Source organism: Streptomyces uncialis (assembly GCF_036250755.1).
Lineage (GTDB): Bacteria > Actinomycetota > Actinomycetes > Streptomycetales > Streptomycetaceae > Streptomyces > Streptomyces uncialis.
Map to the genome: position 1 here is coordinate 1,439,026 of NZ_CP109583.1, position 115,343 is coordinate 1,554,368.

Consider the following 115,343-nt stretch of genomic DNA (forward strand, 5'->3'; position numbering starts at 1 on the left):
CGGTAGGAACCGCCGGAACGGGTGCGCACCTCCTGGGTGCGCACCCGTTCCGGCGTCCGGACGGTCCTGCGAGGACACCGCCGCGTTCAGCGCGGTGCCGACAGCTCCCGTTTGAGGATCTTCCCGGTCGCGGTCATGGGGAGGGAGTCACGGAACTCGATGATCCGGGGGTACTTGTACGCGGCCATGTTCCCCTTGCACCACCGGACCAGTTCCTCCTCGGTGACGGTGGCTCCCGGTGCGCGGATGACATACGCCTTGACCTCCTCGCCGTGGCTGGGGTGCGGCACCCCGGCCACGGCCACCAGACTCACCTCCGGATGGGTGAGCAGGATCTCCTCCAGTTCACGGGGGTAGACATTGAAGCCGCCGCGGATGATGAGGTCCGTGGTGCGGTCGACGATGAAGACGAAGCCGTCGGTGTCGCGGCGGCCGATGTCACCGGTACGGAACCAGCCCCGCGGGTCGATCGCCTCCGCGGTCGCCTCCGGCCGGTCGAGATAGCCCTTCATCACATTGTGGCCGCGGACCCGGATCTCCCCCGGCTCGTCCGGCGCGGCCTGCGATCCGTCGTCCCGCACGATCCGTACCTCCACCCCCCACACCGGATGTCCGACCGAACCGGGCTTGCGCGGCCGGTCCCTGCGGTTGAACGTGGCGACCGGACTGGTCTCGGAGAGCCCGTACCCCTCCAGGACCGGTATCCCGAAACGTTCCTCGAACGCCCTCAGCACCTCGACCGGCAGGGCGGACCCGCCGGAGACGCTGATCCGCAGATTCCCGGCGATGGCTTCCAGATCGAAGCGGTCGGCCGCCTCATGGGTCAGCAGCGCCCAGTACATCGTGGGGACCCCCGCGAAGAAGGTGACCCGCTCGCGTTCCATCGCGGCCAGCGCCGCCCCCGGTTCGAAGCGGGGCAGCAGCACGACCGTCGCGCCGCTCGCGAAGCCCGCGTTGAGCTGCACGGTCTGGCCGAAGGAGTGGAAGAGCGGGAGCGCGACCAGGTGCACGTCGTCCGGGGTGGAGCCGAACAGCCGATTGGCCAGCAGGGCGTTCTGCACCATGTTGCTGTGGGTCAGCTCCGCGCCCTTGGGGCTGCCGGTCGTACCGCTGGTGTAGAGCACGACCGCCGTGTCCGTCTCCCGGGTGGGCACGGTGTCGAACCCGTCGGGGGTGCCCGCGGTGAGGTCCGCCAGGGTCGGCGGCTCCCCGGGGGCGGCGGTGCCCCGCGGATCGGCGGTGATCACGATGAGGTGTTCGCAGCCGGGCACCGCCTCGAACGCCGCCCGGCCCGCCTCGCCCATGGGCAGCTGCCCGGTGCCCTCGAAGCAGAAGTACGCCTTCGCCCCCGAGTCCCGCAGATGGTAGGTGATCTCACGGGCGTTGAGCAGCACGTTCAGCGGCACCACCGTCGCCCCGGTCTTCAGGATGCCGAAGTAGACGACGGGGAAGGACGGCAGATTGGGGCAGCTCAGGGCGACCCGGTCGCCGGAGCCGACGCCACGGGCGGCGAGCCCCGCGGCGACCCGGCCGGCTGCCGCGTCGACCTCCGCGTACGTCAGCCGGGTCCCGTCGAGGACGAGCGCGTCCCGGTCCGGGTGCTCCCGGGCGGTGTCCTCCAGCAGAACGGCCAGGTTGAGCATGGGTTCCTCCAGATCGGCGGGGTACGGGCGGGGATCAGCCGCGCAGCGCGGAGGCGAAGATCCCCGGCAGGGCCGACCAGCGGGGCGCGGCGGCGAAGCCGCTGAGCAGCCGTCCGGTGGTCGCGGCGGTCCGGTTGGTGACGAACCACGGCGGCTTCGGGGACAGTGACGGTTCGCCGTGCAGGAGCGAGCGGGGGGCGGGGCGGAACGGCCCGCGTACCACCGTGCGTTCCGGACCGTCGAGCAGCAGGGCGTTGTGGACCACGCCGATCCCGCTCTGCACATCGTCGACCGTGTGCCCGGGGAAGGCGCCCCAGCTCGCGGTGGCGGTCAGATAGCCGACGCCGGTCCAGGCGTTCACGGCGACCGTCCCGTAGCGCAGCCGGGCGATCGCCTCGTCCAGCGCGGGGCCGAGGGCGGCGAGGGTACGGGGGTGGGCGATGAGATTGACGCCGAGGGTTCCGGCGAACCGCTCGTTCGCGGTGGTGACCGCGTCGTCCAGGAAGGTGGCCGGGTCGCCGGGCAGTTCGAGGACGCCCAGCACCGGGGCGAAGTACTCGGTGGTCAGCGCCGGTCCCGGGTCCCGGGCGTCGAGGTCCTCGATCAGGACGCGGTCACCGATCCGGCGTGCTCCGGCGTACTCGGTGAGTGCCTGGGCGACCCGGTCGTCGCTGCCCGGGTAGTAGGCCGGGCGGGCCGGGGCGTTGGCGAGGGCGGCCCGCAGATGGGCCAGGAAGCGGTCCTTCTGCGCCCACCCGGAACTGAGGACGACGACCTGGCTCGCGACGCAGTTGTAGCCGCCGTTGTGGAGCCGTTGGGTGGCGACGTGTTCCGCCTGGAAGCGGAGATCGGCGTCGGACCAGTTCCCCGGGAGCACGAGGGTGGGTGAGACGCCGCCCAGTTCGCTGGTGACGGGCTTGTCGAGCAGCGGGGTGCCGGCGCGTTTGCGGTCGGCGCCCGCGGTGCCCGTGCCGAAGACGATCGCGTCATGGGTGACGGCGCTGCCGGTCATATGGACATGGCCGACGTCCGGGTGGTGGACGAGATGGGTGCCGATGTCGGCCCCGCCGGTCAGGATCCGGACCGCGCCGGCGTCGATCAGCGGGGCCAGTACCGCGCGGAAGACGGTGAGCAGTCCGTCGGTGACCGGGTTGAGCTTGAGGACGACGACCCGGTTGTGGGCGTAGAGCTCGTACAGCACGTCCAGGACCGGGATGGAGGTGATGTTCCCGGCGCCGAGGACGACACCGACGCCGCCGGTCTCCTTCGGCCTGCGCAGGGCGAGTCCGGCCCGGTCGCGGATCTCGTCGGTGGTGACGCCCGGGGGCATCCAGACATCGGCGCTGAACCCGCTGAGCAGCAGCCGGTCGTAGACACTGTGCGGCAGGACCCGTACGGCGACCCGTCCGCCGGGGGCCGGCCGGGTGGTGAACGCGTCGACGGGGCTCCGTCCGGCCTCCAGTGCCCGGATGCTCGCGGCCAGCGCCCCGGTGCCGGTCAGTACGGGGTACGGGCCGGTGATCCACTCCTCGCCGGTCAGCGGGCTGTCGTGGGGGAGCCGTTTGTACGCGGCGGCGGCGCGTACCCAGGCCGCCGCGTGCTCACCGGCCGCGGTGTGGACGCGTTCCAGCAGTTCGCGGCGGCGGGCGAGTCCGAGGGCGGCCCAGGCGGACTCGCCCCGTACGAGGTCGGCGACGGCGCGGTCGGCCTCGGCCAGCCGGTCGGCGGCGGGTGCGGAGGTGGTCATCGCGCGGCTCCCTTGATGAGGTCGGCGGCCTTCTCGGCGGCCATGACGGTGGGCGCGTTGGTGTTGGCCCTGGGGACCGAGGGGAAGACGGAGGCGTCGACGACCCGCAGCCCCTCCACTCCGTGCACCCGCAGCCGGGGGTCGACGACGGGGCCGATGGCGCAGGTCGATGTCGGGTGGTAGAGCGTCATGCCCGAACGCTGGGCCCACGCGAGCAGATCGGCGTCCGAGTCGGAGTCCGGGACGTCGTAGGGGCCGGTGATGACCTCGGCGGCCGGGGCCTGGGCCGCGATGTCCAGGGCGATCCGGATTCCGGCGACGAGGGCGGCGCGGTCCTCGTCGGTGGTCAGGTAGTTGTGGATGATCCGGGGCGCGGCGTCCGGGCGGTCGGAGCGCAGGGTCACCCGGCCGCGGCTGGTCGGTGCGAGGACGCAGGGCCCGAAGGCGAAGCCGTGCTCGGTGACGGCGCCGAGTCCTTCCTGGTGGAAGAGGACGGGGGCCATATGGAATTGCAGGTCCGGGGCGGTGAGGCCGTCGCGGCTGTGGAAGAAGCCGCCCGCCTCGCCGACGTTCGAGGTGAGCGGGCCGCGTCCCTCGCCCTGGAGGAGGGCGGCGTTGTCCGGGCTCGCCGCCGTCATCAGGGACTCCGTGTCGGTGCGGAAGTTCAGCATCGTCATGTAGTGGTCCTGGAGTCCTTCGCCCACCGGCAGATCGGCCACCACCTCGATACCGAGGGCGGTGAGCGCGGCGGCGGGTCCGATCCCGGACAGCATCAGCAGTTTCGGGGACCCGTACGCCCCGGCCGACAGGATCACCTCGCGTCCGGCGGTGATCACCTCGGTCCCGCTGTCCCGGGTCACCTCCACCCCGGTGGCCCGGCCGTTCTCGATCACCACCCGGTCCGCGCGGGCCCCGGTCACCACCGTGAGGTTCGGCCGTTCCAGGGCCGGGTGGAGGAAGGCGACGGAGGTGCTGCACCGCAGGCCGTCGCGCTGGGTGAGCTGATAGGGGCCGACGCCGAGCTGGCTGCCGCCGTTGAAGTCGTCGTTGCGGGGGTGTCCCGCCTTGACCGCCGCCTCGACGAACGAGGTGACCAGGGGATGGTTCGACCGGCTGTCGGAGACGGTCAGCGGACCGCCCGTGCCGTGGAAGGCGTCCGCGCCGCGCGTGTTGTCCTCGGAGCGGCGGAAGTAGGGCAGGACATCGTCGTAGGACCAGCCCTCGGCACCGGCCGCCGCCCAGCCGTCGTAGTCCGCGCGGTTGCCCCTGATGTAGATCATCGCGTTGATCGAGCTGCATCCGCCGAGCACCTTGCCGCGCGGCAGATAGGCGCGGCGCCCGCCGATGCCCGGTTCGGGCTCGGAGTCGAGGTCCCAGTCGAGGTCGCTCTTGAACAGCCTGCTGAAGGCCGCGGGCACATGGATGTCCTGGGCCGTGTCCGGACCGCCCGCCTCGATCAGCGCCACCCGTGTCCCGGGGTCCTCGGACAGCCGGGCGGCCAGGACACAGCCCGCTGATCCTGCCCCGACGACGACGTAGTCGTAGGTGTTCATCCGATCTCCTTCGGCCGGCTCTGATCCGTCCCCTGACCTCCGGGCGACTGTGCGGGCGCCACATGGAGGGATCGAGGGGAACGTCGATGACCGGAATGTTTGCCGTGATACCGGTGCACCGCCATAGGCGGTGGGCGGGAGTAACCGGCCGGTCTTTGTGCCCGCGCACAATCGCCGAGGGTCTACCCTCGTCCCATGACGACAGCGCTGGGCGCCGACGCGCACATCACGGAGCTGGTCGGCCGGCTGCTCGCGTCGGTGGACCCGCTGACGGACGAGCTGACCGCGGAGATCCTCAGCGGTGAGCATCAGTACGTGGAGAGCACCCTGCTCAGCCATGAGCAGTTGCGGGACGCCGTGCACGACAATCTGCGGACGCTGCTCACCGCGCTCCAGGGGCGGCCGACCTCGCTGGACGCGCCCCGCGCGGCGGGCCGGCTGAAGGCCGAGCGGGGCATTCCGCTGGCCGCCCTGCTGCACGCCTTCCGGCTGGCCGGGCGGTTCATCTGGGACCGGCTGCTGGTGATGGCCGTGGCCGAGGACAGCACCACCGAGTTGCTGCACATGGCGTCCGGTATCTGGGTGGTGATCGACGAGTGCTCCGGCGCGGCGGCCGAGGCGTACCGGGCGTCCGTGGAGGAGCAGTCGCGCCGGGACGCGGCTGCCCGCAGCGTCATGCTCACCACCCTCCTCGACGGCAGCGCCGGGAACGGCGCGGGAGCCTGGGAGACCGTACGGGTGCTGGGGCTGGACCGGCAGGGCCCCTTCCTGGTGGTGTGCGCGGAGGTCAACGACGGCACCGAACCGCTGCCCGCCGTGGACGCCCGGCTGCGGTCCGCCGGGATCGGCTCGGAGTGGATCCAGCAGATCGGCAGCCGGGTCGGGCTGCTCGCCCTGCCGAACGAGCACGCGGCGACGACGGCCGCCGAGCAGCTGGCCCGGTCGGCCGTGTCCCGGGTCGGGGTCAGCCGCCCCTTCGCGTCCCCGGCGCAGGCGCCCAGCGCCTGGCGGGAGGCCCAGATGGCGGCCCAGTGCCTGCCGCCCGGCACCGATGGCGCCCATGTCTACGGCAGCTCACCGATCGCCCTGCTGGCGGCGGCCTCACCGGACATCGCGGCGGAGGTGACCCGTACGGTGTTCGGGCGGCTGCGTGATCTGCCGGAGCCGGAGCAGACCCTGCTGCTGGACACCCTGGAGACCTGGTTCACGGCCGGCGGTTCGACCACACGCGCCGCCGAGCGGCTGCACTGCCACCGCAACACCGTGCTCTACCGGCTGAACCAGATCGCCGCCCTGACCGGCCGCCGCACCACGGACGCGGACTCCTCCGCCGAGCTGTACATCGCGCTGCGGGCGGTACGGCTGGCGGGCGGCACCGGGCCCCGGGCGGCGGGGAGGGCCTGACGGGGACGTGACGACCGGATGCTCGCGGGAGGCGGGTGCGCGGTCCGGTGGGGGGCCGGTCGGCGCGGGTCGGCGCGGGTGCGGGAAGCGGGTCCGGTCGGCGCGGGTGCGGGACCCGGTGCGGGCGGTTTCCGGGGGTCGGGGACGGGCGGTTCCCGGGGGTCGGGGACGGGCGGTTCCCGGGGGTCGGGGACGGGCGGTTCCCGGGGGTCGGGGACGGCCGGTTCCCGTCGGGCCCTCCCCGGTTCCCGGGGGTCCTTGACCGGGCAACCAACTGCCGCGCGCGGCGGCCCGCCTCACCGGTCGGGCCCTGCCGTTCGACGTGAGCCCTCTCCGCTACCGGCCGCGAAAGCGTCGGCACAGCAGGAGCGGCCCCGCGCCGGGTGGGCCGGAGCCGGACGGGTACCGGCCATGGGCGGATGACCGAAGACTTGGGTTTGGGCGGGGGCTGCGCGGGCCACCGGATTCGCGGGCCGGGCGGCGGCGGGTGGGCGGGGCACTCCTGTGGCCGATGAGACGGGTGGCAGGCCGGGGAAATGTGCCCGGTTCACATGCGGACGGCGGCGACTGCCGCGAGCGGTCGAGAACTTGCCTGGGCCGGCGCCGGTCGCATTGTCCGGCGGGCGCGTTGCTCAGCTCCCGTCCGGACTGTCACCGTCGGTGGGCACCTTCGCCACACGCGGTGAGGGCCGTACCTCCTCCGAGGACAAGGAGTACTCCGTGGAAATGGAAGAGGCACGTGAGCTGGACATCGAGGCGGTGGACGGGGAGGAACTCCCCGAGTTCGCGCTGATGGTCGACGTCCCGGACTGATCACCGGGTGAACGGCGGCCGGGCCGTGCTCGTCGGCCCGGCCTGCCGGTCGGGGCGGATCACGCGGATCGACCACTGGGACGGCTTGTCAGGAGGGTGTGTGCGGATCGAGCCGGACGCCGGGTCGGCCAGGAGCGACGAGGACCGGCTGGACGAGCTGGTGGCAGGCTGTCTCACCGCCGCCGGTTGCGCCGCCGGCACCTGGACACCTACCGATCTGCGCTATCCCGGGCTGCACGCCACGGCACACCGGACGCAGCGGGCGCGGCGGACGGCCACACCGGCCCTGGAGCAGTCACGCACCGGGGCGCCTGCCGCCGCGGGAGCGGGAGGCGGGGCCGCCTCCGGCGCTCTGGAGCAGACCGAGGAGCGGGTGCGGGCGATGGTGCTCCGCGCCCGGCGCAGCCAGGCCCGTGCCCGGTCCGTGGAGAAACGCACCGGATGGGCCGTGGATCTGGCGCCGTCCGGCGAGGACCATCTGGCACAGAGCGTCCGGCGCGCGCTGCGGCAGGCTCCCGCCCCGGCCGACGGGTCCCGGGGCGGGCGTACGGCTGAGGTGACCGACTGGAGCGCGGAACAGCACGAGGTCTTCGAGGAGGGGTGCCGCATCCTCCAGGCCGCCTGGCCGCAGATGCTCGCGGAACTTCGGGTGACGTTGCGTCAGGTGGCGTTGCTGGGCGGCTGGGGGATCGACGGGTTCACCGATTTCACCGTGCACGGCGCTGTCTTCGTCAACAGTCGTCGACTGGGCGACCAGGGCACCGAAGGGCTCGCGGGCCGGTTCCGGCTCGTGGAGGCGCTGGTGCACGAGGGCACCCACAACCGTTGCGACGCGGCCGCCGCCTCCGCCGCGTTCCTCCGGGCCTCCGGCGCGCAGGAGTTGGCGAGCACACCGCTGCGCGCCGATCCACGCCCACTGGCCGGACTGTTCCAGCAGGTCGCGGTGCTGGCACGCAGTGTGCTGCTGTACCGGCGGCTGCCCGACGGACCCGCCGTACGTGACCGGCACGCCGTCCTGCTGGAGCAGGGCGGCCGGGGCGCGGCCACGCTGCGCGGCCGGGCCGGCGCCCTGACCGACGCCGGACGCGAGCTGTTGGACCAGGCCGAAGCGGTCTTCGCGACGGGAGCGCCATGAGCGCGGTCGAACCCCTCCCCCGGTCCGCGGGGTCCGGCGGGTCCGCCCGTACCGCCGAGCCGGGGCCGTCCCCGGTCTGGCCGGTGCAGGTGGTGTCGCCGTTCCCCGACGCGCCGCGGTTCGTGCTCGGCCGGACCGCCGCGCGCAGCAGCGCCTTCACGCCGAACGACGCGGCAGGCGGGCGTACGGTCCTGATCGGGGCGGCCACCGGCACCGATCGCGCGGATGTGGCGCGGCGGGCCCGGGGCGAGTTGATGGAGCGTATGCACAACGTCCTGTCCGGGCACCGGGCGCGTGAGGGGGCCGTCGTCGCGTCGTACGCGTCGCTGCGGCGCCGGGGTACGGCCGCGCTGGATCCCTGTTCCTGGGCGGAGTTGCGCTCGCTCACGCATCTGCGGGAGGCGGCGATGCCGTGGGTCACGGGCACCTCGCTGACCGGCGGCGGTCAGGTGCTCGTCCCCGCGTGTGCGGTGTACCTGGCGCATCGCCCGCCCGCCGGATGTCCGGCGCCGCTGCGGCCCGGTTCCACCGGGCTCGCCGCGCATGACACCGCCGCGCGGGCCCGGGAGCACGCCGTGCTGGAGATACTCGAACGGGACCTGCTCTGGCACGCCTGGTACGCCGACGCGCCCCGGCGGTCGCCGCGAGGCCCCGCGCCGCTCGACGAGGAGCTTCGGCGGGTGCTCGTCGTGCTGGGGCTGCGGGAGCGGTGCCTGGTACTGCCCGGTCCCGGGGGTATCTCGTGCGTGGTGGCCTGTGTGCACATAGGTGACGGCACCCAGCAGAGTTTCGGGGCGCGTGCCACCTCCGGGGCGCTCGGCCCGGCCGCGGTGTCCGCCGTACGTGAGGCGCTGATGGTCCGCTGGAGCATGGGAACCGCGAGCGCCCGTACCGTGTGGGCCCGGATGCGGGAGCAAGCGCCGGACCGGCAGCCGAGCGGACCGCTGGAGCACGCCCTGCACACCTTCCACCGCCAGGACAGTCTCACCGCACTGCTGCGCGGCGCCACCTGGGAGCCCTGGACGACGACGGCGCGTGGTCCCGTCGGGGAACCCCGGTCGACAGCACGCGCTTCCGCCGCCGACCCCTGGGCTACGGCGCACGATTCGTCCGAGGACCCCTGGATGACGGAGCCGGACTCCGCCGAAGACCCCCGGGTGACGACACGTGGTCTCGCCGGGGACCTCCGGGTGACGGCACGTGGTTCCTCCGGGAACCCTGGGGCTGCGGGGCACGATCCTGTCCGGGACCCCGGGGTGACAGCACCCGGCCCCGCCGAGGCCGCCCCGCGTCTGCTCGCCGAGCGGACCGGCGAGGACGTCGTCGAGGTCGACACCTCCGTCTCCGCGGCCGACGGCGGCCGGGCGGTGGTGGTGCGGGTGATCGCCCCCGGCGCCCGCCGGATGCCCGTCGACGAACCGGACCGGGCGGCCCTCGCCCTCCCCGCCGGGAACGCCCGGCGGCATCCTCCGCACCCCCTCGGCTGACCGCGGTCCGCACGCTCGTTCCCGTCCGACCTCCCTGGAGACTGGAGATCCCCATGTCCGCGCCCGTGTCCCTTCAGGCCCCCGGCCCGGCGGAACCCGCCGGGGCCGCCTCGTACGCGCGGCGATTCGCCGACCGCTACGACACCTGGTTCGGCAGGAAGGGCCTGACGAACGACACCGTCGGCCTCCTGGCGCGGCTCGCCGGGTCCGGTACCGCGCTGGAACTGGGCGTGGGCACCGGCCGGATCGCGCTGCCGCTGGCGCGGCGCGGTGTCCGCGTGGAGGGCGTCGACGCCTCACCGGAGATGGCGGCCCGGCTGGCGGCGCGGCCCGGCGGCGAGCACATCCCGGTGACCATCGGTGACTTCACCCGGCTGCCGTCGGACGGACGCACGGTCGACGTGGCCTTCCTCGCCGGGGGGACGTTCTTCGAACTCCCCACCCAGGAGGACCAGTCGCGGTGCTTCCGCCATGCGGCGGCGCTGATCGGCGACGACGGCGCGTTCGTGCTGGACGCGATCGTCCCCGAGGTGCTGATCGGCGCGGAATGGTCGCGCGGCCATGTGGTGCCCGAGACGGGCGAGGACCTGGTCGTGCTCTACCGCCGGTTCGACAGTGCCGCGCAGCGCTACCACTCGCACTACGCGATCACACCCGCCGACGGAAGCGGCAATGTGCACATCCATGTCGCCTTCCGCTACGCGGGCGCCGGTGAACTGGACCTGATGGCGAGGGCGGCCGGGCTGGAACTGCGCGAGCGGTACGGGAGTTGGGGCGGGGCGCCCTTCCGGGACGGCTGCCCGTACCACGTGTCGGTCTACCGGCCCGCGCGCTGACCGGGCGCCCCCGACCGTGCCTGACTGGACCGTGCCCGCCTGGGCCGCCCCCGTGCTGACCGCCGCCGGCGTGGTACTGCTCGCCGCTTTCGTCTTCTGGGGAGCACGGATCTCCCCGAACCGCCCGTTCTCCTGGGCCATGTACTCCGGCTCGTCCAAGGGCTTCCTGTGGTCGGACGACGGCAGCGTCACCGTCCTGCCGGTGCACCGGCTGCGGATCGCGCCGGGCGGCCACTTCCTCACCGTCCCGGAACTGCGCGCCCTCCTCGCCGACGGTGACTTCGAACTGCCGTTGAGAGGACTGATCATCGGCTCCGACGGCGGCTGGGAGGTGCGGTACGAACCTGCGGAGCACCGGCTGCGGCTGACCCGTCTGCCCGCCGGAGCCGAACTGCGCCTGCTGGCCGACGCCTTGCGCCCGGCCCCGTGAGCATCCCCGTACTCACCGCCGCGCTGCTGCTCGCCCTCGCCGTGGTCTGGCACGCCGCCGTCGTCCTGGCCGACGCCCGCGCCGTCACCCGGCACCATCCCGACGGCCGGGTCTACCGTCCCGGCCGCGGTTGGACCTCCGCCGCCGGGCTCGCCGCCCGCCGCCGCCTCTCGTACCTCATCGTCGTGGCGGGCGCGGTCCTGGCCGGTCTCTGCCTCGTCGCGGGGCTCGCCCCGGGGCGCGGCACGGCCATGGTCCTGGGCGGGTGGGCCGCCGTCGTCCTGGCGCTGCTGCTCGCCGACCGCCGCCATGGCCTCAACCGGTACACCGCCGTGTGCCTGGCGCTGCTCGCGGGCTGTCTCGTGCTGGCGGGCGGCGCCTGGGCCCTCGGCGGCCGGACATGGACGGCGGCGGCCGGTCCGCCCGCTTCGTTCTTCGCCGCGCAGTTGTACCTGGTCGCCGGGGTACGCAAGCTGCGCTCACGGCACTTCATGGACGGCGGCGTCCTCATCGACAACCTCGCCTACAACGCCGCCCAGGCCGCCGCGGGCAGCCATGACTTCGTACCCTTCCCGCGAACGGCCGCGCTGAGCACCCTGCTGGTCCACCCCGCGCCGCGCTCCGTCTGCCGTGCCGTCGCCGTCTGCGCGGCCGTCGGCGAAGTCCTCCTGGGACTCGCCGTCCTCGGCCTGCTCCCCCGGCCCGCCACCCTCACCCTGGCCCTCGTCCTGCACTCGGGATTCCTGCTGCTGAGCCCCCTGCGCATCGTGCCGTTCTCGGCGGCGTCGATGGGCCTGTGCGTCCTCGCCACGTCCCAGCCGCTGCTCCCGGGGCCCTTGGGCTGACGGCCACGGGTCGGGCGGAAGTGCCAGGGACAGCTGTCGCCGTCGAAGCGGCGGGAAAGGGTGCGATGCGGCTCCCACGGCCCACCGGCCCACGAGGCCGTTCGCCGGACGCGGGACAGGACGCGGCGTCCCTTGTCAGCGGGGCCCGGAGCACACCCGGTGGGCGGAAGGGCGGCGGCCGTGCCGCCGGGGCAGCGGTCGGGGTATTCTGCGGGCAGCGTCGCGTGCCGGTGGCAGACCGTGTCAGGCATGGAGGCGTCCGACCGAAGGAGGCCGGCGTTGAACACGTCGCACCCTTCGTTCTCGCGTGTCTGAGCGCGAGACGACCAGGCTCGTGGCCTGGAGCAAAGAACTCCGTCAGGTGCACCACCGGCTGCGGCGAGCGCTGGAAGTGACCCGCGCGTCCCTCACTGACGGCACCACCGGTGAGGCCGCCACCCGTGAACTGCTGTTGTACTGCCGTGGTTTCTGCGCGGCTCTCGACAGCCATCACAAGGGCGAGGACCGCACCCTGTTCCCGGCCATCGCGGCCGCGCATCCGGAGCTGCGCCCGGTACTGCGTTCGCTGGAGCAGGACCATTCGATGATCGCCCACCTGCTGGGCGGCCTCCAGGCGGCAGTCGAACGGGCCGCGCCTCCCGAGGAACTCGATCTGCACCTCGAAGGCATCTCCGCGCTCATGGAGAACCACTTCCGTTACGAGGAACGGCAGTTGCTCACCGTGCTCGAAACCCTTGAGCTGACAGCCGCGCCCGGGGATGTGCTGGGCCCGCTGTGATCCCGGACCGGACCGGTGGGGGCGATGGCCGTGACGGTCACCGCCCCCACCAGTCGGTCGTCGCCGTCGCGCTCCGCCGGAGGCCGATCACTCGCTCCCCGGCCGCTTTCCCGGACGGGAGAGGGCGACGGCCCATGGTACGTTCCCGCTCCCCATGGCCCGGTCGTCCGGGCCGTCCGACCCGACGCCCCGTCAGCACAGGTTCCCCCGTCCGGCGACGGCTGAGCATGTGCGGCACGTGCGGCCCACGCGGCACGCTCACAGCGTTTCCGCGGCGGTCCCCAGTCCGAGGACGACCAGGATGCCGCCGGTCGCCCTCTCCAGCGCCGTGTTCACCCGGGGCCGGCGCAGCCAGCTCAGCAGACGGGCCGCGAAGACCGCCACCAGGATCAGCCAGCCGGCCGCGATCACGGCGTCGATGACGCCGAAGATCAGGGTCACGGAGAGCACGGAGGCGCCCTCGGGGAGGAACTGCGGTGCCACGGCGACGAAGAAGAGGCCGACCTTGGGGTTGAGGAGGCAGCTGAGGAGCCCCTGCCGGAACGCCAGGAAGGTGGTGGGTGCGAGTCCCTCGGGCGGAGCGGCGGTGGTGTCCGCGCCGTTCGACGCGCTCCGGCGGTGTGCCCACAGGGCCTGCGCGCCCAGCAGGACGAGATAGGCCGCGCCCGCCATCCGTACGACGGCGAACGCGGCGTCCCAGCGGTGGAGCGCGGCGGCCAGCCCCACGGCGGCGGCGACCGCCCAGACGAGGGAACCGACCGCAGCGCCCAGCGCGGTGGCGATCCCCGGGAGTCTGCCGCCACGCACGCAGTTGCGCAGCACCAGCAGGGTGTCCGGTCCGGGCACCACCGTCACCAGCAGGGCGAAGAGAGCGAAGCTCGCGAAGGCTGTGAGCACGGAGGCTTCCTGTTCCGACGTCGGCTGCCGAGCGTGCTGTCGAACGCCCGGCGTCGAGGCTATCGGCCTGGTGAGGCCCCGCGCCGCGGAGATCCGCGAAGCCCCCGGGAACCTCCTCGACTCCCGCCCCGGCGGTCACCCGCCATCCGTGACGCGGGTACGGGATCGGCACATGCCCTGTCGCCTCCCGTTCGCCCGGGGCCGGGCCCGGAGCGCGAACCGGACTTCGGGCCCAGCGGCGGACGCGGCGGTGCCGGCCACTACGGGCCCTGCGGACCAACCGGGCGACCTATCAGCGCTGTTGGCCGCCACAGGTGCCCTCGACCGTGCGTCCGGTACGGAAGAAGGTGATCGCCTTGTCGGCGCAGGGCGATGAGGGCAGGGTCGCGTGCCCGTCGTCCAGGATGGTGAGCAGGGCGCCTCCGGTGGCGTCCCTGGCCCGTTCGGCCCATACGTGGGGAGTGACGTCCTCGTAGAGGTGGCCGGAGAGCTGGAGCGCGCTCTTGCCGTACGCGGGCTTGGCGGCGGGCATCTTGTACGGCCACTTCGCGCACCAGGGGCTGAAGTGCTTCCCTCCCGTCAAGGGATCGGCCTCCCGACGGGCCTCGCGGGCCGCCCACAGTTCACCGAAACCGCGGCTCGCGGGGGCGGTGTTGCAGAGGATCGCGTTGTACTGGAGTGAGTTGAAGCGGCTGCGCGGATTGCTCAGCCCGAGAGGACGTACCGGCGCCGGTGCGGCGGTTTCCGCCCGGGGCGCCGGTGGCGTCGGAGGCGTGCCGCCGTCGCGCACCGCGACCAGGCTCTTCGCCGCGTCGGCCCACTCCTCCTGGGGGCGGTAGAGCTGCTCGATCACCCAGTTCCCGTCCAGGCGTACCCCGCCACCGGTGCGCGGCTTCCGCTCCAGCTCACTGCGCAGATCGCCCAGCCGGCCGCGGACGGTGGACTCGTCGGCGCCCAGGTGGTGCTCGGCGTCGCGCTGTGCCAGCCAGGCGAGGAAGGGCGCGGTGCCGCGGTTACCGACCGCCTCCGTCTCGCCGTCCATCGTGGGCCAGTGGACCGTCGGGGGCATCACCGAGTCCAGCCACACGCGTTTCGTGTGGCGGTCGAACAGGGAACGGTAGGCCATTCCGATGGTGGTGCCGAAGGAGGCGCCGTAGAAGTTGATCTTCTCCGCGCCAAGTGCGGCCCGGAGCCGGTCGATGTCCCGGGCGGCGTTCTCCGGGGTGATCTGTCGTACGAACTCGGGATCGACGGCCGCACAGCGGTTGTTGAACTCGGCCTGCTGGTCGAAATCGGCCTTCTTGAACTTCTTCTCCGGCGCCGTCGGTGCCGGTTCCGTCCTCGGATTCTCGCCGCAGTCGACGTGGTCGCTGTATCCGGTGCCCCGGACGTCCAACGCGACGAGATCGTGGTCGGTGTTCAGCGTGGCGAGTCCGCGTCGTGCCATCGCAGCCGAGTCGGTGATGTTGAACAGCCCCGGCCCGCCGAGGTGGGACACGATGGGCGCCTCGCGCGACTTCCCCTCCGTGGCCTTGACACGGCTCACCGCGATCTTGATCTTCCGGCCCTCCGGCTTTGCGTAGTCCACCGGTACGGTCAGCTCGGCGCACTCGGTGCGGGTGTCGTTCTCGATCGGCCAGTCCACCGCCGCGGTCGAGCACAGCTGCCACTGGAGTCCAGCCCTGGCGGGATTCCCAGGGTCCTGCGCGGCGGCGAGGCCGGTGCTCGCCTGCGCCCCGGCGAGCACCATCGCCGAGATGGCGAGGGCGCGACGGCGCGCGACCCTGACGGGGCCGGGCTGTTCACTGCGGTGATCGGTCATCGGTGACAAGAGAGGAAGCCTCCGTGTGAGGGGATGACGGAAAGATCCACGGCGTCCGCGGACACGACCACCTTGGACAGCACACGCATCCACCACGCACGGATACGGCCGCAGCCGCCCATCCGTTCTGTATCACCAACGCAACGGCGCACTCGCGCCGTTGAGCGACCGGTCGCCTACAGTTCCGTGCTCGTACCGGACCTGCGTGAGTGCCGCGGTGGGGCACCCGAGGGCGCCGCGATGTGGTGCAGCTACTTCTTCCCCGACGACCAGGTCCACCTCAACGACATCCACGACCGGAGCACCCGCGCCGCACGCCAGTTCTGACGGCTGTTGCAGCGCGAACGGGCGGCGGGGTGACGTTCGGCGTTCCGGTCAGGGGGCGGGAACCGGACCGCCGGGTCGGAACCGCTCCACCCCGACGATGTGGCGCACCTTGACCGGACGCACGATCACCGCGACCCGCTGTTCCCCCGGCATGATCCACTCGTACCGTTCGCCCAGGTACTTCCGGGCCAGCCGGTCCATCCGGTCGTGCGCCTCCTCGCCCTCGATGAACCGGGCCACCACGCCACTGATCTGCACCCGGTCGAAGGGGTCCGCGGCGTCCGCGTGCGAGAGGTAGACACGGGGGTCGCGGCGCAGGTTCTCCTCCTTCACCCGGCCCACCGAGGTGTTGAACGTCAGCTCCCCCTCACCCTCCAGATCCACCCACATCGGGCTGACCTGCGGCGCGCCATCGGCGAACACGGTCCCGACGTACCAGATATGAGGGGCGCGCAGCCGGTCCCGGACAGCTTGGTCGAAGGTCGCAGTCATCCGGGGAGGCTACCAACCCTGATCCCGGCCTCCGCACCCTCACGGCCGATCGGTTCAGCCGTGGTAGGGAGCCGCGACGTCGAGGACCCAGGTGACGCCGAAGCGGTCGGTGAGCATGCCGTACAGCGGCGCCCACTGCGCGGGCTCCAGCGGGCGCACGACGGTCGAGCCCTCGGCCAGCTTGCCCCAGAGGGCGCCGATCTCCTCCGCGTCGTCACCGCGCACGGAGACGAAGAACGGGTTCTCGCCCTGGCTCCAGGGCAGCTGCGAGGGCACGTCGTAGGCCATGACATGGAAGCCGTTGTCGCCGGTCACCTCGCCCCACATCACCTGGTCCGCCTCGCTCCCGTCCCGCACCGCGCCCGCGTCCTGGTAGGTGACCACGACGACATGTCCGCCGAAGACGGACCCGTAGAAGTCCAGCGCCTCACGCGCGGCGCCCCGGAAGTTCAGATGAGTGGTGGTCCTGAAAGACATGATCTGCTCCTTGCTCCATGTGACGAGTACGCCGCCCGCCGTTCAAGATCCGGCGCGCGGACGGCCGTGACGAGGGGCGATGCCTCCCGTTCGGCTCGTATGCCACGATGGCAGGATTAGAGGACAGGTTGTGTCCTGTACTACTGGGGAACGGGGCACGGGTGTCATGCACAAAACCTCCTCGCGGCTGCTCGCACTGCTCTCGCTGCTGCAAACGCACCGTGACTGGTCAGGCGAGGATCTCGCCGAGCGTCTCGACGTCACCTCACGCACCGTGCGCCGCGACATGGACCGGCTGCGCGAACTCGGCTACCCGATCACCACCGTCAAAGGACCGGCCGGCGGCTACCGCCTGGAGGCCGGCACCGACCTGCCGCCCCTGCTGTTCGACGACGGCCAGGCCGTCGCCCTGACCGTCGCGCTCCAGACCGCGGCCGTCGGCACCGCCGTCGCCGAGGATGCCGCCCGCGCCCTGGCCACCCTCCGCCAGGTCATGCCACCCCGTCTGCGCCACCGCATCGACCAGCTACGCGTCACCGCCGTCCAGCCGCCCGCGGCGACCGGCGACACCCCCCAGGCCACGGCTCAGCTCCTGATGGACCTGAGCCGCGTCATCCACGCCCGCGAGGAACTGCGCTTCGACTACGCCCCGGGTGCGAACGCCTCGGCCGACGCCCCCCGCCGGGTGGAACCCCACCACCTGGTCGCATGGCGACACCACTGGTACCTCGTGGCCTGGGACCTCCCTCGCGAGGACTGGCGCACCTTCCGCGTCGACCGCATCCGGCCCCGCACACCCACCGGCCCCCGCTTCACCCCTCGGCAACTCCCCGGCGGCGACGTCTCCGCCTTCGTCACCGGCCGATTCCGCGGCAACGACGGCACCACCACCGACTGGCCCTGCCAAGGCGAAGTCATCCTCCGCCTCCCGGCCGCCGACGTCGTACCCTTCGCCCAGGACGGGATCGTCGAGGAGCTCGACGCCCACCACTGCCGGCTCGTCCTCGGCTCCTGGTCATGGACCGGACTCGCCACCGCCATCGGACGCTTCGACACCGGGATCGAGGTCATCGGCCCACCCCAACTGGCCACCGCGTTCCGGGAACTCGCCGCCCGCTACGCCCGTGCCGCGCGCATCCCGCAAGCCGACGCGGCCGGTGACGGCCTGGCGGGCGAGGCATAGCGCGCGACCGGCGGCGTGCCGGATCCCCTCCGACCGGTCGGCCGTCCTCCGGTGCTCGCCACAGCCACCGAACCACCCCCAACCGGTAGCTGACGCGGCCCGGCATGTCCCGGTTCCTCCGGATGCGGCCGGGCCCGGGACATGCATATCTTGTTCTGGAACTATGCGGTCTCCTCGGATGCGGTCGAGCAGCCCAGGTGTGGTTCGAGCGGCCCGGCAGACCATCCGCACCATCCCGCGCCCCGTCCTCGCGGGACCTTGTCCGGGCCGCACCCAGGGCGGCCCTTCAGCCGTGGAACCGCAGGGAAACGCGGGACCGTTTCGCGGCGTCCCCAGGCACTCCGAGCGTGACCAGGGCGGCGTGGACAGCGTGGAGGGCGTGCGGGCCGGGACCGTCCGCCCCTCGGGCCGTGTTCGGGACCGTCCGCCCCATGAGCCATGCGCGCCTGCCCCGTCCAAGAACCCGTACCCACTCCGACCGGCGTACCCACGATCACTCTGGAGCGCAATGCCGGACATCGCGTATGTGAAGATCCACCCGGCGATCGGTGTCGCCCGGGTCGGGAACAGCACCAAGTTCTTCTACGGGCCCGAGAGCCCGGACGAGCCGCCCAGGCCGCCCGGCTTCTCCAAGGACGGCTCCGCCATGATCAAGAGGCAGGCGGCGCGGTTCCGTGTCTACGGCTACGACAAGGACGGCAACGTCCTCGGAGAGATCGAACACGGGCAGGACAACGCCACCGTCACCTGGACCGTGCGCCTGGCGAACAAGAAGGCGTCCTGGTACAAGTTCGCGCTGGCGCTGGACATAGAGGACGCCAAGGCGATCCCCGACGGAGACGCGCGGATCGCCCGGCGCAACGCGAGCACGGCGGAGCGGAGCAAGCTGAAGATCACTCCGCCCGCGCGGTCGATCTCCGGACCCGACCAGTCGGGCAAGGCGTTCGACACGGGGCGGATCAACGGGATCGCGGTGTACCTGGGCGAACTGCTGACCGACGCGGCGGGCAGACTCGTGGTGCTCGGCGGCAGAGGGAAGTCCGACTCCTTCACCGTTCCCCGGACCGCGCTGTCGGACTTCGGCAACAACGACGGCTGGTACGACGACATCTCCGACGGCCCGGTGACCGCCGAGGTCACGGTAGGCGGCCGGAACCTCACGGCGACGCCGGCCTGGGTGGTGGTGGCACCGCCGAACTACGCGCCGGACGTCAAGGGCATCGTGACACTCCACGATCTGCTGTACGACCTCTTCGTGCGGACCGGCGACCTGCCCTTCCCCGCCAAGGTGACGTTCGACGAGCACATCAAACCGGTGCTGCTGCGGTTCACCGGACACCAATGGGTCAACCAGGGCTTCGCCGCGGAGTTCGGATGGCGCGCCCCGAACGACTTCACCTCCCCGCAGGTCCTCGCCCTGCTAGGCAGCAACAAGCCCCAGTACCAGGACCTGCGGCAGCGCGTCCTCTACCACATGCGGCAGTACAAGCGGGACGGCATGTCACCGCTGCCCTGGCCGTGGCTCTACGGGGACGCCATGGCCAGCAGACCGAAGTCCGCCCTGCAACACGGGGTGCTCACCGTCACGCATGTGAGACTGTTCGAGTCCTGGGTGAAGGGTGACTTCGACACCACGGTCCGGACCCCCCAGCCCGACCTCGACAAGGCGCCCGTCGCCCTTCAGCCCGGTCTGCTCGACCGGGCGGCGCTGGACTATTGCCTCGCCGACGCCTTCCACCCCGGCTGCGAGGTCACCTGGCCCATCCGTCACCGCACGCTCTACCAGGAGCCCTTCCGCATCCTGCACCGTACCGACGGCAACGATCCGGACCACGGGACCCACCTCACGTCCACGAAGGCACTGGCCGACAACGGTCCGCTGCACGCGCAGGGCCCCGGTGACCTCACCCGCTGGATGGGCCTCCCCTGGCAGACCGACACCGCGAGCTGCCGCTCCGGCTACGAGATCGTGGCCAACATCGGCGCCCGCTACAGCCCCTATCTGCCGTCGTTCTGGCCCGCCCGGGTACCCAACCAGGTGCTCAAGGAGGAGGACCTGGACGTCGTCAACAACAAGGGCGCCACCCACGACGACGACCTGCGGGAGAAGGCCTTCGCCCGGCGGGCGGTCTGGCTCCGGTTCCTGAGCCCGGACAAGGCCGAGGGCTGGCAGAACATGGTCGACTGGTGGGCCAGGTTCGGCATCGTCGAGACCCACGCCTACACCGTCGAGGACGGGAGGTTCCCCGACCGTATCCTCGCCGAGTCCACGCCCGGCCTCCCCAAGGTCAACGACCGCCGGAACCTGGTCAACGTCCACGTCCCCGAGGCGGACCCGGCCGTGTCCGACAAGTTCAGGCGCACGGACGTGAACCGGCAGGCTGTCGACGAGGTCGCCCGGAACACCCGGTTCACACCCGAGGAGATCTCGGCCGGCTACCTCACCAAGATCGACCCCTTCCGGGACAACGGATGACCACCGAGGCGGTGCCCGGCGACGGGCACCGGCCCACCCAAGGCCGTTACGACGCCGTGGTCACCGGTGGCGGACCGGCGGGCGCCGCAGCGGCCATCACACTCGCCAGGTCCGGGCGCAGCGTGCTGCTCGCGGACGCGCGCTCCGGACCGCCGAAGACCAGCGAATCCCTCGTTCCCGCCGCCAGAACGCTGCTTCAGGACCTCGGAGTCGGGCCCCGCGCGCTCGACCGCGACCACCGTCCGTGCCACGGCGGTCTCTCCGCCTGGGGATCGCCCCGGGTGGAACAGGTCTGCTTCATCAACGACCCCCACGGCCACGGCTGGCAGCTCGACCGGACGGCCTTCGACCGTCTGCTGCGTTCCCAGGCCCGCGCCCGAGGCGCGGAGGTCGCCGAACACACCACCGTGGGGCGCCCCGTACGGGAGCCGGACGGTGGCTGGCGGCTCCCGGTGACAGCCCGCGGTACGTGCCGCACCGTACGCTGCCGATGGCTCATCGACGCCACCGGCCGACGCGCACGTATCGCCGTGCACTGCGGGGCCCGACGGCGGCGCTACGACCAACTCGTGTCCGTACACCTGCGGTTCGTCCACGACCCGTACGACAGCGAGGACCTGTCCGTGGTCGAATCCGTACGCGACGGGTGGTGGTACACCGCCCCCTGCCATCCTCTCGGACGCGACGCCGTGTACTTCACCGACACCGACCTCGTCCCACCCGGTCTCACCACCACCCAGGGGTTCCTCGACCAGCTCGCCGCCACCCGTCATACCGGCTCCCGCGCCGAGGGCCGCCGCCCCTGGCCCGGAGGCGTGCCGCGCCGCGGCGCCGCCCACACCACCCGGCTGGAACCGGCGGCGGGAGACGGATGGATCGCCGTCGGCGACGCCGCGACCGCCTACGACCCGATCTCGTCCCAGGGCGTCCTCACCGCCCTCTACACCGGCAAGTGCGCCGGGGAGACCGTGGACGCCCGCCTGGCAGGCCGACGCGACGCGGTCGACACCTACCTGGCACGACTGGACGAGACCTTCGACAGCTACCGGACCGGCCATCGCACCGTCCACTCCTGGGAACAGCGCTGGGCCGACCGCCCCTTCTGGCAACGGCGCCACACACCTGTTCCCGCGCCCACCGCCCGGGTCGGTCCGCTACACTGACCGCGAACCGGCGGTGGACGCGGGCGAGCGTGCCGCCGTACGGGAGTCCTGATCAGCGCCCGGTGGCCGGGGCGGGCCTACGCCGCCTCATGGATGACGAGCTTGAACTCCGCGAGGGTCACCCTCCTCGGGGCGTTGTCGTTGTGCATCACGCGCAGCGCGAGGGGCACGTCGGGGGAGACGAAGATGCCATGCCCCTTGACGTAGCACTGCATGCCGGGAGTCGGCGCGCGGTGCTCGGTCGCCGTGGTGTCGACGACACCGAGCGGGTTACGGACGAACTGGTCCCGCAGCTCGGTGTAGCCGTTCGTGCCGCTGGCCGATTCCCACTGGATCATCGCGTAGAGCTGGCCCCACCCAACTCGTGACGGCCGGATGAGGCCGCTGCGGTCGTCGGTCGCATAGTCCGACACAGGGGGGCCGTCAAGCTGCTCGGCCTGGTGCATGTTGAACCGGTCCGACGACTCGCCAGTGCCATAGGGGAAGCGGATGATCCTGTACGTGTCCCCCGCTGGGATCAGCTGAGGTGTTTCGACCTTGAGGGAACACACCTGCACACCGGGTATGGCCAAGGGCTCATGCGTTGCCAAGAATTTCTCCAATGAGGAGGGCTTCACCCGGCCCGCAACCAGCAGTGGGGCCAGGCGCTTTGGCCCTGCACGTTACCAGTTCGCAGTCATATTAATGATCTTCAGACATGGCGTGTCGTTCCGTGGACGGGGCAGCGGCGTTCGGCGCGAAGCCGACGACTCCGGCACGGTTCGCCCGCACAGCCTCGCGTACCGCTCCGAGCAACAGGCCCCGGCTGCACAGTCCTTGCCGGTGATCGTCCCGCTGCGAGCGATGCGGACGACGGGGTGGCGGCGATGTCGAGACCGGTGTCCACGGTGTGGTGGGCGCTTGCCTACCGTGCGATGTCGGCGACAGCGGTGAGGGCGGTGTCGATGTCCCGGGGCGAGTTCACGATGGCGGTCCCGATCCGCGGCCAGGGCGTGCTGTTGTACGGGAGGACGGGCAGAGAAGACAGGCGGATTCGTTTCTCCGCGGCGCGGGAGATGACCTGCTCGGCGCTGTGGCCGCGGACGCTGAAGCAGGTGATGCCCGCCGACATCTCGGGGTCCGCGGGGGTGTGCACCGTCACTCCGGGGATACCGGCCAGTCCGTGTTTGGCGCGGGTGGACAGGCGCGCGATGCGGTCCGCGACGCGGGCGCGACCGAGCCGCTGGTGGAAGGCGACGGCGGTCGGCAGCGCGAAGGCGTGCTCGAAGGCCAGGTATCCGCCCGGGGAGAGCGGCGCCGCCCCACCGCTGAAGATGAAGGTGGCGAACGTCGGCCGGAGCTGGTCGAGCACCTGGGGAGAGACCCACACCAGGCCGGTTCCGCGCGGCCCGAAGAGCCACTTGTGTGTGCCGGCGACCAGGATGTCGGCCCCCAGACGCGCCCCGTCCTGGTCGACAGCGGCGAGCCCGTGCACGCCGTCGACGACCAGCAGACAGCGGTCGGCCTCCGCTCGTCCCTGATTCGCCTCGCGCACCACCTCGGCGATCCGGCGCACGGGCATCCGCACTCCGGTGCCGGACTGCACCCAGGTGACGCCCAGGACCCGTGTCTCGGGGCGGATCTGCTCCCGCAGGGTACGGATGATCTCATCGGCGGTGGCCTGGGCGGAGTCGCGGAACCAGGAGCAGAGCCGCACCTTGGCGCCGCGTTTCTCCGCCGCCAGCTGGGCCGCGAGCACATGGGACGGATGGTCGTCGGTGCTGAGCACGAACTCCTGACCAGGACGCGTCCGCACCCCGTTGTAGACCACCCCCAGCCCGATGGTCGTACTGGCGGTCATCGCGAGTTGCTCGGGCCGCGCTCCCAGGTAGTCGGCCAGAGAGGCCAGCACCCGCGGCCACCCGGTCGGGCCGTCCGGCAGCGACAGCCCCCCGGGCGCCGCCAGAGGGTTGGCGTCGATCTGACGGCTCAGGTGCGCCACCGCCTCCCGCACCACCCGGGGGTGCGACGCCAGGTGGTACATCGCCAGATGAACCCAGCCGGGCTCCAGCCGGAACTGTGCCCGCACCGCGTCCCAGTCCGGCCGCCCACCCGCCATCACGGGCGGCGCTCCCCCAAGGGCAGGCCCGGCCGCCCGGGCGAGACCGCCCGAAGCCACCACGGCGGCGGCCCCGACCGGACCGGCCAGCAGATGCCTACGGCTCACCCTCGCCATCGCCGCTCCCGAACTCCGCATGAACTCCGCGCCCCGCAGGAGGCATGACCCGATCCACCCTAGAACGCGTTCCGCGCCGCATTCGGAGAACGCCGCGCGAATGGCTGACAGTGGCACCGCGAGGGGGCAGCCGAGGGGATGCCCCTTGACTCGCGGACGCCGAGCAGGGCGGTGTTCTGCACACCATGTGTCCATGAACGCGTGGAGGGGCCCTGGTGCGTACGGCACCAGGGCCCCGAAGGAACTGCTACACCATCCGCCGGCCTGGATACTGCGCCGGCCTTCTGTTTCCGCACGCCCGACCACACTGCTGTCGGAGACGCGGGGATCGCGGTTGCTCGACCGGAGACCACCTCACTATCGATGTCCTGCGGTACCCGGGCCCAACACTTCCGCCCGGGCGATCCTGATGGCGCTCGGCCCCTCCGTTCTTCCCTCGATGAACAACTGCGTACCACTGCGTACTGCTCTGTACTGCTGGTGATGCGAACCGCTGGTGACCTGACCAAGCGTCACGCTCCGGCAGCCAGCCCCGCTCGCCCGTACTTCGTTCTGCTCTGGCTTGGAACCCCACTGCCGGACCTCCCGGTGCGCGCGTCCGCAGCCGACGCCTTCACCGAGGTACCGCTCACTGACTTCACTGCTGCGTACCGCGTCTGCGGGTACTGCCACCGCATCAACCGCGGTTCTGCTCATTGGCGGCCCCTGATCACCGCGGGCCACCCGGTCCGGCCGTCAGTCCCGTCGCCGTCCTGCGTCTGCTCTGGCTCCGGAACTCCACCGCCGCACCGCCCTGCCGTACTGCAACTGCGGGTACCACCTGTACTGCTGACCGGCAGTTCGTCTCTGCCAGGCCCTGCTGTCCTTCTGGCTACGAGAGAAACCATAACCACACCACCACCCAATGTCTACTCCGGCCGACATAGATTTTCGTTCACTTGAAAGTGAGGCAATCGGACCAGCCAGGTTGAGGAGCGCGGACCGGGGAACAAGGAGGCAGGTAGGCAGGACAGAGCACCGATGAGCCGAAGGCGAGGCTGAACCTGATGGAGACCATGTGCGCCGACGCCATGACCATCCGCACCGCGACCGCCGTCGCCGACGCGCGAGAGAGCACCCGTACATTTCTGCAAGGTCTGGTGAGTCCGATCAAGGCCGCGGCAGCCGACACCGTGGTCCTGGTCGTCTCTGAACTGGTCACCAACGCCCTGCGCCACAGCGGCGGCACCTGCACCCTGGACCTGACCGCGTACCCGGACGCCATCGAGGTCGCCGTCCACGACCCCAGCCCGCGGATGCCCCATATGCGCACCCCCGACCTGACCGGCGGCACCGGGGGCTTCGGCCGGCACATGGTCGACCACCTCGCCCGCACCACCGCGGTCACCCCACGACCGACCGGAGGCAAGACCGTCAGCGCCCTCCTCGCCCGATAGCGCCGGAGACGCAGACATCGACACCGGCCGGACTGCCGGGTGCCCGCGGCGCAGGCACCCTGGCCGACTGTCCACAAGGCCGGCCGGTGGGCATCGTCCCCGTCGGCTTTCGGCGCGGCGGCGGGATGGCGGCTTCGGGAGTGGCTGGCTGGACGATCGCGTGAACGGCCCGATCAGTCATCAGGGATTCAGGTTCTGGGACCGGACTCGCTGAACGGTCCGGTGGTCGAGCACGGCTATGCCCTCCTGCTGGAGGGCTTCGCGGGCCTGTGGTGATGTCAGGAACTCGTGGTCCGTCCCGGTGCCGGTGTCGCGGTGACCGAGGGCCCGCTCCGTCCACCGTCGGCGGGCGGAGGGAACGGGCCGGGTTCCTTGGTGCTCAGAGGCGGGTCCAGGGGCCGCAGACGGTGTCGGCTCCTGCCCTGCCGGTGCAGACCTGGTAGCTGAGGGCGGGCGCGGAGGCGGACATGTTCTGTTCACCGCAGCCGGTCGTGACGCCGTTCGCGTCGCTGACCGTGCGGGTGGCGGTGCCCCCGGTGTGGTTCCGGTAGGTGTAGTGGGTGCGTACGCCCCAGTTGTCGCCGAAGGTGTCGCAGGCGTAGACCCGCAGACCGTCGTCGTCGGCGCCGCCGAAGCCGCGGTTCTGGCCTTCGGCCTGGACGGTGTACTCGCTCGCCGAGGCGGCGGTCGCGGTGAGCAGGAGGGCGCTGGTGGCTGTGACGGTGGCCAGCAGGAACCGGATCGTGTGTCGCATGTTCATCTCCCCGTGTGCGTACGAACTCTCCTTGCGCGTCCACCCGCCCGGCCAGGTAGCAGCCGGAACATCCCCCGCAGGACACCTGCGCACGCGGACTCGGGAGTGCGCCGGGATCCCCCGGTCACTGCCCGCCGCCGCACCCCCGGACCGACAGACTCATCTGAAGACATGGACCTCGCGGAGACCTCCCACGCGTACACACCGGGCGCGACCCCCCGGCGGGTGACCAACGGGACTGTCGTCCTATTTCTTGCTCGCCGTTCGCCGTTCGCCCCACAGCATTCGCCGCTGGCCGACCGCCGGCCGTACGTGCCCGTCGGTGAGGCCGGTAGGGCTCGTGCAAATCTGAGGCATGCCCCCGCACGAACGGGTGACAGCCTCCGGTTCCGGTACCCGATCACGGTGCCGTCGGACCGGTGCGCACCGTACACAGGTGCGGGGCCTATCGGCGAGGTGATGTCAGTACGATTCGGCCATGTCCGCCGGATCGTGTACTGGTGCGTACCTTCAGCGGCTTTGGGGAGTTTGGTCAGACATGGAGCAGATCGAACGACCCACTCCGCTCAAGGAGCTTGCTCAGCGCATCGAATGCCACAACGAGGCGCTGAGGAGAGCGCGCGGCCTGTGGAACGAGGCAGAGCAGGCCAGCCGGCAGATCGGCCATCTGGTGGGGCTGGCGATGGCGGCCGGCACCTCGTGGGCCGAGCTTGGCCGGCTGCTCGCGACCGCCGAGGAGGCGCCTGTGCCTCCTGGTCTCAGATTGCAGGGTGCGGCGTCCGGCCGCCCGGCGCCGCTGGCCGGGGAGAATCCCCTGCGGCAGGGGGCCACCCCGTCCGGCCGCCCGGCGCCCCTGGCCGGGGAGAATCCCCTGCGGCAGGGGGCCACCGCTCCCGGAGCCGGGCCGCGGGCGGCCGAGGGGGAGCTCTCGCAGATCCCGCCGCAGAGTGAGCGACCGCACCAGGAGGAGCGTCCTCAGCTCGTTCTCTGACTCGGTCAGGACAAGAGGTGAACATCCCGGGAACCGGTAGCACCCCCAGGTGGGCGTGCCGACCGCCGAGTCAGGCACCGGTCAGCTGGAAGTGCCAGATGATCTCCGCCGGTACTCCGCGATCGGCCGCCGCCGCTGCCTCGGGCACCAGAGCGGCCAGGCTCCAGGGCCAGACCTGCCATGGACCCGGCCCGGTCGCCCGTGGCCGGTCCGTCGCCCCGGACGGCTCCGTGGACGGGATGAACGGTTCTTCGCACCGTCGGACCTGCAACCCGACCGGAAGCGCGGCACGCAGATAGTCCCCGGCCGAATGCCGATAGGACTCCAGGCGCCCTGCCGTCCCGTCCGGCAGGCGCACGGGGGGAATCGAGCCCCGCGCCACCCGTTCGGGGTGGACGTCGGAGATCACCAGATGCCCGCCGGGCCTCAGCACCCTGGCGAACTGCGCCATGACCGGCCGCAGGTCGGGAACGTGTGTCAACGCCAGACAGCAGACGACGAGGTCCACCGCGCCGTCGGCCACGGGCAGCCCCGACAGCTTGCCGAGACGGAACTCGCCGTCCGGTACTCGGACACGTGCCAGGTCGAGCATCTCCGGTGAGCTGTCGACGCCCACCACCTGGTGGCCGCGTTGTGACAGCACGGCCGCGATACGTCCGGTTCCGCATCCGGCGTCCAGCGCGGTGCCCGGCGGCAGCCCGTTCAGGATCTCCCCGATGACCGGCTCGTCCAGGGCGAACGCCGAGTTGGGGCCGTCATAGGTGCGGGACCACACCCGGTAGCCGTCGACCGTGCCGACCCGGGCGACCTCGACCGCCGCGTCGGCCAGTGACTCGTCGTCGAGGAGGGCCCGGATCTCCGCGACACGGGCGTCGACGAAGGCCCGGTCGTGCTCACCGGTGAACGAGCGCAGCAGCGCGAGCCCTTCGAGGCCCAGGACGTAGGCCAGGGGATTCTCGTAGATCACACGACGGGACGCTAGCGACCCTGACGCGGCGACTCCAGCGAATTCCAGTCCCCGGAAGGCCGGGGCGCGGTCGCGGGTCGCTCTTCTTCGAGCGGACCCGGTCGGAGCGGTGTCACTCCGGTCCGGCTCGTCCGATGCTGGGGCTCTTCTCCTGCTCGGTCCCGGTCACGAGGCCCCGCTCCCACCGTGGGATCGCTCGGTGCGATGCCGACCCGGCCTCGGTGGGGTCCTCCACGAGGACCTCACCGAGGCGTGTCACAGGATGCGGCGGGTGTCAGCGCTTCCAGACGGTCGCGCGCCAGGTCGTCGCGTTGCCGGCGCCGTCGGTGCCGACGGCGAATCCGGCGATCACTCCGGCGTCGTTGATCGCGAACGCGGCGGCGTAGGGACCGAGAGGCGACTGCGGCAGCGGGACGACCGTACCGTCGGGCTTCCACAACAGGGCCTTGTCCAAGGCGGGGTTACCGGCCGGCGGCCACGCGTACCCGACGGCCGCCCCCCGGTTGTTGATCGCGAGCACCTCTCCGGCCGCTTCCGCCGGATTGGCGAGCACTGTCCGGGTGCCGTTCGCGTTCCAGCGGGCCGTGACGCCGTTCGGGTTGTCGTCCAACGACGCTCCTACGGCGGTGCCCGCCCGGTTGACGTCGTATCCCCGCCCGCGCCCGGCGTCCCGGACCGTGCCGTCGGCAGCCCACACCAGGACCCGGTCGTACTCCGTGCTCCCGGCGAGCCGCCCGTGGCCGAAGACCACGCCGTTGTCGGTGATCTGGCTCGTCCGGGCCCCGGCGATCCCCGCCGGGAGGGGCAGCGCGCTGACGGCACCCGCCGCGTTCCAGCGCACGGGGTGCGCGGAGCCACCGGCGGCGTCGCGCTTCTCGGTCCACCCGACCGCCGTGCCCGCGTTGTTGATCGACGTCGCGGTGCCGCTGTTGTCGCCGGGCAGCACGGGCAGGTCGGTCCTGCTGCCGTCGGACCGCCAGCGCAGGGGGTGGGAGATGTTGTTCTCCTCGGACGCGTCACCGACCGCGGCCCCGGAGTTGTTGACGGCCGACGCGTTACCGCCACGGGCCCCGTCGGGAAGCGCCAACCGCTTCGGGGTGGCGCCCGGTGACCAGCGGACGGGGTGGGAGTCGGGCGCGCTGTCGAAGGACAGGCCGACCGCCCATCCGCGGTCGCTGAGCGCGGTCGTCCGGCTGAATCTCTCACCCGGCAGCGGCGCCAGGCGGGTCCAGCCGGGGCGGCCGGCGTTCCACCGGATCGCGAGTGGCCCGTCGGAGCCCTCCACGTAGTAGTCGCCGACGATCGTGCCGCTGCTGTTCAGCCCCTTGACGAAGCTGTGGAGCCCGCCGGGCGGGATCGGGAGCAGCCGTGAGGTCAGCTCCGGCCGGGAGCGCTCGGCCACCGCCACGGGTGCCGAACCAAGGAGGAGCAGGGCGGTTGCCGCCGCCGTGGCGGCAAGGGATATGGGTCGGGCAACACGCGAGCGGGCCATCCGGAGACTCCTGATCTCTTCAAGGACAATGACGTACGAGTGCATGGGCAGTTCGTCTGTGCCAGGTCAGCGGAGAAGCCGCGCGGCGGATCAAGTTTCCGCATCCGGCGCTTAGTTGGCAGCTCGATCTCCGAAACGGCCGAATTCGTACGCTCGTTCGCCTTGCCCCGCACCGCCCGCTGCCGACACGTCCGTCCGCCGCGTGGACGGGCCCGGCCTCCAGGTGACGGCGCTCCGGCAGCACTTCCGGTCCCACGGCGGGGGGCGCGGCCGACGGCCGGTGAGCACAGTCGCCCGCCCGTGCACGGCTCGGGACCTCGGCGGCTTCCGGCCACCGCGCTCGGCCCCGCGTCCCCGCGCCGGACCAGGCGCCGGGGCGGTCGGCCGCCCGGCGTCACCAGTTCGGCTCCCGCTGACCGCACCTGCTCGCCGCTCAAGGGCTCGGGATCGTCCCTGGCGCCCCCGAGTCGCTGACGACCGGCGATCCGTCGACCGGTGATCCGTCGTCCACTCGTCCGACATCGATGTCCTGCTCGCCTACGCCCCGCGGCCCCGGCCCCGCTCCGCGGTCCGAGGGAGGACCCGGTGGCCACCGGGGTGGGCCCGCCCGCCGCTGATCACCGCGGACGGGCCCGCCCTCCGTTGCGGAGGGGTCAGCGCACGTCGACGTAGTCGGCGGTGCTGGTGGCGGCGCCGGTCGCGGAGTTGCCCTGGTACACCCACCGGTAGTAGCCGTCGGCCGAGGCGGTGACCTTGGCCTTCAGCGCCCCGGTGCGGCTGGTGGTGGCCTTCTTGACCGTCCTGAAGGTGTCGGTGCCCTTGGCCCGGAACTGAAGGCTGACCGTACGGTCGCCATAGGCGTCGTACTTCTTCGTGTTCCAGTTCGCCCGGGTCAGTTTGCCCGTGACGGTGAGGGTCCCGCGCTGGGCGACCGGCTCCGGAGAGGCGTCGACGGTGGCCTTGGACAGGCGCTTGAGCGGGACGGTCAGGGACCGCGTCTCCAGCTCACCGGCCTTGAGGCTGCCGTCGGCCTTCCACAGCCGCAGCGAGACGCCGACCTTCCAGGACGTGGCGTCGCTGTTGGAGTCGACGTACTCCTGGGCCGGGTGCGGGTCGATGTAGAGCCTGCCCTCGCAGCGCAGGCGCCGGGAATCGATGATGAAGCAGGTGTAGCTGCCGTCGATGTAGTTGTCCCCCGTCTCGGCCGCCCGCGTGATGCTTCCTCGGTAGAGGAAGGGAGCCGCGCTGTAGTCGGAGGGGTCCTCGGTGGTGTACCCCCGGGGCAAGGTGACACGGAAGCCGAAGGACGGCTCCACCACCTTCGACGTGCCGACGACGATCGGCTTGCCCCTGTTGACGACGATGTCCGAGACAGTGATGCCGGTGTCCGCGGCCCAGGCGGCCGGCGCGTTCAGCGTCGAGAGACCCAGCGCTCCCACGAGCACGGCCACCGCGGCGGTTCGTCTGCGTGCCTTCATTCCCATACTCCCACCCCATCAGGAAAGTGCTGCCGTTCAAGAAGGGCGGCAGCCTATCCGACCGGTTCCCGCTCTACAGGCCCGCCGTTGGCCGCAGTTGGCCGCCGTTGGCGCTCGGGTGGGCCCGCCCGGCGCGCGCGACGGACGGCGCGCGTAGGATCGGCGGTTCCGATCCGCGAGGAGCTCGCCCGGTGACCGCCGTCCTGCCGTCCGTCCGTACCGCCACCGGTCTGCTGCCGGTCCAGCGGCTGACCCGTTTCGAGGACGGCGCGGAACTGCGCGCGGTGCTGTGGCGGGCGGGCCCGGGGTGGCGGATGATCAGCAGCGCGCCCCTGGGCGGGGGCATCGGTGCGCGTGCCTGGGTCCTCAACGCCCAGGTGGCACACGGCTACCGCCGTACCGACCCGGAGCGGCATCTCGCCGCCCTCGCCGACGGAGCCGGGCTGCGCGGGGCGGGCGTGGGGTTGATGACAGCCGCGGATGTCTCCCGGCCGGGCCGCGGGCGCAGCGGTGGCGTCGAGGCCGTCGCCACCTCCGGTGTGTCGGTACGGGGGTGGGCCGCCTCCCCCGCGGAGGGGACGCGGACCCCGGCCGGGCCGGGGACCATCAACATCGTCGTCGCCGTTCCCGTCGCGATGTCCGACGCCGCGCTGGTCAACGCGGTGGCCACCGCCACCGAGGCCAAGGTCCAGGCGCTCCTCGACCTCGGCTACGACTGTTCCGGCACCCCGACCGATGCCGTATGCGTCGCCGCCCGGACCCCGGTACCGGGCGACGAGGTCCACGCCTTCGCCGGGCCGCGCTCCCTGTGGGGCGCGCGGCTCGCCCGCGCCGTCCACGGCGCCGTCCGTGAGGCGACGCCGCCCCCGTAGGGTCCGCCGGGGACCGAGGGCCGGGACCGCCCCGACCGCCTGCTCCGTCCGGAACGCGGAAGGGCGGGGCCGACCAAGCGGGTCGACCGGAGGGTCACAGTGCGCCCAGACCGTCCACGCGCTGCCGGACAAGGGAGGCCGCCTGATGAAGGGCGGTGTGCTCCGCTTCGTCCAAACCCCACTCGACCACGCGCAGGACTCCCCGCGCGTCCATGGTGACGGGGACGCCGACATTGACGCCGGACAGCCCGTACTCGCCGTTCAGCGCGACGGACGCCGTCCAGTCCGCCGACCGCCCGTGAGTGAGGTCGTGGATCATCCTCGCGACTCCGCTCGCCGTGGTCCACACCGTGGTGCGCGCCCTGCCGAGCCGACCCCACCGGGTGTAGAAATCACGCAGTTCGGCGAGGGCGCTCTCCCGCTGCCGGGCGGACACCCGCACATGCCTGCCCTTCGACAGGACATGGTCGAAGAGCGGCACGAACGCGTCCCCGTGCTCGCCGATCACCCAGGCCGTGATGTCCGCCGCGTCCTCCCCCAGGGCCCGGGCGACAGCCACCCGCAGCCGCAGACTGTCGTTCCACGAGTAGCCCAGAATCCTTGAGCGGCCGAAGTGCGTGTGCCGTCGCAGCCAGCCGCTGAGCACATCGATCGGGTTGGTCACGACGATGACGTGCCCGCGCCAGTCCGCGGAGACCTTGGTGATCTCACGGAAGTAGGGATGGACGACCTCCGCGTTGGCCGACATCGAGTCCGCACGCGGCGCCCACGCGGTGAGCGGCACCGAGGCGGTGATCACGATGATGTCCGAGTCGTGGAAGTCCCCGGTGTCCCCATGGCCGACGACCGGTGGCCGGCCCAGCGGCGCCAGGGACTCGGAGTCCATCAGCAGACAGGCGACGGACCGGGTGTCCCGGCCGATGAGCGCGATCTCGTAGGCGTCGGGCGCGGTGATGAGGAGGTGGGCGAGCGACGATCCCACTCCGCCCGCGGCGCCCACGATCGTGACCTTGGGGTGTCTCATCGATGTCGCACCGACTCCGCGCCAGGGGCGGCCCGGCCGCAGACGGCCACCCAGCCGAAGGAGCACATCAGGTCGCCGCTCCCCGCCTGGAGATCCTCGAACTCGGCGATCAGGTCGGGGCCGCCTCCGGAGGCATAGGGCCGCGCCGCTTCGACGGTGGAGCGGTAGAGGTCGCCCCATGGGGATCTGCGGCTGTAGAAGGGCACCTCCATGGTCACGTCCTGGACGTCGAGTCCCGCTCGTCGGACGGCCCGGGGTAGTGCGCCGCCGAGGCGGAAGTCGATTCCCTCGGTCCGTCCCCAGCGGCACCAGGCCGACCAGAACCGCTGATGCGCCGGTTCGGCGAACACGGCGGCACCGGCGTCGGGTTCGACGAGGACCAGCGCACCGTCCGGTTTCAGGGCCCCGGCCAGCCGACCCACCACGGCTTCCCACTGCGGCAGATGGTGCAGGAGCGCCCGGCAGGTGATCATATCGAAGGCACCCCGGGGGATCTCGTCGGTGAGCACGTCGAGTTCGCGGACCGCCAGGTTCGGGCGCCGTTGATGCTGGAGGAACGTCAGGTCGATGTCGGTGGCCGTCACGTGGCCCGTGGCTCCCACCTGGCCCGCCATCCACGCGGCGATCGTGCCTGTCCCCGAGCCGAGCTCCAGGCAGCGCAGCCCCGCGCGCAGCCCGGCCGTGTGCAGGGTCCGCCGGTGCAGCGGGTCCAACAGCCGGGCCAGCAACCGCAGACGGTCATGTTCCCCTGCCCCTGATCCGGCGAAGACGTAGGGAGAGACGGCGGCGTGTTCGGGGGAGACGGGACCCGTCATGAGGCACCTCCTTGGTGGACCGGAACACTGTTGCGCGTATGCGATGCGGCGCTCATGTCGCGTCAGCTCCTCGGAGGGTTCCGCGGTGGAGGGGGAGGACGAGCGGCCAAGCCGTGGGGCGGGGCGGTGGACCACGGCCGATCGGCGGCCCCGGACGTTCGGCCGCGAGCGGTCCCGGGTCGTCAACGGGCCGGGCAGCGGCGGTGCTTGGTACCGCCCATGACGACGTGCCCCCGGCCCGGGCACCCGGGCGGCGGACCCAGCGGCCTGCCACCACCTTCCGGCCACCGCTCCGCACACGTCCAATACACAGCGGTGATGACAGCCGTCACCGCCGGTGATCGCACCAGGGCAGCGGGTCCGCACAGCGCCGGAGCCGCCCTCCGGCGTCACCCGTACCGGCGAGCGGGATCTGGACCGTCCGCCGAGGGGCTGTGCCCAGGAATGCGCCTACCGGCTGCGGCGGACGCCGGTCACAGGAAGCGGCGGATCGGCAGGACGGCGACTTCCAGGGCCCTCTGTACGACAGGGCGTCTCTTCCAGCGGCCCTCCCGGATCAGTTCGCTGGCTGCCACATCGGCCTCGAAGTGCTCGTCCAGCGTCGCGGTGAACTCCTGGTCCAGGACGGCGAGCATGACCTCTTCGTCGTGGTCGAGGGAACGGCGGTTGAAGTTGGTCGAGCCGATGAGAGCGGCGACGTGGTCGACGGTGATGACCTTGGCGTGCATCATCGTCGGCTGGTACTGGTAGATCTTCACCCCGCACGCGGTGAGGTCTTCGTAGTACTGCTGACCCGCGAGCTGGCAGACCCGTTTGTCGGTGTGCGGGCCCGGCAGCAGGATCTCCACCTCGACCCCGCGCCGGGCGGTGGCGCAGAGAAGTTCGATGAAGTACGCGTCCGGTGAGAAGTAGGCGGTGGCCAGGCGGAAGCGCTCCTCGGCGGATTCCAGCATCACGCGGATCAGGGTCTGCATGTCCTGCCAGCCGAAGCTGGCCGATCCGCGCACCACCTGCACGATCGCGTCGCCCTGCGGGCTGTGCGCGATGAACCGGTCGCGGTCGTCGAAGAGTTCGTCGTGGCACTCGGCCCAGTTCTGCGCGAACGCGGCGGCGATGCCGTCCACGGCGGGGCCGCGGACCTTGACGTGGGTGTCGCGCCACTCGTTCTCGTTGCGTGCGTCCCCGCACCACTCCTCGGCGATCCCGACCCCGCCCGTGAACGCGGTCTCCTCGTCGACGACGAGGACCTTGCGGTGGCAGCGGTGGTTCTGCTTGAACGGTGAGAGGTACAGCGGTTTGCGGAACCACGCCACCTGCACCCCTGCCCGCTCCATCGCGTCGAGCTGCTCGCTGTCGATCAGCCGGCTGCCGAACCCGTCCAGCAGCAGCCGCACCCGTACCCCCGCACGGGCCCGCTCCGCGAGCGCTTGGGCGAACTGGCAGGCGATGTCGCCCTTCCAGTACACGAAGGTCATCATGTCCACCGTGTGCTCGGCACTGCGGATCCCGGCCAGCATCGCGGCGAAGATCTCGTCCCCGTTCCGCAAGGGGACGACCGCGTTCCCCTCGGTCGCCGCGATCCCTATCAGCCGCTCCAGACGCCGCCGTATCCGCGCGACGCGGGCCTCGGCGGACGGCCCGTACGGCGCTTCGGGAGCCCGCGGGGTCGCCTCGGGCGCTTCTTGCCTGCTGGTCATGGCCTCACCTGACCGGAACACGACGAGGGTCTTCAGGCCGCGGTGCCCGGTCCGGTGCGGGCTGAGCGGCGAGCTGACTGTATCCCCCGGGTTCCCGGTCGGTCGCGGCCCGGGGCATGCGCCTGCCGCATCGGGGCAGACGGCAGAGACACCCCGACCATTGGAGCCCTTCATGATGATCGTCGCTATTGTCGCTGTCTGTGTCGTTCTCGCCGCGCTTGCCTTCTTCGTACCCCGTCTTTCCCGGCACCCCGAGCGCGGCACCCAGCGCACCCTGGGAGCCGGATCACGCACCGGTGGCAAGGCCCCCGGCATCCTGGGGCGGATCTTCAGCAAGCCCTTCCGCAGCAGCTCCAAGGCAGTGGGCCGCAGTGGTTCGGCCGGCCGTCGCGCCCGTGGCCGCATGCCCTTCTAGGGCAGGTTCCCACCCTCTGCCGCACCCTCACGACACCTCCTACTCACGTACTCAAGTACGCGTACTCATGTGCGGACGCGGGGCACCCCCGAAGGATGTGCTCATGGCGCGAACCTTCGGCGAGGACATGTGAATTCCCACCTTCGGCGAGGTGAGTCCCGGCTTTCCCCTCCCCCGCTCGTGGCGGGCCCGGCGTCCAGTCGTCGCCCTGTTCGCCACAGCTGATCCCCGGGGGCGGGGCGACCGGGGCAGTCGGCCACCGTCCCCCCAGGGGGACTCCCCTTCGCCGAAAGAGACGTGCATGAGTCGCGACCCGCACATTCGAGCTGCCACTCCAGAGGATCTGGTCTGGATACACGAGCTGAGGCACCGTGTGTACGCCCAGGAGCTCGGTCAGCACCCGCCGCAACCGGACCGACGGCTGTACGACGCGCTGGACGGCGGCAACGTCTACCTCGTCGCGGCCCGGGGCCCGGTCCGTATCGGCTTCATCAGTCTGACCCCGCCGTGGCTGGGCCGCTACGGCCTGGACAAGTACCTGACCCGCGACGAACTGCCGCTGTTGTCCGAGGGGGGAGTCTTCGAGGTACGCATCCTCACCGTGGAGCCGCGCTGGCGCGGTACCGCGGTGGCACCGCTTCTGATGTACGCGGCCCTGCGGTGGATCTCCTCGCGGGGAGGCCGCGCGGTGGTGGCGATGGGCCGCACCGAACTGCTCGACATGTATCTGAAGGCCGGTCTGCGGCCCGTGGGGCGCACCGTCCGCAGCGGTGCGGTGACCTTCGAGGTGCTGACGGGTGAGGTGGCCGCGCTGACGCAGGTGGCCACCACCCGGTATCGCAGCGTCCTGGAGCGGTTCGGCTCCGTGGTCGACTGGCGGTTGGACATGGAGCGGACGCCCGGGCCGGACGGCTGTGAACACGGCGGTGCCTCCTTCACCGCGATCGGAACGGACTTCCGCACCCTGCACCGGCGCCACGAGGTCGTCGCCGCCGATGTGCTGGACGCCTGGTTCCCACCCGCTCCCGGGGTAGGCGCGGCGCTCACCGAGGATGCGGCCTGGTCCGCCAGGACCTCGCCTCCCACCGGAGCCGAGGGCCTGCTGTCGGAACTCGGGGAGGCCCGGGCACTGCCGGTGGAGACGCTCGTGGCCGGGGCCGGCTCGTCCGACCTGATCTTCAGGGCGTTCGGCCGCTGGCTGACCCCGGGGAGCAGGGTGCTTCTGCTCGACCCGGGATACGGCGAATACGCCCATGTCACCGAGCGCGTGATCGGGTGCCGGGTGGACCGCTTCCGGTTGCACCGGAGGGACGGGTGGCGGATCGACTTCGCCCGGCTGGCCTCTGTCGTCGGTGCGGGCCGATACGACCTGGTGGTCGTGGTCAACCCGAACAACCCGACCGGACGGCACGCGTCCGCCGCCGAACTGCGCACCCTGATCGCGGACGCCCCGGCCGGGACCCGCTGGTGGATCGACGAGGCCTACCTCGGCTACGTGGACCTGGCGGAGTCGCTCGCCCCACTGGCCGCGGTGGACCCGCGGGTCGTGGTCTGCACCTCGCTGTCCAAGATGTACGCGCTGTCCGGGGTACGGGCGGCCTTCCTGGTGGCCGAACCCGCCACCGCGGCACTTCTGCGCCGGTGGACGCCGCCCTGGGCGGTGAGCCTTCCCGCGCAACTCGCCGCCGTGGCCGCCCTGCGGGACCCCGCGCACTACCGCTCCCGCTGGCTCCGCACCCACACCCTGCGCCGTCGACTGGCCGCCGACCTCGCCGGGGTGGCGGACAGCGCCGTGGTGGAGGAGGGCGTTGCGAACTTCCTCAACATCACGCTGCCGTACGACGGACCGAGCGCTGCCCGCCTGGTGCGGGAGTGCCGTCGACACGACGTCTATCTGCGCGACCTGTCGCCCCTCTCCCCGCAGTACGAAGGGCGCACCGTACGCGTCGCGGTCAGGGACACGGCGGAGAACGCGCGCATCGTGGCGGCGTACGGGGCCGCGCTGGAGGCCCTGCGGCCCGGCCCGCTCCGGCGGCGGTCCGCTGGGTCCCCGGCCGGTGTCGCCGCCGGCCACGCCCGGTGACCGGTGTCGCCTCCCTCGCGCCCTTGCTCGGTGGGGCCCTGGCGCTCGGCGGGGTGGCCGCGGCGCTTTCCGGACGCCGCGAACTGCTGGTCCGTTGGTGCTGCTGGGCGGTCGGAGTGCCCCTGGTCGCCGGAGCGTTCTGGTGGGGCAGCCCGGCGGTAACGGCCCTCGCGCTCCTGGTCGGGGTGATCGCGGCGATGGAGTTCGGCGGGCTGACGGGTCTGTCCCGGCCGGACAGGGCGGTACTGGCCGCGGCCGTCTCCGGCGTGATTCTGACCTCGTGGCTGGCCCCCGGACACGAGGTGCGGGCGATGGCTGCCGGCGCGCTGGCCATCGCCGCGGTGCCGCTGCTGGCCGGTGACTCCACCCATGGTCTGCGCCGCCTCGGGGCAGGTCTGCTCGGGCTGGTCTGGCTGAGCGTGCTCGCCGCCCTGGCACCGCTCGGTGCGACCGCGCTCGCCCTGTTCGCCGCTGTCTCGGTGGGCGACATCGTCGCGTACTTCGCCGGTCCGCGGCTGGGCGGGCCACGGCTGTCGCCGCTCTCCCCGGCCAAGCGGTGGAGCGGAACCCTCTCCGGTGCCGCGGCCGCCCTCGGTGTGCTCGCCGCGCTGTCCGCGCTGAGCGTGCCGATGGCGGTCGCGGTGGTGGTCGGCGCCCCGGCGGGGGACCTCCTCGAATCCATGGTCAAGCGAGGAGCGCGGGCGAAGGACTCCGCTCACTGGCTGGCGGGCTCCGGGGGCCTGCTCGACCGGATCGACTCGCTCCTCCTCGCCCTGGCCGTCCTTCTCCTCCTGAGCTGACCCGGGGCTCGGGGCTCGGGACTCAGGGCTCGGGACTCAGGGCTCAGGGCCTTCGGCTGGAGTACCGGCCTGCCCACCCCGGACCCGCCGCGGCTCCCGCGCCTGTTCTTCCCTGCTCGCGGTACCTCGCGGACGCGGGCGCGGGCCCGAGGGCGGGCGCGGACCCCGGGGAGCCGTTACAGAGCACCCGGTGATGCCGCTCGACCGCCCGGTCGCGTGGCGGTGCCCGCTCCCCTCACAGCGACGGGGTGGCGGCGGTCTGCGGCTCATGGGGGTCGGTCTCCTGCGGCGGATCGGTGAGCTGCTCACGCAGATAGTTCCAGGCCACGGCGAGCAGCGCGGCGAGGGGTACGGCGATCAGGCTGCCGACGATCCCCGCCAGACTGCCGCCGAGCGTCACCGCCAGCAGGACCATGCCCGCGTGCAGGCCGAGCCCACGGCTCTGGATCATGGGCTGGAAGACGTTCCCCTCCAGTTGCTGCACCGCGACGATGATCACCAGCACGATCAACGCGTCCGCCGGGCCGTTCGACACCAGCGCGATGAGCACCGCGACCAGGCCGGCGAACAGGGCACCGATGATCGGTACGAATGCCGAGACAAAGGTCAGGACCACCAGGGGCAGGACCAGAGGTACCCCCAGCAGCCACAGGCCGAGGCCGATGAGGACGGCGTCGAGCAGACCGACGAGTGCCTGGGACCGGACGAAGCTGCCCAGCGTGTCCCAGCCCCGCGCGGCCAGCGTCGGAACGTCCTTGGCGAGCCGGCCGGGAAGCTGACGGGCGAGCCAGGGCAGGAAGCGGGGTCCGTCCTTGAGGAAGAAGAACATGAGGAAGACCGCGAGAAGAGCGGTGACCACCCCGTTCACCACAGTGCTCAATCCGGTGAAGACGGTGGTGATGATGCTGTCGACGCTGCCTTGAACACGGCTGACCGCGGTGTCGACGCCTTCGGTGATCTGGTCGTCGCCGATGTTCAGCGGCGGTCCGGCGGCCCATTCGCGCACCTGGTGGATTCCCTCGACCACCCCGGTGGTCAGCTCCCCGGACTGCGAGGCCACCGGAACCGTGATCATCGCCGCGACTCCCACGGCGGAGAGGAGGAACAGCACGGTCACGGTGGAGGCGGCCAGAGCGGGGGCCCAGCCGTGACGGCGCAGGAATCGGGTCGGGGGCCAGGTCAGTGTGGTGAGCAGGAGGCCGATGATGAGCGGCCATATGACCGACCACATCCGGCCAAGTATCCATATGGTCACCGCGGCCATCACCAGGACCACGAGCAGCTCGCCGCAGACCCGCGCCGATGTACGGAGTGCGGCGCGGGATCTGACGGAACTCAGCGTCTGAGACATGGGATCACCTTATGGTCATTTCGGCGGTACCTGATGCCGTGCCCCAGCAGAACGTCTGCGGAACAAGCGACTTGACGCACCGTCACCTTTGCCGCCCACCGGGACGAGGCCGTCACCTCGGTCGGCCTCGCACACCTGCGCCGCCACGACCTGCGCCAGCACGGGACTCGTCCCGTTCGCCGACGCCGGAGTCCCGCCCATGTGCCGCGCTGGATCACCGGACACGGCCGGAAGACGCCGCTGGACCGCGTGGTCCCCAACTGGTCCCCAGGAACGGCGGAAAGGCGGTACCGGAATTCTCCGATACCGCCTGCGACCTGCGTAGATGCAAGTCGGGACGACAGGATTTGAACCTGCGACCCCTTGACCCCCAGTCAAGTGCGCTACCAAGCTGCGCCACGTCCCGTTGCGTTCCCCTGCGGTGTTCCCGCGTGATCACGCGAACAGAACTTTACCTCACGCGGACAGGTGCCCGGTGACACGGTGCCGGGCGGGTGCGGTGGGGCCGGGGCGGGTGCTCGGGGACAATCGGGCCTATGGGTGACGCGGACGGGCAGAGTAGCGGGACAGACGGGGCGCGGGACAGGGACGAGGAGGGGCGGGCGCGGAGTGCGCGGCCCCGGGACGGGCTCGGGCGCCCGCTGCCGTACGGGGCGAGCGGTGTCGAACGGCAGCCCGAGGGCGTCGTACGGGCACCGGACGACACCGTGGCCGAGGCCCAGCGGCTCCTCGACGCGGGGATGCCGTTCCACGCCCATGAGGTGTTCGAGGACGCGTGGAAGAGCGGCCCCGAGGCCGAGCGGCCCTTGTGGCGGGGACTCGCGCAGCTCGCCGTGGGGCTCACCCATGCCGCCCGGGGCAACGCGAAGGGCGGGGCCCGGCTGCTGCGGCGCGGGGCGGGCGGGGTGGCGGAGTGGCCCGGCGGCGCGTCCCACCCGCGCCTGTACGGGCTCGACCGCGCGGGGCTCGCCCGCTGGGCCCGCGCCCTCGCGGCCCGGCTCGACGAGGACGCCACCCCGGTCGACGCCGCCGCCCACGCACCCCGGCTCACGGCGGTGAGCGGTGAGCGGTGAGCGGTGAGCGGTGACCAAGGCGATTCGTAGGCACCGCGGGGCGGGCGGCGGGGAGGACGGCTCGGCGGGCCGTTCGGCATCCCCGTGACCCCAGGTCCCGTGGGCCGCAGGGTCCCGTGAGCTCGGGGGCCTGCGAGCCCAGGTCACGGTGTGCTGTCGCGCCAGGCAGGACTCCGGTCGGGGGGCCCGGACGCACGTGCGGCAGACTCGGCGTGTGCGACACATTCATGTCATCGGTATCGGTTCGGGCGACCCCGACCAGCTCACGCTCCAGGCGGTCAAGGCGCTGCGGGCCACGGACGTGTTCTTCCTGCTGGACAAGGGGGAACGGAAAACGGATCTGTCCGGGCTGCGCAAGGGCATCCTGGACACCCATCTGCCGGACCCGTCGGCGTACCGGGTGGTCGAGGCGCGGGACCCCGAGCGGGCGCGCGAGTCGGACGGCGCCGCGTACAGCGCGGCCGTCGACGACTGGCGGACGCGGCGTGCCGACATCTACGCGCGGATGATCACCGACGAGCTGGGCGAGGACGGGACCGGGGCGTTCCTGGTGTGGGGCGACCCCTCGCTGTACGACAGCACCTTCGGCATCCTGGAAGCGGTGCTCGCGCGGGGCGGCGTGGAGTTCACGTACGACGTGGTCCCGGGGATCAGCAGTGTGTCGGCGCTCGCGGCCCGGCACCGGATCGGGCTGAACCGGGTGGCCCGTCCCGTGCAGATCACCACGGGACGGCTGCTCGCGGCGGGGTTCCCGGAGGGGGTGGACGACGTGGTGGTGATGCTCGACGCGCAGCAGGCGTTCCGGCACCATGTCCCGTCCGGTTCCGAGGACGGTGCCGAAGGCGGTACCGATGACCGTGCCGACGGGTCGGGCGGGGACGGCGGCATGGACATCTACTGGGGTGCCTACATCGGTACGCCGGACGAGATCCTGATCTCCGGTCCGCTGGCCGAGGCGGGGCCCCGGATCGAGCGGGTGCGGGCCGAGGCGCGGGAGCGCAAGGGCTGGATCATGGACACCTATCTGCTGCGCAGGAACCCGGACGGGGAGCAGGATCGCGGGGACACCGGCCGCTAGCCAGGGTCTGCCGGCCAGGTGCGGGCCGTCGGGCGGGAGCGGTCCGCCCGGGCGGCGGGGGCCGGGGCATCGGCCGGGTCGGGGCCGGCCGGTCGGGGCCGGGGCGTCACCAGGACGGATGGGCCCCGCGTGCGCCCGCCGCCGCCCGGTGTGACGCTCGGTCCGTGACCACCATCGACGACACGGCCCCGAAGGCTGCGAACGGCGCGGCGACGGCTCCGCCGGTGCTCGATCGGCGGAGCCGCAACATCGTCTTCGTCACGGTCATGCTGGGCATGCTGCTCGCGGCGCTCGACCAGACGATCGTGGGGACCGCGCTGCCGACGATCGTGTCGGAGCTGGGCGGCGGCGACCATATGTCGTGGGTGGTCACGTCGTATCTGCTGGCGGAGACGGTCGCGACGGTCCTGGTGGGCAAGTTCGGGGACCTGTTCGGCCGGAAGGTGGTCTTCCAGGTCTCGGCGGTCGTGTTCATCACCGGCTCGTTCCTGTGCGGGCTCGCGACGAACATGACGCTGCTGATCCTGTGGCGTGGTGTGCAGGGCATCGGCGCGGGCGGGCTGATGGTGACCTCGATGGCCCTGATCGCGGATGTGATCCCGCTGCGTGAGCGGGGCAAGTACCAGGGCGCGATCGGGGCCGTGTTCGGTGTGGCGACGGTCATCGGACCGCTGCTGGGCGGGCTGTTCACGGATCATCTGACGTGGCGCTGGGCGTTCTACGTCAACGTCCCCATCGCGATCGTGGTGGTGATCGCGGCGGCCCGGACGATCCCGGTGGTGAAGTCGGCGTCCAGACCCGTCGTCGACTATCTGGGGATCGCGCTGGTCGCGGCCGGGGCGAGCGCGCTGATCCTGGCCACGAGCTGGGGCGGCAACACCTACGCGTGGGGTTCCGGTGTCGTCGTCGGGCTGTTCGTGGGCGGTGTGGTGGCGCTCGGGCTGTTCTGCTGGGTGGAGACCCGGGCGGCCGAGCCGATGCTGCCGATGCGGCTGTTCCGCGACCCGGTGTTCACGGTCTGCTCGGTGCTCAGCTTCATCGTCGGGTTCGCGATGCTCGGCGCGATGACGTTCCTGCCGACGTTCCTCCAGTACGTGGACGGCGATTCCGCGACGGTCTCCGGGGTGCGGATGCTGCCGCTGGTGGTGGGGCTGCTCATCGCCTCGGTGTTCAGCGGCGTCGTCGTCAGCAGGACGGGCCACTACCGGGTGTTCCCGATCGTGGGGTCCGTGGTGATGGCGGCGGGCCTGTTCCTGCTGTCCCTGATGGGCAGTGGTACGGGGATCTGGCTGTCGTCGCTGTACATGTTCGTGCTGGGTACCGGTATCGGGCTGTCGATGCAGGTGCTGACGATCGCGGTGCAGAACACCGTCGCGTACAAGGATCTGGGGACGGCGACCTCCGGGGTGACGTTCTTCCGGACGCTGGGCAGTGCGTTCGGTACGGCGGTGTTCGGCACGATCTACACCAACAGCCTCCAGTCGAACCTCGGGGACGGGGTGCGTGCCGCGGTCCGTACCGGGGCCGCCGATCCTGAGGTGATCGCCAGGGGCGCGACGAGCCCGGAGGGGCTGCACCGGCTGCCCGCCGAGGCGGCGGCGCCGATCGTGCGCGCGTACCAGGACTCCCTGGACACGGTGTTCCTGTGGACGGTGCCGGTCGCGCTCGTCGGGTTCGTCGTCGCGTTGTTCCTCAAGGAGGTGCCGCTGCGGGACAGTGCCCGGCTGGCGTCGTCCGACATGGGTGAGGGGTTCGCGCGGCCGTCCTCCGGGGACTCGCAACGGCTGCTGGAGACCGCGGTGGCGAACATCCTCCGGGAGACGGGACCGGACACCGCGCGGCGGATCGTCGCAGGTTCCGACACCCGGCTGGACCCGGCGGGGGCGTGGGCGGTGATGCAGGTGGAGCTTTTCGACCGGCTCGTCGGGCACGCGAGCCTGGGGCTGATCGCGGCCCGCCGTCAGATGCCGCCGGAGGTGCTGGTACCCGTCTTCGAGCGGATGGTGGAGGAGGGGTACCTCACCCGCGCCGGGTCGCTGTTCTCGCACACGGCGGCCGGTGCGCGGGAGGCCGCGGTGATCACCCGGGCCTGGGCCGAGTGGCTGGACGACCGGCTCACGGAGGACGGTGGGAGGCCGCCGGACACGGCACTGCGGGCGGCGGTGGACTCGATCGCCAAACGGCTGCTCGCCGAGGACCTGTCGACGGCGCTGCCGGCGGCGCCCCGGCGGGAGGACCGGGAGGCGGTGACCGGGCGGGCGGGGTGAGGGGACGGGCGGGGAGGGGAGAGTACGGGAGCGGTGCGTGGGCTCTGTCCGTTCCCGCGTATGGCTCAGGTGTCCTGTCCGGTGCGGGGCTCAGGTGTCCTGTCCGGTGCGGGGCTCAGGTGTCCTGTCCGGTGCGGGGCTCCGCCGTCCCCGAGGCACGTGGGCATCGGCGTCCCGCAGTGCGCGGTCAGGTCCCCACGGTGCGGGGCCAGCCACCCCAAGGCGCGTCGCACGGTGCGGGCTCAGCCCTCCCGGGCCACCAGCACCGCTGATCCCTGGCCCACGCCCACGCACATCGTGGCGAGACCGCGGCCCGACCCCGTCCGCCGCATCCGGTGCAGCAGGGTGGTGAGGATACGGGCGCCCGAGCCGCCGAGCGGGTGGCCCAGGGCGATGGCGCCGCCCGACGGGTTGACCCGCTCCGGGTCGATGCCGAGCTGGTCGACGCAGGCCAGCGCCTGGGCGGCGAACGCCTCGTTGAACTCGGCGTCGTCGAGGTCGGCGACCGTCCAGCCCGCCCGGGCCAGGACCTTGCGGGTGGCGGGTACCGGGCCGAGGCCCATCACATCGGGGTGCACACCGGCCGAGCCGCCCGCCACGTACCGTCCGAGGGAGTCGAGGCCCAGGTCCCGCAGGGCCTCCTCGCTCATCAGGAGCAGTCCGGCGGCGCCGTCGTTCATCGGGGAGGAGTTGCCCGCGGTGACCGTCCCGCCGCCGCGGAACACCGGCTTCAGCGCGGCGAGCTTCTCGTACGATGTGTCCTCGCGGATCGATTCGTCGGTGGTGACGACGACTCCGTCGGGGCGGGTCACGGGCAGGATCTCGGCGTCGAAGTGACCGCTCCCCCGGGCCTCGGCGGCGCGCTGGTGGCTGCGCAGGGCGAAGGTGTCCTGCCGGTCGCGCCCGATGCCGTGACGGGTGGCCACCTCCTCGGCGGTCTCCCCCATGGACAGCAGCCCGTGCAGGTCCCCCATCGCCGGGTTGACGAGCCGCCAGCCGAGCCGGGTGTCGACGGTCTCCATCCGGTGGGGCAGGGCCTCGTCGGGGCGTCGCAGGACGAACGGGGCGCGGCTCATGGACTCGGAACCGCCGGCCAGGACGATGTCCGCCTCACCTGAGGCGATGGCACGGGCGGCGCTGGTGACGGCCTCCAGTCCGGAGGCGCAGAGCCGGTTGACGGTGGCGCCGGGGACCGTGTCGGGCAGTCCGGCGAGGAGGGCGGCCATCCGGGCGATGTTGCGGTTGTCCTCACCGGCCTGGTTGGCGGCGCCCCAGTACACGTCGTCGACGCGGGCGGGGTCGAGGGCGGGCACCTCGGCGACGAGCCCGCGGATCACGGTCGCGGCGAGGTCGTCGGGACGTACGGCGGACAGGGCTCCCCGGAGGCGTCCGACGGGGGTGCGGCGGGCGGCGGCGAAGTGGACGGGACGCACGGTGCGGGCTCCTCCTGTGCGGGTCCGGTGGCTTCGGCCGGGCCTCGTGGGCTAGCGCTGCTAGTTTTTGACTATAGTCCCGCGTTCCGCGTCTGCGGAAGACGCCGCACCTCTCATGTCACTCCTACCCCTCCCGCAACACGTCCCGGGATGCGAACATGTCCGAACCATGACAGAGATCAGGTCACCCCTGCGTACCGTGCGCGCACTGCTGTTCGCGGTGACCTGTGTACTGCTCACGACCCTCGGACACACGCTGACCTCGGGTCATGGCATGCCGGCCGGGGTCCCCCTGGCGGCTCTCCCACCGGTCGCGGCACTCGCGTGGGCGGCGGCGGGCCGTGTTCGCGGTACGGCGGAAATCAGCCTCGCCCTGCTCGCCGTACAAGGCGCGCTGCACGCGTACTTCACCCTGGCCCTCCCCCACGGCGCGACCCCGGCGGGCCATCCGGCCGCGCACGGCGGCGGTCCGGGTGCCACCGGAGCGATGGGCGGGGCGGGCGGCGGGCATCTCGAATCCCCGCTCGGCGCCTCGCCGTTCGCGATGGTCTGCGCCCATGTGCTCGCCGCACTGTTCTGCGGGTGGTGGCTGAGCCACGGCGAGACCGCATTCCTGCGTCTGGTGCACGCGGCGGGCACCCTCGCGTTCACCCCGCTCCGGCCGCCGCTTCGCGCCGTACCGGTGCCCGCGCCCCCCGTACCCGTGGCCCGTCCCCGGCGGCGGGCCGCCCGGCCGCGCCCGCTCGACGGCCTGTTCGGCCACACGCTCGTCCGCCGGGGTCCTCCGGCGCACCGCGCAGCGAACGCCACGGCCCCGGGAGCCACTGTCTGACCTGGGGTCGCTCTCCCCCATGCCGACAACACGCTTCCGAGGATCACCATGGCCATCGACGCTCCCCCCGAGGGACGTACCGAGACCGAGCGGGAGACCGCTGCCGACTCCGGCTCCGGGTGGCGGGCCCTGCGCCCGCTCGCCCTGCGGCTCCACTTCTACGCCGGGCTGCTCATCGGCCCGTTGCTGCTGATATCCGCCGTCAGCGGACTGCTGTACGCCCTGTCCTACCAGGCCGAGAAGATCGTGTACCGGCACGAACTGACCGTGCCGGTGGGCGAACGGGCCCTCCCGCTGTCCGACCAGCTCACGGCCGCCCGGGACGCCCGCCCGGACGGAACGGTGACCGCCGTGTGGCCGGGCGCCGAGGACGACGACAGCACCCGCGTGCTGATGAGCGCTCCCGATGTCCCCGAGGGCAAGTCCCTCGCCGTCTTCGTCGATCCGTACACCGCCGAGGTGCGCGGCGAACTCGTCTCGTACGGCAGTTCCGGGGCGCTGCCCCTGCGTACCTGGCTGGACTCCCTGCACCGTGATCTGTTCCTGGGCGATCTCGGCCGCCACTACAGCGAACTCGGGGCGAGCTGGCTGTGGGTGGTCGCGCTCGGCGGGCTGCTGCTGTGGACCGGACGCAGGCGGGCGAGGAAGCGGGAGATGCTGCGGCCGGAGCCGGGCGCGAAGGGGCGCCGCCGCGTGCTGAGCCTGCACGGCTCGGTCGGGATCTGGGCCGTGACTGCCCTGGTGCTGCTGTCCGCGACGGGGCTGACCTGGTCCCGCTACGCCGGCGAGAACATCGGCGCCGTCCAGGACCAGTTGGGCGGTGCCACACCGTCGGTCTCGGCGACCTTGGAGGGCGGCTCCGGCGAACACGCGGGGCACGAGGGACATGAGGGCCACGGCAGCGGTGACACGGGGCCGCGCCGTGGCACGGACATCGGGATCGACCGGGCGCTCGGTGCCGCGCGGGAGGCCGGGATCGGCGGCAAGATGGCGATCACCCTGCCCTCGGACGGCACCGGATACGTGGTCAGGGAGACCGACGCCACCTTCCCCGTGCATCTCGACTCGGTGGCCGTCGACCCGTCCGACGGCCGTGTCATCGACGAACTCCGCTTCGGTGATTATCCGTTGCTCGCCCAGCTGACCCGGCTCGGGATCGACGCCCATATGGGGGTGCTGCTCGGGCTGCCGAACCAACTGGCGCTCGCGGCGGTGGCCCTGTCGCTGATCCTGCTCATCCTGTGGGGGTACCGCATGTGGTGGCATCGCAGGCCCACCAGGTCCCGGAGGCTGTCCGGCGGCCGTCCGGTCCCCCGGGGCGCGTGGCGGCGGGTGCCGCTGACCCTGCTGCTGCCCCTGGTGGCGGCGATGGCCCTGATCGGGTGGTTCGTGCCGCTGCTCGGCATCTCGCTGGTCGGGTTCCTGCTGATCGACGCGGTGGCCGGAGCCGTCATGAGGGCCCGCGCGACCCGGTAGGACACCGGCTCCGTCCGGGCGAGGGCGGGAGGTTCGTCCGGGGGAGCTCCGTGCGGGCCCGGCCCCGCAGATCCGTGCGGGACACCTGCCCCCGGCCTCCCGTACGGGCGGCCTGGGGGCTGCCCCCGACTCCCGTCACCCGTACGGGTGTTGGGGGCACGCGTCCGGCGACGGGTACCGTCATAACTCTTGCCAGCTTCGGTGTTCCCTGCTTGCATCCGGTTAGGAAAGTTTCCTGTCAGTTCGGTTCCCCACAACCAGACAAGGGAGACCCATGCGACCCCCACGCATGCCATGGCGGCGGCCCGCGCTCACCGCGGGCGTACTCGGCGCCGCGCTGCTGCTCGGCCTCACTCCGTCCTCCGCCTCCCCCACCCCGGCGACCGGCACCACCCAAGGCCCGGTGTCCGCCTCCGAAGCGCGGCATACCGCCGGTCAGCGACCCGCTCCTCCCGCCGCCGCCCCGGGTCACCGTCCGGCGCGGACCACCCCCGCCGGGACCAACGGGCGGCTCACCGTCTGCGGCACCAAGCTGTGCAACCGGCACGGCAACCCCGTGCAGTTGCGCGGGATGTCGACGCACGGCCTCCAGTGGTACTCCCAGTGCGTGACGAACGGCTCGCTCGACGCGCTGGCGAAGGACTGGAACGCCGATGTGCTGCGCATCTCGATGTACGTCCAGGAGGGCGGCTACGAGACCGACCCGCGCGGCTTCACCGACAAGGTCCACGCGGTCATCGAACAGGCCACGGCCCGGGGTATGTACGCCATCGTGGACTGGCACATGCTGAGCCCCGGCGATCCGAACCACAACCTCGCCCGTGCGAAGACCTTCTTCTCGGAGATCGCCGAACGGCACAAGGACAAGACCAATCTGCTCTACGAGATCGCCAACGAGCCGAGCGGGGTCTCCTGGAACACCGTCAAGGGCTACGCCGAGAAGCTGATCCCGGTGATCCGCCGCCATGATCCCGCGACCCCGGTGCTCGTCGGCACCCGCGCCTGGTCGTCCCTCGGTGTCTCGGAGGGCGCGGACGAGACGGAGATCGTGAACAACCCGGTCAACGCCCGGAACATCATGTACACATTCCACTTCTACGCCGCCTCGCACCGCGACGAGTACCTCACCACGCTCTCCCGCGCCGCCGACAAGCTCCCGCTGTTCGTCACGGAGTTCGGTACCCAGAACTACGCGGGCGAGGGCGCCGACGACTTCGCGATGGCCCAGCGCTATCTGGATCTGCTGGCCGCCAAGAAGATCAGCTGGGTCAACTGGAACTTCTCCGACGACCACCGCTCCGGCGCCGTCTTCCAGCAGGGCACCTGCGCCGGTGGCGGACCGTGGACCGGAACGGCCCGGCTGAAGCCCGCGGGTCAGTGGATTCGCGACCGCGTCAGGACCCCGGACCGCTTCCCGACCGACTGACCGACCGGCCGACCCACCTACCCGCCTACCCGCCTACCCGCCTACCCGCCTGCCAACTGGCCGACCGGCATTCCCGGCCCCGGGCCGTTGAGCCACCCCGGACCCCGTACCTCCGGTACCCCCACCGCACCGCCACCGGAGGCGCGAGGTCCGGGATTCCTCCCCCACAGCCCGCGCCCGTCCATGACCCGGGTCATGGACGGGCGCGGGTGCGTCGGTCGGCCGATGGCGGGCCAGGGGTCAGCCGGGGCCGGACCGGCCCAGGATGCCGCGTTCGTAGGCCCGCGCCACCGCGGCGGCGCGGTCGTTCACGCCCAGCTTGGCGTAGAGATGGGTGAGATGGGTCTTCACCGTGGCCTCGCTGATGAAGAGTTCACGGGCGATCTCGCGGTTGGATGTGCCTCTGGCGACCAGGGCGAGGACCTCGCGTTCGCGGGCGGAGGGAGGTTCACCGCCCGGGGAGCGGACGGCGGAGACCAGCCGGGACGCGACGGCCGGGGACAGGACCGTACGGCCTTCCGCCGCCGCGTGGACGCCCTTGAACAGTTCGTCGCGCGGGGCGTCCTTGAGCAGATAGCCCGTCGCGCCCGCCTCGATCGCGGGGAGGGTGTCGGAGTCCGTGTCCCAGGTGGTGAGGACGAGGACCTTCGCGCGGGCCCCGCGGCGGGTCAGTTCGGCGATGGCGTCCACCCCGCCGCCGCCGGGCATCCGCAGATCCATCAGGACCACGTCCGGGTCGAGTTCCGCGGTCAGCGCGACCGCCTCCACACCGTTGGACGCCTCGCCCAGCACGCTGAAGCCGGGCGCGGACTCGAACATCCCGCGCAGACCGTCCCGTACGACGGGATGGTCGTCGACGATGAGCAGGGAGATCACGGCACCGGCGGCCGGGGCACCGGCCGTGGACCGGGTCGGGCCGGGGGCCGCTCGGCCGGTCCCGGTACGGGGCGGGACACCGGGTACGCCGTCGGGCGCGTCGTCAGTCATGGCGCACCAACGGTACGCGAGCCGACACCGCCGTGCCGTAGCCGGGCTCGGACTCGACGCTGAGCGAGCCCGCGATGCGTTCGGCGCGGGCCCGCATACCGTCGAGGCCGAAGCCGCCGGTGCCGGTGCGTTCGGGCGGCGTCAGCGGGTCGAACCCCTTCCCGTCGTCGCGGACGTCCAGGGCGACCTCGTCGTCCATGAAGCTGAGTGTGACCCCGACCCGGGAGGCGGACGCGTGCTTCGACGTGTTGGACAGGGCCTCCTGGGCTATCCGCAGCAGCGTCGCCGAGACCTCCGCGTGCAGGTCCTCAGCCGTCCCCGTGAGCGTGAACTCGGCGCGGACGCCTGTCCTTTCGCCCCAGCGGTCGACCGTCTCGCGCAGTGCCTGGGGAAGCGTGTCGTGCGCCAGGCCGACCGGGGCGAGGTTCTGCACGGAGCGGCGGGCCTCGCCGAGGCTGTGGCGTGCCAGGTCGGCGGCGCGGTTCAGATGCGTGTGGGCGGCCGCCGGGTCGGGTGCGTTCGCGACGACCTGGAGCTGGGCGATGATGCCGGTCAGGCCCTGGGCGAGGGTGTCGTGGATCTCGGCGGCCAGCCGTCGGCGTTCGTCGGCGATGCCCGCCTCCCGTGCCTGGACGAGGAGCTGGGCGTGCAGGGCGGCGTTCTCGTCGAGCGCCTGCTGGAGGGCCTCGATGGTGGTCGCGCGGGCCCGGGAGCGCTCCTCCTCCTGCTGGGCGAGACGGCCGACGACGATCAGGAGCACATTGTTGGCCAGCAGCAGCCCGGCGAACACCACCCACTGCCCGGCGCTGTGGAACGGCATCCCACCGGCCTGGGCGCCCGCCACCGATACGGAGCAGGCGAAGGGGCCGATCCGCCGCAGGCGCCGCCCGGCGATCATCTCGTCGGCGTCGAAGTAGCCGGTGGACGCGTAGAACGCGAAGAACTCGTTCACCCACGTGAGCGCGAAGCCGATCGCCCAGCGCACGGCGTAATACGCCGTCGCGGTGGGATGCGGGCCCGGGTGGCGCCGTACGACGCGGCCCCACCACAGCTGGAGCACGAGAGCGGCGACGACGAGCACCGCGATCGTGCGGCGTTCGGCCGCGCCCGGGGTCAGTTCCGACGCGGCGGTCGCCAGGACCAGGGACATACCGAGCAGTGCGTACGACTGCCACTTGCGGAAGGCCGCCCAGCGCCGCTCGATGTCCATGTCAGCCGTCGTCATCGCCCCAGTCTGCACGCCCGGTCCCCTACTCCCACCTGAACCAGCGGGTGGCCGCGGCCGACAGGACGACCGTCCAGAGCGCGAGCACTCCCAGGTGGGACCAGGCGGGCCAGTCACCCGCCGCCGCCTGACCGAAGGCGACGGCCGCGGCGCCGAACGGGGTCCACTCGACGACCCGGGCGAGGACGTCCGGCATGGCCTGCACAGGCAGCCAGACGCCCGCGCAGAACAGCATCGGGAAGACCGCGGTGGAGCCGATGGCGGTCGCGGCCTTCGCGGTACGGGTCAGCGCCGACAGCAGGGCTCCCATGGCCACGGCGGCGGTGACAACGAGCACCAGCGCCAGCAGGTAACCGGCGGCCTGGCGCGGCAGCGCCACGTCGAAGGCGAGCCGGCCCAGCGCCAGGGACACCAGCGCCGACAGCAGGGCCGCGGCGCCGATCAGTCCCATCTGCGCGGACAGCAGGGCGGAGGGGGGTACCGGGGTGGTCGACATCCGGCGCAGGATGCCGCTTTCGCGGTAGCCGGTGAGGACGGGCGGCATCGCCTGGAGTCCGGCCATGATCAGCCCGGTCAGGACGGCCACGGGTACGTAGATGTCGATGAGGCGGAGGCCGCCGAGGCCGTCGTCGGCCTCCCGGAACGACGGGACGGAGCCCAGGATCGCCAGCAGCAGGGGCGGGAATCCGATGACCCAGAAGAGGGTGCCGGGCTCGCGCAGGAACAGCCGTGCCTCGGCCCGCAGCACGGCGGTGCGCGGGGAGGCGCGGCGGGAGGAGGCGTGGCCGGGGGGTGCGGCCGGCGCGGTGGTGGTCGGGGTGGTGGTCATGGGGTGGCTCCTGTGGGGCGTCCGGCGGGGTGGTTCGTCAAGGTGGTTCGTCGGGAGGCGTGTCGGTGGACGGGCGCGTGGCGGTGCGGGGGCGCGGTGGGTGTCGTGCGGGCGTCGTGGGTGGCCGTCAGGTCGCCGTACGGGTGTCGCGTGTGGTCGTCAGGTCGAGGAAGGCGTCGTCCAGCGTGGCGTCGGTGACGCGGAGCTGATGGGCCGTGATGCGGTGCCGGGCGAGGAGCGAGACGACCGCGTTGACGGTCTCGTCGCTGCCGCCGAGCGTGATCCGGCCGTCCTTGTGCGCGACGGAGGCGAGCGCGGGCAGCGCGGCCAGTTCCTCTTCGTCCAGCGGTGCCGAGGGGGTGAACGAGATGACGGTGGAGCCCGTGGCGCGGGTGATCAGCCCGCGGGGTGTGTCGAGCGCGGTGACCCGGCCGTTGTCGATGAGTGCGATCCGGTCGCACAGCCGCTGGGCCTCCTCCATGAAGTGTGTGACGAGGAGGACGGTGACGCCTTGCTCGCGGATGTCCTCGATGAGTTCCCAGGTGTCGCGGCGGGCGCGGGGATCGAGCCCGGTGGTCAGCTCGTCCAGGACGACGATCCTGGGTGATCCGATGAGGGCGAGGGCGATGAACAGCCGCTGCTTCTGGCCGCCGGAGAGCTTGGCGAAGCGGGTGGTGAGCTTGGCGGTCAGACCGAGGCGTTCGGCGAGGGGCCGCCAGTCGAGCGGGCGGGGGTAGAAGGCGGCGTACAGCTCCAGGGCCTCGCGCACGGTGAGCTTGCCCTGGAGTTCGCTCTCCTGGAGCTGGGCGCCGAGGACCCGGGTCAGCGCCGGGTGATCGGCGACCGGGTCGAGCCCCGCGACCCGGATCCGGCCCGTGTCGGGGACGCGCAGGCCCTCGACGCACTCGACGGTGGTGGTCTTCCCGGCGCCGTTCGGGCCGAGGATGCCGAAGATCTCCCCTTCCCCGACGGAGAAGGAGATGCCGTCGACGACGGTCCGGCCGCCGTAGGACTTGCGCAGGTCCTGGACTTCGATGACGGCCCCGCGGGACGTCGCGCTCGTGTTCGCCATGGTCATGGGTAGAGCGTCGTGGAGGGGCCCGGCCTGCCGCATCGCCCATCGCGCTCGAAGCGGCATCAGCCGATCGGTTGATGCGGGGGTACGACCCACAGTCGGCCGGAGCGGGTTCCCGCTGCCGCGACCCATCCCCCGGAATACCCCCTACAGGTATCGGACACTCCGGGGACGGATCTTGCTTTGGATACCGGGTGGGGGTATAAAGGAGCTCACGGGCCGGATACCCCCTGGGGGTCTGGATGAAGCCCGCCCCGCCCCATCATCCTGGAGGAACCCCTATGTCGTCCTGCTGCACCTCCGACGGCAGTTGCTCGACCGGTACGACCACGGAGACCATCACCGAGGCCCGTACGACCGTGTATCAGGTCACCGGCATGACGTGCGGCCACTGCGAGTCGTCGGTCTCGAAGGCGGTCGGCGACGTGGACGGCATCCTGTCCGTCGACGTCGACGTGAAGGCCGGTCTGGTGACCCTGCGCTCCCTGGCCGACCCGGACGACGCGCTGATCGCGAAGGCCGTGGACGAAGCCGGGTACGAGGTCACCGGCCGCGCGGCCTGATCCCCCCGCATCCCTTACAGGGCCCGGCCGGACGGCCGGGCCCTGTGGCGTTCCCGGCCCCGGCCGGGGTCCCACCATGGCGGCCGTTTCCACATTTGACGGGTATGCCATGGTTGGAGGCGTGCTCGACGACATGGACCGCAGGATCGTGCAGACCCTCACCCGGGACGGCAGAACGCCCTACACGGCGCTCGCCCGGGATCTCGGCGTCTCCGAGACGACCGTGCGGCAGCGGGTGGCCCGGCTCCAGGAGAGCGGTGCGCTGCGGATCGTGGCGCTGTGCAATCCGCTGACCCTCGGCCATCAGTCGGTGCGGCTGATGATCCGCGTCCGGGACCTCACCCCGCGCGCGGTGGCGAAGTCGCTGTCCGGGATGCCGATGATCAACCATGTGGCGCTCTGCGCGGGCAGCCAGGACATCTTCCTGGACGGCACCTGCCGTGACCAGGCGCAGCTGGTGCAGCTGCTGGACGACATCCGGATGCTGCCGGGTGTGTCCCGGGTCCAGGTGCTGCTGCTGCTCGAACTCTTCAAGGACTACTCGTGGAGCGGGCTGGCGAGCGCGGTGGGGCAGGGCGTCAGCGAGGATCCCTCGGCCTGAGCCGGTCCCCCGGACACCCGGGGCCGACCAACGCGCACCAGGGGACGGGCCTGAGCCGGTCCGCACGGCACCCGGGGCTCAGCCGGGGATGATCCGCTCCCCCGGGCGGACCGGGACCTCCCGGAAACCGGCCCAGAGGTAGGTGTCCTTGATGACCTCCAGCACGGTCAGCGCCTCCGCGTGCGCGACGCCGTTGACCCGGCGCACGCGTTCGGTGAGGAGTTCCGCGAGGTGTTCGAGGTCGCGGCAGCGCACGTCCACGATGAGGTCGTAGGGCCCGACGCAGGAGGCCACGTACCGCACCTCGGGCATCCGGGACAGCTCGCGGGCGGCCAGGGCGACGGGTATGTGGTGGATGCGTACCGCGAGGTGGACCTCCATCTCGCCCATCCGCACCGCGTCCGTCATGCCCACCACCTGGAGCACGCCCTTGCGCTGGAGCCGCTGGTAGCGGGCGCGTACGGACGCCTCGGAGAGGCCGACGGTACGGCCGATCTCGGCGAAGGAACGGCGGCCGTCCACCCGGAGCTGGTCGATGATCTGCCGGTCCAGGTCATCGATCACGGGACACCTCCGAGGAATGGGTGGTACTCCCATCCATCATCCCCCGGGCGTCAAGAGCCGACGTCACACCGGCCGCCGACTACGAGATCCGTGGAAATACCCGGCGCATTCCACGGTATTCGTTCCTTCTCCATCTTTCCGGCCACTGGCTGATGACCGACGCTGTTCTCCATCGACGAACCCCCCGCCCGGACCAAGGAGAACAGCGCATGCACACGACCCCTCCGCCCGACCGGACCCCGCGCGGGACGTCCCGGTGACGGCAGCGCCGCCGCGCTCCGCGCGCGGGGCCGCGGTGACCACGGCGCTGCTCGCGCCGGCCGGGATCACGGTGCTCGGTCTGGTGCTCGTACCGCTGATCCTGGTGGTGCGCAACAGCTTCGCCTCCGCCGACGCGTACGGCGGGGTCCAGGGCGGCTACACGCTCACGAACTACCAGGACCTGTTCGAGCCGATCTACCTCAAGGTCTTCGGCTACAGCCTCGGTATGGCGGCCCTGAACACCCTGGTCTGCCTGGTGCTCGGCTACATCGTGTCGTACTACCTGGCCGGCCGGTCCCAGCAGCGCCAGATGCTGCTCCTGCTGCTGATCATCGTGCCGTTCTGGACGGACTTCCTGGTCCGGACGTTCGCGTGGATCAATCTGCTCAGCCCCGGCGGCCCGGTCAACAGCCTCACCGACGCCATCGGCTTCACCGACGGACCCACCCAGTGGATACCGAGCCAGGGGGCCTCGTTCATCGGACTGGTGTACGCGTTCCTGCCGACGGCGATCTTCCCGATCTACGCGTCGCTGCGCGGGGTGGACAACTCGCTGGGCGAGGCCGCGCGTGACCTCGGCTGCGGCTGGTGGCGGGTGCACACCCGGGTACTGCTGCCGATCGCCCGGCCGGGGATGCTCGCCGCGGCGCTCCTCACCTTCATCCCGACCCTCGGTGTCTTCGTCATCCCCGTACTCCTCGGCGGCGGACGTGACCAGCTGGTCGGCAACCTGATCGTGACCCTGTACACCGAGTTCCGAAACCAGCCGATGGGCGCCGCGGCCTCCGTGGTCCTGCTGGTGCTGATGGTGGCCTCGATGGCGGTGTTCGGACTGGCCGCCCGGCGGCTGAGGAGGAAGACGGCATGAAGCACGCCCTCGACACCGTGACGGCCTGGCTGGCCCGGGGTGTCATCGCCTTCCTCTACATCCCGATCGTCGTCGTGGTGGTGCTGTCGTTCAACGACTCCGAGGTCACGTACAAGTGGGCCGGGTTCTCCACCCGCTGGTACGGGACGCTCGCCGACAACACCGAGCTGCTGGCCGCGCTGCGGGTCAGCGCGGAGGTCGCCCTGATCTCCGCGACCCTCGCCACCGTGTGCGGGCTGCTCTCCGCGATGGGCATGGCCCGGCTGGCCAGACGCTGGAAGACCGTGTTCTCCGGCGGACTGTTCCTGCCGCTGATCATCCCGGAGATCGTGCTGGGCGTGGCCCTGCTCTCGGTCTTCGGCGCGATGGGCGCGGACCTCGGGATGACGACCCTGGTCCTCGGCCATCTGGTGGTGACGCTGCCGTACGCGTCGCTCATCGTCCTCGGCGCGTACAACGCGCTGGACTCCTCGCTCGGGGAGGCCGCGACCGACCTCGGCTGCAACCCCTGGCAGGCGTTCCGCCGGGTGACGCTGCCGCTGCTGCGCCAGCCGCTGCTCGCCGCGTGGCTGCTCTGCTTCACCATCTCGTTCGGCAACATCGTGATGTCCACGTTCACCAACGGCATCGGCTCCACCACCCTGCCGCTGCGGGTCTACTCGATGCTCAAGGGCGGTCTGACGCCCGAGATCAACGCGCTGGGCACGCTGCTCGTGCTGTTCACGCTGCTGATCATCCTCGGTGTGGGCCTGCGCCAGATGCGCCAGGTGCTGCTCGGCGGAAAGCGCGGCTAGCTCCCCCGGCGCCCCGCCCCCGTCGCCGTTCTCCGGCACCACGGCACCACGGCCTTCCGGCCCCTTCCCAGGACCCGCACCACCCGGCCCGCTCCCCTCCCCGGCTTCCTCATTTCGCGAAAGGCACACCCTCATGCGTACGAGAAGAGTCCCCAGAACCGTCCTCGCCGCCTCCGTCGCCACCGTCACCGCGCTCGTCGTCACCAGTTGCGGCGGCTCGGGGTCCGACTCCGGCTCCGGCGGCGGGAAGAAGCTGAACATCTACGCCTGGGCCGGGGAGATCCCCGAGTCGGTGGTGAAGAAGTTCGAGGCGGAGACGGGTATCAAGGTCACCCTCGACACGTTCGACAGCAACGAGACCATGACCGCCAAGCTCAGCTCCGGTTCGGCGGGCTACGACCTGGTGGAGCCCAGCCAGTACACCGTGCAGCAGCTCATCGGGCAGAAGCTGATCCAGCCGCTCGACCACGCGCGGATCAAGGGCATGGACAACCTCGCGGAGAAGTTCCGCGACCCGTCGTACGACAAGGGCAACAAGTACAGCGTCCCGTGGATCTGGGGCACGACGGGCTTCGCGTACAACGACAAGTGCGTGGACTCGGCGACCAGCTGGAAGACCCTGTTCGACAAGAAGTACCAGGGCAAGGTCTACATGCTGGACAACATGCTGGCGGCCTACATCGCCGGTCTCCAGGTCACCGGCGCCCGCGCCACCAGCACCGACGAGGGCGAGATCAAGGCGGCCACCGAGGCGCTGGAGGACCAGAAGGACATCCTCGCGGGCTACAACTCCACCAACTACCCGCAGTTGCTGTCCACCGGGCAGGCGTGCGCGGCCCAGGCGTGGAGCGGCACGGCGATGGCGAAGGTCGTCGCCGCCAACGAGAACGTCCACTACGTCATCCCCGAGGAGGGCGGCTCGATCTGGACGGACGGGCTGTCCATCCCGAAGGGCGCGAAGAACACGGACGCGGCCTACGAGTTCATCAACTTCACGCTGCGTCCCGAGATCGCGGCCATGGCCACCGACGACGGCGGCAGCGCCAGCACCAACGCCAAGGCACGTGAGTTCATCAAGGACAAGAAGGCGCTGGACAACCCGGCCGTCTACGCGAGCGACGAGGCCATCAAGAACGCGGACTTCCTGCTCGACCCGGGCACCGCGATGAAGCACTTCCAGCAGGGCTGGACCAAGGTGAAGGCGTCCTGACATGACAGCCACCCTGAAGGACCCCCGCTCCCCCGCCCAGGCCACCGCGCCCGCGGTGCGGCTGACCGGGGTCGGCAAGACATTCGGCGGCACCCCGGCCGTCATCGACGTGACCCTCGACATCCGGACGGGCGAGTTCTTCTCGATCCTCGGCCCGTCGGGCTGCGGCAAGACGACCCTGATGCGGATGATCACCGGCTTCGAGACGCCCAGCGAGGGCACCGTCGAACTCGACGGGGCCGACTGCACGGGCGTACCGCCGCACAAGCGCGACCTCAACATGCTCTTCCAGAGCTACGCGCTGTTCCCGCACCTCGACGTCAGTGAGAACGTCGCCTTCGAGCTGAAGGTCCGCAAGTCCCGGCCCAAGGCCGAGATAGCGCAGGCCGTACGGGAGGCGCTCGCGCTCGTCCGGCTCGACGGGTACGGGGACCGGACCATCGGCCGGCTCTCCGGCGGCCAGCGCCAGCGCGTCGCCATCGCGCGGGCCCTGATCGGCCGTCCCTCGCTGCTGCTGCTGGACGAGCCGCTCGGCGCGCTCGACCAGAAGCTGCGGGCCGAGATGCAGCTGGAGCTGAAGAAGATCCAGCGCGAGGTCGGCGTCACCTTCGTCACCGTCACCCATGACCAGGAGGAGGCGCTGACCATGTCCGACCGGATCGCGGTCATGGACGGCGGCCGGGTGCTCCAGGTCGACACCCCCGAGGCGATCTACGAGCGGCCCGCGACCCGCTTCGTCGCGAACTTCATCGGCACCTCCAACTTCCTGACCGGCACCCTCGGCGGCGGACGGCTCGGGGTCGACGGGCTCGGGAACATCGCGGTCCCCGACGGGCACGGCCACCCCGACGGCACCCCCGTCCATCTGGCCGTCCGCCCGGAGAACGTCCGGCTCGCCCGCGCCGGCGAACCGCTCCAGGACTGCCCGGTCCGCGCGGACGCCACCCTCCAGCAGATCGTGTACCTCGGCAACGCCACCCGCTACCACCTCGCCCTCGCACACGGCGGCGACTTCGTCGCCGAGGCCCGCGGGACGGATGTGAGCGGTCTGCGGATCGGTGAACAGGTCGTCGTCGGATGGCACCCCCGGCACTCCCGGGTGCTGGCCGAATGAGCGCGCCCAGGCCGCCCGCACCCGCCCCGTCCCACGCCAGCAAGGAGATACGACCGTGAAGGTCGCCGCAGCCCAGTTCGCCCCCACCGCCGACGCGGCGGCCAATCTCGCGGTCATCGAGGAGATGGCCCGGGACGCCGCCGCGGCGGGCGCCGAACTCGTCGTCTTCCCCGAGGAGTCGATGGTCCCCTCGGACGCCGACGAGTCCGAGGAGGTCCCGCTCCGTGAACTCGCCGAGAAGCACTGGCCCGCGTTCCTCGAAGGGCTCGCCCGGATCGCCACCACCCACGGCATCGCGGTGATCGCCGCCGGTTTCGAGGACAGCGGCGAGGCCCTGCCGTACAACACCATGGCCGCCGTGGACGCGAGCGGTGAGGTGCTCGGCCTCTACCGCAAGATGCATCTGTACGACGCCTTCAACTACAAGGAGTCCCGCAAGGTCCAGCGCGGCGACACCGGCCCCGTCGTGGTCCGCATCGGCGACTTCAACGTCGGCCTGGTGAACTGCTACGACGTGCGCTTCCCGGAGTTCACCCGGTCGCTGGTGGAGATGGGCGCGGATCTGCTGGCGGTCTCGGCCGCCTGGGTCAAGGGTCCCCTCAAGGAGGACCACTGGGCGACGCTGGTGCGCACCCGGGCCATCGAGAACACCTGCTGGGTGGTGGCGTCCTCGCTGACCACACCCGACTGCATCGGGATGAGCATGGCCGTCGACCCGCTCGGTGTGGTCCGGGCCGCCCTCGGCGAGGAGGAGCGCTCGATGCTCGTCGTCGACGCCGACAAGGACCGGATCGACCGGGCCCGCACGGTCCTTCCCGTGCTCCGCAACCGCCGCATCATCATCGGACCGAGGTGACCCCCGTCATGCCGCTCGACCTGCGTGAACTGCCCGCCCCCCTCGACGGGGAACTCGTCGAGAAGCTGCGGAGGGTGGACTTCCCGACCCTCGGCCACTATCTGGAGGAGGGCTTCTGCGACCCGCTGCTCCAGCGTCAGGCGGGGACCGACCGGATCGTCGGCCGGGCCGTCACCGTACGCATCACCGCCACCGACTCCACGATGCTGCATCACGCCGCCGGGCTGGTCGGGCCCGGTGACGTGGTGGTGGTCGACTGCGGCGGCGACCGGCGGCACGCGCCGCTGGGCGAGGTCGTCGTCAACGCGCTCGCGTCCCGTGGCGCGGCGGGCGTCGTCGTGGACGGCCTGTGCACCGACATCGACGCGCTGCGCGCGCTCGCGCTGCCCGTCTACGCGTACGGACGCACCGCGCTGACCACCAAACTGCACGGCATCGCGGACGGTTCGCTGTGCGCGCCGGTCGTCTGCGGCGGTGTCCCGGTGCAGGCCGGCGACATCGTCCTCGGTGACGCCAACGGCGTGGTCATCGCGTCCGCCGCCCGGCTCGCGGCCGTCGTGGAGGAGGCCCTCGACGACGACGCGGAGGAACCCGCCCTTGTCGCGCAGCTGTGGCAGGGCAAGCCGCTGGGCTCGCTGACCGGCGCCACGGAGACACTTCAGCGGCTGCGCTGACCTCCCGCGTTCCCCCGGCGGCCGGTCCAGGACGCCGGGTCATCACTCCCCACCGGGTGCGCCCCGCACCACATCCACCCCCCGAAAGGACCATCGTGCTCCTCAAAGCCGCCGTCAACGGCGGGCGTTCGCGAGACGAGCGGCCCACCGTCCCGGTCACCGCCGCGCAGATCGCCGCCGACACCGTCGCCGTGCTCGCGGCCGGCGCGGACGTCGTCCACTTCCATGTCCGCACCCCGGACGGCGGCCAGACGATCCGGCCGGACGCCCTCGCCGAGGTGCTGTCCGCGATCCGCGCGGTCGCCCCGGACGCCGTCGTCGGCACCACGACGGGTCTGTGGACCTGCTCGGGTCCCGAGGAGCGCTACGAGCTCGTCAAGTCGTGGGAGACGCTGCCCGACTTCGCGTCCGTCGCGTTCAGCGAGGAGGACGCGGCGCGGACCGCGGAACTGGTCGTCGAGCGCGGCATGGTCCTGGAGAGCGCGGTGTGGACGATGGACGACGTCCCCCTGCTGCTGGCGTCACCCACCCTGCACGACAACGTCCGGATCCTGATCGAGCCGCTGGAGGAGGACCCGCAGGAGGCCGTCGCGGCGGCCCGCGCCATGGCCGCGCGCATCCAGGAGGCCGGGGTGACCTGCCCGATCCTCTACCACGGCGACGGCCCGACCGTCTGGCCCCTGGTACGGGCGGCCATCGAGGACGGCCATGAGACCCGGGTCGGCTTCGAGGACGGGACGGACCTCCCCGACGGCACGGACGCCCCGGACAACGCGGCCCTCATCCGCGCCGCGCGCGCCCTGGCCGCCCGCTGACCGGCTCCCGTGCGGGGCCGCTGAGGGCCCCGCACGGGAGTCCCACAGCCGCTGGCGCGGTGAGGGGTACGGGGGACCGCGCACCCCACGCGTACCCGCACCGGACGGGGGACGCCCGACCGGATCACCCCGACGGCAGCCGCAGGTCCCAGCACCGGTGCCGGGCCGCCGCCCGCTCGGCGTACGCGCGGAACGCGGGTCCGCCGAAGCTCTCCCCGCCCTTGGACCCCGGCGGACGCGCGGCGCCCGCGTCGGGCGGGACGGCGCCGATGAACAGCGCGCGCTCGCTGTCACCCGGGCATGTCGCGCTCGCCCAGCGGATGTTGCGCTCGGCGCCCGCGTCGGAACGCCGGTACGGCAGCCTGACGTCGTCGCGTTCCTGCCGCGCGTACAGGTCGAAGTGGGCGGTGAAGACATAGGGCGTGTCGAAGTGGGCCGACGCCCAGACATCGCAGCGCTCGTACAGGGCGCCCCTGCCGACGGGCGTCTCCCGGACCAGGTCCAGGCGTTCGTCCCGGGCGAGAGGCAGCCCGGCGCAGGTGCTCTGGGCGTGTGTGGCCAGCCGTGTCCCGTGCACATAGGGCAGTTTCCGCAGCGGCGCACCGCCGGTCGCCTCGCAGCCCCAGCGGCGCGCGGCCTTGGTGGCCGTGGCCGTGCCGAACCGGGCCCAGAACACGTCCTCGCCGCGCCAGGAGCTCGTCCGGCTCTCCCGGTCCACGGGAGCGTGGTCCTCGCGCCCGGTGTACCCCTCGACCATGACCGAGACGGCGTTGCCGTCGTCCCGACAGGGGAGCAGCAGCCGGATCGTGCGGCCGTCGGCCGCGCCCCGCCAGCCCCCGGGCAGCGGGGCGGGGTGCCAGGGGCCGTCGAAGGACGGGAGGAGACGCCGTCCCGTCCCGGTGGTGCGGGCACCGGGCCGCAGCAGTGTCACGCGTACCACCGTCAACCGCTCGCCCAGCAGGCACACATACGCGTCGCGGCCCTCGGTGCGGTCCTCGCGCAGCGGTACGGACGTGTGCAGGCCCTCGAACAACTGGCTCCTCTCGTACGCCAGCAGTCCGCCGCAGAAGGACTTCATGGAGTCCTCGAAGCGCCAGCGGGCCGCGGTACCGCTCTCCCGCCACCAGATCCAGACCGCCAGCAGACACAGCACCAGCGTCCCGGCCGTCCAGGTGGCCACCCGCGTCACCGTCGCACGCACCACGCCCATCGGTCCCCCCGTCTCCCACCGACGGCCCCGCCGCCGAATTGACGTGCCCTTGCCCGTCCGGCCACGCCCCCTAACCTTCGCGGCGGCCAGCGAGCGCGCGGCCACGGATGCCGCGGCCGTTCGACCTGGCCCGGTTCCGCCCGACTCCTTTGATCTTGGGGAGGGTTGGGGCACGCTACGGGTACGGATGGACGACTTCCTAGGGGGACGTGTGACGACACGCCGGATCTTTCTGACCGCGGGCGCGGGTACGGTCGCGGTGGCGGGTACGGGGGCGGGCGCCGTACCGGCGAGCGCGGCCGGGGCGGCAGGCGCTCCGGCCGAGCCGGTGTACGACGTACCGCTGGGCATCGCGATGGAGGGCTACCGGAGCGCGTTCCCGGTGCGCTTCCTGCGGATGGTCAACCAGGGCGAGACGGTCGACATGGCCTATCTCGACATCGCCCCGTCGGCGCCGGTGTCCGGCCGCACCGTCCTGCTGCTGCACGGCAAGAACTTCGACGGCGGTTCCTGGACCCCCACCGCGCGGGCACTCGCCGCCGCGGGCCACCGGGTCGTCGTACCGGACCAGATCGGTTTCGGACGCTCGTCCAAGCCCGCACTCGACTACGGCTTCGGGCTGCTCGCGGGGAACACCGTGGCGCTGCTGGACCACCTCGGCGTCCCGGTCGTGGACGTGGTGGGCCATTCGATGGGCGGCATGCTCGGGGTCCGGTTCGCCCTGGAACACCCCGCACGGACGCGGCGATTGGTGCTGGCGAACCCGGTGGGCCTGGAGGACTACCGGGAGCTGGTGCCCGCGCACACCACCGAGCGGCTGTTCGCCGACGAGCTCGCCAACACCTCCATCGCGGGGATACGGGCGTTCTACCGCTCGTACGTGGTGACCTGGCGGCGGGCCTACGAGCGGAACGTGGAGCTGCGGCACCGGATCACGCTCAGCGCGGAATACCCGCGCTGGGCGCTCGCCTCGGCGCGGACCTATCAGATGGCGTACCACCAGCCGGTGGTCCAGGATCTGCCGTCGCTGCGGCTGCCGGTGCTGCTGGTGATCGGCCAGGAGGACCGGGCCGCGGTCGGCAAGTCGTACGCGACCCCCGAGAACCGGGCGAAGCTCGGCAACTTCCCAGTCCTCGGCAGGCTGGCCGCCGCGGCGGTCCCGGGCGCCCGGCTGGTGGAGCTGCGCGGTGTGGGCCATCTCCCGCATCTGGAGGCCGGGCGGCGCTTCGAGCGCGAGGTGCTGTCCTTCCTCGGGTGAAGGAGGTGCGGTGAGGGGACGGCTTGACCTCAAGTTCGCTTGAGGGGACAGGATTCGGGACATCGGAGGACGGGAAAGACCCGACCCCGCACCCCAGGAGCAGTCATGCCGTCCACCGACACCGGCTTCTACTCGATCATCGACCACACCGTCGACGGCCCCGCCACCCAGACCGAGCTCGTGAACGCCTTCGCCGAGGTGCAGGAGCGGTGGGTGCGCTTCTACCCCGGGTACCGTTCCGCCCGGTTCCATGTCAGTACGGACGGCACCCGGGTCTACAACATCGTGCACTGGGACACCGAGGCGGACTACCGCAACTTCGTGGAGACGTCCGACACGGAGGGGCGGATGGCCGCGATCGGGGCGGCTCTGGCGGGCCTCTCCGGCACGGCCGAACCCCGGATGACCGGCGTGCCCACGTACACGGTCGTCCGTGAGGTCGGCCCCGGGCCCCAGGCCTGACCCCGCCCCGCGGCCACCTTCGCGCGTCCTCCCGTACCTCGGTCCCCGAGTCCCCGAGTCCCCGAGTCCCCGAGTCCCCGAGTCCCCGAGTCCCCGAGCGGATCGTGACAGGCGTCCTGTCGCGGTCCGCTCGTGTCGTCCCGCCACCGCAACCACGGCACCGCGCACACGGCACGCCAGCGCAACCGCCCCGCCCCGCCCCGCCCCGCCCCCGACAGGAATCCCCGGCCGGGTGGGGAACCCGGCGGGCCCGTGATCCGACTACTGCGGCGTGGGAGGGCGAACGCCCGTCGGGCCCACCCTGCCGCGGCGGAACGAGGGATGTGGGATGGGCGGACTGGACATGTGCGTCAAGGAGTTGGTGTGCCGGCACGGCCGGGTGGAGGCGGTCACCGATGTCGATCTGGAGATCGCCGCCGGTGAGCGGGTGGCGCTGACGGGTACCAACGGATCGGGCAAGACCACCTTGCTGCGGGCGGTGCTCGGGCTCCATCCGCAGGCGCGGGGCTCGATCCTGGTCGGCGGCCGGGGCACCGGTTCGGCGGCCGACTGGGCCTGGCGGCGGCGCGCGTGTGCGTGGATACCGCAGAAACCGGCGGCCGGACGGTTCCCGATGCTCGGGTCCGAACTGCTGGCCAGCGGTACCGCGCCCCGCGAGGCGCATGAGGCGGCGGACCGGCTCGGGGTGGGAGCACTGACCGAGCGCCCCCTGCACACCCTCTCGGGCGGGCAGTTGCAGCGGATGTATCTGGCGCGGGCGGTCGGCTGTGTCGCCGCCGGGGCCGGGGTGCTGCTGGCCGACGAGCCCACCGCCGCCCTCGACTTCGACGGGCAGGAGGAGGCGGCGGACGCCCTCACCTCCCTGCCGGTGACCCTGGTCGTGGTGACCCACGACCGGGCGATGGCACGACGCTGCGACCGGGTGCTGGAGATGGCCGCCGGGCGGCTGCGGGAGGTCCGGTGAACCTCGCCACCACCGATGTCGGCGCCCTGCTGGAGCTGCTGCCCGTACAGCGGGCCGGGGCCGCGCTGCTGCTGGCCGCGATCGGGCTCCCGGTGATCGGGGTGATCATCGTCGGGCTGGACATCATGCCGGTCCGGTTCGCGATGATGCATGTGGCGCTGCTGGGGGTCGCCGTCGGGCTGATCACCGGTCTCGACCCGATGCTGTGCGCGCTGGTGGCCTGTGCCCTGTCCGGCGCGGGCATCGCGCCCCTGGCCCGTACGCCCGACGGTCTTTCGGGAGCGATGGGGCTGCTGATGAGCCTCGCCATCGCCGCCGCGCTGCTGCTGCTCGCCGTGTCGGGGGTGAACGCGTCCGGTGCCTTCGCCCTGCTGTGGGGGTCGATCCTGTCGGTGGGCGGCATGGACCTGGTGGTGCTCGGCGCGCTCGCCGTCGTCGTACCGGGCCTCTTCTGGTGGCGGCGCCGGGACATCGGACTGCTGTTGTACGACCGGGAGCTGGCGCAGTGCTCCGGGGTACCGGTCAGGGCGCTGACCACGGTCCTGCTGGTGTTGGTCGCGGTCGCGGTGGCCGGGGCGATCAAGCTGACCGGCGCCCTCCTCGTCGACGCCCTGACCCTGCTGCCCGCGCTCGCGGCCCGCCGGCTGGGCAGCTCGCTGACGTCGATCACCCTGTGGGCGGTCGGCATCGGGATCGCCGTCAACCTCACGGGGTTCCTGCTGGCCCTGTGGCTGGACTGGCCGCCCGGCCCGGTCCTCGTCCTGACGGCCGGGGCGGTCGTCCTCGCCGTGCATTTCCTACCCGAACGGAGAACCAGCTCATGGCGCGCACCCGCGTCCGTACGTCTTCCCTCCTCGCACTGAGCACGGCGCTGGCCCTGGCCCTGCTCACCGGCTGCGGCGACAGCGGCACCGCCACCGCCTCCGGGGACGGCGGGCACCAGCACGACGGGCAGCCCCGGGTGGTCGTGACGACCACCTGGGAGGGTGCCTTCGCGAAGGCGGCGGGGGCCGAGGACATCAAGGTCATCGTGCCGCAGTCGGTGCACCACGCCCCGGACTACGATCCGAAGCCGTCCGACCTGGCGGCCGTCGCGAAGGCCGACTTCGTGCTGTACGCGCCGTTCGAGCCGTACGCCGAGAAGATCAAGGAGGCGGCGGGCTCCGACGCGGAGCTGGTCGAGGTGAAGCTCGACAACGACCCCGGCCGGGCGGGCGCCGAGATCACCCGGCTCGGCAAGCTGTTCGGCACCGAGGACCGTGCCGCGAAGGGGAAGGCCGCGATCGGTACGGAGTACGACAAGCTCGGCAAGGAGCTGCGGGCGCTGTGGGCGGGGGGCAAGGCCCCGACCGCCGTCAGTCAGGTCTTCACCACCTGGGCCACGGGGCTGGCGGGCGCCACCACGGTCGGCACCTACGGGCCCGAGGCGGTGACCCCGGGACAGCTCGCGGACCTCTCCGCCGAGAAGCCCGCCCTGGTGGTGGACAACGCCCATATGGCGACGGGTGCCGTCCTGCCCGACTCCGGTGCCCGGCAGGTGACGATCGCCAACTATCCGGGGGACGACCTCGATCTGCTGGCGGTCTACCGGGACGCGGCGGCTGAGCTCAGGAAGGCGCTCGGCGCGGGCTGATCCGCGGGGGTCCGGTCCGGGTCCGGGGCCGAGTCCAGCCATGGGTCCGAGGCCCGGCGGCGTGCGCGCGCCGCCGGGCCTCTCGTTCGACCGGTGGCGAGGAGACTCAACCGGTCGGATGAGAACTCAACCGGTCGCGACGAGGGGGGCTTTGCCGTCGTCGGTCTGCCGTACGGCGCCGGTGTCCGGGGCCGGGGACGCGGCGATACGTTCCCGCAGGGCCGCCCGGTCGGGCTTTCCCGCCGGGGTCAGCGGAAGTTCCCCGACGAGCAGCAGCCGCTCGGGGAACTTCCGCCGTTCCAGGCCGCGCAGCTCCAGATGCGCGCACAACTCGGCCAGACTCGGGGGGTGTTCGCCCCGGGCGACCACACAGGCGGCGAGCCGCTCGCCGGTGACCGGGTCCGGGACACCGACGCACACCACGTCACGGACGAGCGGATGGGCGACGAGTTCACGTTCGACCTCGGCGGGGCTGATGTTGGCGCCGCCCCGGATGACGATGTCCTTGAGCCGTCCGACGACATGGAGGACGCCGTCCGGGTCGAGGAAGCCGAGGTCACCGGTGCGGACCCAGCCGTCGGGGGTGCGGTAGCGGGCGTCGAGGTCCGGGGAGGCGACGTAGCAGAGCGGGGTCATCGGGCCGCGGGCGACGATCTCGCCGACGGTTCCCTCGGGCAGTGGTTCATGGGTGCCGGTGTCGGTGATGCGGATGTCGGTGACGCGGGGGTCCGGGCGTCCGGCGACGACTCCCGGGCCGGACATGGGCGGGGTGCCGTCCTCGGTCGCCAGGCCGGTGTGGCAGTTGACGCCGTCGGCCGAGCCGTAGAGGTTGACGACGGGGCAGCCGAAGGCGTGCGCGGCGTCCCGCGCGGTCCGCTCGTCGAGCGCGGAACCGCCGAGGACCAGGGCGGTCGGGGCGGGCAGCGCGGCGCCGTCGCCGTCGAGCCGGTCGAGCATCATCCGCACCATCGTCGGCACCCCGAGGACATGGGTGGGTGCGTGCTCGCGGACGGCCGCCAGGGCGGCCGCGGGGGTGAAGTGGTCGAGCAGGACGAGTGTGCCGCCGTGCCGGGCCAGGGTGACCGATGTGCCGTTGGACCCGAAGGCGGAGGCCAGCGGCACCAGGAACAGACAGCGCGGCGCGGTCCCGTCGGGTGTCAGCGAGGCGAGGAAGTTGCCCCGGCCGCCCGCGAGGGCGTTGTGGGAGTAGGCGACCATCTTCGGCTCGGCCTCGGAGCCGGACGACACCAGGATGCGGGCCGGACCGTCCGGGTCGGGCCGGGCGGGGACGAATCCATCGGCGTCGGACCGCAGCAGCGCGGCGAAGGGGACCGTGCCGTCGGGTGCCGTACCCGGTCCGGCGGCGACGACGTGCCGCAGCGCGGGCAGGGCGGGGAGCAGATCGCGCAGGTCGTCGGCGTGCCGGGCGCCCCGGTGCTCGGTCGCGGCGATGACGGCGACGGCCTCGGCGCGCCGCAGCAGACTCTCCGCCTCCCGGGTGCCGCGGCCGACGGGGAAGGGCAGGGCGACCGCGCCGAGCGCGGCGAGGGCCAGGTCCGCGATGACGGCGTTGCGGTTGTTGGGGAGTTGGACGCCCACGATGTCCCCCGGGGCGATGCCGAGGGATCTGAGTCCGGTGGCGAGACATCGCACCTTGCGGTCCAGGGCGGTGTAGCAGAGCTTGCCCTTGGCGTCGATGACGGCGGTGCGGTGGAGGTCCGCGATCTGCCGGGCCCGGAACAGGCTGTACAGGTCGAGGCCGGGGCAGGTGCCGTCCAGGACCCAGGAGCGGCGCAGCGCGGCGGGCAGCAGGTCGTGCAGGGTGACGGTCATCCGAGGCTCCAGGGGTCGGGAACGGCGGGGGCGCCGTGCGCGTCATGGGTGATCGCGCCGGGGAAGCGGGGGTCGTCGCGCAGCCGGGCGAGGTCGGTGGTGACGGGGGTGGCGGTCAGTCCGCGCTCGCGCAGCCGGGTGAGGGCGTCCGTGGTGGACAGGCCGTCCAGGTCGTGGCGGGCGGCCTCGGCGGCGCAGGTGTCGGCGGGGGCGATCCAGCCGTCGGCGGTGCGCAGCGGTCGGCGGAACCCGGCGGGCGGCCGGGGGTCGGCGCCGCGGGCCGCGCGCCGCAGGGCGGGGGCGGTGAGGGTGTCGGCGGCGCCGAGCAGGGACGAGTCGGCGCGGACGCCGTGTCCGGTGCGCAGCCGCAGCAGGAGTCCGGCGAGGACCGCTTCGGTGCCGTGCAGCGCGCCGAGCACGTCGAGCAGGGTCATCAGCGAGGGTGCCGGTGGCTCGTCGGCGGGCCGTACGGCGGCGCCGACGCCGGTGCGGGCCTGGACCATGAAGTCGGTGCCCATGGGGGCGTCGTGGAGGCGGTCGGCCCAGCCGCTGGTGTAGGCGTAGACGAGGCCGGGGTTCGCGGCGGTGAGATCGGGGTGGTCGAGGCCGAGCGCGGCGGCCTTGCCCGGGGCCCAGTTGTGCAGGAAGACATCGGCCTGGGCCGTCATCGCGCGCAGTGTGCGGCGGTCCCGGTCGGACTTGATGTCGATCTCCACGGCCTTCTTGCCCCGGTTGAGGGCGAGCCAGCGGGCGGAGACGCCGGAGCAGGTGGGCGGCATACCGCGCAGCGGGTCGCCGCCGGGCGGTTCGACGCGGATCACATCGGCGCCCAGCAGGCCCAGCAGATGGGCGGCCAGGGGCGCCTGGATGCGGCGCCCGGCCTCCAGCACGGTGAGTCCGGCCAGCGGGCGGGACGCGGAGGCGGTGGCGGGCAGCGGGCGGGTGCCGGGGGCCAGGAGGCGCAGCGACCAGGGGGCGGCGCCGTCGTGCTCGGCGGCCCGTTCGGCGGGTGTCCGCAGGACGCAGACCTCGGCGCCGGAGCGGTCGGCGGCTTCCTTGACCCGTGCCAGGGGGTGGGCCCGGGTCGTGGTGTGCAGGGCCTCGGGGAAGGGGGCGCAGGCGGTGGCGTAGCGGAACTGGAAGGGCCGCCAGCCCGCGCGGATCGCGTCGTCGGGGGCTTCCAGGACGCGCCAGAATCCGGCCCAGGCGGCCGGGTCGAGGGTCTCCAGTTCGAAGAGCAGGCCGTCGGACGAGGTGAAGGGCGGTCCGCCGGGGGCGACTTCGGCGGCCTCGCCCTCGTCCGCGCCGGCGGCGGCGAGGTACTGGGAGACGGTGAGCAGCGCGGCCCGGTCGGCGCTGGTGGTGACGGTGGCGGGGGCGGCGCCCCGGGCCTGGCCGACCAGGGTGGCGAGCAGTCCCTGGACGGTGAGGACGGCGGTGGTGGTGGCCGCCCAGTCGACGGCGAGGCCGCGCGGCCGTCCGTCGCGGCGGCCGTGCACGGCCATGACGCCGGTGGCCGCCTGCACGGTGGCCTCGTCGGTGAGTCCGGAGGCGGGCCCGGCGGACCAGCCGGTGACCGCGTGGACGGGTGCGAATCCGGCGCCCGCGAGGGTGGCGCGCCCGTCGCCCGGGTCCCTCGGGCCGTTGGTGCCGGTGCGCGCGCCGAGCAGCCGCAGCCGCTCGGTGACGACGTCCATGATCGGGGGCGGTCCGCAGGCGTCGAAGCGCAGCGCGTCGAGCGGCCGGACGGTCCTGGTGGGTTCTGGTGGCACCTTTCCCTCTCCTCGTCGTGGCGGGGGCGGTGGCCGTCCCCGCCCGGGTTCGTTCGGGGCGGCGGGAACCCGGGAGCGTCCGCGCCCGACCAGTTCCACGGGCAGGGAGTCGGACAGGCGTTCCCCTGGGTTCCCGTGAGGTGGAGGCGAACAGTGGTGGACACGGGCCGGGGTGGCGGGGACGGTTCCGCGCGGAGCGGTACGGGAGAACAACCTCCCGTGGTGGAACATGACTTGCGGGAGCGGGTGGCACGGTTCGTGACGGCGGAGGTGATGCCGTGCGAGCCGGTGCTGGACGCGGGCGGACCCGCCGCGGCCGCCGTGCTCGGCGGGTTGCGGGACCGGGCCCGCGCCGAGGGCCTGTGGGCGCTGCCGCTGCCCAAGGAACTGGGCGGTGGCGGTCTGCCGCTGCGCGCGTACGCGGCGCTGGCCGAGGCGGAGGGCGCCAGCGACCACGGACCCGCCGCGCTGGGCTCCGCCCCCCTGCTCGATGTCACCATGCTGAGCCGTCACGCGGGGCCCCGGGTCCGCGCGGAGCATCTGCGGGACCTGGTCGCCGGGCGGACCCGGAGCTGTTTCGCGATGACGGAACCGGATGTCCCGGGCACCGATCCGACCCTCACCGCCACCCGGGCCGAACGGCTGGCGGACGGCGGCTGGCTGGTCACCGGCCGCAAGTGGTTCACCTCCGGGGCCGCGGACGCCGGTCTCGTCACCGTCCTCGCCCGTACGGGCGGTGCGCCCGGCGACCGGGCGGGACTGTCCCTGCTGCTGGTGCCGACCCGCTCACCGGGCTTCCGGGTCGTCCGCGAGCTGCCGGTGTTCGGCGCCTCGGGCCAGTACGAGATCGCCCTGGACCGGGTCGAGGTGCCGGGGGACCAGCTGCTCGGCGAGCCGGGCGCGGCACTCGCAGTCGTGGGGGAACGCCTTCAGCTCGGCCGGGCCCTGCGGTGCCTGCGCTGGCTGGGGCAGGCCCAGCGCGCGTTCGATCTGCTGTGCCACCGGGCGGCCACCCGGACCGGTTCGCAAGGCCCCCTCGGGGATCACCAGTTGGTGCAGCAGCACGTGTTCGACGCGCTCCTCGCGCTGCGCACCACCCGGCCGCTGGTCCATGAGGCGGTGGCGCTGATCGACGCGGGTCGGGACGCCCGTACGGAGGTGGGGCTCGCCAAGGTGGCCGCCGCGCGGATGCTCCAGCGGGTCACGGACTCCGCGATCCAGATCCACGGCGCGGCCGGACTGGGCCCGGACACCCCGCTGCCCGCGCTGTTCCGCACCGGGCGGGCGGCCCGGGTCCTCGACGGGCCGGACGAGCTGCACATCACGTCGGTGGCGCGCCGGGTGCTGCGGGGGTACGGGACCGGCGCGGCCGGGTCGGGGTGAGGTCCGGCCGCGCCGTACTCGGGTGGGTCCGCGCACCGGACCGGCTCCGCTGCACGCGGGTGGGGTCCCCGCGCCCGGGTGAGACGCTGCACTGGGGGCTCGGGTCGGCGGCCGGGTAAGGTCCCGGGCCCGGGTGGGGTCGGCGGCGCGCGAGCGAGGTGTCCCGGGACCCGGCTGGTGTCGCTACACCTGGGTGAGGTCGGCCGCGCCCGTGAGCGCGGCCAGCGCGAGCGCCAGGAAGAAGTCACCCCAGACCAGTTCGTGCCGGACGGCCAGGCCCCGGGGGGCGTCGTAGCAGCCGTCGAGCAGCATCCCCGCCGGGCGCCCCGGCCGCGGTTCGCTCAGATGGTCGCGCACCAGCCGTTCCAGGATCGCCCCGGCCCGTCGCGCGTACGTCCGCGCGTGGGGTCCGGGGACCCGGGCGAGCTTCAGCAGGGCGACGGCGGTGATCGCGGCGGCCGAGGTGTCGAGGGGACCGTCCGGCCGGTCCGTGTCGGCGTACGGGACGAGCGGCCCGGTCAGGACGCCCCCTTCGGTCAGGAGGCGTTCGACCGTCACCGTGAGATCGCCGGGCACCCGGGCGGCGACCTCGGGGCGCAGCAGGGCGTCCGCGACGGCCAGCAGCAGCCAGGCCGGACCCCGGCTCCAACCGGGTCCGGGGTCCTCGCAGGGCCGCCAGCCGGTCGCGGTGCGCCGCCATGCGGGCCGGAACGGGGCCCGGACCGGATCCCGGGGCGTGTCCCTGAACGAGCCTTTCCCCAGGCATAGTTCGAGGTGCCGGTGCAGATGGGCCGCTGCTGCGGCGACACCATCGGGTCCGGGTCCGGGTCCGGGTCGGAGTCCGGGTCGGAGTCCGGCTGCGGCGTCGGCTACGGTTCCAACTACCGTTCCGCCTCCGGCTCCGGCTCCGGCCAGCAGCGGGACCATTCCCGGTACGCCGTCCACCCGGGCCAGCTCGCGGGGGCCGCCGAAGGCGTCTCCCCAGGGGACAATCCCCAACTCCGGTTCCCAGGAGTGCAGGCACGCGCGGGCGGCCCGGTCGCGGAGCGCGGCGGCAGCGGGGTCGTCCCCGGCCGGTGCCGTCCCATACCAGAGGATCAGGCCACGGGTGGCGGTGTCCGCGTCGGTCCAGGGCGCGAGACGGGCGGTGCACGCGGCGGCGGCCTCCCGGTCCGCGCGGTCACCGGTGAACCCGGCCCGCAGCCACAGCAGTCCGGCCCAGAACCCTCCCGTCCAGGAGCCGCGTCCGGTCGTCGTCCACCGGCCGTCGGCCGGGTCGGCGTACAGCGGGAACCGGGTGCCGACCTGGGCGCGGGTCACGGCGACCCGCTCGACCACATCGGCCAGCGCCCGATCGGCCCAGCCCGCGCCGGTGGCTGTGGCCGAGTCGATGGCTGCGGTCGCGCCTGTGGCCGGGTCGGTGCCCGACGCCGCCCCGGGGAACATGTCCGTGCTCACGTCCGGGTCCGCCGCTCCGCGCGCGCCCGGGTACGCCCCGGCGCCCGTACTCCCGCCCTCCGCGCCTCGCTCCCCGCCCGTCACGGGGCGGACTCCCGACGCTGACGCGTACGGCGGTCCCGGACGGCCCAGTGGCAGGCGACCGCGCCCGCCACCGCGAACTCCGCAGCGACGAGCAGCCAGCCGGTGCCGTACCGGTCGCCCTGCGCGAGGGTTCCGAACAGCGGCGGGCCCCAGGCGAATCCGGCGAAGAACCCCGCCGCGACGAGCGCCGAGTCCTGGCCCGCCCGGCCGGGCGCGGCCCGCTGCATCACGAGCACCATCGTGACGGCGTTGGCGGACACCGCGAACACACCGACCGCGACGGCACCGGCCCACACCAGCGGCGCGGCGGTGACCGCCGCCGCCAGCAGCAGCGCGGCCGGCACGGCGCCGGTCGCGAGCCAGCCCGGCAGCCACTCGGCGCGGCCGGGCCGCGCGGCCTTCGCCCAGCCCACCCGGCCGACGATCCCCGTCGCACCCAGCACCGCGACGAGGGCACCGGCGGCGGTCGGGGCCAGCCCCAGCCGCTGGGCCCCGAACAGCGCGAGATAGGTGTTCACCGAGGCGATCCCGGCACCCAGGAACAGCGAGAACACCGCGAGGGGCACCACAGGCCCGCCCGGCACCGGTACGGCTCCCCCGGGAACGGCGGGAGCAGCGGGGGCGGTAGGAGCGGTAGGGGCGGTAGGTGCTGCCGGGGCCGCTGAAGCCGTGGTGCCGGGCCGCACCGCCTCACGTACAGGAGATTCGGGGGCCGTCGGGTCGGGGGGCAGGGCGCGGGACGCCCAGAGCGCGGTCAGCAGCGCGACGCCCGCCGCCGTCCACACCGCGCCCCGCCAGCCGAGTCCGCCCGCGAGCGCGGCGAGGGGCAACCCGGCGGCGAAGGCGCCGAGTTGCACGCCGGACTGCTTCATCCCGGTGACCGCGCCGCGCCGCGCGGGCGCGACCGCCGCCAGGACGGCCTTGTTGGTGGCCGGATTGGCCAGTGCCTGCGGAATCCCGCCGAGCGCGACCGCGCCCAGCAGCATCCCGGCACCGGGCGCCGCGCCGATGAGGGCGAGCGCTGCGGCGGAGACGACCAGCAGGGCGACGAGGGAACGCCGCGGGCCGATCCGGTCGACGATCCGCCCGCCCGCCGGGGACAGCACGGCGGCGGTAACGAAGCCGATCGTCGTGGTCAGCCCCAGCAGCGTGGGCGACAGGCCCAAGTCGTCCACCAGGCGCGGGCCGAGCGCTCCGATCAGGAACAGCTGGAGCATCGAGAAGGCCATGGCGCAGGTGAGCAGCGCGGTGAGCCGCCGCTCCGCCCGACTGCCCGCCCGGCCGTCCGCCCCTGGTGGCGTCGTCGTTCCCGCAGACTCGCGCCCCGCCCCCACGAACCACTCCCCTTCACGCGGTCCCGGTTGCGGGACAGGGAGTCGGTCGGCCGAAAGGGCCGTCGGGTTCCCCGCGTTCACTGTGTTCCACGCCACACCGGAGCGCGGCGTTCCGGGACGGGTACGGAGGAATCACGGCAACCACACCGATAGCACGGACCCCGTGCGCGAACCGAACGCTGGTGCGAGGATGGGCCACCCATGACACCGGGCCGCTGCTGTCGAGTCGTACGGGCTGCGATGTTCGCAGCCGTCTGTGTGCTGCTCGCGGCCACCGGTCACATCCTCATGTCGGGTGCCGCGGTGCCCTGGTGGGCGATGGCCGCCGCGTTCGGCGGTACGGCCGGGGCCGGTTGGGCGCTCGCCGGGCGGGAACGCGGGCTGCTCGCGGTCACCGGGGCGGCGGTCGGCGTCCAGGCCGCGCTCCACGCCGGGTTCTCCCTCGTCCAGTCCGCCGTCCATCCGGCCGTGTCGGCCGGGACCTCGCTGACCCAGCAGTGTGCCGTGTACCTGACGTGCGGAAGCGGTACGGCGGCGGGACCGTCGCCGTCCGCCGCCGCGCGGGTCATGGCCGGGCCGGCCGCCGGACCGGTCTTCCCGACGGCGCGGCATGTCACCGGCGGCGCCGAGGCCCACGCCCACCACGCGCACCACGCCGCCCCTATGACGGACACCGCTGCTGCCGTACCCACCGCGAGCGCGCCGGGCGGCCACGACATGCTCGGTATGTCACCGGCCGGGATGCTCATCGCGCACCTCGTGGCGGCGGTGCTCGCCGGGCTGTGGCTGGCGTACGGCGAGCGGGCGGTGTTCCGGCTGCTGCGCTCCCTCGCGGGCCGGCTGCGGGCGCCCCTGCGGCTGCTCCTCGCGACGGCGCCGGTCCCCCGGCGGCCCCGGCTCCGGGTACGCCGCGCCCGCCGGGTGCGCGCGCCCCGGCGGCTGTTCCTCGTGCACGCCATCACCTCAAGGGGTCCGCCGACGGCGACCGCTGTCCTCTGACAGCCGGCTCCCCGAGCGCGCGACGGCGTCCACGCCCGCGCCTCGGACCTCGGCCTGCCCCGGGGGACTGCCGTCGAAAGGGTGCCCACCCGAAGCCGGGCACGGCGCTCCCGCCGAGCCTGGACGGCCCGGGAGGCACCCCGCACCGCGTTGCCGGAGTCACCGAGTACGCCCGGGCAAGTCCGCGCGTACGAGGGCGACTCCCCGTCCCGCGGCGTGCCGCGCCGGACGCCGTTCGCGGCCCGGCGCCACTCGACGACAGCCCCTGGCCACGGACCGCAACCGTCACCGGCCCGCCCCCACGCGGCGCCGGACACACGCGCACCCAAAGGACCTTGTGGCGATGATCCCTGCCCCGACCCCCCGACGACAGTCCTCCGACCTTCGCAAGCCCGTCCGGCACACCCCGCAGTCCGATGCCGTGGTGACCCGGCTGGCGCTCGACGCCCGGGACGGCGACCCCGAGCGGACCGACCGGTTCGTCCGCGCGCTCCACCGGGACGTATGGCGCTATGTGGCGTACCTCAGCGCCGATCCGCAGGCCGCCGACGACCTCACCCAGGACGTGTTCCTGCGCGCGCTGGTCGCCCTGCGCAGGTTCGAGGGCCGCTCCTCGGCCCGTACCTGGCTGCTGTCCATCGCCCGCCGAACCGTGGTCGACAGCCTGCGGCACGCCGCCGCCCGGCCCCGGCTGTCGGACCGGCACGACTGGCAGGACGCCGCGGAGGCCGCCCAGCCGTACGGTGTCCCCGGCTTCGAGGACGGCGTCGCCCTCGCGGAACTCCTGGCGGCGATCCCTGCGGAGCGCCGGGAGGCCTTCGTCCTCACCCAGCTGTTCGGCCTGCCGTACGCCGAGGCCGCCGAAGCCATCGGCTGTCCCATAGGGACCGTCCGCTCCCGGGTGGCCCGCGCCCGGTCGTCGCTGATCGCCCTGCTGACGGACGCGGAGACGCCTGCCCCGGCCCCGCAGGACGCCCCGCCGCCCCCTCAGGACCGCCCGAACCGTCCGAACCGGCAGGACCGTTCGGACCGCGCACGCGACCGGGCCCGGCATACGCGCCCGGCCGTCCGTACGTGGGCACCGGTGGCGGTTTCCGGCTGACCCGGCCGGCCCGCCGCGCCCGGCCGGCCCGGGTCACCTAGCGGGGCGGGCACCGCCGGGTGCCCGCCCCGCGCCTCGTCCCGGGGGCTTCGCGTGGGTCTCCGGCGTTCCGCGGCCCGGCGTCAGAGCAGGTCGGTGCGAGGGTCGATGGCCCAGTGGTTGGATCGCAGGAGCCGATCGGCGAAGGGCACGTCCTCCTCGCCCAGGAATCTGAATCCGAGGGCGCGGCAGATTCCGTTGGAGGGGGGGTTGGTTGTCGCCGGAAAGGCATGGATGAGGCCCCACCGGCCGTCGGTGCGGGCCAGTTCGAGCAGCGAGCGGGCGGCCCGCTTGCCGAGTGACCGGCCTTGGAACTCCGGCAGCACCATCCAGCCGATCTCGGAGAAGCTCCCGGCGTCGCTGTCGTGGGGCCACAAGGTCACGAGTCCCGCGACCACCGTCGGCTCGGCCTCGTCGGGCACGATCATCTTGGTCCAGTCGGTGCCCTCCTCTGTCCGCTGCACATCACGCCGGACCTTCGCCTCGATGCCGTCGCGCGGCAACGGGCCGCCCAGCTCGGCCATCATGACCGGGTCGCATCGCATCCGGACGTAGGCATCGAGGTCGCCGTACTCGACATCACGCAGCAGCACCCGTGTCACTCCTCTCACTGGGGACCTCGCCATCATGGCAGGCGCGGGCGGCCCGCCCGGCGGCGGACGCCCCCTGCCACCGGACAGCGGTGCCGACGCGGACGCCGGACGTCCGGGCAGGTCAGGAAGAGACCGGTTCGATGGGGAAGTTGGTGCGGAAGACGTGGTCGGGGTCGTAGTGCGCCTTGATCCCGCGCAGCCGCTCCAGGGTCGCGGGTGGGAAGGCGCGGGTGAGGGCCGTGCCGTGGTCGTGGGTCTCGAAGCTGAGGTACAGGGCGTCGGCGCCGAGGCGGTCCCAGGCGGCGTTCCCCTCGGCGGCGCGGCTCTCGCGCAGGACGGCCGAGAGGGCGAAGTTCTGGGTGCGGTGGGCGTAGGCGGTGGCGTCGGCGGGGGTGTCGTTGACGGCTCCGCCGACCGCGCGGATCTGGGCGTACGAGGTGAGCCCGTCCTCGAACATCCCGGCGAGGGCACGGGCGGTGTGCGGGTCGATGTGGTCGACCAGCGCCGATCGGCTGCGCTGGCGGGCCTGCCCCTGGTGGGAGGGCCGGGCGGGCGTCACGACGGCCGCGTAGGGCAGCAGATGGGCCCGCTGCTGGAGCACGGGGGCGAGTTCGAGGTAGGGCTGGAGGGCCTCGGCGGCCGCTTCGGTGTCGGCGCCCGCCCATACGGCGTAGGTCTGCGCGACGAAGCCGCCCTGTCTGCGCACCAGGGTGAGGAAGGGGGTCAGTTCGCGGGGTGCGTCCTCGGTGGTGCTCCCCCATGCCGAGAGGAACTCCGCCAGATCGGTGACCTCGTGGGCGAACAACGCGAAGACCACGTCGGCGAGTTCGGTGGCCTCGATGTCGAGCGAGGTGACGACGCCCATGTTGCCGCCCGCGCCGCGCAGCGCCCAGAAGAGGTCCGGGTGGTGGTCGGCGTCGGCGTGGACGGTGGTGCCGTCGGCGAGGACGACCTCGGCGCCGCGCACCCGGTCGACGGTCAGTCCGAAGGACCGGGCGAGCAGGCCGATGCCTGCGGTGGTCGCCAGTCCGCCGACCCCCACGTCACCGGAGTCCCCGGAGCTGATGGCGAGGGAGTGCGGGGCGAGGGCGGCGGCGACATCGCCCCAGCGGGCGCCCGCCCCGACCCGGACCAGGCGGCGGGCCCGGTCGACGACCTCGACACCGTCCAGGGCGCCCAGGTCGATGACGATCCCGCCGTCGTTGGTGGAGCGTCCGCTGATGCCGTGGCCGCCGCTGCGGACCGTGAGAGGTACGTCCTGGGCACGGGCCCAGCCGAGGGCTTCGGCGACCTGTGGTGTGCCCTGCGGGCGCAGGACGAGGCCGGGCGAGCCGGGCCACACATAGCTGGAGCGGAGCCCTTCGTACGAGTGGTCGCCGGGTTCCACGGCCCGGCCCGCGAGCGCCGGGGGCACACCGTCGTAGTCGATGCCCCCGTGGCGCCGGGCCAGTGCGGCGGCGGGCCGGACCCGGCCGCCCGGGGTGCCGGCGGCGGTGCGTTCGGCGGCGGCGGCCTCCCGCAGCGCGGGGGCGACCTCCTCGCCGAAGACGGCGAGGGTGCCGGGGTCGTCGGACCCCAGGATGAAGGTGCTGACGCCGTCCTCCAGGACCAGGCGCAGCAGCAGGTCGATCCACTGGGCGGGCGGTCCCTGGAAGGGTTCGGCGGAGGTGCCGAAGGCGCCGTTGATGTTGAGCAGCCGGGTGATCTCGCGGGGGTCGCGTCCGTGGGCGGCGGCCTCCTCGTCGATGATCGCGTTGCCCTCGGCGAGGCTGGGGGACTTCAGCATGGACCAGCTGGGCAGCCAGCCGTCGCCCTTGGCGGCGACCAGCCGCAGCATGCGGGGCTTGTACGCGCCGAGCCAGATCGGTACGTCATGGGCCGGGGCGGGGCCGCGTTTGGCTCCGTCGGCGGTGTGGAAGTCGCCGCGTATCCGCAGGGGTGTGCGGTCGTCGGCGGCCCAGATGCCGCGGATGATGTCGATGGCCTCGCCGAGCGCGGTGACGCTCTCACCGGGGGTGAGCACCCGGCCGCCCATCGCGCCGATGGCCTGCCAGAACGCGCCCGCGCCGAGCCCCAGGTCGATCCGGCCGCCGGACAGCAGGTCGAGTCCGGCCACCGAGCGGGCGAGGACGGCGGGGTTGCGCAGGGGGAGGTTGGTGACGTTGGCCGACAGATGGACCCGTTCGGTGCGGGCGGCGACCCAGCTCATCAGCGTCCACGCGTCCAGATGCGCGGGCTGGTAGGGGTGGTCCTGGAACGTCACCAGGTCGAGGCCGACGCGTTCCGAGTGGAGGGCGCGTTCCACGACGGCGTGCGGGTCGCGGTTGTCGGGGGTGAGGAACGACCCGAAGGTCAGGTCGTGCCCGTAGTCGGTCATCGCGGCCTCCGCAGACGGAACGGTCCGAGTAGGAAGTTTACTGTTCAACCATAACGTCGGACATGATCCCCCTCTTCCCGGCACCACCCAAGACGCCCCGGCACCGGCTCTCCGGCTCCGGCACCACCCACGGCGCCCCCGATCCGCCACCACTCAAGACGCCCCCAGCACCGCTCCGGCACCATCCCCAACACCTCCCGGCACCGACTCCGGCGCCACCCCCGCCGCTCCCCAACACCGTCCCTGACGCGCTCCGGCACCACCCGACACCTCCCGGCACCGCCTCCGGGGCGGCACAGGACCCCACCCGCGGCGCCACGCAGGGCACCCCGCCCCCGGCCGCCCAGCCCGACCGGCACACCGGACGGGGCGCCGTCGCCGCACGGCCACCCCCGCCCCGACAGCACCAGCAGCGCGGCACCGCCAGGGCGGCGGACCGGCACCCGGCTCAGCGGCAGGGACCTCTCGACGGACCGGCACCCGGACTCAGCGGCCCGAACCCCCCGGCGGGCGCAGCATCGGCGGCATGAGGGCGGTCGCGGGCCCCGCACGGAAGAGCGCGGCGGGTCTGCCGCCCGCGGAGGCCCGGCGGCGGCCGGTCGGGGCCAGGAAGCCTTCGGCGTCGGTCACCTTGCGGTGGAAGTTCGGGCGGTCCAGGCTGACGCCCCAGACGGCCTCGAACACCTCACGGAGCTCACTGACGGTGAACTCGGGCGGGCAGAAGCTGGTCGCGATGGTGGTGAACTGGAGCTTGGTGCGGGCCTGATCGACCGCGTCCCGCAGGATCCGGCCGTGGTCGAACGCCAGCCCTTCGGGGTCGTCGAGGAGTTCGTCCACCGGGCGCCAGACCGCGGCCCTGGCGTCCGATCCGGCGGTGGGCACGGGCAGGTCGGGCGCGATGGCGAGGTAGGAGCAGGTGACGATCCGCTGGTCCCGGGGATCGCGGTCCGGCGCGGAGTAGACCCCGACCTGTTCGAGGTGGAACCGCTCGGCGTCGAGACCCGTTTCCTCCCGCAGCTCCCGGACCGCGGTGCCGTCGAGCGTCTCCGCGCCGCGCAGGAACCCCCCGGGCAGCGCCCATCTCCCCAGGAAGGGCACGGTCCCCCGCTCCACCAGCAGCACATGGAGGACACCGGCACGGATGGTGAGGATCACCAGGTCGGCGGTGAGATGGACGAGCAGACGATCACGTCGTGTGGGGGTCACGGAACGGATACTAACTAATTGTTGGATTGACAATAAGCAGGGGCGGCACTTAAGTTCATTCTGACAAGAAGGGGGGCGGCCCTCTTCTCAGCGATCACCCGGGGGGCCGGAGTTCGATGATCGTCTCCGTTGATGTCGGCGCATCCACCACCAAGTCGGCCGTGCTGGCCGAGGGCACCGCGGACGCGGTCACCGTCCGGTTGCAGGGCTTCCCCGAGTGGCCGACAGCCCTGATGCTGGGCCGGGACGGCACCCTGATCACCGGCACCGCCGCCGCCAACCTCCGGGACGCGGCCCCGTACAAGGGCCGGTACCTGTGGGGTCTGAAGCAGCAGATCAATCTGGCGGCCCGCACCGAGCCGCTGCACCGCGAGGTCCACTTCCCCTCGGGTGACACACAGCCACTGGTACGGGGCGTCGCGGCCGTCCTCACCCACACCCTGCGCGCCGTCACCGAGCAGTACGGCGCCCCCACCCGTCTCGTGCTGACCCACCCGGTCCTGTGGACCGACGCCGAACAGGTGGTGCTCACCGAGGCCGCCACCGCCGCCGGCCATCCGTCGGCCGGACTGGTCAGCGAGGCCGAGGCGGTCGGACTGCACGCCGTCCGGCGGCTGCCCGGCGACGGACCCTTCGCCGTGCTCGACTTCGGGGCCTCGACCTTCGACTTCGCCCTCCTCGACCGGCGCGGCGACGGCTCGCCTGAGGTCGTGTACGAGACCGGACGGCTCATCGGCGGGGACGACTTCGACACCCGGGTCCTCCAGCTCGTCCGGGATTCCGCCACCGCCGAAGAACGGCGCGTACTCGACGAACTCGCCGCGACAAGGCCTGAGTTGCTGCGCCAGGAGGCCGAGGAGGTCAAGCGCGCCCTGACCGTACGGGACGAGGCCGGGTTCGGTGTGTGGGACCTCGACATCGAGGTACAGCGGGCCGACTTCGCCGACGCGATCGACCCGCTGGTGACGACCTGCGTGGCGGCGGCCCGAGAGGCCCTGTCCGCGCTGGACGGGACCCGCCCGCGGGCGATCGTCCTCAGCGGCGGCGCGGCGCGCGTGCCGCAGGTCCGTGAACATGTGGCGGGTCTGGCCGCCTCGCTGGGCGCCGAGCTGATCGATCTGGTGGACGGCGTGGACGGCAGCCCGGTCGCCCTGGGCGCCACCCGGGCCCCCGCCCGCTCACGTACCGGGCGCGCGCCCCGTCCGGCCCGGCCCTTCACGGTCGATCCCGCCGTGCTGGAGCTCGGACATCCCGACACCTCCGTCGTCGGGGTGCTCGGCGGGGTGCTCGCGCTGCGGCCCGAACGCGAGCTCCGCGGCTGGCAGCTCCCCGCGTACGGCGACGCCGCACAGGGCGGGGCGCCGGACGGCCCCACTATGCCCGTGTCCCGGATCGCCGGCGACCCCGCCTCCACCCGGGTGGTGCTCGCCAGCCCGTCCCCCGCCTTCCTCGTGACCACGGTCGACGGGACGGGCGGCCTGGGCCGGAGCGTGGTGTTCGGCAGGCTGGCCACGGCACGGGGCGCCGCGGGGAGCACGGTGTCCGCGCTCGCCTGCCGCGGCCTGCTGATCGCCTGGGTCGAGACGGACGGAAGGGGCACGATCGTCGACACCCTGAGCTGGCACTGGCGGACCTTCCCCCTACCCGAGCTGGTGAACGAACTGTCGTTCACCGACAAGCCCTGGCTGATCGCCCGGCTGCCGGACCGGCTCCTGCTGTTCGACGTGCTCACCCTGCGGCGCCGGGCCGAACTGGACCTCCCCGACAGCGCCGCCCTCACCGTCGAACCCCGGCACGGCACCGTCTGCGTGGCGTACGAGGACGAGGTGGTCGCCTACCGGACGGGCACGGGATGCTTCGAGGTCCGCTGGCGGCGCCCGCTCCGGTCGCACGGCGCCATCGCCTTCACCCACACCGGGGACGAGGCCGCCGTCGTCGTCTTCGACTCGACGGCCCAGGTGTACCGGGCCCTGCACGCCGACACCGGTGACCAGCTCGGTCTGCGGGACGCCATCGGGCTGGACCGGCCGGAGGCGCTGCATCCGAGCCCGGACCGGGGCGTGGTCTACGCACGCGCCGGGGCGGGGCTGGACCGGCTGCGCCTGGGCACGGTGTCGGTATGAGCGCCGCGCCCACGGTCCGCGCGGTGATCGCCCGGCACTGCCGCGAACTCCTCGCCGACCCCCTGCTGCACGGCGACCCGACCCTGCGGGACATCGCCGCCCAGTGCCACCAGCCGCTGCGGGTGCTGCTCGTCGGCAATGTCTCCACCGGCAAGTCGACCCTGCTCAACGCGCTGATCGCCGGACCGCTGGCGGCCACCGCGTTCGAGGAGACCACCTCGTCCGTCCGTCACCTGGTACCACGGTCCGGAGCTGACCGACCCGGTGCTCCCCGATCCGGGGCACCGGTCCGTCACCACCGACTTCCCGCTCGCGGGCCGGGTGATGCTCGGTGACAGCCCCGGCCTCAACACCCTTTCCGACAACCCCCGGGAGACCCTGCGGATGCTGGGCGGCTCCGACCTCACCGGAGCCGCTGCGGCCTTCGTCTGCGTGCTGGTCGGCGGGCGCGTGGACCAGTGGGCGGAAGGTCTGGAGGAGCTCGCCGCGTTCTCCGCGGGGCCGTTCGACCTGGTGGGCAACATCGTGGCGGTGATGGCCAAGGTGGACGAGGTGCCCGAGGCCGTCGAGGACATCGAGCGGCGGGTGCGCGGTGACACCACGACGACGTTCCGGTTCGCCGCCGTGAACCAGCTGATGGCCGCCGCCGCCCGCACCGGTGCCGTCGACGACCGGATCGTGGCCACCCTGGACCGGCTGCGGACGCTCCCCGTCCTGCACGGGCGCTCGGCACCCGCCTGGGACCGGCTGGCCGAGGAGGCGGGCACGTCCCTGCCGCCGGGGCATCTCAAAGCCCTGGAACAGGCCGTGGGCGCACCGGCCTGGCTGCCCGCGCTGGTCGCGGCCACGGCCGGTATGACGACCACCGGCGCCGTGGCGGAGCAGTTCGAGCGGATGTCACGGATACGGAGCCTGGAAGCGGTGCTTTCCGACCTGGCGGACGACAGCGACCTGTTCACCTCCACCGCCGCCGTACTGAGGCTGCGCCGACTCGCCGCACGGCTGAGGCCCGGCCCGGCAGCCCTGGTACGTGCCCGGCTGGCGGACCTCACCGCGACGATGCACACCTCGGGTCTGCACCGCCGCGCGGCGGCCCGGCTCGTACGCCACACCGACGTGGGCAGCGGCCTCACCGAGCACGAACGGGAAGCGGCACAGGCCCTGTTGCGATGGCCGGACGCGGAGGCGGACGGTGGCGCGTCCCCATCCCCGGCCTCGCCTCCCTCCCCGTCCCCGTCCCCGGCCTCGTCTCCGTCTCCGTCTCCGTCTCCGGACACGAGTGCCGCCGACGGGGACACCGCGGACCGGACGACCGCCGCCGAGGTGGACGCCGGCGCCGTCCTCGCGCGGTGGACGGCGTACGAGGCCGACCCCTTCCGGGACTCCCGCTCCCGGGAGGTCGCCGCCCTCATCATCGAGACCGCGCGCCATCGTCTCCGCACCACCACCCGCCAGGAGGAGTCATGAGGGCCGGCCACGGGATCGCCGTCCTGCTGCGGCTGACCGCGCACGCGCAGCTGCGGCTCGCGGATGTGCTGGACCACCGGCCACGGCACCGACCGGCCCACGTGGACGGGCCGCGGAACACCGCCCGGACGGCCCGTACCGCACCCAGCGCCCCAGCCGTCCCGGCCACACCAACTGCACCAACTGGAAAAGCCGTTCCGTCCGCCCCCAGCGCCACGCCCGTTCCCACCGCCCCCGACACCACGGCCACACCGGTCGGCCCACCGACCACCCCGACCACCCCGGCCACCCCGACGCCCCCCACCGCCCCGGCCGAGGCCCCCCGCCCCGCGCCCACCGCGCCCACCGCGCCCACGCCCGACAACACCGGGGTCGCGAAGGCCGTGCTCGCGGTGGCGGACCGGCTCGCCAACCAGGAGCTCGTCCGCAGGCTGCACAAGGCCGTCGCCCGTATCGACGGCATCGGGGTCATCTCGCCCGCACCGGGCGATGCCTTCGACCCGCTGGCCCACCGGTGGACGGACACCAGGAAGGCAGCGCGGCGGGACGATCACGAACGCGTCGCGGAACTGCTCGCCCCAGGCTTCTCCGGCCCCACCGGGACGGTCATCCGGCCCGCGCAGGTCGCCGTGTACGACAACGAAGGAGAATGACATGTCGTCACCGTCCGACAGGCCCGACGCACCCGGCGGGACCCATGGGACCGACGCACCCGACGCGACCGGCGAGCGGCCCGGTTCCGACGAGCGGGCCACCAGGATCGTCCGGTCCCTCGTGGACATGGCCCGGACGCACAAGACCGGTGAGAGCGTATGGGGCCCGCTGGAGAACCTCGCCGACCGCTGGCAGGAACCGTTCGCCCGCGCCGCCGTGGTCGGTGAGGTCTCCGTGGGCAAGTCCACCCTCGTCAACGCCCTTGTCGGACAGGAGGTACTGCCCGCGGCGACCGAGGCGTTGTCCGCCGTCACCGTCGAACTGCGGCACGGTCCGCACACCCGGGCCACCGTGGGACTGCACGACGGCACCGATGCCGTGACCCGTGAGCTGGCGGACAAGGAGGAGTTCCTTGTCTATCTCACCACCCGGGGTGAGAAGCAGGTGGCCGTCCGGCACGGCCGGAACGCCCAGGTGCTGTGGGCCGTGGTCGCGCTGCCCTCCCCGCTGCTGGAGGAGGGCCTGCGGCTGACGGACACCCCGGGTGTCGGCGGGCTGGACCCCGCGCACCGCAGGCAGACCCTGGCGGCGCTCAGCAACACCGACGCCGTGCTGTTCGTGATCCGCCCCGGCCAGCCGATCAGCGCCTCCGAACTGCGCTTCCTCGCCGAGTCCGTCCACCGGGTCAGCTCGTACGTCATCGTCCAGACGCACCGCGACCAGACCAGTGACGCCCAGGTCCGCCTCGACAAGAACCTCGCGGTGCTGCGGGACCCGGACACCTGGCGCAAGCTGCTGGGCGACGGAACCGACGCCGAGGGCACCGCGGCGCGGTTCGCCCGGGTACCGGGCGTGTGCGTCGCGGCGCGGCACGCACTCGACGCGCTGGACGCCGAACCGGGCCAGGACCGGGACCGTGACATGCGTTTCAGCGGTATCCCCGAACTCGCCCGGCTGCTGCGCGAGGAGGTCGTCGACCAGGCCGGCGAACTCCACCGGCGGGATCTGCTCCGGCTGACGGAGTCCACGGCGGAGGCCGTGCGGGCCCGGCTCGTGGAGCGCAAGGCGCTGCTGAGTCCTGGTGAGGCCGCCGAACGGGCCATCCGGGAGCGCGAGGAGAACGTGCTCCGCTGGGTGGGGAAGGGCGGCGACACCTGGAAGCCCGATCTGGAGGCCGCCACCACCTTCGTCCAGGACGAGGTCCGGGAGCTCGCGCGGGAGCGGGTGAAACTGCTGGAGAGCACCTACCTGGCGCATTTCGAGTCGATGAAGACCAAGAAGCTCCAGGAGGCCGCCGCCCGGCTGGTGATCGAACCACCCACGGTGCTCGCGGAGATGCGGCTGCTCATCGCCACGCGGCTGGACGACGCCGTGGTGAAGATCACTGCCAGGAACCCGCAGGACGCGGTGTCCGCCCACCTCGAACGGCTCGCCCTCACCGACGGGCTGGACGCACATCTGCCCACGCCCTTCAAGCAGTCGGACACGATGCTGGACGACGAGTATCTGACCGGTGTCGCCATGACGGGCATCCCCCTGCTCGCCCGGCAGTTCGCCGACGCCCGGCGCAAGGCCAATGAGGAGGAGCGGGGCCCGGTCCGGCGGACCGACCACGGCTCGGTGATGCGGACCACGATCGATGCCCTGTCCGCCGTGGCCAAGAACCCCGCGGTGACGGCGATCGTGGTGGCGGCCAGTCTCTTCGCCGGGCTCGTCGCCTGGCGCCAGGGCAAGGTCAGGACGCTGGCCGCGGTCAAGGAGGTCTACAGCAAGGTGACCGGGTTGATCACCAAGGATGCCGTGGAGCATTCCGTGGCACAGGCCGCACGCGAGCGCGACGCCATCATCGAGGTGATCGAGGCCCGGCTGAGGGAAGAGCGGGAGCAGATCGACCGTGACCGGGACGACCTCGCCCGGTCGACCGATCTGACCGCCCTGGAACGCGCCGCGCTGCTGAACGAGATCGATCTCGCGCTGCGGGAGGTCGACTCACTGGTCGCCGAGCTCGCCGGGATCAGGACCGGCTGGGGACTGTGAACCGGTCACGGCGCACACCGCGGGCGGCGGACGAGCGCACGGAACGGAGGACGCCGCCCCGGGACACCGCGGCGGTCTCCCAGATACTGCTCAGCGAGTACGAGGCGCTCAAGGGCGAACAGAGCGCCCGGATCGCCGCGCGGGACAACCTGATGTACGCGACGCTCGCCGCCCTCGCCGCGACCACGACGGCCATCGTGAGCACGGCCGGACGCACGGAACTGGTCCTGCTGCTGCCGCCGGTGTGCATCGTCCTCGGCTGGACGTACCTGGTCAACGACGAGAAGATCTCCGCCATCGGCCGCTATCTGCGTACCGATCTGCGGCCCGCACTGGCCGCCGCGGCCGGTGCCGACAGCGCCGAGGTGCTGCGCTGGGAGACCGCCCATCGCGAGGAGCACCGCAGGAACGCGGGCAAGCACCTCCAACTCGCCGTCGATCTGCTCATGTTCGTCGTCCCGGCGCTGATCGCCGTGACCGTCCACTGGGTCACGGGGCCCGCGCACACCGCCCTGCTCGTCGCCTCGGCCGCCGAACTCGCGGCCGTGGCGGTCCTCGCCGTACGCATCACGCTCGCGGCGGATCTCTCATCGGAAGGAACCACGTGATGAACCTGCCACGTGTCGGATTGATCGTGCCGCTGCGGGAGGAGTTCAACTACGTCGCGTCGGTCCTCGACATCCTGGGCGACACGGAGGAGAACGGCCGGGTGTACCACCGGTTCGTGATCCCCGGTACCCAGGAAACCGGGATACTGACCGTCATCCACGACATGGGGCTGGCGAACGGGGCGCTCGCGGCCCATGACCTCGTCAGCACGTTCCACGTCCCGCTGATCGCGGTCATCGGTACCGCGGCCGCCCTGGACAAGGACATCCGGCTCGGCGATGTCGTCATCGCCTCGGAGATCATCGACTACCTCCAGGCGGCGAAGGCGACGGAGGACGCGGACGATCCGTCCCGTATCCGGATCTCGATCGCGGGCACCCACTGGAAGCCCTCGGCTCCCCTGCTGAGCTACGTCCGGAACTTCCCCATCAGACAGGCCACCCGCCGCAAGGCCGAGGAGTGGTCCGAGGCCGCGCACGACCGGTGCCGGATCGAGCCCGGCACCCGGCCCGCCAAGGCCCCCGTCTACCACGTGGGCCATATCGCCAGCGGCGATGTCGTCGTGGGGTCGGAGGCGTTCATCTCGCTCCTGAAGAACCACGACCGCAAATGCGCCGCCGTGGAGATGGAGGCCGGCGGGGCGGCGCTGAGCGTGTACCAGAACAACAAGGTGGAGCTGATGGTGGTCCGCGGCGTCTCGGACCGTGCCGAGAAGAGCAAGACGGCGACCGACCAGACCCTCGACACCGACGGCGCCCCCAACGCGTGGCGCGGCTACGCGGTCCGGAACGCGACCACCCTGCTCATGACACTGCTCGCCGGTCCCGGGTTCCCCTGGCGTGGGTCACCGCACCTCCCGGTGCCGTACGAGCCGCACACCCCGGCGTCGACCGGGTCGACCGGCACAGCCGGGTCTTCCAGCGGTGCGTCCTTCGGCACCGTCGCGATGGCGCTGCCCGCGGGGGCGGCAGCGGCGCTCACCGCGGCGGCGGTCATCCGGCACCACCATCGTGACGGAACCCCCGAACAGACCGACGCGGGGCACGCGTCGCAGTCCCCCGGCGGCACGGATACGAACACGGACGAGCGGCATGACGGGTCCGGTCAGCCCGCCGTGGACCACCAGCCGCAGTTCACCGACCACCACGGGCCGGTCACGGAGCACCACGACCCCGGCCTGTTCTAAGGGGACCGCCGGGCCGGGTGCTGGGCCGCGCCGCACCCGGCCCAGCGCCAACCGAGCCCCGGCACCCGGCCCGGTACGGCCTGGCGCGCAGCCTTGCGCGACCTGGCAGGTGATCCGGCGGGACCTGGGCGGGCAGTCCGGCGGGACCTGACGCGCGGTCCGTGTGCGCGCCGCGGTGGCCGCGGTGACGGCGCGGCGTAAATGAGGCGCGGTGCCGTGCGGTGTCTGACAGGCTGGCGCGTCCGCAGATCCGGCCCGCGAGGTCCGGCAGCCCGTCACAGGAGTGTCCCCTCATGGTGATCCCGCCGCGTCTGGCCCCGTTGCTGGAGCAGTTCGACTTCGCCCGGGAACGGCTCACCGCCCGGATGACCGGTCCCGTCATGGACAGCGGTGACGGGACGGACACCGAGGTCGGACCCATGACCGACGAGGAGTTCCGCTGGGAGCCCGTCCCGGACTGCTGGTCGCTGCGGCGGCGCGCGGACGGCCCCGGGCCGCGCGCGACCCTGCTGACGGGCACCGGCGAGTGGGGGCGCGACGCGGCGGCCTACCCGCACCCCTGGCCGCCGCCGTTCACCACCATCGCGTGGCGTCTGAGCCACCTCAGCGAGATGCTGGCCCTGCGCGCGGATCACACGACCGGCAGCCGGACGCTGACCCGGGACGTCCATCCGGTGAGCGGGAACGTCACGGAGGCGGTCGCGGCGTTCGACACCGGGGCGGAGGCGTGGCGGAACGCGCTGCTGAGCGCCGACGACACCACGCTCTCCGCCGTGGGCCACTGCACGTACCCGCACGGCAGCGACGCCGAGGAACCGTTCATCGACATCGTGTGGTGGGTCAACCAGGAGGTGCTGCACCACGGAGCCGAGATCGCCCTGATCCGCGACCTCTACCGCTACCGCGCACGGCAGTGACCCGGCAGGGCCCCGTACACGCTCGTGCGGAGCGCGCTCGCTCCCCAGCTCTACGTACACGCTCGTGCGGGCCCCTGCGGCCCCTCACCCCCCAGGTCGCAGCGCCCCGGCGATCGCGACGGAGGAGGGGTCGAGCGCGGTCGCGCCGTCCTCGATGTCCCAGAGCGAGTTCTGGAGCAGGCGCCCCAGCGTCCAGCCCGCCGCCCGTTGACGGTCGAGCCCGACTGTCTCGGTGAGCTGGTCGAAGCGGCGCCGCACCACCGGCGAGGGGTCGCCCTTCGCGACGAGGTCGTCCCATCGGCTGTCCAGGGCGGGCCACAGGTCGAAGCCGGGGTCACCGGCGAGCGGTTCGGGGTCGATGGCGAGCCACGGCTCACGCTCCGCGGCGAGGACGTTGTCGTGGTGGAGGTCCCAGTGCAGCAGCCGGTCACCGGGCTCGCCCGCCAGCTCGGCCACCGCCGACGCCCAGCCGCGCAGCAGTCGCCGCTCGGCCGGGTCGGCCAGGGCCGTCACCGCCCGCGGCACCTGCTCCAGCATCCCGGCGGCGATCCCGGCGAGACTCCTCAGCCCCTCGGGCGCGGGGACGGACACCAGTCTCGCCAGGAGCGCGGCGAGGATGCCCGTGGCGGTGTCGTCGTCCTCGACCGATGTCAACGAGCGGACGCCGTCGAGCCGTTCCAGGAGCATCGCGCTGCTCGCGGGGTCGTGGTCGAGCAGCCGCACCATCCCGTCACCGTTCCAGGCGCGCAGCCCGACGAGCGCGGCGGCGCTCTCCTCCCTGGCCATCTGGAGCTTGAGGACCGCGCGTGAACCGTCCCCGCGCAGCACCGGGAGCACCAGTGAGGCCTCCCCCGCGCCGGGCGGGCCGTCCCGCTCCAGCTCCCAGCGATCCATGAGCCCCGCCGCGAGTGCGGGCAGCCCGGCGATCCACGCCGTGCCCGGCGCACCGAAGTTCCCGGCGTAAGAAGCCGCCAGCGACGACGGGACCTCGACGGCCTTCAAGGTACTCATATCCGCTTCCCCGGCTCCTTGATTCGCTGATCGCTCGGTCGCCCGCTCCCTTGGGAGGAGTTGACGCGCCCCACCGCCACGCACCTGCCGCCCCGGCCGGGTGCTCTCGTCCCCGGCCCGTACGACCCGCACCGGACCGTTCCGGCCCAGGCACGGCCCACGCCGGCCCGGTCCCTGAACGATCCGCGTCGGCGGACGGCTTCGGATGCTAGCCGGATCGAGCCGCCCGCGCCCCCGGATATCGCGCGCGGCCGGGCCGGTCCCGCACCGGGGCGCGGGAGCTCGCAGCCGCGGGAAGCGCGGCCCGCGGACGGGCGGGGCGGGGCACCGACGACACCGCCGTCCGCGCGCGCCCCACCCGCTGATCAGGGACGGAACCCCGCTCCGGCGGCCGGGGCGCGAGCGGAAAGGGCTTGCCGAGCCGGGCGTCCGGCGCCCGAACCGTTGTGCGATCATGCGGTGGACGACCTGGGGTGGGGCCGCGGGGGCGGCCGGTACGAGGAGAACAACGTGAACGCGGGTGGGGAGAAGAACGGCTCGTCCGTTCCCGACGAGGAATGGGACCGGTTCCTCCGGGAATCCGTGGACGGCACACCGGACGCGCCCAAGGAACCTTCCGCACGGGCCAGGATCGTGGCCCGGCGACTGCGCGACGAGCCCGCCGAGCCCACACCGTGGCGTACGTACACACCGGCCCGGCCGAAACGCCGGACGGGCTGGTACGTGGCCGGGCTGGTGGCCGTGTTCGCCCTGCTGCTCCTGGCGCTGGCACCGGGGCAGGTGACCGGATGGTTCACCGGCGAGGCGGACCATGGGCCGATCGCCATGGAATCGGCCCGCCCGCAGCAGCCGCCCCCGTCCGAATTGGCCCAGCGGCCCACCCTGGACGAACCCTTCAAGGGGTCACCGGCGGAGCGCTGGGCGGACGGCACGGCCGGGATCACGATGCCCGCGGCCAAGGCGACCGGCTGGATGAGCGAGGCGCAGGTGGCACGGGCCCTCGGCCGGAGCCGGGACTTCCTCGCCGCGTCCAGCCTGGACGCGGGGGTACTGCGGGGAGAGCGCCCCGCAGAGGCGATCGCGCTGATCAATCCGCATCAGCGGGACGTCGAGGACTTCCTGGCGACCGCGTTCCGCGCGCCGACCGCCGAGGACGACCCGCTGCTGCTCTTCAGCCGGTTCGACACGACGCGGACACGGCTCGTCGGGGACGTGGTGAAGACCCGGGGCAGGATCACGTACCGGGAGGGCGGGAAGGGTGCTGTCCAGGTGAGCACCGATGTCACCTATGTGTACCCCGTGACGCGGGCGGCGGCCGGCAGCGACGAGGTCATACGCACGATCGTGCGGCGTGAGATCGTGCTGAGCTGGGACGATCCCGCGAAGGTGATCACCGAGCGGGACACCGCCTCCCTCGTCTCCTACAAGGTCGACATGACCAACGGCGGCTGCGACGACCACACAGGGGGCTATCTGATCGCGGAGTTCGGCGCCGGACAGGGGTCCGCCCGGCCGAGCGACGCTCCCGAGGTCGACCCGTACGACCGCAGCATGTCGATGACAGACCTGCTGCGGGCGTCCCCGGACGGCGAGTGCGTGACGGCGTCCCGGTCGTGACCTGTGCTCAACGATCGGTCACGACCGGGCGGCCGGGCTCCCTGATTCGTCCCGCTCACCGGACGCGGGCGGCCTACCAGGTGTGGGCGACGTCCACGATCATCTGGTCCCCGGACTTCAGGACCCGGAACGGCAGCTTGGCGCGCAGCCCCAGGCCCACCTGGGTCCGCCCTTCGTAGCTGGCACCGTACTTGGTGTCCTTGAAGGTCCGGTAGCCGTTGATGTTCACCCCCGGCAGGGTCTGCCCGGGCACCCCGGGATAGACGACCGCGCCGGTGAAGGGGTCGTAGCTCGGCGCGTTCACGAAGATCTGGAGGATGGCGCCGCCGCTGACCGGGATGAGGTCACCGGTGCCGTCCTGGTGGAAGGCGTCGACGTAGCCCACACGGAATCCGGCCGTGCCGGTGGCGCCGGTGATGTCGAAGACCATGCGGTCGTAGCACGTGTGCTGACCGGTGCGGATGTTCTTCAGCGGCTCGCTGACGTAGTCGGCGTCCGACTTGACGCCGCTCCCCCACGCGGTGGCGCACACCGCCGCCGCGGCGGACCTGTCCGCCTGCCCGGTCGCGGCGCCCGCCGCGCCGGCCGTCCCGATCAGTGCGGCCCCTGCCAGCACGAGGGCTGCGGTGCCGGTCCTTAACCGTCCCATGACTTGCCTCCAGAAGATCGACCGCGGTTCCAGGATGGCGGGGCGGTGCGCCCCTTCCGCGGCCTCCACCTTCGCGCCGCGCGACCCGGGTGTCATCCGTGCGGGTACTCAGCCGTCGCCCTAGGTATCACGCGAGGGCGTGCGCCGCCGGAGAGTGACCGGTCGTCCGGGTGGGCGGTGGTACGCAACTGTGCTGCCGAGGACGCCCGTTGAAGCCGGCGATCGGTCCGGCGGAATCCGGGATTTCGGCTCCGCGGCATGTTCGGCTCGCGTTCAATGGTGTCCGGCCGAAGCCCGCACATCCGTGCGGGAGCACCCGGCCTCGCGTGGCACAAGGGCGGCACGGAACGGCACATCGGGTCCGACACTCCACCCGCGGGCGGCGGGGCTGTGCGAGTCGGCGCTCCGGGCCGCTCCGGGTCTCCCCGTCCACGACGGTCCAACGATCGGAAGGAAGACCCGGAATGAAGAAGCAAGGCAGGTCGCGGATATGGTTCGGCGCCGCCCTGGCGACCTTGATGTCGTTCGCGGCGGTGCCGGGGGCCGCGCAGGCCGACCCGGGGCACGGTCCTGGGACCGCGCGGACCGGCTCGGGAAGCGACTGCTCCGCGGGCTATGTGGCCCTCACGTTCGACGACGGTCCGACGGCCTCCACGACCGCCTATCTGAAGGCGCTGCGTGATGCCGGACGGGTCAGAGCCACCTGGTTCGTGACCGGCGCGCTGGCCGCCGCGTCGCCGGAGGGGACCCGGCGGATCGCCGCCGCGGGCCACCACATCGGCAACCACTCGTACACCCACCCGGACCTCGTCTCGCTCGACGCGGCCACCGCGTACGCGGAACTGCGCGACACCAGCCGGGTCGTCCGGGCGCAGACGGGCCGTGCGCCGACGCTCTTCCGGCCGCCGTTCGGGAGCACCGACGCCCGGACCCGGCAGGACGCGGCCAGGCTCGGTATGACGGAGGTGATCTGGACGGCCGACACGGTCGACTGGAGCGGCATCCCCACCGAGACCGTCGTGTCGAACGCGCTGACGGTACGGGCGGGCGGCATCGTCCTGCTCCACGACGGACTCCAGAACACGCTCGCGGCGATCCCGGGGATCGTCGAGGGACTGGCCGAACGCGGGCTGTGCCCGGGCAGGATCGTGCGCTCGGCGGAGCCGGTCGAGGCATGGCCGGGTCTGACCTTCCACGCCAAGGCCGCGCGCTGGTGAGGTAGCGGTCCCGGCGGCGGGCCCGTACGGCGGAGCGGGCCGCCCCCACACGCCGCCCCCACACACGGGACACCCCCGAGCGGAAACGCTCGGGGGTGTCTCCCACCTTCGTGAACCCGGCCCACCGGACCGCGTTCCCGCATCCACCGGTCAGCGGTGAGCGGTCAGTGGCAGGGGCCCGCGGTAGGGGCGGGTGTCAGTCGCCGGTGTTGGTGGCCCAGACGGGACGGTTGTTCCGGTCGTAGACGACGACGTTGCCGTCGTCCTGGACGGCGAGGTAGGCGCCCTTGTTCCAGGTGCCGGCCGCCCACACCGCCTTGCCCTCGCTGTCGTAGACGACGAAGTTGCCGTCCTCCTGGAAGACCGCGCAGTTGCCGCGGCTCCAGGTGTTGGGGGCCTGCCACGCGGCACGGCCGTCCTTGTAGAGGACGAAGTTGCCGTCCTGCTGGAGGCGCAGCACCGCCCGTCCGTTGCCCGATGTCCACGCCTGGTTCTTACAGATCGTCGCGCGCGGCCGGATGATGTTGTCGCTGGTCGGCCAGGCGGCGGCTCCCGGTGCGGCGGCCTGGGCCGCCGTGGTCGCGGCGGTGGGGCCGAACGAGGTCACCGCCTGCGCGCTGCCCGCACCGGCGAACGCCAGCACCGCCACCATCGCGCATACCGCTTGACGCGTCTTCATCGCACCATTCCTTCAACCGAGGGCGCCCCGACGGGCACCGGCCTCATCGCGTGAGCAAATGATCACCTTCGGTGAGGAGGGGTGTCGAGGGTTCGTCTTGAGCCCCACTCCAACGGGCTAGCGCACCGCACGGCGGTGGACGCCGGAGCGCCCGCCGACGGCCACCGGGCTCAGCTGCGTGCGGGCCGTGGCAGATATCCCTCCGCTTGCAGGGTGAACAGCCGCTGGTAGGCGCCGTCGGCCGTCATCAGTTCGCCGTGGGTGCCCTGTTCGGTGATCCGGCCCCCGTCGAGCACCACGATCACATCGGCCTCCCGTACGGCGCTGAGCCGGTGGGACACCAGGAGGCTGGTGGCCCCGGCCCGGTGCGCGCGCAGCCTCGTGTGGATCTCGTGCTCGGCGCGGGCGTCCGGTCCCGCGCTGGGTTCGTCGAGGACGAGCAGGTCCCGGCCCTGCCGCAGCAGGGCGCGGGCCGGCGCCAGTCGCTGCCACTGCCCGCCGGAGAGCACCACGCCCGCGTCGGGGTCCTCGGCCTCGTCGCCCTCCCCCTCATCGAAGAACAACCGGCTGAGCAGGGTGTCGTAGCCGCGTGGGAGGGTCGTCACCATGTCGTGCGCGCCCGCCGGTTCGGCCGCCCGCCGTACCCGTTCCGGGTCGTCGAGCAGATCGAGGTCGCCGACGCCGATGTTCTCGCGGGCCGTGAGGTCGTGGCTCATGAAGTCCTGGAAGAGCAGGAGCCGTGCGACCGGGCGGGCGCACGCGGGACGCAACTCCGGCTCCGGCGACCGGGCTATCCGGCGCCCCCCGCTTCCACGGGCGGTCGGGCCGTGCCGAACGGATTGTCGATGAGGTAGCGCCACAGCCCGTCCGGGCCCCGGCGTGCCACGTCCGTCGCCGTCCCCTCCATCCGCAGACGCTTGCCGTCGGGCCCCGGCCCGTCGATGACCCAGTCGACGATCAGCAGGGCGATGTCGTCCACCGTGTAGGTGTGCCGGGTCCGTACGGAGATCGGGAGCCCGAGGGCGAGGAAGTCGGCGTTCGCCGCTTCCAGGGCCGCCCCGGTGGTCCGCACACCGGGGCGGGGGACGAAGACCGCGTCGGCTTCGTACACCCTCGCCAGCGCGTCCGGGCTGCCCGTGTTGAAGGACTCGGCGAAAACCGCGGGATGTTGCTCCGGGAGAGTGGTCAGGGGGACAGTGGGGACATGGTCGCGTTCGATGTTCGACTCGCTGCTCATGCCGACACTCAAACCGACGGCCGCGTGGCCAACCAAACGGAAACCCACGCACGGCCGTCCCCGGCGGAGCCGTCCGGCCGGTCGCCGGACTGGGACGGCGAACTGGTGCCGGACGCGCGGGGCCGCACCGCGGCACCGGACGAGGACTGCCCGGTCGAGACCGCGCTCACCGCCGTCGCGGGCCGCTGGACGACACTGATACTGCGCGAACTGATGCACGGCCCGCACTCCTTCGGCGAACTGCGCGACCGGCTGCCCCGGATCAGCACCAAGGTGCTGGCCGAACGGCTGCGGGTGCTCGGGGAACGGGATCTGCTGACGCACGACCGGCTCCGCGGATTCCCGGTCCGCACCCGCTACCGTCTCACCCCGGCGGGAAGGGCCTTGCGACCCCTGCTCATCGAGCTGTACCGCACCGGCTCCGCCATCGAGGCGCTGCGCGCGGCGGAGCGCGGGGACGGTGGAGCGGGCTGAGCGGGGCCGGCGACCGGCCAAACCGGTCCCGGTGACGGCCGGGCGCTCAGGGGCCCGCGTGGACCTGGCACGCCCACAGGCTCGGCGTCAGCGGGTAGTCGGCGCGCAGCGCGCGTACCGCGTGGTGCAGGGCCCGGGCCGTGCCGCTGACGGCAGGTGGTCCCCCGGCGGCGGTGAGCCGCTCGTACACGGCGTGGGCGGTCCGCGCCGCGACCGTGTCGTCCACGCTCCACAGCGAGCCGACGACGTGCGGGAAGCCCGCCATCTGGAAGGCGCTGACGACATGGACCGACTCGTCGGCCAGTTCGGGGCTGGTGCGCAGGGTGTCGCAGGCCGACAGATAGGCGAGCCGGGCGTCCGGGAGCCGTAGCCGCGCCAGGTCGCGCACGGTGGGGGAGGCGGCGGCGGGTCCGTGGAGCGCCAGCCGGGTCAGCGAGGGCCGGAGCGGGTCGCTCACGGCGTGGCAGGCGAAGTGCGCGTACGGATGGTCCGTCAGATGCCGCTGGACGGCCGCCTTGGTGGCCGCGGCACCGTCCAGGACCGTCACGTCCGCGAGGAGTCCGGCGAGCAGTCGCGCCTCACCGCGTGCCCCGGGCAGCGGGGGAAGTCCCTCGGCCTCGGGCACGGACACGATCAGCGGGCGCCCCGCCGCTGCCGGGCGGCCTTGTTCCCGGGCGCGGGCGTGGCGCAGGGCCCGCACGGTGGGCGTGTACGAGGAGACCACCAGGTCGAGCGCGCCGGAGCCGGTGCCGTCGGGCGCAGCCGCGTGCAGCGGAAGGGCTCCGAGCGGGCCGCCCGGCGACCACCAGATCCTGGGCGGGTCCTGCCCCGGGGGCGGTCCGGCGGTCAGTCCCAGATGTCCGAGGACCGGGCCGGTGACGGCGGTCCAGAGCCAGTCGAGGGTGTCGCGTACCACGGCCTGGGCCTCCAGCGCGCGTGTGCGCGGGCAGTCGGGGGCGGCCAGCAGGCCCAGCGCTTCCTGGAACCGCGCGGTGAGCGTTCCGGCGTCCCGGGCGGTGAGTCCGGGCAGCGGCAAGGAGTCGACGCCGCGCGCGGTGACGATCAGCGCGCCGCCCGCCGGGGCGCGGGAGTCCGTGCCGGGGAGCTCGGGCGGCGGGGGGACGTAGAGCAGGACGACGGGTCCCTCGGCGGCGGTGGCGCGCAGTTCGGCCTCGTCCCACTCGCGCACCGGCCGGAAGAGGCGCAGTCCGGGGTGCTCGGTGCGGATGCGGGTGATCAGCTCGTCCCACTCGGTGGCCGCCCGGCCGCGCCGTTCGGCGGCCGTGCCGTGCGGTTCGGCGGTCGTGGGGCGTCGTTCGGGGGCGATGACGTGGGGCTCGGCGGCGGTGCCGTGGGGTTCGGTCCCTCGCCCGGGACCGGAGGGCTCTCCATGGGGCTCGGTTCCCGGCCCGGGGCGGGCGGGCTCGCCATCCGCCTGGCTCCCGTCCATCCGGCTCTCGTCCATCCGGCTCTCGTCCGTCAGCGCGTCGACGTGTTCCCGCAGTCGCACGAAGCGGGCGGCCAGTTCGGGTGCGCGGGCGGCCAGTTCGGTCAGGTCGCTGTCCGCGTCGAACGCCTGGGAGAGCAGTATCCCGCGGGCCTGCTCCAGCAGTCGTACGGCGAGCGACGGGTCGCCGTGGCGGACGGCGCAGGCGGCGGCCTCCGCGCCGAGTCCGACCGCTTGTCCGAGCCCGAACTCCTGGTCGTCGCGCACCAGATGGCGGGGCGACACCGAGGGCAGCAGATCCACCGCCATGGTGAAGGCCTCCAGAGCCTGGTCCGGTCGGCCCAGCGCGAGACAGGCCCGGCCCCAGTTGCGGGCCGCGTCCAGCCGGGTGGACGGGGCGCCGCTCGGGTCGAGGGCTCCGGCCCGCAAGGCTTCCACCGCCTCCGCCAGGTCGGTGGCCGCGCGGGTGCGTTCGTGCAGTAGCAGGAGCGCCGAACCGAGGGTCGCCAGCCGGGCCGCGCGCCGGGAGTGCCCCTGCGGGGTGACGCGTACGGCCTGCCGCATCAGCCCGGCCGCTTCCCGTCGCGCGGCGGACCACCAGCCCGTCCGCTCCCCCGCGAGGCGGACGGTGGCCGCCGTCATCAGGGCGTTGGCGCGCCGGGGGTTGCCTTCGGGGAGCGCCGCGAGGACCGCGTCCATGAGCTCGCGCGCCTCCCGCACCCGCGCGCGGGAGCCCGTCAGCTGGAAGTCCGTGAGCAGCGCGAGCGCCAGGTTCGTCCGCCGGGCGGGCAGCTTCGGGTCGGTGCCGGGGGTCAGTTCGGCACCGGCCCGGATCTGCTGGACGGCCTGGGCGGCGAGCGCCGGGTCCCCGGTCCGCTCGGCGGCGTCGAGCAGCGCCGAACCCGAGGAGACCAGGATCGCGGCCCGCTGTTCGACGGGCAGTCCGGGCAGCGCGGCCGCGCGGCGCCGGTGCTCCAGGGATTCCCGCAGGTCCCCCGAGTCGTTCGACACCCGGTAGCGCAGTCCCAGGGCGCCGCCGAGAGTCATGAGGCGTGCGCCGAGTTCGCCGTGCCCGTCGGGTGTGCGGCGCACCGCCTCCCGCAGGGCGCCGACCGCCTCGTCGAGACCGTACGGGCCGGTGCCCGTCTGGTGGGCGACGCTCAGGACGCTGCCCAGTTCGTGCAGGGCGGTGGGACGCCGGACGTGGTCGTCCGGCAGCAGCGCGACGGCCTTCCGCAGCCGTGCGACCGCTTCCTTGAGGGCTTCGGGGCCGCCGGTGCCGCGTTCGTGACGGGCGCGCAGTTCCTGGGCGGAGTTGACCAGGCGCATGGCGGCACGGGGCGCCGGTTCGGACCCGTCCCCGGCCCCGGCCGCCTGGACCATATCCCTGTCCCTGTCGCCGTCCGGGCCGGTGTCCGTGCGTACCCCCGTGCCCGGGTCCGTCCGGGGTCCGGCGGCATCGGGGTCGGCGGGGCGGCCGGTGCGGGCGTGGCGGGCGCGCAGGACCGTCGCGAGCACCTCGTCCGCGTGGGACCGCAGTTCAGGGGTGGTACCGGGTTCCGTCCGGGCCCGGGTCAGTACGGCGACGGCTTCCTCCAGGTCGGCCGTCCGGTCGGTCCGCCGATAGCCGCGGAAGAGCGCGATGCCCAGGTTCAGCAGGGCGGAGCCGCGCCCGTTCGGGTCGCCGGGGACCGCCCGGCGCATCAGGTCCACCACCTCGTCGTGGAGTCCGGGTGTCCCGCCGTCCCGCTCCGCGCACAGGGACAGCGCGTGCGCCAGGCTGCTCGCGTACCTGCCGTACTCGGGGTGCCCCGGCCCGGCGCCGTCGAGGACGTCCCGGGCGATGCCGGTGGCCTCGTACAGGTCCTCGGGGTCGGACGTCGCCTCGTAGCGCTGGATCAGGGTGAGTCCGTGGTTGCTCAGCCGGACCGCGCGCTGGGGGTCGTCGGTCCGGCTCACCTTCACGGCGCGGCGTCCGACGGCGACGGCCTCGTCCAGTGGTTCCGTCGTGCCGTCGACCCGGCTCAGGGTCCCGAGGGCGGATGCCAGTGCGCCCAGCCGGGCCGGGTACACGGGGTCGTCCCGCCGGGTCGCGAGTACGGCGAGGGTTCCGGAGGCGACCCCCGTCCACAGCAGTTGTGCCAGGTCGATGCCGGACGTGGACCGTATCCGTTCGGCGAGTTCGTTCAGGCCGGACAGGTACGAGGACGCAGGGTCGTCCGCCGCTTCCCTGGCGGAGAGGTCGCCGGCGGCGGCCACGGCGGACTCGCAGACGACGTGCCACTCCGCGGGGCCGTCCGCTGCCGCCGGGTCGGGGCGCTGGTCGGACGGGATACGGGCGAACCCGGCCGCCAGTTCCTCCGGCACGGCCCGCGGATCGACGGCCCAGACCGGGAACAGGAGCGTTCCCGCGCTGCTGCCCTCCCTGGTTCCCCGGCCCTCACCGAGCGCCCCGCACCGGAACCAGTACAGCCAGCCCACGGCCCACCGGACCTCCAGGTCCGTGGTGAGGTCGCTCGCCCGCAGCAGGGCCCCGGTCTCCTCATCGGCCGCGGGGCCGAACAGCCCGTCGGGGCCCCCGGGGTCGCCGCTCTCTTGGAGCCGCAGCAGCCGCTCGTGGACCACCCGCAGCCGGTGGTCCCGTTCCCTCCGCTCCATCCGCCCCGCCCCCGCCCTTCCGTGACCCGTGATCCTTGCGCCTCCCGTCCCGCCATGAGGCACAATCGGGATCATGACGGCAACGGACAGGGAGCGCCAACGCGCGGACTCCGTCGCGGCGTTGTGCCTGCTCCTGGGGGAGACGGGCGGGAGCGGGGGCGACCGGCGGGTGGCCGAGAGCGCGGAGCGCGCCAGGGCGCTGCTCGCCGCGTCCGGTGATCCGCGGCGGATCGACGAGGCATTGCACGCGGTCGACGAGGCGCTGCGCAGGGCGGGCGACGCCCGCGGGCTGCTCGGCGGCTCACGGGGCGCGACGGACCCCCGGCCGTCCGGGTCCGCGCTGCCCGGGCTCCGCCCGCAGATCAAGGTGGCGCTGTGCCCGGGCGAGCCGGGGTGCCCGCGCCGCGAACCGGCCAGGGATCTGTGGCCGACGCCGATGTGCGCGGTCGCGGGGGTACGGATGCGCAAGGAACGGCTCCGGCGGGAGCCCTGACGTCATGGACATCCGGCGGTGAACCCGCTCCTCGCGACGCTCAGCGGCAAGCTCACCGAGCGCTGGATCAATCTGCTGGTGCTGCCCGGCGCGCTGTTCCTCGGCGTCCTCGCGACCGGGGTCACGCTCGGTCACGGGCACTGGCACGATCTCGGCCGGTTGCGGTCCGCGCTCGACGGGCTCGCCGGACGGCCCGCGCTGGACCGCACGGGGACGGCCGCGGTGGTGGTCGCGCTCGTCCTGCTGCTGTCCTCCGCCCTGTCGCTGGCCGCCCAGTCCCTCGGCTCGGGCATCGAGCGCTACTGGCTGCGTGAGGCGCGCTTCCCTCCCTCGCGCGCCCTGGCCCGGCGGCGGGCGGACCGCTACCGGCGGGCGGACCGGCGGCGCACCGAGGCCATCCGCGACCCGGCCACCACGGAACGTGACATCGTCCGGCTCACCCTGCTCCGCGACCGCGTCGGCCTGGTGCCCCCGAGCCGTCCCACCTGGTACGGCGACCGCCTCCAGGCCGCCGCGGAACGGGTGCACGGCGCCTACGGCGTGGACCTCGCCGCGGTGTGGCCACGGCTGTGGCTGGTGCTCGCCGAGCCCGCCCAGCGCCAGATCGAGTCGGCCCGCGCCTCGGTGGCCGCGGCCGCCCGCCTCGCCGCCTGGACCTTCGGGTATCTCGTGGTCGCCCTGTGGTGGTGGCCGGCGCTCGCGATCGCCGTCGGCTGCGCGGTGGTCTCCCGGGTCCGGGCCCGGGACGCGGTGGAGGCGCTCGCGCAACTCGTCGAGGCGGCGGTCGACGTCCACGGCCGTGACCTCGCGGTCCGGACGGGCGTCGAGGCGGCGGAACCGGAGCGCGCCCCCGGACCGCTGGACCACGCGTCCGGCGACCGGATGTCCGAGGTGTTCCGCAAGGGCGACTGACGGGGCGGGGCGGGGCCGCGCGGCGCGGCGCTTGCCGTGCGCAGGGGGCGATTCGGGTTCCCCTGGCGGCTTGGTGGTGCCGCTGGCGGCCAGGTTCCCCTGGTGGCCCGGGACCCGGACGGACCTGGTGCCGCCGGCTCACGTGACGTAAGCACCCTCCGTCCCCCACGCGCCCTACGTCCCCCGGGCGCCCTACGTCCCCCAGGCGCCCCACGTTCCCTACGCGCTCCAGGCGGCGCGTAGCCAGGCCGACCAGCGCCGGGCCACCCCGAGGCGCCGGTCAGCTGGCGACCAGTTCACCGGCCGACCGCTTCACCTTTTCGCCGATGCACCGGGCCAACCGGATCACCGGACTACCGGCCCACGGACGACCAGCAGCCGACCACCGGCATTCCCTCGCCACCGGCATGTGCCCCTGGCATGCCCACCCCACGCCCGCATACCCCCCTCAGGTATGTTACATTGCAGCGCACAGATACCCCTAGGGGGTATTAAGAACAGAGGGGTCAGGGCCAATGTCAACCATCAATCCCCGGCGCTGGTGGGCACTCGCCGTGCTCGCCACCGCTCAGTTCATGGTCATCATGGACACTTCGATCATCGGTGTCGCGCTCCCCGAGATGCAGAAGGACCTCGGCTTCTCGCAGGGCGAGTTGCAGTGGGTCTTCAACGCCTACGTCATCGTCTTCGGAGGGCTGCTGCTGCTCGGCGGCCGGCTCTCCGACCTGCTCGGCGCCCGTAAGGTCTTCGCCACCGGCTGGGTGATCATGATCGTCGGCTCGGTCCTGGCCGCCGCCGCGCAGACCGCGTGGGTGGAGATCGCGGGCCGCGCCGTCCAGGGTGTCGGCGGCGCACTGATCGCGCCCGCCGCCATGACCCTGCTGATGGTGCTCTTCGCGCACGATCCGAAGGAGCTGGGCAAGGCGATGGCGCTGTACGGCGCCGCGGCGCCCGCCGGCGGAACCGCGGGCGTCTTCCTCGGCGGGGTCTTCACCGAGTGGGCGAGCTGGCAGTGGGTGTTCATCATCTACATCCCGATCGGCCTCGCGACCCTCGCCGTCACCAAGCTGCTGCCCGCCGTCGCGCCCCGGCGCGGCTCCGTGGACGTCCTCGGCGCGGTCGCCGTCACCGCCGGTCTCGCGCTCGCCGTCTTCGCCGTGGTCCGCGCGCCCGAGGTGGGCTGGGGAGCCACCGCCACCGTCCTGGAACTGATCGGCGCGGCCCTTCTGCTGATCGTCTTCTTCGTGATCCAGCGGTCCGTCCGTGAGCCGCTCATGCCGCTCAGCGTGTGGCGGGTCCCGCGGCTCGGCTCGGCCAACCTCGCGATGACGCTGCTCGGTGCCGCCTGGATTCCGATGTGGTACTTCCTCAACCTGTACCTCCAGCAGGTCCTCGACTACGGCGCCTTCGCCTCCGGCGCCGCGCTCCTCCCCATGACCATCCTGCTGATGATCTTCATGACCACGATCACCGCACGCCTCATGGGCCGGTTCGGGGCGAAGCCGATGATCGTCGGCGGTCTGCTCGCCCTCGCGGCCGGACTGCTCTGGCTGTCGGCCGTCGAACCGACCGGCACGTTCCTGATCGACGTGCTGCCCGCGTCGCTGGTCGCCGCGCTGGGTATGGCGCTCGCCTACATCCCCGCGATGATCGCCGCCATGGCCGGTGCCCCCCAGGAGCAGGCGGGGCTGGCCTCGGGAATCGTCAACACCACCTACAACGTGGGCTCGGCACTCGGCCTCGCCGCGCTGACCGCGCTCGCCACCACACACGGTGCCGGTGAGCTCGGCAACCTGCCCGCCCTCACCGACGGCTTCAGCGCCGCGTTCCTGGGCGCCGCCGCCATCGCCGCCGTGGGCGCGGTGATCACGCTCGTCGCGATGAAGGGCGAGAAGGCCACGAACGCCGCCGCGGCCGCCCCGCGGAACGAGACGGCCGGGGTGTGACGTACCGGGCGTGACGTACGGGGTCACCCCGTACCGGCAAGGGTTCGTCCGACGGCTCGCAGAGCGCCGGACGAACCCTTGCGGTGCTCCGCACCCCCGTCGACCCGCTCCCGGCCGTCCCGCACCACGACGGAACAACCCGCGGCCCCGCCGAGACGGCCCGCACCACGACGGAACAGATCACACCACCACGAAACGACCCGCACCACGACGGAACGGCCCGCCGGAACCGTGGTTCCGGCGGGCCGCCCCTGTCGGTGTCGGCTCACCGTGAGCCGTCACCGATATGACGGGGTGTCACCTGCCGAGGAAGGCGTTGTGGATGGTGACCGCCGACTGGTTGTCCTGCTTGTCGGTGACGACGGCCCTCAGGGAGATCCCCTTGCCCTTCTCCGGCGCGCGCACCTTGACCTTGCCCGCGTCGACCGTCACGGACTTCCACTTCTTGCCGTCGTACGACACCAGGACGCGCAGCGTCTTCAGGTTGGTGCCGGACGCGGCGCCCTGCACCTCGACCGGGACGACCTGCTTGCTTCCCGCCGGGACGGTGGAGTCCAGGGCGAGCCGCGGCTGGAACCGGACCGTGGAGACCGGCAGATCCGTCCGGCCGGTGGCACGGGCCGAGGTGAACGTCCAGGAGGCGTCGATCCGGGTCCCGGCGCGGTTGAACGTCGGGTCGCGGTGGACCGTGGTCGCCACCTTGTACTTGGCGGACTCCGGCGGCAGCGTGATCAGCTGCTCGTCGATGGCCACGTCGTTCTTGGTGTGCAGCACACCGTCGCGGTGGACGGTGGTGCTCGCAGCGGAGTACCGGGCGAAGCCCGAGTGACCGGCCCCGTCACTGACCAGCGTCAGCGAGCCGCCGATGTCGTCGCCGTCACGTACGAGCCCTTCGCCCGCGTTCATCCGGGGGCCCGACACACCGACGTTGAACTTCTCGGTGTGCGTCGTGCCCGGCTCGAAGCGCCGCGACCCGCCGAGGCCGTACAGGGCGTCGAAGAGCTGGTCGCCCGCCGCGTCCTTCGCGCCGAGCACAGCCGCCTCGATGTTCCAGCGGGCCCCGTCGTCCGTGGACAGATACACGTCGCGGTTCGCCGACGCGGCCTGCGCGGCGAACGGCGCGAGGAAACCGCCCCCGTACTCCAGTTCGCCGTGTGCGGCGAGGGCGCCCCGCAGGCCGGGGGCGGACGCGCCGATTCCCGCCTTCACCAGGGCCATGTTCCGGGTCGTGTAGGACTTGGAGTAGCCGGTGGCCAGCTCCGGGACCGGACCGCCGGTCAGCATGTTGTACTCGGTGGTGCCGTGCTCCCAGTGGCCGGACCACTGCTGGGTGAGGTATCCGTCGGGCAGCCGCGGACCCTGCGAAGCGGTACGCAGGTTGTCGAAGCTCGCGAAGTCGCTGCCCTGGAGGACGTACACCTCGGGAGTGTTGAGGGTGTACATCATCCCGGCGCGTGTCGGGCGGGCGGCCGGGTCCGGCACCGTGACGTTCACCGGCCGGGTGGTCCGGGCGTCGAGGGTGACGGTGGTGGGGCCGGACACCGAGAACTGCGGGTTCTCGATCAGGTCGATGCCGTTGCGCGGGGCCGCGGGATCGGCCAGCAGGTTGGCCGCGAGGGCGTAGTTGCCGCGCGGCAGCCGGACCGTGGTGGAGCCCGACGACAGCTGCGGGAAGACCCGCCGGCCGGTGGCGGCCTCGCTGTAGCCCTTCAGATCGGCCTGCCAGCCGCTGCTCGGCGCGCCGTCCCGTCCGAGGGTCTTGAAGGTGACCTCGTACGACTCGACCTCACGCTCCACCGCGGCGGCGGTGCGCACGCTCTGGCCGCCGCCGGAGGCGACGACCGTGACGGAGTACGAGCCGTTGACCGCCCCGCCGATACGGGTGTCGGCCGTCAGGGCCACGGAGGCGCTGCCGCCCGCCGGGACCGTGACCCGCTGCGCGCCGAGGGTGAAGAACCCGGCCGGGGCGGGCTGTCCGTCGCCGCCGACGGGCGTCGCCAGCGACAGGTCGAGCGTCACATCGGCGGTGCCGTTGTTGCGGTACGTGACCTGCTTGGTGACGGGTGTGTCGTCGTGGTGCGGCCACTCCTGGGTGCCCATGCTCACGGAGCCCGGTTCGGAGACGACCGTCTGGTCGATGGCCTTGTCGACCGAGAGGCGGCCCGTGCCCTGCTCGAAGACCGAGTGCGCGCCGCCCTTGGCCGAGCCCATCAGGACGGACTTGAGCTGTGCGCCCGTCCAGGTGGGGTTCTTCTGCTTGAGGACCGCGGCGGCGCCCGCGACATGCGGGGTCGCCATCGACGTGCCGTTCTGGCTGACGTAGCCGGGCGGGTTCTGCCCCGGGACGCCCGCGGCGGCGGCCGCCCCGATCGCCACACCGGGCGCGGTCATGTCCGGCTTGACGGCGTTGTCCCCGGTGCGGGGTCCGACCGAGGAGAAGTCGGCGATCAGGTCGTTGTCGTCGACGGCGCCGACGGTCAGCGCCGCGTCGGCGCTGCCCGGCGACCCGACCGTGCCCCGGCCCGGTCCTTCGTTGCCCGCGGCGACGGCGAACAGCACGCCCTTCTCCGCGGAGAGCTTGTTGATCTGGGCTTCCATCGGGTCGATCCCGGGGGTGTCGAGGCCGCCCAGGCTCATGTTGATGATGTCGGCGCCCTGTGCCACGGCCCAGTCGACCCCGGCGATGATGCCGGAGTCGTCACCGGAGCCCCGGTCGTTCAGCACCTTGGCGTTGATCAGCTGCGCCCCGGGCGCGACACCCTTGTACCGGGCGTCCTTCTTCCCCGTACCGGCCGCGATGGAGGCCACATGCGTGCCGTGCCCGACGCGGTCCCGGGCGTCCGGGGAGGAGCTGAAGTTGCGTTCCGCGACGACACGGCCCGCCAGGTCCGGGTGGGTGGCGTCGATCCCGGAGTCCGCGACGGCGATCTTCACACCGGTGCCGTCGTACGAACGGGCCCACGCGGCCGGGGCGCCGACCTGTCCCGTGCTGCGGTCGAGCGACGCCTTCCGCACACCGTCCAGCCAGATCCGCGCGATACCGGACGTCCTGGCCACCGAGCCGTCGTCCTTCGGACGGGTCAGGGCCTCCCACAGCGCGCCCTTGCTGTCGGTGGCGCTGGTGACGGCGTCGGCTTCGAGGGCCGACAGGGTGCGGCGGACGGTCGTGCCGTCGGAGGAGCGCACCTCGGTACGGGCGGCCCCGGCCGTGGCGCCGCGATAGCCGACGATCACCTTGAGCCCGGCGCGGTGGGCCTTGCGGCTCTCCGCCTCGGCGAGTCCGGTCACGTCGAACAGCCGCTGGTCCAGCGTGCCGTCGGCGATCAGGCTCCGGGCGTCACGCGGCACCACATAGGTACGGCCGTCGTGGACCTGGGTGAAGAAGGGCATGTCCTCACGGCCCTTGGCCCGCTGGATGCCGCCGACCCGGCCCTTGGAGTCCACGAGGACCCGGTCACCGGTGATCAGGACGACGGTGTGAACGGTCCTGCCGCCCGTCCCCGGGCTCTTGGCCGCGGTGGTGGACATCGCGTCCAGGTCACCGCTCTGTGCCGACGCGGGGCTGGTCATGCCCGCCGTCAAGGCTATGGAAGCCGCCGCGGCGACGGTGGCCGCGTAGGCCTTCTTTGCTGGTGTGCGCAAGACTCCCCCTGCTCAGGAGCGAATCGGGCGGGCGGGGGCCCAGCCCGGGCGGGGGCGCGCGCAGATAGGTGCACGCCCCCGGCTCCCGAAGTATTCCGGGGGTGCTCCGGCGCACTCAATGATCGCCTGATGATCATTGTGTGACGGGACTGCGGGGCACCGGGGCCCGCCGTCTCCCGACACGGCGGGGCATCGGGGCCTCCCCGTCACCCGACGCATCGTCAGGAACGGTCATGCCTGACGTGGCATCAGACGTCAACTCCGTTGCGCGGCGTTGTACTTCTCGAAGATGCGGTGGAGGTCGAGAGCGCGTCGGCCGTAGTTCTGCGCTTCGGCGCCGGTGCCGTTGTAGCGGGCGAGCACCGCGATGATGTCGGCGTCGCTGTAGCGGAGCCGGTCGGTGGTGACACCGACCCGGGCCGCCGAGTGGAGGTGGACGAGGGGCACGGTCGAGACATTGTGGTCGTCGTCGTTCCGCAGCCTCGTCCACACGTCCCTGCGTACATGCCAGTCGTCCGGGTCGAGAGGCGCGCCCGGGACCACGCCCGCCGCGACACAGTGGTTGCGGGCCTCGATCGCGGTCCTGGCGAAGATCTGGGCCACTCCTGTGCTGGAGTCCTCACGGATCACCAAGGGCGGGACCGGCGGATCACCCACCGGGTGCCGCTCCCACGCCTCGTGCTGTTCCCGCCAGGTGAAGTAGGTCGCGACCAGGAGGTCCACACCGGGGTCGGTCCTGTCGGCCTGGTACTCCCAGAACACCGCGGCCTGGATGAGTGCTTTGCGCATCCGCAGTGACCGGGCGAGCCCGGTTATCAGCCCGTCCATGTCGACGACCTTGGTCGCGCACTCATGGGGCCCGCGCAAGCGGCCGATGCTGCCGTGGCCGTTGTCCTCGATGTAGCGGATGAGGTCCGTGGTGAGGTCGTTCTGCCGGGCGCGGTCGAAGTCGACGTCCAAGGCGGTGTCCGGGCCGCGGGGGGCGAACCGGTTCTGTCCCGGGTCCCGTCCGGAGGCGATGTTCTTGTCGATCTCGATGTACCCCGCGCCTGTGCCGACGGTGAGGGTGGTGATCTGGTCGGATCGCCGGTGCTCACCAGCAGGGAGGCCCAGGTGCGGAAGTCCCCTCCGCCGTGCGCCGGCAGCAGTCGCGCGAAGCGCTGGAACTCCGCGACGGTGTGCGCGAGCGCTTGCGAGTAGCGGCCGTCGAAGGCGACGTCCCAGCCGTTGAACCGCATCGCCGCCTGGAACAGACGGACGAACTGCCTGGCTCCGTCGGCCGACCCGGCCTCCAGCAGCGCTTGTGACCTGACGCCGTCCTGGGTGCCGGGCCCGAAACGGCCGTTGGCGGTGTCGTCGCCCATACCGATCTCGTACTGGAGGGCGAAGACCAACGCCTTCTGCACATCCCGGGAGAAGTGCCCGTCGCAGGGGCAGACGAAGAACTCCCGGCGGCCCACGTAACGCCCGTTGAGCCACCGCTGGATCCCACGTACCGCCTCGGTGCCGTCACCCACACGCACATACGGGTCCATGGTCAACAGCGCCTTGAACACCTTCGGTTCGAGCCCGCCGCCCGGGAACGCCCCGCCGATGCCCATGTCCGACTTGATCCCGATGACGGAGTCGACGACCCGGTCGTTGTAGGAGGCGTCGATACCGCCGCCGTCGTACCCCTTGCAGTACAAGCCGGACTGCGCGATGCGGTAGACGTTGCCGTGCCGCGTCGACCCGTCGACACACGCTCCGAACCGTGACCGCAGCGCGCTCAGCGTCGTCGGGCCGAAACTGTCCGACAGTTCCGTGATGCCCAGCTCGTACTGGAGCGCCCGGGTCAGCGCGTGCATCACCTTCCAGCTGGTCCGCCCGTTCACCTCCACCTGCGGAATGCCCGCCACGTCATAGGAGTTGATGAACCGCTGCGCCAGCTCCACCATCTCGTCAGCCATCCGGCCCTCCCCCGCACCCATCGGCCCCGCCCCGGCAAACGGGGCACGTGCACAGGACGCCGCTCCCTGAGCCCGCCACGGCCGGGAGCACGTCCGACCGGGGGCATTCGATTCCGGCCGTCCGTCGTGCGCGCTCGGCCTCTGTCCAACGAATACCCACGGTGCGTGACCGGACGGTCCCGGGAGCCCGCCGACATCCGTTCGGGCGATCACCCCGACGGGCGAGGGGGCAGGGTAGCGACCGGCTCGGCGCGCGGGACCGGCACGGAGCTGGTGAACTGGTGGGCGGGGCCGCCATGCACTCCGGGGAGAGATCAGGATGAGCACCTATCGCGCCGCCCAGGTGGAAACCGCCGGTGGTCCGTTCCGGATGGTCGACCGCGAGGTGGAACGGCCCGGACCCGGCCACGTCAGGATCGCCGTGGAGGCCTGCGGGATCTGCCACAGCGACGCGGCGTTCGTGGAGGCCGCGGTACCGGGCATCCGGTTCCCGCTGGTCCCGGGACATGAGATCGCCGGACGTATCGAGGAACTGGGCGAGGGGACACAGAGCGACTGGCAGGTGGGCGACCTGGTGGCGGTGGGCTGGTTCGGCGGCAGCTGCGGCCATTGCCCGCCCTGCCGACAGGGCGACTTCATCGTCTGCGAGAACCTGAAGGTCCCCGGTTGGGCATACGACGGCGGATACGCCGAGACCGTGATCGTCCCGGTCGACGCGCCGGCCCGGGTCCCGGACGCGCTGGGCGCCGCCGAGGCCGCGCCGCTGGCCTGTGCCGGGGTGACCACGTACAACGGTCTGCGGCGGGGCTCGGCCCGGCCCGGTGATCTGGTCGCGGTGCTCGGCATCGGCGGTCTGGGCCATCTGGGGGTGCGGTACGCGGCCGCCATGGGCTTCGAGACCGTCGCCATCGCCCGTGGACCCGACAAGGCCGACTTCGCCGAGGCACTCGGCGCGCACCACTACATCGACAGTACGGCCGGCACCCCCGTCGCGGACGCGCTGCGGTCGCTCGGCGGCGCCAGGACCGTACTGGCCACCGCGGCCAACTCCGACGCCATCGCGGCGACCGTGGAGGGGCTCGCGCCCCGTGGCGAGCTGGTCGTCATCGGCCTGGACAGCGAGCCGCTGGGGATCAGCCCGGCACAGCTCATCATGTCCGGCAGGGTCGTGCGTGGCCATCCGTCCGGCACCTCGCGGGATGTGCAGGACACGCTCGCCTTCAGTGCCCTGCACGGCATCCGCGCGATGACCGAGACCGTACCGCTGGACGACGTGGACGAGGCGTACCGGAAGATGCTCTCCGGCGCCGCCCGCTTCCGGATGGTCCTGACCACCGGCTGACCTCACCTGTGATGTCCGCCGGAGCGCCGCAGGGGCGGTCCGGCCGGTGGACGGCGTGCCGTGAACTAGTCGAGGCGCTTCGCGGAGAGGATGAGGACCGGCTCGACCGGGACGTCCGCCATCCCCTTCGACCGCGCGGTCCGGACGCCCGCGATCTTATCGACCACGTCCATTCCCTGGGTGACCTCGCCGAACACCGCGTAGCCCACGTCGCTGCCCGGGTCGAGGAAGCCGTTGTCACTGTGGTTGACGAAGAACTGCGCGGTCGCCGAGTGCGGGGCGCTGGTGCGCGCCATCGCGACGGTGCCGCGACGGTTCTTCAGGCCGTTGGATGCCTCGTTCTGGATCGGGTCCCTGGTGTCCTTCTTCCGCAGGTCCCGGGTGAGCCCTCCGCCCTGCACCATGAAGCCGGGGATGACCCGGTGGAAGACCGTGTCCGTGTAGAAGCCCGAGTCGACGTACTGGAGGAAGTTCGCCGTGGTGACCGGCGCCTTCTCCTCGTCGAGGCTGATCACGATCTCTCCGAAGGAGGTGGACAACAGAACCTGCGTCATACGAGCACTCCATGCGTCTGACGGATGATCACCACACTCTAGTCGCGCCGGTCCCACCACCCGCAGGACCGTGTCCGGGGTGGCTGTCGTGCCGTGCCGGTGGGCTCCACGTCGTGCTGGTCGCGTCGCCGTCAGCCGCGTCCCTGCCTCCGCCGCCGGAGGGGCTGACAGCGACGTGGCCGGCACGACGACGAGGTCTTCATCGCTCGTCGGCGACGACGAACCGCTCGACTCCGGTGTCGGTGAGCGAGTCGAGGGAATCCAGCTGGGTCGCGGCGACGACGAGCAATTCGTACTCCGTCCGCAGGACGGGGAGCCGGTGGTGCTGGATCACCAGTCCGATCTCGTCCAGCGCCGAGTCGGACTCGCCGTTGTCCACCAGGTCGACGACGGACGACAGCGCGCTGACGACCTGGTGCTGTTCCGCCAGGCGGCGGGCGATGCTTCTGGCGACCGAACGGACGATCGTGCCAGGCGGGTCCAGCGGAGGTCTTCCGGGTGGGGTCGGCGGGCTCATGTACGGAAACGCTCTCTGTCCGTAGGGAACGGGCGGTGCTCTGGTGGCGGTGGGGACGGGCGTCCGGCCCGGAGCGGGTGTGAAGGCACCGGTAGCGGGTGGAAGGCACCGGTAGCGGGTGGAAGGCACCGGTAGCGGGTGTGGGGCACGGTGGAGCGTTTCACGCGGCCTTGGAGAGGGTGGACCCCCTGTCCGTCCGGGGCAGCGGCCGGACGGATGTCGCGGGTCCGGTCACCGCTCGTCGTACGTCGTCGCGTGGCCACAGCAGGAGGGCGGCGACGGCGCCGACCACGGCGAGCGCCGCGAGGACGGACCAGGTGAGGCCGAAGCCGGTGTTGGTGCCGAGCCATCCCGCGACGGGGTAGGTGATCAGCCAGGCCAGGTGCGACAGGGAGAACTGGGCCGCGAACGTCTCGGGGATCGCGTGCGGTTCGACGGAGGCACGCAGGACGCTGCCGGTCGGTGTGACGATCAGCGCCATACCGACGCCGATCACGGTCCAGACGACGGCCGTTCCGGTCCATGTGGCCAGGCCGGACGCCATGAGGGCCACCGCGGCGATCGTGCCGCCGACGAGTACTCCGGCCCCGGTCATCATGACGGTGCGGGCGGCGATCCGGTCGAGTACGCGGGGCAGTACGACGGCCGCCAGGAGGGTTCCGCCGCCGGAGGCGGCGAGCATCCAGGCGACGTCCGACTGCGAGCCGCCGAGCTCGTCACGGACGTAGTTGACGGTGTTGACGACGACGATCGATCCTGCCGCCGCGACCACGAGATTGAGCGCCATGACGCCGCGCAGCCGCGGTGTCCGGAGGAAGGTCCTGGTCCCTGCCGCCATCTTGTCCCACGCCCGGGTGTGGCTGCTGGGGCGGGCGTCGGGGACCCGCGTGAACAGGATGAGCGCGGCGGAGAGGAGGAACCCGACGGAGGTGCCCAGGAACAGCGAGTCGAAGCTCATGAACGCCAGGGCGACCGCCGCGAGTACGGGACTGAGCAGGCTCTCCATCGTGTAGGCGGCCTGGGAGGCGGCCAGGGCACGTGTGTAGTCGGACTCATCGGTGACGATGTCGGGGATGACGGCCTGGAACGTCGGGGTGAACGCCGCCGACGCGGCTTGCAGCAGACCGATCAGGACGTAGATGTGCCAGACCTCGCTGACGAGCGGCAGTGCCAGGACCACTCCGGCGCGCACCACGTCGAGGAGGACCAGGAGAGTCCTTCTGGGGAAGCGGTCGACGTACGCGGCGGCGAGGGGGGCTATGACCACGTACATGAACATCTTGACGGTCAGGGCGGTGCCGAGGACGGTGCCGGCGCGCGGGCCGGCGAGGTCGTAGGCGAGCAGTCCGAGGGCCACGGTCGTCAGTCCGGTGCCGAACAGGGCGATGATCTGTGCGCTGAAGAGGCGGCGGTAGTCACGGATGGCGAACAGGCTCATGGCGTGTTCCTTCCAGGTCCGGGCGGTGGGGCACGGCCTCGGCGCGGAGGCCGTGCCCCACAGAAGGCGGCCAGGATGTCTCTAGTCATCGGCGCCGCTCCCCGGGGTGAGGCCGGCGAGGAGGTTGAAGGCACCGGTGAGGATGTTGAGTGCGACGACGCCGACGACGTCGGCTATCGCGCGGTCGCTGTAGCCGTGCTCACGCAGCGCGATGACCTGTTCGTCGGTGATCGACGTCGGCTCGCGGTACACCTGGAGGGCGAGGGTGATGATCGCCGCGATCGCGGGATCGGCCGAGGTGCCCGTACGGGCCCGCTCGATCTCCAGCTCGTCCACTCCCAGCCTGCGGGCGGCACTGACATGCGCGTCGAGACACAGTCCGCAGCCCTGGAGTACCTGGACCGCGATCGAGATCCGTTCGCTGACCGCGCGGTCGAGTTTGGCTCGCCCCATGGCCCGGCTGAGCTGTAGATAGCCGCCCAGGACGGCGGGCGAGTGCGCCATCGTGGAGACCATGTCGCCTACCTGGCCGTGCCGGGAGACCAGCTCGGCGAGCAGGTCGCGTGAGGCGCCGACCGCGGTATCGGGTGTGAGGCGGGTCAGGCGGGTCATGACGGTCCTTCCGGTACGGGGATCTTCCGGGGCGACGGGGATGTCCCGGGGGCGGGGCTTCCCGGGGGCGGGGTGTGCCGGGGGCGGGGTGTGCCGGGGCGGCGGGATGTCCCGGGGCACGGATGTTCCAGTGCGGCGAGGTGTCCCGGGGGGCCGGGTGCCCCGGGGGCGGCGGGGCGCTCGGGGAGTCGAGCGCCCCTCGGCCGTGTGCTGCTCGCGGCGGCTGATCGGTGATGCCGACGCGGTCAGTGGTGTGCGTGGTGGCCGGTGTGCTCGGTTGCGGCCGGGGTCGCCGCTTGCGCGCGGGAGGCGGTCCCGGTGGTCCGCACG

Annotated in this window: 101 protein-coding genes and 1 tRNA gene (1 of these 102 running past the window's edge); 56 read left to right on the forward strand and 46 right to left on the reverse strand. The window is 72.6% G+C overall.

Translation table 11 applies throughout. The features are described from left to right. Positions 1–86 precede the first annotated feature (86 nt). The 3 genes from OG711_RS05635 to OG711_RS05645 are packed head-to-tail and all read right to left on the reverse strand — an operon-like array spanning position 87 to position 4,943. Positions 87–1,643 (reverse strand): long-chain-fatty-acid--CoA ligase, encoded by a 1,557-nt coding sequence (locus OG711_RS05635; RefSeq protein ID WP_329558597.1) that lies wholly within the window; start codon positions 1,641–1,643, stop codon positions 87–89. Between the two features lie 34 nt (positions 1,644–1,677). After that, a complete protein-coding gene (locus OG711_RS05640; protein ID WP_329558598.1) occupies positions 1,678–3,390 on the reverse strand; it encodes an aldehyde dehydrogenase family protein in 1,713 nt (570 codons plus the stop codon). Next, on the reverse strand, positions 3,387–4,943 hold the full coding sequence (locus OG711_RS05645; protein ID WP_329558599.1) for a GMC family oxidoreductase: 1,557 nt from the start codon (positions 4,941–4,943) through the stop codon (positions 3,387–3,389). The genes OG711_RS05640 and OG711_RS05645 overlap by 4 nt, the downstream gene beginning before the upstream one ends. 195 nt (positions 4,944–5,138) lie before the next feature. On the opposite strand from OG711_RS05645, the gene OG711_RS05650 reads away from it, so the two are divergent. The 8 genes from OG711_RS05650 to OG711_RS05685 all read left to right on the forward strand — a co-directional run bounded on the left by OG711_RS05650 (position 5,139) and on the right by OG711_RS05685 (position 12,671). Further along, positions 5,139–6,347, forward strand: coding sequence for a PucR family transcriptional regulator (locus tag OG711_RS05650; protein ID WP_329558600.1), 1,209 nt, complete (start codon positions 5,139–5,141; stop codon positions 6,345–6,347). A 660-nt stretch (positions 6,348–7,007) separates the two neighbouring features. Then, a complete protein-coding gene (locus OG711_RS05655; RefSeq protein ID WP_329558601.1) occupies positions 7,008–7,160 on the forward strand; it encodes a hypothetical protein in 153 nt (50 codons plus the stop codon). A gap of 100 nt (positions 7,161–7,260) precedes the next feature. Further along, positions 7,261–8,295 (forward strand): aKG-HExxH-type peptide beta-hydroxylase, encoded by a 1,035-nt coding sequence (locus OG711_RS05660; protein WP_329558602.1) that lies wholly within the window; start codon positions 7,261–7,263, stop codon positions 8,293–8,295. Then, complete coding sequence (locus OG711_RS05665) at positions 8,292–9,782, forward strand: YcaO-like family protein (RefSeq protein ID WP_329558603.1); 1,491 nt, start codon at positions 8,292–8,294, stop codon at positions 9,780–9,782. The genes OG711_RS05660 and OG711_RS05665 overlap by 4 nt, the downstream gene beginning before the upstream one ends. 53 nt (positions 9,783–9,835) lie before the next feature. Beyond that, the gene (locus OG711_RS05670; RefSeq protein WP_329558604.1) at positions 9,836–10,618 is read left to right on the forward strand and encodes a class I SAM-dependent DNA methyltransferase; all 783 of its coding nucleotides are present in this window, start codon (positions 9,836–9,838) and stop codon (positions 10,616–10,618) included. 16 nt (positions 10,619–10,634) lie between these two features. Continuing rightward, a complete protein-coding gene (locus OG711_RS05675; protein ID WP_266506000.1) occupies positions 10,635–11,048 on the forward strand; it encodes a hypothetical protein in 414 nt (137 codons plus the stop codon). Then, complete coding sequence (locus OG711_RS05680; RefSeq protein ID WP_329558605.1) at positions 11,045–11,893, forward strand: hypothetical protein; 849 nt, start codon at positions 11,045–11,047, stop codon at positions 11,891–11,893. Before OG711_RS05675 ends, OG711_RS05680 begins: the two co-directional genes overlap by 4 nt. Before the next feature lie 307 nt (positions 11,894–12,200). Further along, entirely contained in the window at positions 12,201–12,671 is a 471-nt protein-coding gene (locus OG711_RS05685; protein ID WP_329558606.1) for a hemerythrin domain-containing protein, read from the forward strand. A 258-nt stretch (positions 12,672–12,929) separates the two neighbouring features. Here OG711_RS05685 and OG711_RS05690 read toward each other — a convergent pair whose 3' ends face one another. Together OG711_RS05690 and OG711_RS05695 are read right to left on the reverse strand one after the other, a co-directional pair. After that, the gene (locus OG711_RS05690) at positions 12,930–13,568 is read right to left on the reverse strand and encodes a LysE family translocator (protein WP_329558607.1); all 639 of its coding nucleotides are present in this window, start codon (positions 13,566–13,568) and stop codon (positions 12,930–12,932) included. 292 nt (positions 13,569–13,860) lie between these two features. Beyond that, positions 13,861–15,390 carry an alpha/beta fold hydrolase gene (locus tag OG711_RS05695; RefSeq protein ID WP_329558608.1) on the reverse strand — a complete coding sequence of 510 codons (1,530 nt, stop codon included), beginning with the start codon at positions 15,388–15,390 and terminating at the stop codon, positions 13,861–13,863. A gap of 186 nt (positions 15,391–15,576) precedes the next feature. On the opposite strand from OG711_RS05695, the gene OG711_RS05700 reads away from it, so the two are divergent. Then, positions 15,577–15,717, forward strand: coding sequence for a hypothetical protein (locus tag OG711_RS05700; RefSeq protein WP_329558609.1), 141 nt, complete (start codon positions 15,577–15,579; stop codon positions 15,715–15,717). Between the two features lie 48 nt (positions 15,718–15,765). On the opposite strand, the gene OG711_RS05705 is transcribed toward OG711_RS05700, so the two are convergent. Together OG711_RS05705 and OG711_RS05710 are read right to left on the reverse strand one after the other, a co-directional pair. Then, entirely contained in the window at positions 15,766–16,209 is a 444-nt protein-coding gene (locus tag OG711_RS05705) for a TIGR03618 family F420-dependent PPOX class oxidoreductase (RefSeq protein ID WP_329558610.1), read from the reverse strand. Positions 16,210–16,263: 54 nt separating this feature from the next. After that, on the reverse strand, positions 16,264–16,686 hold the full coding sequence (locus OG711_RS05710; RefSeq protein WP_073787032.1) for a VOC family protein: 423 nt from the start codon (positions 16,684–16,686) through the stop codon (positions 16,264–16,266). Between the two features lie 166 nt (positions 16,687–16,852). Here OG711_RS05710 and OG711_RS05715 point away from each other — a divergent pair, with 166 nt between their 5' ends. The 3 genes from OG711_RS05715 to OG711_RS05725 all read left to right on the forward strand — a co-directional run bounded on the left by OG711_RS05715 (position 16,853) and on the right by OG711_RS05725 (position 21,508). After that, a complete protein-coding gene (locus OG711_RS05715) occupies positions 16,853–17,869 on the forward strand; it encodes a helix-turn-helix transcriptional regulator (RefSeq protein WP_329558611.1) in 1,017 nt (338 codons plus the stop codon). Positions 17,870–18,377: 508 nt separating this feature from the next. After that, positions 18,378–20,345: a LodA/GoxA family CTQ-dependent oxidase gene (locus OG711_RS05720; protein WP_329558612.1), complete on the forward strand. Its 1,968-nt coding sequence runs from the start codon at positions 18,378–18,380 to the stop codon at positions 20,343–20,345. Then, complete coding sequence (locus OG711_RS05725; protein WP_329558613.1) at positions 20,342–21,508, forward strand: FAD-dependent monooxygenase; 1,167 nt, start codon at positions 20,342–20,344, stop codon at positions 21,506–21,508. Before OG711_RS05720 ends, OG711_RS05725 begins: the two co-directional genes overlap by 4 nt. A gap of 77 nt (positions 21,509–21,585) precedes the next feature. Here the strand turns inward: OG711_RS05725 and OG711_RS05730 are convergent, their stop codons facing one another. Continuing rightward, positions 21,586–22,098, reverse strand: a complete 513-nt coding sequence (locus OG711_RS05730) for a hypothetical protein (protein WP_329558614.1) — start codon at positions 22,096–22,098, stop codon at positions 21,586–21,588. Positions 22,099–22,412: 314 nt separating this feature from the next. After that, positions 22,413–23,723 (reverse strand): aminotransferase class V-fold PLP-dependent enzyme, encoded by a 1,311-nt coding sequence (locus OG711_RS05735; protein WP_329558615.1) that lies wholly within the window; start codon positions 23,721–23,723, stop codon positions 22,413–22,415. A gap of 1,046 nt (positions 23,724–24,769) precedes the next feature. Between OG711_RS05735 and OG711_RS05740 the strand changes: the two genes are divergently transcribed. Beyond that, entirely contained in the window at positions 24,770–25,159 is a 390-nt protein-coding gene (locus tag OG711_RS05740) for an ATP-binding protein (protein WP_329558616.1), read from the forward strand. A 379-nt stretch (positions 25,160–25,538) separates the two neighbouring features. On the opposite strand, the gene OG711_RS05745 is transcribed toward OG711_RS05740, so the two are convergent. Beyond that, positions 25,539–25,913: a hypothetical protein gene (locus OG711_RS05745; protein ID WP_107499207.1), complete on the reverse strand. Its 375-nt coding sequence runs from the start codon at positions 25,911–25,913 to the stop codon at positions 25,539–25,541. A gap of 538 nt (positions 25,914–26,451) precedes the next feature. On the opposite strand from OG711_RS05745, the gene OG711_RS05750 reads away from it, so the two are divergent. Continuing rightward, positions 26,452–26,904, forward strand: a complete 453-nt coding sequence (locus OG711_RS05750) for a hypothetical protein (protein ID WP_266506041.1) — start codon at positions 26,452–26,454, stop codon at positions 26,902–26,904. Between the two features lie 70 nt (positions 26,905–26,974). Here the strand turns inward: OG711_RS05750 and OG711_RS05755 are convergent, their stop codons facing one another. The 3 genes from OG711_RS05755 to OG711_RS05765 all read right to left on the reverse strand — a co-directional run bounded on the left by OG711_RS05755 (position 26,975) and on the right by OG711_RS05765 (position 30,841). Then, positions 26,975–27,871: a class I SAM-dependent methyltransferase gene (locus OG711_RS05755; RefSeq protein ID WP_329558617.1), complete on the reverse strand. Its 897-nt coding sequence runs from the start codon at positions 27,869–27,871 to the stop codon at positions 26,975–26,977. Between the two features lie 274 nt (positions 27,872–28,145). Next, positions 28,146–29,363, reverse strand: coding sequence for a hypothetical protein (locus OG711_RS05760; RefSeq protein WP_329558618.1), 1,218 nt, complete (start codon positions 29,361–29,363; stop codon positions 28,146–28,148). Between the two features lie 653 nt (positions 29,364–30,016). After that, positions 30,017–30,841 carry a hypothetical protein gene (locus OG711_RS05765; RefSeq protein WP_329558619.1) on the reverse strand — a complete coding sequence of 275 codons (825 nt, stop codon included), beginning with the start codon at positions 30,839–30,841 and terminating at the stop codon, positions 30,017–30,019. Between the two features lie 191 nt (positions 30,842–31,032). Here OG711_RS05765 and OG711_RS05770 point away from each other — a divergent pair, with 191 nt between their 5' ends. Continuing rightward, entirely contained in the window at positions 31,033–31,713 is a 681-nt protein-coding gene (locus OG711_RS05770) for an adenosylcobinamide amidohydrolase (RefSeq protein ID WP_329558620.1), read from the forward strand. A gap of 94 nt (positions 31,714–31,807) precedes the next feature. Here the strand turns inward: OG711_RS05770 and OG711_RS05775 are convergent, their stop codons facing one another. The 3 genes from OG711_RS05775 to OG711_RS05785 all read right to left on the reverse strand — a co-directional run bounded on the left by OG711_RS05775 (position 31,808) and on the right by OG711_RS05785 (position 35,249). Next, positions 31,808–32,737 (reverse strand): malate dehydrogenase, encoded by a 930-nt coding sequence (locus tag OG711_RS05775; RefSeq protein ID WP_266506066.1) that lies wholly within the window; start codon positions 32,735–32,737, stop codon positions 31,808–31,810. Further along, positions 32,734–33,552: a methyltransferase domain-containing protein gene (locus tag OG711_RS05780; protein WP_329558621.1), complete on the reverse strand. Its 819-nt coding sequence runs from the start codon at positions 33,550–33,552 to the stop codon at positions 32,734–32,736. Before OG711_RS05780 ends, OG711_RS05775 begins: the two co-directional genes overlap by 4 nt. A gap of 473 nt (positions 33,553–34,025) precedes the next feature. Beyond that, the gene (locus OG711_RS05785) at positions 34,026–35,249 is read right to left on the reverse strand and encodes a phospholipase D-like domain-containing protein (protein WP_329558622.1); all 1,224 of its coding nucleotides are present in this window, start codon (positions 35,247–35,249) and stop codon (positions 34,026–34,028) included. 172 nt (positions 35,250–35,421) lie between these two features. On the opposite strand from OG711_RS05785, the gene OG711_RS05790 reads away from it, so the two are divergent. From OG711_RS05790 to OG711_RS05800, 3 genes are all read left to right on the forward strand, one after another. Then, positions 35,422–35,664 (forward strand): DUF6411 family protein, encoded by a 243-nt coding sequence (locus OG711_RS05790; RefSeq protein ID WP_073787064.1) that lies wholly within the window; start codon positions 35,422–35,424, stop codon positions 35,662–35,664. Positions 35,665–35,965: 301 nt separating this feature from the next. Beyond that, complete coding sequence (locus OG711_RS05795) at positions 35,966–37,747, forward strand: histidinol-phosphate transaminase (protein WP_329558623.1); 1,782 nt, start codon at positions 35,966–35,968, stop codon at positions 37,745–37,747. Beyond that, complete coding sequence (locus OG711_RS05800) at positions 37,744–38,547, forward strand: phosphatidate cytidylyltransferase (RefSeq protein ID WP_329558624.1); 804 nt, start codon at positions 37,744–37,746, stop codon at positions 38,545–38,547. Before OG711_RS05795 ends, OG711_RS05800 begins: the two co-directional genes overlap by 4 nt. Before the next feature lie 235 nt (positions 38,548–38,782). Here the strand turns inward: OG711_RS05800 and OG711_RS05805 are convergent, their stop codons facing one another. Together OG711_RS05805 and OG711_RS05810 are read right to left on the reverse strand one after the other, a co-directional pair. After that, entirely contained in the window at positions 38,783–39,898 is a 1,116-nt protein-coding gene (locus OG711_RS05805) for an AI-2E family transporter (RefSeq protein ID WP_329558625.1), read from the reverse strand. A 332-nt stretch (positions 39,899–40,230) separates the two neighbouring features. Further along, positions 40,231–40,304 (reverse strand) — tRNA-Pro (locus tag OG711_RS05810). Positions 40,305–40,434: 130 nt separating this feature from the next. Here OG711_RS05810 and OG711_RS05815 point away from each other — a divergent pair. The 3 genes from OG711_RS05815 to OG711_RS05825 all read left to right on the forward strand — a co-directional run bounded on the left by OG711_RS05815 (position 40,435) and on the right by OG711_RS05825 (position 44,316). Further along, complete coding sequence (locus tag OG711_RS05815) at positions 40,435–40,971, forward strand: DUF309 domain-containing protein (protein WP_266506084.1); 537 nt, start codon at positions 40,435–40,437, stop codon at positions 40,969–40,971. Between the two features lie 214 nt (positions 40,972–41,185). Continuing rightward, the gene (gene cobF / locus OG711_RS05820; protein ID WP_329558626.1) at positions 41,186–42,049 is read left to right on the forward strand and encodes a precorrin-6A synthase (deacetylating); all 864 of its coding nucleotides are present in this window, start codon (positions 41,186–41,188) and stop codon (positions 42,047–42,049) included. Positions 42,050–42,213: 164 nt separating this feature from the next. Next, entirely contained in the window at positions 42,214–44,316 is a 2,103-nt protein-coding gene (locus tag OG711_RS05825) for an MDR family MFS transporter (RefSeq protein WP_329558627.1), read from the forward strand. A gap of 242 nt (positions 44,317–44,558) precedes the next feature. Here the strand turns inward: OG711_RS05825 and OG711_RS05830 are convergent, their stop codons facing one another. After that, positions 44,559–45,749, reverse strand: a complete 1,191-nt coding sequence (locus OG711_RS05830) for a thiolase family protein (RefSeq protein WP_329558628.1) — start codon at positions 45,747–45,749, stop codon at positions 44,559–44,561. Positions 45,750–45,918: 169 nt separating this feature from the next. Here OG711_RS05830 and OG711_RS05835 point away from each other — a divergent pair, with 169 nt between their 5' ends. The 3 genes from OG711_RS05835 (at position 45,919) to OG711_RS05845 (ending at position 49,483) form a co-directional block, all read left to right on the forward strand. Next, a complete protein-coding gene (locus OG711_RS05835; RefSeq protein WP_329558629.1) occupies positions 45,919–46,581 on the forward strand; it encodes a hypothetical protein in 663 nt (220 codons plus the stop codon). Positions 46,582–46,629: 48 nt separating this feature from the next. Further along, complete coding sequence (locus tag OG711_RS05840) at positions 46,630–48,057, forward strand: PepSY-associated TM helix domain-containing protein (RefSeq protein WP_329558630.1); 1,428 nt, start codon at positions 46,630–46,632, stop codon at positions 48,055–48,057. 274 nt (positions 48,058–48,331) lie between these two features. Next, complete coding sequence (locus OG711_RS05845) at positions 48,332–49,483, forward strand: glycoside hydrolase family 5 protein (protein WP_329558631.1); 1,152 nt, start codon at positions 48,332–48,334, stop codon at positions 49,481–49,483. A gap of 240 nt (positions 49,484–49,723) precedes the next feature. Here the strand turns inward: OG711_RS05845 and OG711_RS05850 are convergent, their stop codons facing one another. The 4 genes from OG711_RS05850 to OG711_RS05865 form a co-directional block, all read right to left on the reverse strand. Beyond that, complete coding sequence (locus tag OG711_RS05850) at positions 49,724–50,470, reverse strand: response regulator transcription factor (protein ID WP_329558632.1); 747 nt, start codon at positions 50,468–50,470, stop codon at positions 49,724–49,726. Beyond that, positions 50,463–51,695 carry a sensor histidine kinase gene (locus tag OG711_RS05855; RefSeq protein WP_329558633.1) on the reverse strand — a complete coding sequence of 411 codons (1,233 nt, stop codon included), beginning with the start codon at positions 51,693–51,695 and terminating at the stop codon, positions 50,463–50,465. Before OG711_RS05855 ends, OG711_RS05850 begins: the two co-directional genes overlap by 8 nt. A 25-nt stretch (positions 51,696–51,720) precedes the next feature. Beyond that, the gene (locus tag OG711_RS05860; RefSeq protein ID WP_329558634.1) at positions 51,721–52,524 is read right to left on the reverse strand and encodes an ABC transporter permease; all 804 of its coding nucleotides are present in this window, start codon (positions 52,522–52,524) and stop codon (positions 51,721–51,723) included. Positions 52,525–52,651: 127 nt separating this feature from the next. Next, positions 52,652–53,596: an ABC transporter ATP-binding protein gene (locus tag OG711_RS05865; protein ID WP_329563637.1), complete on the reverse strand. Its 945-nt coding sequence runs from the start codon at positions 53,594–53,596 to the stop codon at positions 52,652–52,654. A gap of 284 nt (positions 53,597–53,880) precedes the next feature. On the opposite strand from OG711_RS05865, the gene OG711_RS05870 reads away from it, so the two are divergent. Beyond that, entirely contained in the window at positions 53,881–54,162 is a 282-nt protein-coding gene (locus tag OG711_RS05870; RefSeq protein ID WP_329558635.1) for a heavy-metal-associated domain-containing protein, read from the forward strand. A gap of 121 nt (positions 54,163–54,283) precedes the next feature. Beyond that, a complete protein-coding gene (locus tag OG711_RS05875) occupies positions 54,284–54,763 on the forward strand; it encodes an Lrp/AsnC family transcriptional regulator (RefSeq protein WP_073787090.1) in 480 nt (159 codons plus the stop codon). 78 nt (positions 54,764–54,841) lie between these two features. Here OG711_RS05875 and OG711_RS05880 read toward each other — a convergent pair whose 3' ends face one another. Beyond that, positions 54,842–55,327: an Lrp/AsnC family transcriptional regulator gene (locus tag OG711_RS05880; RefSeq protein ID WP_079184553.1), complete on the reverse strand. Its 486-nt coding sequence runs from the start codon at positions 55,325–55,327 to the stop codon at positions 54,842–54,844. A 256-nt stretch (positions 55,328–55,583) separates the two neighbouring features. Between OG711_RS05880 and OG711_RS05885 the strand changes: the two genes are divergently transcribed. The 7 genes from OG711_RS05885 to OG711_RS05915 all read left to right on the forward strand — a co-directional run bounded on the left by OG711_RS05885 (position 55,584) and on the right by OG711_RS05915 (position 61,919). Continuing rightward, complete coding sequence (locus OG711_RS05885) at positions 55,584–56,456, forward strand: ABC transporter permease (RefSeq protein WP_241561827.1); 873 nt, start codon at positions 55,584–55,586, stop codon at positions 56,454–56,456. Then, positions 56,453–57,250, forward strand: a complete 798-nt coding sequence (locus OG711_RS05890; RefSeq protein WP_073787094.1) for an ABC transporter permease — start codon at positions 56,453–56,455, stop codon at positions 57,248–57,250. Before OG711_RS05885 ends, OG711_RS05890 begins: the two co-directional genes overlap by 4 nt. Before the next feature lie 133 nt (positions 57,251–57,383). Next, complete coding sequence (locus OG711_RS05895; protein ID WP_073787096.1) at positions 57,384–58,460, forward strand: ABC transporter substrate-binding protein; 1,077 nt, start codon at positions 57,384–57,386, stop codon at positions 58,458–58,460. A gap of 1 nt (position 58,461) precedes the next feature. Next, positions 58,462–59,574, forward strand: coding sequence for an ABC transporter ATP-binding protein (locus OG711_RS05900; protein ID WP_073787098.1), 1,113 nt, complete (start codon positions 58,462–58,464; stop codon positions 59,572–59,574). Positions 59,575–59,629: 55 nt separating this feature from the next. Next, positions 59,630–60,430, forward strand: coding sequence for a carbon-nitrogen hydrolase family protein (locus tag OG711_RS05905; protein WP_073787100.1), 801 nt, complete (start codon positions 59,630–59,632; stop codon positions 60,428–60,430). Between the two features lie 8 nt (positions 60,431–60,438). Then, positions 60,439–61,104, forward strand: coding sequence for an RraA family protein (locus tag OG711_RS05910; protein WP_329558636.1), 666 nt, complete (start codon positions 60,439–60,441; stop codon positions 61,102–61,104). A gap of 95 nt (positions 61,105–61,199) precedes the next feature. Beyond that, entirely contained in the window at positions 61,200–61,919 is a 720-nt protein-coding gene (locus tag OG711_RS05915) for a 3-keto-5-aminohexanoate cleavage protein (protein WP_329558637.1), read from the forward strand. Between the two features lie 124 nt (positions 61,920–62,043). Here OG711_RS05915 and OG711_RS05920 read toward each other — a convergent pair whose 3' ends face one another. After that, positions 62,044–63,099, reverse strand: coding sequence for a hypothetical protein (locus OG711_RS05920; protein ID WP_143201223.1), 1,056 nt, complete (start codon positions 63,097–63,099; stop codon positions 62,044–62,046). A gap of 241 nt (positions 63,100–63,340) precedes the next feature. On the opposite strand from OG711_RS05920, the gene OG711_RS05925 reads away from it, so the two are divergent. The 5 genes from OG711_RS05925 to OG711_RS05945 all read left to right on the forward strand — a co-directional run bounded on the left by OG711_RS05925 (position 63,341) and on the right by OG711_RS05945 (position 67,446). Beyond that, on the forward strand, positions 63,341–64,387 hold the full coding sequence (locus OG711_RS05925) for an alpha/beta fold hydrolase (protein WP_329558638.1): 1,047 nt from the start codon (positions 63,341–63,343) through the stop codon (positions 64,385–64,387). Positions 64,388–64,492: 105 nt separating this feature from the next. Next, positions 64,493–64,849 carry an antibiotic biosynthesis monooxygenase gene (locus tag OG711_RS05930; RefSeq protein ID WP_329558639.1) on the forward strand — a complete coding sequence of 119 codons (357 nt, stop codon included), beginning with the start codon at positions 64,493–64,495 and terminating at the stop codon, positions 64,847–64,849. A 328-nt stretch (positions 64,850–65,177) separates the two neighbouring features. Beyond that, on the forward strand, positions 65,178–65,813 hold the full coding sequence (locus tag OG711_RS05935; RefSeq protein WP_329558640.1) for a metal ABC transporter ATP-binding protein: 636 nt from the start codon (positions 65,178–65,180) through the stop codon (positions 65,811–65,813). Then, positions 65,810–66,676 carry a metal ABC transporter permease gene (locus OG711_RS05940; RefSeq protein ID WP_329558641.1) on the forward strand — a complete coding sequence of 289 codons (867 nt, stop codon included), beginning with the start codon at positions 65,810–65,812 and terminating at the stop codon, positions 66,674–66,676. Before OG711_RS05935 ends, OG711_RS05940 begins: the two co-directional genes overlap by 4 nt. Then, a complete protein-coding gene (locus tag OG711_RS05945; protein WP_329558642.1) occupies positions 66,634–67,446 on the forward strand; it encodes a metal ABC transporter solute-binding protein, Zn/Mn family in 813 nt (270 codons plus the stop codon). The genes OG711_RS05940 and OG711_RS05945 overlap by 43 nt, the downstream gene beginning before the upstream one ends. Before the next feature lie 126 nt (positions 67,447–67,572). Here OG711_RS05945 and OG711_RS05950 read toward each other — a convergent pair whose 3' ends face one another. Together OG711_RS05950 and OG711_RS05955 are read right to left on the reverse strand one after the other, a co-directional pair. Further along, positions 67,573–69,279 carry a class I adenylate-forming enzyme family protein gene (locus tag OG711_RS05950; protein ID WP_329558643.1) on the reverse strand — a complete coding sequence of 569 codons (1,707 nt, stop codon included), beginning with the start codon at positions 69,277–69,279 and terminating at the stop codon, positions 67,573–67,575. Then, positions 69,276–70,976, reverse strand: a complete 1,701-nt coding sequence (locus tag OG711_RS05955) for a CoA transferase (protein WP_329563639.1) — start codon at positions 70,974–70,976, stop codon at positions 69,276–69,278. Before OG711_RS05955 ends, OG711_RS05950 begins: the two co-directional genes overlap by 4 nt. A gap of 297 nt (positions 70,977–71,273) precedes the next feature. On the opposite strand from OG711_RS05955, the gene OG711_RS05960 reads away from it, so the two are divergent. Next, entirely contained in the window at positions 71,274–72,434 is a 1,161-nt protein-coding gene (locus OG711_RS05960) for an acyl-CoA dehydrogenase family protein (RefSeq protein ID WP_266506142.1), read from the forward strand. A 183-nt stretch (positions 72,435–72,617) separates the two neighbouring features. On the opposite strand, the gene OG711_RS05965 is transcribed toward OG711_RS05960, so the two are convergent. Both OG711_RS05965 and OG711_RS05970 read right to left on the reverse strand, forming a co-directional pair. Beyond that, on the reverse strand, positions 72,618–73,892 hold the full coding sequence (locus OG711_RS05965) for a sugar ABC transporter permease (RefSeq protein WP_329558644.1): 1,275 nt from the start codon (positions 73,890–73,892) through the stop codon (positions 72,618–72,620). 80 nt (positions 73,893–73,972) lie between these two features. After that, positions 73,973–75,205 carry an MFS transporter gene (locus tag OG711_RS05970; RefSeq protein ID WP_405674769.1) on the reverse strand — a complete coding sequence of 411 codons (1,233 nt, stop codon included), beginning with the start codon at positions 75,203–75,205 and terminating at the stop codon, positions 73,973–73,975. Positions 75,206–75,550: 345 nt separating this feature from the next. Here OG711_RS05970 and OG711_RS05975 point away from each other — a divergent pair, with 345 nt between their 5' ends. Both OG711_RS05975 and OG711_RS05980 read left to right on the forward strand, forming a co-directional pair. After that, positions 75,551–76,309 carry a hypothetical protein gene (locus OG711_RS05975; protein WP_329558646.1) on the forward strand — a complete coding sequence of 253 codons (759 nt, stop codon included), beginning with the start codon at positions 75,551–75,553 and terminating at the stop codon, positions 76,307–76,309. Positions 76,310–76,652: 343 nt separating this feature from the next. Next, positions 76,653–77,411, forward strand: coding sequence for a sigma-70 family RNA polymerase sigma factor (locus OG711_RS05980; RefSeq protein ID WP_329558647.1), 759 nt, complete (start codon positions 76,653–76,655; stop codon positions 77,409–77,411). A 122-nt stretch (positions 77,412–77,533) separates the two neighbouring features. Here the strand turns inward: OG711_RS05980 and OG711_RS05985 are convergent, their stop codons facing one another. The 3 genes from OG711_RS05985 to OG711_RS05995 all read right to left on the reverse strand — a co-directional run bounded on the left by OG711_RS05985 (position 77,534) and on the right by OG711_RS05995 (position 81,626). After that, positions 77,534–78,043, reverse strand: coding sequence for a GNAT family N-acetyltransferase (locus OG711_RS05985; protein WP_329558648.1), 510 nt, complete (start codon positions 78,041–78,043; stop codon positions 77,534–77,536). Between the two features lie 121 nt (positions 78,044–78,164). Beyond that, positions 78,165–80,420: an LLM class flavin-dependent oxidoreductase gene (locus OG711_RS05990; protein ID WP_329558649.1), complete on the reverse strand. Its 2,256-nt coding sequence runs from the start codon at positions 80,418–80,420 to the stop codon at positions 78,165–78,167. Between the two features lie 486 nt (positions 80,421–80,906). Next, entirely contained in the window at positions 80,907–81,626 is a 720-nt protein-coding gene (locus OG711_RS05995; RefSeq protein WP_329558650.1) for an NUDIX hydrolase, read from the reverse strand. A 116-nt stretch (positions 81,627–81,742) separates the two neighbouring features. Here OG711_RS05995 and OG711_RS06000 point away from each other — a divergent pair, with 116 nt between their 5' ends. From OG711_RS06000 to OG711_RS06035, 8 genes are all read left to right on the forward strand, one after another. Continuing rightward, positions 81,743–83,749, forward strand: a complete 2,007-nt coding sequence (locus tag OG711_RS06000; RefSeq protein WP_329558651.1) for an Hsp70 family protein — start codon at positions 81,743–81,745, stop codon at positions 83,747–83,749. After that, on the forward strand, positions 83,746–84,084 hold the full coding sequence (locus OG711_RS06005; RefSeq protein ID WP_329558652.1) for a GTPase: 339 nt from the start codon (positions 83,746–83,748) through the stop codon (positions 84,082–84,084). Before OG711_RS06000 ends, OG711_RS06005 begins: the two co-directional genes overlap by 4 nt. After that, complete coding sequence (locus OG711_RS06010) at positions 84,014–85,216, forward strand: hypothetical protein (RefSeq protein WP_329558653.1); 1,203 nt, start codon at positions 84,014–84,016, stop codon at positions 85,214–85,216. Before OG711_RS06005 ends, OG711_RS06010 begins: the two co-directional genes overlap by 71 nt. After that, a complete protein-coding gene (locus OG711_RS06015; protein WP_329558654.1) occupies positions 85,213–85,869 on the forward strand; it encodes a hypothetical protein in 657 nt (218 codons plus the stop codon). Before OG711_RS06010 ends, OG711_RS06015 begins: the two co-directional genes overlap by 4 nt. Position 85,870: 1 nt before the next feature. Further along, positions 85,871–87,907, forward strand: coding sequence for a dynamin family protein (locus OG711_RS06020; protein ID WP_329558655.1), 2,037 nt, complete (start codon positions 85,871–85,873; stop codon positions 87,905–87,907). Then, a complete protein-coding gene (locus OG711_RS06025; RefSeq protein WP_245876735.1) occupies positions 87,904–88,515 on the forward strand; it encodes a hypothetical protein in 612 nt (203 codons plus the stop codon). The genes OG711_RS06020 and OG711_RS06025 overlap by 4 nt, the downstream gene beginning before the upstream one ends. Continuing rightward, a complete protein-coding gene (locus tag OG711_RS06030; protein ID WP_329558656.1) occupies positions 88,515–89,702 on the forward strand; it encodes a 5'-methylthioadenosine/S-adenosylhomocysteine nucleosidase family protein in 1,188 nt (395 codons plus the stop codon). Before OG711_RS06025 ends, OG711_RS06030 begins: the two co-directional genes overlap by 1 nt. A 293-nt stretch (positions 89,703–89,995) precedes the next feature. After that, positions 89,996–90,619, forward strand: coding sequence for a DinB family protein (locus OG711_RS06035; protein ID WP_329558657.1), 624 nt, complete (start codon positions 89,996–89,998; stop codon positions 90,617–90,619). 84 nt (positions 90,620–90,703) lie between these two features. Here OG711_RS06035 and OG711_RS06040 read toward each other — a convergent pair whose 3' ends face one another. Further along, positions 90,704–91,630 carry an aminoglycoside phosphotransferase family protein gene (locus tag OG711_RS06040; RefSeq protein WP_073787151.1) on the reverse strand — a complete coding sequence of 309 codons (927 nt, stop codon included), beginning with the start codon at positions 91,628–91,630 and terminating at the stop codon, positions 90,704–90,706. A gap of 510 nt (positions 91,631–92,140) precedes the next feature. Between OG711_RS06040 and OG711_RS06045 the strand changes: the two genes are divergently transcribed. Beyond that, complete coding sequence (locus OG711_RS06045; RefSeq protein WP_329563641.1) at positions 92,141–93,247, forward strand: hypothetical protein; 1,107 nt, start codon at positions 92,141–92,143, stop codon at positions 93,245–93,247. A 73-nt stretch (positions 93,248–93,320) separates the two neighbouring features. Here the strand turns inward: OG711_RS06045 and OG711_RS06050 are convergent, their stop codons facing one another. Further along, a complete protein-coding gene (locus tag OG711_RS06050) occupies positions 93,321–93,896 on the reverse strand; it encodes an AMIN-like domain-containing (lipo)protein (RefSeq protein ID WP_329558658.1) in 576 nt (191 codons plus the stop codon). Positions 93,897–94,360: 464 nt separating this feature from the next. On the opposite strand from OG711_RS06050, the gene OG711_RS06055 reads away from it, so the two are divergent. Next, positions 94,361–95,113, forward strand: a complete 753-nt coding sequence (locus OG711_RS06055) for a polysaccharide deacetylase family protein (protein ID WP_073787153.1) — start codon at positions 94,361–94,363, stop codon at positions 95,111–95,113. A gap of 196 nt (positions 95,114–95,309) precedes the next feature. On the opposite strand, the gene OG711_RS06060 is transcribed toward OG711_RS06055, so the two are convergent. The 3 genes from OG711_RS06060 to OG711_RS06070 form a co-directional block, all read right to left on the reverse strand. Continuing rightward, a complete protein-coding gene (locus OG711_RS06060; RefSeq protein WP_329558659.1) occupies positions 95,310–95,792 on the reverse strand; it encodes a hypothetical protein in 483 nt (160 codons plus the stop codon). A 170-nt stretch (positions 95,793–95,962) separates the two neighbouring features. Beyond that, positions 95,963–96,508 (reverse strand): ABC transporter ATP-binding protein, encoded by a 546-nt coding sequence (locus OG711_RS06065; protein WP_178391000.1) that lies wholly within the window; start codon positions 96,506–96,508, stop codon positions 95,963–95,965. Positions 96,509–96,582: 74 nt separating this feature from the next. Then, positions 96,583–97,029: a YybH family protein gene (locus OG711_RS06070; RefSeq protein WP_073787157.1), complete on the reverse strand. Its 447-nt coding sequence runs from the start codon at positions 97,027–97,029 to the stop codon at positions 96,583–96,585. Between the two features lie 24 nt (positions 97,030–97,053). Between OG711_RS06070 and OG711_RS06075 the strand changes: the two genes are divergently transcribed. Then, positions 97,054–97,503, forward strand: coding sequence for a winged helix-turn-helix transcriptional regulator (locus OG711_RS06075; RefSeq protein WP_245876736.1), 450 nt, complete (start codon positions 97,054–97,056; stop codon positions 97,501–97,503). Positions 97,504–97,549: 46 nt separating this feature from the next. Here the strand turns inward: OG711_RS06075 and OG711_RS06080 are convergent, their stop codons facing one another. After that, entirely contained in the window at positions 97,550–101,608 is a 4,059-nt protein-coding gene (locus tag OG711_RS06080) for a CHAT domain-containing protein (RefSeq protein ID WP_329558660.1), read from the reverse strand. A gap of 73 nt (positions 101,609–101,681) precedes the next feature. On the opposite strand from OG711_RS06080, the gene OG711_RS06085 reads away from it, so the two are divergent. From OG711_RS06085 to OG711_RS06095, 3 genes are all read left to right on the forward strand, one after another. Next, positions 101,682–102,101 carry a hypothetical protein gene (locus OG711_RS06085; RefSeq protein ID WP_329558661.1) on the forward strand — a complete coding sequence of 140 codons (420 nt, stop codon included), beginning with the start codon at positions 101,682–101,684 and terminating at the stop codon, positions 102,099–102,101. A gap of 18 nt (positions 102,102–102,119) precedes the next feature. After that, entirely contained in the window at positions 102,120–103,013 is an 894-nt protein-coding gene (locus OG711_RS06090) for a hypothetical protein (protein WP_329558662.1), read from the forward strand. Between the two features lie 515 nt (positions 103,014–103,528). Then, a complete protein-coding gene (locus OG711_RS06095; protein ID WP_073787165.1) occupies positions 103,529–104,959 on the forward strand; it encodes an MFS transporter in 1,431 nt (476 codons plus the stop codon). A gap of 297 nt (positions 104,960–105,256) precedes the next feature. Here the strand turns inward: OG711_RS06095 and OG711_RS06100 are convergent, their stop codons facing one another. The 3 genes from OG711_RS06100 to OG711_RS06110 all read right to left on the reverse strand — a co-directional run bounded on the left by OG711_RS06100 (position 105,257) and on the right by OG711_RS06110 (position 110,550). Continuing rightward, complete coding sequence (locus tag OG711_RS06100) at positions 105,257–108,529, reverse strand: S8 family serine peptidase (protein WP_405674772.1); 3,273 nt, start codon at positions 108,527–108,529, stop codon at positions 105,257–105,259. 327 nt (positions 108,530–108,856) lie between these two features. Continuing rightward, the gene (locus OG711_RS06105; protein WP_329558664.1) at positions 108,857–109,429 is read right to left on the reverse strand and encodes a hypothetical protein; all 573 of its coding nucleotides are present in this window, start codon (positions 109,427–109,429) and stop codon (positions 108,857–108,859) included. Next, a complete protein-coding gene (locus tag OG711_RS06110; RefSeq protein WP_329558665.1) occupies positions 109,417–110,550 on the reverse strand; it encodes a hypothetical protein in 1,134 nt (377 codons plus the stop codon). Before OG711_RS06110 ends, OG711_RS06105 begins: the two co-directional genes overlap by 13 nt. Positions 110,551–110,869: 319 nt before the next feature. On the opposite strand from OG711_RS06110, the gene OG711_RS06115 reads away from it, so the two are divergent. Beyond that, positions 110,870–111,892: an alcohol dehydrogenase catalytic domain-containing protein gene (locus tag OG711_RS06115; protein WP_073787171.1), complete on the forward strand. Its 1,023-nt coding sequence runs from the start codon at positions 110,870–110,872 to the stop codon at positions 111,890–111,892. A 65-nt stretch (positions 111,893–111,957) separates the two neighbouring features. On the opposite strand, the gene OG711_RS06120 is transcribed toward OG711_RS06115, so the two are convergent. The 5 genes from OG711_RS06120 to OG711_RS06140 all read right to left on the reverse strand — a co-directional run. Beyond that, positions 111,958–112,446: a peptidylprolyl isomerase gene (locus tag OG711_RS06120; protein ID WP_079184559.1), complete on the reverse strand. Its 489-nt coding sequence runs from the start codon at positions 112,444–112,446 to the stop codon at positions 111,958–111,960. Positions 112,447–112,645: 199 nt separating this feature from the next. Further along, positions 112,646–112,963 carry a hypothetical protein gene (locus OG711_RS06125; protein ID WP_329558666.1) on the reverse strand — a complete coding sequence of 106 codons (318 nt, stop codon included), beginning with the start codon at positions 112,961–112,963 and terminating at the stop codon, positions 112,646–112,648. A gap of 160 nt (positions 112,964–113,123) precedes the next feature. Beyond that, a complete protein-coding gene (locus OG711_RS06130) occupies positions 113,124–114,401 on the reverse strand; it encodes an MFS transporter (protein WP_073787177.1) in 1,278 nt (425 codons plus the stop codon). An 81-nt stretch (positions 114,402–114,482) separates the two neighbouring features. Further along, complete coding sequence (locus OG711_RS06135; protein ID WP_329558667.1) at positions 114,483–115,013, reverse strand: carboxymuconolactone decarboxylase family protein; 531 nt, start codon at positions 115,011–115,013, stop codon at positions 114,483–114,485. Between the two features lie 245 nt (positions 115,014–115,258). After that, positions 115,259–115,343, reverse strand: partial view of a hypothetical protein gene (locus tag OG711_RS06140; protein WP_329558668.1) — the end only. The gene runs 755 nt beyond the window's last position; only the last 85 of its 840 coding nucleotides appear in the window; its start codon lies off the right edge, out of view — the gene reads right to left on this strand; its stop codon occupies positions 115,259–115,261.

Coding starts and splice junctions, on each gene's coding strand:
- OG711_RS05635 (WP_329558597.1), bottom strand. CDS start 1,643: ATGCTCAACCTGGCCGTTCTGCTGGAGGACACCGCCCGGGAGCACCCG.
- OG711_RS05640 (WP_329558598.1), bottom strand. CDS start 3,390: ATGACCACCTCCGCACCCGCCGCCGACCGGCTGGCCGAGGCCGACCGC.
- OG711_RS05645 (WP_329558599.1), bottom strand. CDS start 4,943: ATGAACACCTACGACTACGTCGTCGTCGGGGCAGGATCAGCGGGCTGT.
- OG711_RS05650 (WP_329558600.1), top strand. CDS start 5,139: ATGACGACAGCGCTGGGCGCCGACGCGCACATCACGGAGCTGGTCGGC.
- OG711_RS05665 (WP_329558603.1), top strand. CDS start 8,292: ATGAGCGCGGTCGAACCCCTCCCCCGGTCCGCGGGGTCCGGCGGGTCC.
- OG711_RS05670 (WP_329558604.1), top strand. CDS start 9,836: ATGTCCGCGCCCGTGTCCCTTCAGGCCCCCGGCCCGGCGGAACCCGCC.
- OG711_RS05695 (WP_329558608.1), bottom strand. CDS start 15,390: ATGACCGATCACCGCAGTGAACAGCCCGGCCCCGTCAGGGTCGCGCGC.
- OG711_RS05705 (WP_329558610.1), bottom strand. CDS start 16,209: ATGACTGCGACCTTCGACCAAGCTGTCCGGGACCGGCTGCGCGCCCCT.
- OG711_RS05710 (WP_073787032.1), bottom strand. CDS start 16,686: ATGTCTTTCAGGACCACCACTCATCTGAACTTCCGGGGCGCCGCGCGT.
- OG711_RS05715 (WP_329558611.1), top strand. CDS start 16,853: ATGCACAAAACCTCCTCGCGGCTGCTCGCACTGCTCTCGCTGCTGCAA.
- OG711_RS05720 (WP_329558612.1), top strand. CDS start 18,378: ATGCCGGACATCGCGTATGTGAAGATCCACCCGGCGATCGGTGTCGCC.
- OG711_RS05725 (WP_329558613.1), top strand. CDS start 20,342: ATGACCACCGAGGCGGTGCCCGGCGACGGGCACCGGCCCACCCAAGGC.
- OG711_RS05735 (WP_329558615.1), bottom strand. CDS start 23,723: ATGGCGAGGGTGAGCCGTAGGCATCTGCTGGCCGGTCCGGTCGGGGCC.
- OG711_RS05740 (WP_329558616.1), top strand. CDS start 24,770: ATGGAGACCATGTGCGCCGACGCCATGACCATCCGCACCGCGACCGCC.
- OG711_RS05745 (WP_107499207.1), bottom strand. CDS start 25,913: ATGCGACACACGATCCGGTTCCTGCTGGCCACCGTCACAGCCACCAGC.
- OG711_RS05750 (WP_266506041.1), top strand. CDS start 26,452: ATGGAGCAGATCGAACGACCCACTCCGCTCAAGGAGCTTGCTCAGCGC.
- OG711_RS05760 (WP_329558618.1), bottom strand. CDS start 29,363: ATGGCCCGCTCGCGTGTTGCCCGACCCATATCCCTTGCCGCCACGGCG.
- OG711_RS05765 (WP_329558619.1), bottom strand. CDS start 30,841: ATGAAGGCACGCAGACGAACCGCCGCGGTGGCCGTGCTCGTGGGAGCG.
- OG711_RS05775 (WP_266506066.1), bottom strand. CDS start 32,737: ATGAGACACCCCAAGGTCACGATCGTGGGCGCCGCGGGCGGAGTGGGA.
- OG711_RS05780 (WP_329558621.1), bottom strand. CDS start 33,552: ATGACGGGTCCCGTCTCCCCCGAACACGCCGCCGTCTCTCCCTACGTC.
- OG711_RS05785 (WP_329558622.1), bottom strand. CDS start 35,249: ATGACCAGCAGGCAAGAAGCGCCCGAGGCGACCCCGCGGGCTCCCGAA.
- OG711_RS05790 (WP_073787064.1), top strand. CDS start 35,422: ATGATGATCGTCGCTATTGTCGCTGTCTGTGTCGTTCTCGCCGCGCTT.
- OG711_RS05795 (WP_329558623.1), top strand. CDS start 35,966: ATGAGTCGCGACCCGCACATTCGAGCTGCCACTCCAGAGGATCTGGTC.
- OG711_RS05805 (WP_329558625.1), bottom strand. CDS start 39,898: ATGTCTCAGACGCTGAGTTCCGTCAGATCCCGCGCCGCACTCCGTACA.
- OG711_RS05815 (WP_266506084.1), top strand. CDS start 40,435: ATGGGTGACGCGGACGGGCAGAGTAGCGGGACAGACGGGGCGCGGGAC.
- OG711_RS05835 (WP_329558629.1), top strand. CDS start 45,919: ATGACAGAGATCAGGTCACCCCTGCGTACCGTGCGCGCACTGCTGTTC.
- OG711_RS05840 (WP_329558630.1), top strand. CDS start 46,630: ATGGCCATCGACGCTCCCCCCGAGGGACGTACCGAGACCGAGCGGGAG.
- OG711_RS05845 (WP_329558631.1), top strand. CDS start 48,332: ATGCGACCCCCACGCATGCCATGGCGGCGGCCCGCGCTCACCGCGGGC.
- OG711_RS05850 (WP_329558632.1), bottom strand. CDS start 50,470: ATGACTGACGACGCGCCCGACGGCGTACCCGGTGTCCCGCCCCGTACC.
- OG711_RS05855 (WP_329558633.1), bottom strand. CDS start 51,695: ATGACGACGGCTGACATGGACATCGAGCGGCGCTGGGCGGCCTTCCGC.
- OG711_RS05860 (WP_329558634.1), bottom strand. CDS start 52,524: ATGACCACCACCCCGACCACCACCGCGCCGGCCGCACCCCCCGGCCAC.
- OG711_RS05865 (WP_329563637.1), bottom strand. CDS start 53,596: ATGGCGAACACGAGCGCGACGTCCCGCGGGGCCGTCATCGAAGTCCAG.
- OG711_RS05870 (WP_329558635.1), top strand. CDS start 53,881: ATGTCGTCCTGCTGCACCTCCGACGGCAGTTGCTCGACCGGTACGACC.
- OG711_RS05890 (WP_073787094.1), top strand. CDS start 56,453: ATGAAGCACGCCCTCGACACCGTGACGGCCTGGCTGGCCCGGGGTGTC.
- OG711_RS05895 (WP_073787096.1), top strand. CDS start 57,384: ATGCGTACGAGAAGAGTCCCCAGAACCGTCCTCGCCGCCTCCGTCGCC.
- OG711_RS05900 (WP_073787098.1), top strand. CDS start 58,462: ATGACAGCCACCCTGAAGGACCCCCGCTCCCCCGCCCAGGCCACCGCG.
- OG711_RS05910 (WP_329558636.1), top strand. CDS start 60,439: ATGCCGCTCGACCTGCGTGAACTGCCCGCCCCCCTCGACGGGGAACTC.
- OG711_RS05930 (WP_329558639.1), top strand. CDS start 64,493: ATGCCGTCCACCGACACCGGCTTCTACTCGATCATCGACCACACCGTC.
- OG711_RS05935 (WP_329558640.1), top strand. CDS start 65,178: ATGGGCGGACTGGACATGTGCGTCAAGGAGTTGGTGTGCCGGCACGGC.
- OG711_RS05945 (WP_329558642.1), top strand. CDS start 66,634: ATGGCGCGCACCCGCGTCCGTACGTCTTCCCTCCTCGCACTGAGCACG.
- OG711_RS05950 (WP_329558643.1), bottom strand. CDS start 69,279: ATGACCGTCACCCTGCACGACCTGCTGCCCGCCGCGCTGCGCCGCTCC.
- OG711_RS05955 (WP_329563639.1), bottom strand. CDS start 70,976: ATGGACGTCGTCACCGAGCGGCTGCGGCTGCTCGGCGCGCGCACCGGC.
- OG711_RS05970 (WP_405674769.1), bottom strand. CDS start 75,205: ATGGCCTTCTCGATGCTCCAGCTGTTCCTGATCGGAGCGCTCGGCCCG.
- OG711_RS05975 (WP_329558646.1), top strand. CDS start 75,551: ATGTTCGCAGCCGTCTGTGTGCTGCTCGCGGCCACCGGTCACATCCTC.
- OG711_RS05980 (WP_329558647.1), top strand. CDS start 76,653: ATGATCCCTGCCCCGACCCCCCGACGACAGTCCTCCGACCTTCGCAAG.
- OG711_RS05990 (WP_329558649.1), bottom strand. CDS start 80,420: ATGACCGACTACGGGCACGACCTGACCTTCGGGTCGTTCCTCACCCCC.
- OG711_RS06000 (WP_329558651.1), top strand. CDS start 81,743: ATGATCGTCTCCGTTGATGTCGGCGCATCCACCACCAAGTCGGCCGTG.
- OG711_RS06005 (WP_329558652.1), top strand. CDS start 83,746: ATGAGCGCCGCGCCCACGGTCCGCGCGGTGATCGCCCGGCACTGCCGC.
- OG711_RS06015 (WP_329558654.1), top strand. CDS start 85,213: ATGAGGGCCGGCCACGGGATCGCCGTCCTGCTGCGGCTGACCGCGCAC.
- OG711_RS06020 (WP_329558655.1), top strand. CDS start 85,871: ATGTCGTCACCGTCCGACAGGCCCGACGCACCCGGCGGGACCCATGGG.
- OG711_RS06030 (WP_329558656.1), top strand. CDS start 88,515: ATGAACCTGCCACGTGTCGGATTGATCGTGCCGCTGCGGGAGGAGTTC.
- OG711_RS06035 (WP_329558657.1), top strand. CDS start 89,996: ATGGTGATCCCGCCGCGTCTGGCCCCGTTGCTGGAGCAGTTCGACTTC.
- OG711_RS06040 (WP_073787151.1), bottom strand. CDS start 91,630: ATGAGTACCTTGAAGGCCGTCGAGGTCCCGTCGTCGCTGGCGGCTTCT.
- OG711_RS06050 (WP_329558658.1), bottom strand. CDS start 93,896: ATGGGACGGTTAAGGACCGGCACCGCAGCCCTCGTGCTGGCAGGGGCC.
- OG711_RS06055 (WP_073787153.1), top strand. CDS start 94,361: ATGAAGAAGCAAGGCAGGTCGCGGATATGGTTCGGCGCCGCCCTGGCG.
- OG711_RS06060 (WP_329558659.1), bottom strand. CDS start 95,792: ATGAAGACGCGTCAAGCGGTATGCGCGATGGTGGCGGTGCTGGCGTTC.
- OG711_RS06065 (WP_178391000.1), bottom strand. CDS start 96,508: ATGAGCCACGACCTCACGGCCCGCGAGAACATCGGCGTCGGCGACCTC.
- OG711_RS06070 (WP_073787157.1), bottom strand. CDS start 97,029: ATGAGCAGCGAGTCGAACATCGAACGCGACCATGTCCCCACTGTCCCC.
- OG711_RS06080 (WP_329558660.1), bottom strand. CDS start 101,608: ATGGAGCGGAGGGAACGGGACCACCGGCTGCGGGTGGTCCACGAGCGG.
- OG711_RS06085 (WP_329558661.1), top strand. CDS start 101,682: ATGACGGCAACGGACAGGGAGCGCCAACGCGCGGACTCCGTCGCGGCG.
- OG711_RS06095 (WP_073787165.1), top strand. CDS start 103,529: ATGTCAACCATCAATCCCCGGCGCTGGTGGGCACTCGCCGTGCTCGCC.
- OG711_RS06100 (WP_405674772.1), bottom strand. CDS start 108,529: ATGACCAGCCCCGCGTCGGCACAGAGCGGTGACCTGGACGCGATGTCC.
- OG711_RS06105 (WP_329558664.1), bottom strand. CDS start 109,429: ATGGACGGGCTGATAACCGGGCTCGCCCGGTCACTGCGGATGCGCAAA.
- OG711_RS06110 (WP_329558665.1), bottom strand. CDS start 110,550: ATGGCTGACGAGATGGTGGAGCTGGCGCAGCGGTTCATCAACTCCTAT.
- OG711_RS06115 (WP_073787171.1), top strand. CDS start 110,870: ATGAGCACCTATCGCGCCGCCCAGGTGGAAACCGCCGGTGGTCCGTTC.
- OG711_RS06120 (WP_079184559.1), bottom strand. CDS start 112,446: ATGACGCAGGTTCTGTTGTCCACCTCCTTCGGAGAGATCGTGATCAGC.
- OG711_RS06125 (WP_329558666.1), bottom strand. CDS start 112,963: ATGAGCCCGCCGACCCCACCCGGAAGACCTCCGCTGGACCCGCCTGGC.
- OG711_RS06130 (WP_073787177.1), bottom strand. CDS start 114,401: ATGAGCCTGTTCGCCATCCGTGACTACCGCCGCCTCTTCAGCGCACAG.
- OG711_RS06135 (WP_329558667.1), bottom strand. CDS start 115,013: ATGACCCGCCTGACCCGCCTCACACCCGATACCGCGGTCGGCGCCTCA.